Raw genomic sequence first — 89,861 nt, forward strand, 5'->3', positions numbered from 1 at the left:
TTCTCCTGTAAATGCACAATTTTCTTTCAACCACTTCTCTTGGTTAAACCATTTACCCCCTTCTTTTTTTGCTTTCTTATATTTTTTAGAGATTTTCTTAAATATCTGTGTAATGGGTTGGTTATCTACTGAACGATATCGGCTGATGTAACGGTGCCCAGGTTCTACATTTAGCTTCACATTCCCTACTCCTGCACCATCTTGTCCACGATTATGCTGCTTTTCCATCAACAAGTAAAGTTTGTTCATGGCATAAAGCGGACCATATTTATCTATGAAATATTGGAGAGGTTTTCTTAAGCGGATTAAGGCTATTCCGCATTCGTGTTTAATGATATCGCTCATGACTTTTTACTTAAAACACAAAGTTAAGTTTATTATAATTGATGTTCAATGTTTTTCTGTTTTTAAGACTAGAACTAGAAATAATACAAGTAATATATTCGATGGAACTATAGTATTATTAGGATGAATATACTTAATTGCTAAAGGTTAAGTTTCAAAATAATCCTATTTTTGATTTTTACTTTTTGATGCTACTGGCTTCAAACCAAAACATAAACCAAGCTTGAAAGTGATAAAGGCTGTTTTTTTACAAATAACCCTGTTTTTTTTAACTCTCTCATTGGGGATTAGTCAAGATATCTCTTTCGATTCTTTAAATCAGTATTATCAAAATGAATTAAAGAACGCACATGAAAGGAATTTCAAACAAACCGATTTATTTAAAAAAGTAGAAAAAACGCCCCTGTCGCAAATTTCGAAGTTTTCTCAATTCCAAGAGTCTTTAAAGCTCATGGCATTAGTTGAGAGTCAAGAGGAAAATGAGTTGGGTATTCAACTTATCTCAACAATAATTCCATTAGCCAAATCAAAAGATCAATTTCAAGCATTTCTTTATTATAAATTGGCCCAATTCTATCAAAAAGTAAGTAAGCCAGTAGAATCTTTGGAATACTATTTAAAGGCCACTACTTTTTTATCAAAACTAAAAGCCAATTCTCTTTTGGCACATGCATACTTAAGAATTAGTATAATAAATTTGAGTGGATGGAATAACGAAATAAGTATTGAATTTGCTAATAAAGGTTTGCAAACTTTAAAAACAATTGAAAAATTCACCAGAACAGATAGCCTATCTTTACTAGGATTGCATGAAGTTAAAGGAATTGCATACCGGAGAACTCATCGATTTGATGAATCACTATCAAGCATTAATAAAGCTATTGAAATCTCTACAGCACTTCAAGACTCTGTTCGGCTGGCCTTAAACAATGGTAATAAAGCCACCATATTCTATAAAAAAGGAGACTATGACTTAGCTATTCCTTTGCTTGAAAAAGATTTCGAAACTAGCATTGAAGCAGGCGTATACAACAGTGGTATGAATGCCCTTATCTATTTAAGTTGGATCTATTCAGAAATGGGTAATAGAGAGGCCGTTGTGAGCACCTTTGAAAAAATGCAGGCTATTGAAAAAAAATATTCTATCACAGATCCAAAATCAAAAGCTGAATATTTAAAAGTAGGCGCTACAGTGGCAGAAATCAAAGGTGATACTGCTAAATCCAATCAATATTTAAGAGAGTACATATTAGAGGATAAGATCAGAGATTCTATTAATATGAGCAATGACATCGCAAGCTTACATGAGCGTCATTTGATGGAACAAGAAATAAGCAAATTAGAATTGTTACAAAACGCTAATCAACTCCAAGCATCTCATTTAAAGCTGAGAACTGCCTTATTGATTATTATTGCCCTCACTTTATTGGTAGTTCTTTGGTATGTTTTTACACTCAGAAGTAAAAACAAGAAAATAGATAAATTAAACGAGATGTTAGAAGCCAAAGTATCTGAAAGAACTGCTCGTTTGATGGAAATCAATAAAGAATTGGATACATATTTATATCGAGCATCTCATGATATTAGACGTCCAATTAGAACATTATTGGGACTCAATAATATTGCTCAAATCAATTCAGATCCGGAGCAAATGAAGCAACTTTTCAGCAAGGTACAATCCACTGCCATGAGCATGGACAAAATGTTGTTCAAATTACAAATGGCATATGAACTCAATAGCTCACACGCAACAGAAAAAGTGGAAATTGAAGATCTAATCAAAGAATGCCTTGATGATATGTCGCTGGAAATAAAAGAACATAATGCCACTGTTACGGTCAATATCCATGAACAGGCAACTACTTTAGATGGGAATACTGCATTGCTGAGAATAGCATTGGATAATATTATAGAAAATGCTCTTCTTTATCAAAGAGATGAAGATAGTGAAATAGAAATTTTCACTGATATCGGAAATTATTTTTTCTATATCCACGTAAAAGACAATGGATTCGGAATACCACAAAAATACTTTGGAGATTTATTTAAGCCTTATTTCAAAATCAGTAACAAAACGCAAGGATCTGGATTAGGATTATTTTTAGCTCATAAAGCCATTTCATTTTTAGCGGGAGAGATTTCGGTAAGTTCAACTGTAAATGAGGGATCTCAGATAACCTTAAAAATTCCTATTAATCCCAAATAGGAAACTTTTCTAAATGTACTTCCTCATGAAAGAATATTTTAGCAGAAGCTTCAAATGAGGCTGTTATATCAGAAACCAAAAATCTATCTTTTCTTATTTTACTTTCAGATAGGAGGTCATGTTCTTTTAAAAATTGCTGTAATTTTCTTGCAACTATAGTTGCTGAATCTAACACATCCACACCTCCATTATAAAAATTACTAATTTCCTGTTTAATTAGTGGATAATGAGTGCAACCCAAAATTAATGCTTCAATTGCCTCTAACTCTTCATTGTGAAGATACGCCTCAATAATATCATGGCTAATTCTGTTTTCAAAAAAACCTTCCTCAATCATAGGGACCAAAAGCGGAGTGGCTAAACTCTTTAATTCAATGATAGGATTAAGTTGCTTTAATTTAGATTCATAGACATTTGAATTTACAGTTTGCTTAGTGCCTATTAAACCCACCTTTTGATTGCTATAGTTTTTTGCTACATATTCGACCACAGGATCAATTACATTAAAAACTTTTGCTTTGGAACCCACGTATTCCCGAACTAAATCGAAAGCGGCTGAAGAAGCAGAGTTACAAGCAATTAAGATTAGCTTACACCCTTGCTGAAGTAGGACATCCGTAACTTTTATACTGTAAGCCTGAATGGCAGCTGCTGATTTATCACCATAAGGTAAGTGGGCAATATCTCCAAAGTAGACCATGCTTTCATCGGGCATTAGCTCTTTGACTTTATGAGCCACAGTGAGGCCGCCAATACCAGAATCAAAAATACCAATAGGTGCAGAATTATCTTTATTCATGATGCAAATATGGGAAGTTGTTGGAATAATTTAGAAAATGAGCAGAAAATTCTATATTTCAATATCAAGCTGTCTCCCTTCTTCTTCCGCTTCTTTATCTTTTTTGGAGCCTATAGCTATCCCAACCGCAAAACCAATGGGAAGACCAATTCCTATAAAACCGTAATTATTCAATGAGGCACCAAATGCTACACCTAGGGGAATTCCAAATGCACTCATCCCAATTGCCATCCACATATTTCTATAATGGTTTTTGGCAACCAAGTTCATTTCTTTTTCAACAATTTTTAAAATATTCTGATACGATTTCGCTAATTGAGCAGTTAATAACTTTTTAGATTCAACTTGGTTAACTTTTTTGATTTCTTCATTGATCGAATCAATAATCAATTCAGACATTTTTTTCTCTTTTAGCGCATTATTTAATTGTAGGAATTTTTGGATCTGCTTCGATAGGCTTTTAGTATGTACTCCTTGATATTTAGGATTGAATTTATTTAAAGGCATCTTTTCTATTTTAAATCCTAAATTATATATCTCAAACCCAATTAAAAAATAATACTGGCGGTAAAAGCAAAATCATAGCTAAAATTGTAAATATAACGATAATAGGTAAGGCCCATTTTAGCCATTTTTCATAAGGAATCTTAGCGATGGACAGTACTCCCATGGTAACACCAGAAGTTGGGATTATTAAGTTTGAAATACCATCACCAAACTGAAAAGCCAGAACCGCAGTTTGCCTCCCTATTCCCAAGATATCACTGAGGGGAGCCATTATAGGCATAGTGAGCGCTGCTTGTCCGCTACCAGAGGGCAGAAAGAAATTCAATGCACTCTGCACAAAAAACATAACTTGAATAGAAGCATAATCTGGAATTCCTTCCGATAAAGAAGCAAGGCTATGCAATATGGTGTCAATAATATTTCCATCTGTTGCCAAAATTAAAATACCCTTTGACAGAGCTACCACTAAAGCAGCAGGCATTAAATCCTTTGCTCCTTCTACTATAGCATCAATCGTTTTCTGCATTCCTAACTTTCCTATTATTCCAGAAATAATACCCAGCCCAACAAAGAGAGCTGCAATTTCACTGATGTACCAATCCCAACTATTGACTCCATAGATTAGTAATACTAACCCAAGTCCGAAAGATGTCAGAATTAGCTTTTGCCTTCTCGTAAAGTCTGTGTTTTCAGCGGATTCAGTAAGCTTGATATCTGTTAAATAATGTTTTCTTTTGCCTTTATCAAGTAAATTACAATAGCGAATGATGAAAATATTCACTGCCAGAGTGAAAATTAGCCAGACAAGCAACCTATATTCCATTCCGCTAAATGGAGCTAACTCTGCAATTCCTTGTGCTACGCCAATGGTGAAAGGATTAGCAAAGGCACCTGCAAAACCTGCTCCTGCTCCTAAAAACGGAATCGCTACCCCTACCAATACGTCATAATTTAATGCTCTGGCTAATGGAATGGTAATTAGAACGAAGACTAAAACCTCCTCACTCATGCCGAAAGTAGCTCCAGAGAGGGAAAACAAAGAAATAATAATCGGTAATATCCACTTCTTACTTTGAGGATATTTCAGGCTATACTGCACCACGTATTGAAGTGCCGCATCAATAGCTCCAGTTTTATTAATAATCGCAAAAGCCCCACCCACCAGCAATATGAAGGCTATGATTTGTGCAGCAGATTGAAAGCCTTCTATTGGCGCTTTTAATAGATCGAATAAACCTTGTGGATTCTGTTCAGAGTAAGAAAAAGTATCCGGATCAATCACCTCCCGGCCGTTTACCAGTACTCTATCATAATTTCCAGCGGGAATAATCCAAGTCAATAAGGTGAAAACAATAAGAATAAAAAAAATGATGACGAGCGTATCCGGAAGTCTTTTTATCATTGCGGAAATTTAAATTTCTCGTTAGGAAGGTAAATGTTTAATTCAATGTTTTTTGCCCCTAACAATGTATTTTGAGTTTCTGATTGTTGATCTGAATTTCTAAAACTAACGACCTGCCATTCTCCAACCACAGTGGCAGAGTCATCCTGTATAAACAAAGCAGTTGATTCATCAATACCAAAACCAATATGGTCTGGCACTTCCAAAACTGCTGTTAAAAGCCTATTGTATCGGCTTCTGTAGATAAAATGCTGATCTATTATGATTTTGTCTGGTAATAAGCCTAAACCCTCATCAAAAATGATATTATCCTTTTCAATTGTGCGGAAGGTAGGGTGATATTCAGGATGTTTTTTTTCATCACCTGTAATCATTTTTTTACTCATAACAGCCGCCCCCGCACTTGTCCCGGCTATAATTGCTCCTTTTTCGTAAGCTTTTCTGATAGCTATTCTTTCTGGTTCACTTAATACCTCCATTAATCGTCTTTGATCGCCTCCAGCCATGTAGATTAAAGAGGCATTTTCTATAGAATCCAGTAATTGATTTTGCCCTTTGGTGTAGTCTTTCAAATCAGCTAATCCTTTTTCAGCAAACTGTTTATTCGCATAATAATAGGCGGAATCATCAGCAGAGGCCATCGGTAAAATATAGCCATAACCTTCCTTTAAATTAGCTAATTCAATCAGCTTATCAATCATCTCGGAAGGTCTGGAGCCTCCTCCTATTACGAATAGACCACCTTCGGGTAGATTTTCGATGGACGATTCTTTTCCTTGCTTTGTTTGACAAGAAAAAATTGTAGATATGATAATGAAAAGGAATAGTTCTCTCATTTTATATAAATCATTTTACTTCAAAGTATTTATCACTATAAGGCAGCAATTACTAATTGCATTAAATATACGATTATGAAACAAACAAATGTAAATGAAATTCTGAAAAAAATAAGCCGGAGGTAGAACCCTCCGACTCATAACCTAAATAATAAAAATTTAAAAATTTAAAGCAAGCCCACGTGGAGAGCCTTCCGCTACGAGTACTGTTTCAATTCCAGAACCGTCAAAATTAGCTGATTTAATTCGCCCGGCAGAACGATCAGCCCAATAGACTTTACTTTCTTCCGTGTTTATACTAATCCCATATGTCCTGCTACCATTAGCACCAATAGGTTCAATTGTGGCTACAGTAACTATATCAGAGTTATCGTTCAAGCTTACACTCTTGAGCCTATTATCTTCAGGATCGTCATAAACTGCCTGATCCCCAAAATACAACTTTTGATTTACTGGATCCACGGCCATTCCATATCCCCAACTACCTGCTACAAAAATTTCTAATCCCGAACCATTGGTATTAGCTACATAAATATTTTCTCCAACTGGGGGTACATTTACATCTGACACGTAAATTTTCCCATTATAAACTGCAATACCTTCAGGTAATTCTAAACCTTCGATCACTGTTTCTACACTTCCAGATCCATCGAGATTTCCTCTCTGAACGACTCCATCAGTACGATTTGTCCAATATACTTTTCCAGATTCAGTGTCGACAGCAACACTTCCAATCCCCGTTACTCCTTCATATAACACTTCTGGACTACTACCATCTAGATTCATCATATTAAGGCTCAAATTATCGTCATCAGCATAATATAGTTTTCCTCCATCTCTGTCAATAGCTAATCCATTGCCAAATCCGTTTAAATCAGCAGTAACATTTTGTTCTCCAACACCAATGATCTGTAACATATCTGAATCCATGTAGTACAGCGTAAAATCAATGTCCACAGATTGCAACAAGGCCAACTCCTGTGCTGACTCCTTGATTTCACCACTGCTAGTAGTTAAAACCACCAGTTTCACTTCGTATTCGCCAAATGCTTCATAAGTATGAACAGGTGAAACCTCTGAAGAAGTAGTACCATCGCCAAAAGACCATGTATAACTAGCAGAGCCAGCATTTTCTGGAATAATTGATTCATTGGTGAATTGAACTCTCCTTTCGTCTTCATTCAACACCTCAACCGAGAATTTTGAAACTGTGCTTGCTGGGGGCACAGGGAAATCATCGTCTATGGATGAACAAGCCCCCAGCAAAGCAGTAAAAAGAATTATTAATATATATCTCATAGAAACCTAATTATTAATTTATGGGAACTACCACTAAACCTCTATTAACTCTACCTTCATCTGCAGAAACCAAAGTCTCAACTTCTGAACCATCTCTATTGGCTCTTTTTACACTACCGTCTCTGGTCGACCAGTAAATCTTAGAAGTAACATAATCAATTCCGATACCATAGGTATAATCATCAGTTCCCACTACTTCATTAATATCAGAACCATCAAATGCTGACGATAATAAATTATTTGTATCAGCATCGTCAAAGATTAAGATATCATTTTCAGTATCTACAATGACAGCGTACCCAAAACCAGCGTCCCCGTAAGCTAATAGGCGCTCCAAATTTGATCCATCTGCAGCAGCTTTCCATAATGTTTCAGCATCAAAGTCTACGCAGGTAAAAAATAATTCGCCATTGTGAAAAGTTAAACCCTCTGGCAAGAAAGCTACTGGTTGCACACCATCGCCTATTGCATTTGCCAAATCAGTTGAGTCGTATAAAACAGTTTTTGCTCCCGTAGCTAAATCAACAGATAAAATCTCATCAGCACCTCTGTCAGCCACAAATAATTGTGAAGCATCTTCATTTACTGCCAATCCTCTTGGACCAGCAATATCCTCTGCTACAACTTCTTGCCCACTTCCGTCTGGGTTAACTCTAATAACTTGTCCATTATCATCATCACTATAATATATTTTATCATTGTTTTCATCATAAAAAACCTGAATGGTGTATCCTGTAGTTTCAAAAGCTGTTTCTATAGTGGTTTCTAGACCTAAGCCAGATATTTTTTGCATAGTGAATACATCGCCTGTATTATCAGCAAAGTAAATTTCTACAGGATCTGCTTGTGGCTCCGGTTCAGCAACAGTGACTGTTTCCTCTGCCGTTACATTACCTCCTTCTCCAGAAGCTACTAATGTAACCGTAAAATCGCCTGCAGATTCGTAGGTATGTGTTGCATTTTCCCCTGAACCGGTACTTCCATCACCAAATGACCAACTAAATGAATTTGCATTTTCTGACGAGCTAGTAAAAGTAATTTCTTGCCCAACTTCCGGTGTATTGGGAGCGAATGTAAAGCTTGCCGTTGGTTCCGGAGTAGGTTCTTCCTCCTCGCCTTCATCGCAAGCTGTGAAAAACAAAATACTTAGCCCTAAGAATAGAGACCATAATTTCGAGTAGTTTAATAGATTTTTCATAATTATTTAGTTTAAGTATTTTTAAAAATTGATTTAGTAATCGTCATTCTGAAGCATATCGGGATGTTTATTAGTATCTATTTCTGATTGAGGGATAGGAAATCTGAGCTTATTGGGATTACTGATTTCCAATGTAGTTTGGGCCCGATTAGTCCTCACTAAATCATGCCATCTATGTCCTTCAAAAGCTAATTCTTTTCTTCTTTCTTCTGCAATTGCCTCTCTAAGTGAAGCTTGACTTGTAGCTTCAAGATTTGAAAGTGAATTTAACTCCGCTCTATCTCGGACCTCATTTAAGAAATCAAATGCTTCTGAATCTGGAGCGTATCCCTGTTCATTTATGGCTTCCGCTGTAATCAAGTACATTTCAGATAATCTGGTGACAATTAAATTATCCACATCATTTTGAAGACCTGTATATTTATTGCAAAAAAAGTCTCCTCCTGCATTGCCGACAGAAACTGAAGCTCTTATATCCTGATTATCGTAAAGATTATAAACACTCTCTGTTGCAGCCGCTTCATATCTACCAGATGCTAAAAGCCAGCGTGCAATCGTATTAACATCATCATCGTTTAAGAAATCGATCTGAAAAATAATCTCGTTACTGCTGTTGGTTTCATCAAAAATGGAAGCATAATCTTCTACCAATTCAAATCCAAAGTTGTTGATGACGCTTTTTGCGTAACTTGCCGCTTCAGCCCAGTTTTCTTTGTAAAGATGAAGGCGAGCCAGTAAAGCTTTTACAGTAGGCTCATCCACTCTTACACTGTTTCCTCTACCTGCTCCTGCCAAAAGTGTTTCTGCTACTTCTAAATCATTCTGAATAAAACTGTAGGTCTCGTTTTCAGATGCTCTTCCAATAAAAATCTCCCCCTCAGATGCACCGGAAACCGCAGTTTCTCTCAATGGAACGCCTCCATACATTCTAACCAGATTAAAATAGCATATTGCGCGAATGGTTCGCATTTCTGCTTCTGCCCTGTTGGCTTCAGCTTCCGAAACCCCTTCAACAGTAGCGAGATTATCCAGTATATTATTTGCCCTGTTAATTACATCATAATGTGCATTCCATACTGCTTCAACATATATATTAGTACTAAATGGATCATTATCATCAATGGTAATATAGTCAATTTTCGACCCCACTGCCTCTAAATTATCTGCAGCCAGATCGGAAATTACTAGGTAATCTAGGACGATTGCTCCGCTCTGCATTCCATCGTAAACACCATTAATGGCAGCATCCAAGCCTCTTTTATCAGAAATGGCATTCTCTGCTAAAACTCTATCGTAAGGAGGTTCCACATCTAAAATCTCGCACGAACAGAGAGAAATGATCAAAGCGTAAATTATTATATTCTTTATGTTTTTCATCTTGATTAGTTTTTAAAATGAAATATTTATACCTGCTGTGTACATTCTAGGTACAGGAAATGTAAAAAAGTCAGTGCCTTTCCTTGTAGCGTTTGAGCCTGAATAGTTCACATCAGGATCCATACCAGAATAAGCAGTAAGCGTCAATAAGTTTTGAGCACTAGCATATACTCTGACTTTCGACAGTTTATATTTTGAAACTAAATCAGTCGGAAGACTATAACCTAAGGTGATGTTTCTCAGTCGAAAGAATGAGCCATCCTCAATGTAATGGGATGTAATTTCATTGTTAAATCGACCATTAATTTTAGGCACATTGGTGATATCGCCAGGCTCTTTCCACCTTCTCATTATCCGAGTAGTTTGATTATCATTACTACCCAAGGTCATATTTTCTGTGTATTGGCGAGTTCCATTAAAAACTTCGTTCCCGTAGCTAAATTGACTAACAATAGATAAGTCAAAACCTTTGAAATTGGCGTTAGTACTAACTCCCCCAATAAAATCAGGATTAGGGTCACCAACAATTTGCCGATCAGCATCTGTTATGTTTCCATCATTATTAACATCATCCATCACTAGCTCCCCTGTGGATGGATCAACCCCTAATGATTCAAACATGTAGAAAACCCCTAATGGTTGCCCTTCAATAACCGCATTATTTCCTCTTCCAATATTGGTGATTGGCTGTCCATTATACAGTGACAGAATCTTATTCCTGTTCAATGACATATTTCCGCTAACTGACCATTGCAACTCATCACTTGAGATAATATTCGCATTCAATGCAAACTCCAATCCTCTATTTTCCATCTCCCCTATGTTTTCATCATAGCCTGCATAACCTGAAGAACCCGGCAATGGTCTGAACTGCAAAAGGTCAGTAGTAATATTGTAATAAGCATCTGTAGTGAAATTTATTTTTCCGCCTAGGAAAGCCATGTCAAGACCTGCATTATAATTTGTGGTTACTTCCCATTTCAGATTAGGATTTGGGATTTGGGATGGAATGATCCCCGGATTTCCAAAATAATTATTTCCAGAGCCATATAGTGCTAAAAATCTACCTCTACCAATTTTATCATTTCCTAGCTTTCCGTAACCTAGCCTTAATTTTAGGTCATTGAAAATGCTTTGGGTCTTCATAAAATCTTCCTCAATCAATCGCCAACCAAGAGAAACTCCTGGCAGTAACTGATAACGATTTGCAGGAGCTATGTTTGAGCTTCCGTCTGCTCTTAAATTGAGTGTCAGAATATACTTATCTTCAAAAGAATACATAAATCTTCCGAAATAAGAATTAATCGCATATTCACTACCGCTAGCACTAGCTGTTTCAATATTTCCTGCGGAAGCAACATATCTTAAATCATTAGAGGGGAAATTATTTGCTCTCATAAAATCGAATCGATCGCTGATTAACTCAAAGCTTGACCCTACCAAAGCAGTAATATCATGTTGATCATTAATGTACTTATTATATTCAAGTGTCGAATTCTGTATAAATTTCGTGACTCTTGAATTGGCGTTAATTCCGATCCCACCACTTTGAGCTCCTCTTCTTGTTGTAGTTGGTTCATACCTTCTTTCCATCAAATGAGAATAATCGACCCCGACCTGATTTCTAAATTTGAGATTATCCGAAATTCTGTAGTCCCAACCCACATTGAACAAAGTTCTAAAGGATTGCGCCACATTGTCTGCTTCAGTACCATTTGCTACTGGGTTATCCCAAAAGCCTTGCTCTACAAAATTTCCGTTTTCATCATAAATGGGATGAATTGGTGGCTTAGAAATCGCATTTGGTAAAACCCCATTGATAGTTTGATCCCCAGGAACTCTATTATTCTCTGAAAAACTAATATTGAGTTTAGTGTCAATATTAAGTCTGTCATTAACCTTATGATCTAAATTCAGTCGACCACTGTATCTTCTATAATCGGTCCCAATTAAAATTCCTTCTTGATCAAATAGAGCTGCAGAAGCATAAAACTTAGTTTTTTCACCGCCACCAGATGCGCTAATTTGATGATTCTGAATCGGAGCAGTTCTAAACACAGCATCTTGCCAATCAGTATTAATGGGGTTATCATTAAGCTGCTCTTCTGAGTATGGAGGAGCTGCACCTTCATCAGCAGCTATGTCATTAACATATCGTTTAAATTGCCCTGCACCTAACAAATCAAGTCTTTTATAGATTTCCTGAGTACCGTAGTAGGATTCTAAATTGAATTTCGTCTTTCCACTTTCTCCGGTTTTAGTAGTAATTAAAACAACACCATTAGCTCCTCTGGCACCATAAATTGCAGAAGCTGAAGCATCTTTCAACACAGAAATAGATTCAATATCGTTAGGGTTCAAATCGGATATAGCGCTAATCCCTTGCCCTTCATATCCAATTTGCCCAAAATTACCGGCTGAAATTGGAACGCCATCCACTACATAAAGCGGCTGTGTTCCTCCTGAAATGCTATTTTGACCCCTCACCTGAATAGAGAGTGCAGCACCAGGAGTACCAGAGTTTTGATTAATCTGAACTCCTGCAACTTTCCCCTGTAGTGCCGAACTTAAGTCTGGATTAACAGTATTAGAAAGCTCTTCGGATTCTGTTTGCGCCACAGAACCTGTTAGCAGTTTTCTATCAACTGATCCGTAGCCGACTACTACTACTTCAGACAACTGAGAAATATCTGAATTTAGAACTACATTAATGGTACTTCTTCCATTTACTGCCACCTCTTGAGTTTTCATTCCAATAAATGAATACAGTAGAGAAGCCTCTTTATCTACCTCCAATTGATAATTTCCATCAAGATTGGTTGTGGTACCCGTACCACTGCCTTTTATCATGACATTTACTCCCGGTAGTGGCAAGTCATCCTCAGCGGATGTGACAGTACCTTTTACAAGTATGGATTGGGCATTTATATTAAATACAAACGTACAAGTAGCAACGAATACTACGAGCGCTCTAATAAAAGTTCTCATAAGAAAAACATTAAGTAATAATATTAGAAAATAATCTAGACGATTAGATTTAGATATGCCTTAGCTTACAACTAAGGAAATAATAAAATTGAGTTGGACTAACAATCAAATATAGGCTGCAAATTCATTAGTGTTAATGATTTGCTTGCTTGCACCGGGATGGGCTTGCTTGACCTGTATGTTTTTGAAAATTTCATGATCTTATCTCAATATTAAATAATTGATACGTAAAACACAATTAAATCAATTGGTTTTTAACATTTTAATAAAATATTTTTTACCGTTGACTACGTCTGAAAGCACCACAATATATTGAGAAGAGGGCAAATAACCCACATAAAATTCTCTCAAACTATGATTTTGCAGTATTGAATCAAATACTAAACTACCTTCCATTGTAGAAACTTGAATTTTGTAGTTCTTAGAAGAATTATTTCTTAATTTCAAATTACTTTGAACAGGATTCTGCAGCAATTTCACTCCTAAATCTAGAAGCTCATTACTAGAAAGCACCTCCTCTTCCTCAAATTGATAATCTTCCTGCTCAGTGGCAGCAACATCACCAATTTCAAACTCTATTCCTCTTACAATCTTATAATTCAAACTATCAAAAGCATACTGGAGCCTACTACTACTTCCTGAAACCTTTTGATCTGTTTGCGCATATTTAGTTCCAAAATTCTCGACTAGAACCGATGATAAATCTCCATCTATCTTAAGAATTGCGCGATCATTTTCATTTAAGGTATAGGATAAATAGGTATTGCCCGTCAAATAAATACCATATGACAAATTCTCTCGCAATACACGATCCACCACAGAAGAAGTGATGTTTTCATAATAGTCTTTATCATCTAAGCCATAAGATGCTGTGATAATACTGAAGTCTTTCATTAGCCCTAGACCATCTGAGAATTCTATATCTCCATAATAAGCATTGAAAGGATCCTGGTAAATATTATTAGCATAATTTTCACCTAGTTGATTTGCAACTGAACCTAGAAACACATTGGTTATTTCATTTCTTGTAATGTGAGCTGCCAGTAATTCTCCGGTTGCTCCCGAATTAAAATATTCGATTAAATTCCCCGGCTCCAAAAAGATTAGCAAACTGCTTTCCCTAATATTATTTCGCAAAGCAATTTGTTGATCTTGTTCTTCATCAGCTGACAACTCCAAAAGGACAATTTCCGAAGAGGTATTCTCTGCTAAAAACTGTTTATAATCAGCTATTTTACTATTATTAGGTTTACTTACCAGCAGAATTTTCATGCCTAATTTTTCACTGGAAATAGCATCTTGTAATATATTTCTGGTATTACTCAGTATACTTTCGGAAGTAGCAAAGACTTGGTAATAAGGCAAAGAAGATTCAGGCTGACTCATTTCTGACAAATTTCGCTCAAGTACCTGCGATGTATTTAAATCGTAGGATTGTGCATGGGTTAACTGAATTGCGCTCACATTGCTATTCGTAATCTTTCCCTCCTGAATTTGAAAATCTTTTGGGTGATAAATTGATGCAGCTCCAGTGCCATAAACTGTCCCAAAACTTTGAGTATTTATACAAAAGGCCGTTCTATCATCAATTCCTATCCCTTTAATCAATTGACTATTTTTATCGAACCAATTGGCCAAGAAGCCAATTAATCTGGGTGTTCTCCCTCTTTCTACAAAATGGGTATCAAAAATATAATCCGGATAAAAAGAAAGGAAATCATTTTGAAGTTTCATGAATTCACTATTAATATCAGTCAGAGCATCATACGGATAGGCTGAGCCATTGGAAGCTGTAAACATTACCCCTGATAGGATTGCCATTCCTGCACTTGTACCTCCTATTACTCCCCCTCTGCTGTAAATTGCTTCAATGGCCGCCTGTACTTCAGTGTCTTTATAGTATTCGTAATATCTGCTTTGATCTCCTCCTTTAAAAAACAATCCATCATATTGATTGAGGCTATCAAACATGTTGGATTGATTTGCTAAATCTCTGGAGTCAATTTTAATATTGACGGCTTCATTAGCACCTAGACTGACAAAATAGTCTGGCAGCCAATTATCCGCATCTGAGTAGCTTATAATACCGATCTTCTTATTCTCCGCATTATCAACCATCCATTGATAAGGAGTATCACTCCAACCTCCATCAATTTCCCCTCCTCCACCAACTAGCATTAGATTCCCTTGAGCTTGGAGACCAAAAGAGAAAAGGCATAAGTATACAACAAGAGATATTCTAAAGTAGGAATTAAGGCGCATGAGTTATAGTTTAATTGTTAGGAATTACTAATTTGCGAATAGCAACGCTCCTTTTAACAATCAAAAATTGGTTGTAAACCCAATAAATTTAGGCTTTTGCAAGGCGCTTCAAAAGAAGAGAAGCTGGATTGATATGTTTGATTTTTAAAAATCATTTCATCAAATAAATAAAAATCCCCTGACATTCGCAAATATCAGGGGATAGATTTATTAGAATTCTAAAAGGATTCCCTGTACATTAGGAATCATCACACTATCAATAACTTATATAGAGAAGCTTTCTCCGCACCCACAAGTTCGGGTCGCGTTCGGATTGATGAACTGAAAACCATTTCCATTCAACCCATCAGAGAAATCAAGAGTCGTTCCTAGCAGATAAAGCATGCTCTTTTTATCAACTAACAGTTTTACACCTTTATCCTCAAATATTTCGTCTCCGTCCTTCACTTGGTCGTCAAAACTCAAATCATACATCAAACCAGAACACCCGCCTCCTTTTACAGAAACCCTCACATTGCTAGCATCACTGTGTCCCTCTTCATTTTTTAATTTGCCTAATCTGTCTTTCGCTTTGTCTGTAACAATAATCATGACTGTAAATATTTATATTATGATACCGGATTTAATACAACACTAAAAACGGTAATGGTATTACGATCTCTTCCGTAGTAAAGTTTGTCTAAACTATCTAAAATATTGCTTGCCCTAAAATAGGAAGTATGCAATTGCTTATCATCTTTTGTTTGCCACTGTATGGTATAAGAGCTTTCCCTTTCCCTATAGTTTTTCACATAATCCTTCATTTTCTTCAAGGCTTCCAATTTATCATAACCCATTTCAGAGTGAAATAAAAAGGATTGGTTGTGCCTTGGGTTGATAGTTATCAAGTCAAGTTTTACTTTCCCATCCTGTGTACCAAACTCAAAAACGAGCTCACTATCATTTAAACCTAGATAGTTAATGATTTCTTTCTGCAGCTTGGCACTTTCTATATGTATGTCTGTTGATGTTTCCATCCTAATTTTTTTCCCGTATTAAATTTAAATAATCATCTTGAGTATCCCAACTTTTTTATCCGTGGAAAAGTTTCTGCATTTTTGCATTCTCAAATGCAAAGTTAGTCAATAAGTCTTACAAAATTAAAAAGGATGTTGAAAGTAGAACATATCGGAATAGCAGTCAAAAATATGGAAAGTGCTAATTCACTTTTTAGCAAATTATTTAATAAAGATCCATACAAACTAGAAAAAGTAGAAAGTGAGCACGTATCCACCTCTTTTTTCCAAATGGGAGACACTAAAATTGAGTTGTTAGAAGCTGAAAGTGAGGATAGTGCGATTGCTAAATTCATTGAAAAAAAAGGCGAGGGAATCCATCACATTGCTTATGAAGTAGAGAATATCGAATCAGAAATGAAAAGATTGGCATCGGAAGGCTTTCAACTCATAAACAAAGCGCCTAAAAATGGAGCCGATAATAAATTAGTCTGTTTTTTACATCCAAAAAGCACTAATGGCGTATTAATAGAACTTTGCCAAGAAATCAAAAAATGATTATTGGTGCTGAATAGAATTATAATATTTTAGCTTCTTCTTTCCTTTTCTGGTTTGAAAAGAACTTTTATTACAGGCCGAAAAAATAAATGCGCCTAACAGCAAGAAAATGAATATCTTAAAAAGTTTCGTCTTCATAATACAAAAGTAAAAAATTCAATTTAGAAACTCAAAAATACTAAAATGAGCGATCAAAATAGAACAGAAATAAATAAACTAGGTGAATTTGGTTTAATCGATAAAATCGCAGAAAAGTTCAGCAAACAGAATAATTCTACTCATTATGCCATTGGAGACGATGCTGCGGTTATTGATGTAGGCGATCATTTTCAACTTGTCTCAACTGATATGCTTTTAGAAGGTGTTCATTTTGACCTTTCTTATTTCCCATTACATCATTTGGGTTTCAAATCTGTAGCGGTAAATGTATCTGATATTGCGGCCATGAATGGTATAGCAGAACAAATCACCGTTAGTTTAGCGCTGAGTAATAGATTCTCTTTAGAAGCCATTGATGCTTTCTACGAAGGTGTAAAAGCAGCATGTGATGCCTATAAAGTTGATTTAGTTGGTGGAGACACCACAGCTTCTCCGTCAGGATTAATGATTTCAGTTACTGCAATAGGAAGAGTTGATAAAGATAAAATAGCCTACCGATCGGGTGCCAAAGTAAATGATATTGTCTGTGTAACGGGAGATTTAGGCGGTGCTTATATGGGCTTGCAAGTCCTAGAAAGGGAAAAACAAGTGTTTTTAGCGAACCCAGAAATGCAACCACAGCTTGATAATTATCAATACATAGTAGGAAGACAATTAAAACCTGAAGCAAGAATGGACTTGGTCCATGAGCTTTTGGATCTGAAAATAGTACCAACTTCCATGATCGATATTTCAGACGGTTTAGCTTCTGAACTGCATCATCTTGCCAAAAATTCAGATGTGGGAATCAATATTCACGAGGATAAATTACCATATGCTAGCAATATGCAAGAAACTGCTATAGAATTCAAATTAGATCCTAATACAGCTATTTTGAATGGTGGGGAAGATTATGAATTGCTATTTACCATTTCACAAGATGATTTTGAAAAAGTAAAAAAGCATCCTGATATCCACTTTATTGGCTATGTAAATGAGAAATCAAGCGGCCTGAATATGGTAACTGCAAAAGGAAATCCTATTCCTTTAAAGGCTCAGGGCTGGGATCATTTTAGTTGAGAATACTAAGCATTAAACTGTAATGCAATTGAACCATAAAAGAAACAAAAGGACAGCTTGAAGATGTCCTTTTTGATAATTAGTCTTCTTATGATAATAGATTGCTGATTAAAAATCTTCTTGATCGCTTTCATAAAGCAATTTATAAAAATGTTTTGGCAGCAAAAACCTCAAAAAATAGCTTTTTCATTCACGACTGGGGTTCCTGATTAATGCAATTGAGAGCTACTTAGCTGGTAGCAAAGCCTTGTTTCTAATTAAAAACCTTCTGCATCCAAGCGGCTAATTCCATTAATAAAGCAATACCCATATGTACAACTATGCCTCCCCAAATATTTTTGCTTTGGTAGGTCAATACACCTAGTATATATCCGCCAAAAAATGAGCCTATGGTTTCACCTAGTGGTTTACCGTAGTGTAAGGCCACATATAAACCTACCATCGGTAAAATAGCCCTAGGTCCTAAAAAGGCAGTAAAAGCAAGTACCATAAAGCCACGAAAAAGAAACTCGGTAGTCACAAAATCCCAAGCATAGAAGATTTCAAAAACCACTGCTCTGAGTTCTACCGACCAGCCCATAAATTCATAGGTAGAAGAAAAGCGTGGGTAAAAACTCCTAAAGCTCTCTTCAAATGAAGCTCCTGCAATTAAGGGGATCATCAAGAGAATAAGCGGAAAATATTGCCCGATCTTTCGAACGGAAGTGCGTAAGCCGTAAAAGTTATCATTACTCTTCTCGAATTTCAAATAGTATATTAAAATCGGCAGCATCATTACAAAAATACTGGTGACTTGTGAGCTAACCTTATACATATAAAACCGGTCTTGGTATTCGAACAACTCTCTGGTTATATCTTTATAATACTGAAAACAAACATCAACTGTTAATACTAGAAGCATAAACAAGCTTTTCGCCATAAATGCTTTGTCATTAAATAGATTAGGGATTGTTTTAAATCGGTAACATAGAAACACTATACCGTAAAAAATAATGGAGAACATGATAAAATGTGCCAAATAGGGCAAGGAATCAGGTTTCAATCTGTCCATCCATTTCTCAAATCTTATATCCATTATAAGATAGTTGAAGGCAGTAAGGATGGCGATGAATATACTAATGGAAATGTATAGTCCTGGGGGGTGCTTAACTTCCTTGTGAAAATCCGTAAAATAACGCCAAATCGTTTTCATTTTTGTAAAGTTGAAGCTTTTGAAGTCTTGCATTGATGGTAATTGCGTACTATCAGATAGCAGTTAGCATTGACTAGAAAGCCTACTCTATGATGGTAGCGATTACCAAAACACCTATCCTTTCGCAAAAGCTGATAGCGCTTGATATACCTTATGAATCGGAAGACCCATTACAGTGAAATAAGAACCTTCAAGCTTTTCGATATGCGTTAAGCCAATCCCTTCTTGTATTCCGTAAGCGCCTGCTTTATCAAATGGTTTATGATTCCTGATATAATCCCAAATGACCTGGTCTTCGATAGGATTGAAATACACTAAAGTCTCATCAGAATACTTCTCAAAATTTCCATTAACCAAAATACAAAAGCCGGAAACTACTTGATGAGCTCTTCCGCTAAGCTTACTTAACATACTAAAAGCTTCATCATCATTTTTTGGCTTTTCCAACAATTCATTATCAATTAAGACTGTGGTATCAGCCGTTAAGATGATATGTTCATTATAATTCGTATCAGCAGCAAAAGCTCTGGCCTTCTTTTCTGCTAAAAAAGCGGCAACTTCGATATGCGGCATCTCTGCGGGATAAGATTCTTCCGTATCCTTCGCTTCAACAGTAAACTCAAATCCTGCTTTTGCTAAAATCTCTTTTCTTCTGGGTGACTTAGACCCTAAAATAATTGGGTAGTTCAAATTCATCTTCTTGTATTGATCCAAATAAAAAACCACAAATCGTTTTTGGATAGAAATAAGTTGATTTCTGAGGCATGGTGTAACCTGTATTACAGACCTTTTTTACTTGCTCCATACTTATTTCCTTGGTGATAAGCGCACATTGCACTTCTTCCTTGAATAGCTTACGGATACAAGCCGTAAAATTTCTTTCGAACTGAATAGACTCTGAACTTCTTTGTTCTTTTCCTTTTATTCCTAAAATCTGTTCAATGAAGAAGTAATGTAAGACCGTTAAATCAAGGTGCTTCACTTCATCCGGGAAATTCCACTTTAGTTCTGAAATTTTTTCAGGCTTCAATCGGATTTTAAAGGTGTTTTCTTTAAACAAAAGACCAAAAGCCCATTTTTTTCCTAAAATAATTTCATGAACATCTTCAGGATTTTCAAGTGGTTTAATAATAAAATTCTCTTCTAATTTCTTTAATATCTCTTTCTCTGAAAAATCAGGAATATCCTTTATTAACCGATGAGTAGGCAAAATTCTTAAATCATCAGAATCTGAATTGGTCAGATACATCATATGAAAATTATAGCTTTCTTGCCCCGTATGGTTTGGATTCTGCTCCCTCATCTTTTTTCGATAAAGCAATGAGCCCTCATAGCGGTGATGGCCATCTGCTAAAATAATTTGTTGAGGCGCAATCTTCGCTATGAATTTTTTAATGATTTTAGCATCATGGATCACACTTACTACCTCACGCACTCCCTGATAGTCTTCCAGCTCCCCTAATGGCATTTGCATGCTTTCATCCATATAAGGTTCCAATTCGAAATCTGGATCAGAATATAGCCCGTGAGTAGCACTCACATTCAATTGGGTTTTATCCAACAACTCTATTCTATCATTGACAGACTTCGGGATGGTATTTTCATGACGCAGGATGACGTTCTCGTCCCAATCATAAGCCTTAATGAATGTAATGAACCCTTTACGAACCAGTTCTCGAGAGGACCCTGGTAAAGTAAAATACTGGTAATACACATAAATCCCCGGCAAAGGATCTTGTTTTATAATACCCTCTGATTTCCATTTAGCTAAACGATCAGCTGCCATATCAGACGATTCTTCACCTCCTTTGGGTACTGACAAATGAATACTATTCAAAGAATTTTTATAGAGGGCTTCCCTTTGCTTAGCCGATACCACGTCAAACAAAGGGCTTGTTAAATTTTCAATTTCCTTCTGTAGCTCAGCATTGTAACGCCAGGCTTTAATAGGCTTAATTTCCGCCATTATGGGATTACTATATTAAATTTCACAATTACATTTAGCACTTAAGAATGGGCGATCATTAAAAACCTCCAAATATTATCAAGAGCGCTATATTTACAACCTATTTTTTTTCCACAGAGATACCTTCTTGTCGTTTTCTTCCTGTGCTGTCTGTTTCTTTTTTCTTTCTGACCATAATTTCACGGCAAGAGCAGCTGCAATTTCAGATTCCACATCAGAGATTTTTTCGTCTAAATCACTTGGCTGGAAGTACTTTTCTATAAATTTAGTATTGAAATTTCCGCTAGTAAATGCTTCATGTTTTAAAACATATTTGCAAAAACTCAATGTTGTTTGTATCCCTACAATTTCGTACTCATCTATAGCTCTAATCATTCTATTGATAGCCTCTTCTCTATTGTCTGCATAAGTAATAAGTTTAGCAATCATTGGGTCGTAATGAATAGGAATATCCATTCCTTGCTCAAAACCATCATCAACTCTCACACCGGTACCTTGCGGCCTTTTATATACTTTCAATTGCCCAATATCAGGCAAGAAATTATTTTGAGGATCTTCTGCATAAACTCGAACCTCCACGGCATGGCCTGTGATACTTAAATCTTCCTGTCTTATAGAAAGCGCTTTTCCCTCTGCTATTCTGATTTGCTCCTTTACTAAATCAACTCCAGTTATTTGTTCCGTAACAGGATGTTCTACCTGCAAACGAGTATTCATTTCGAGGAAGTAAAAATTCAACTTATCATCCACAATAAACTCAACAGTTCCCGCACCGTAGTAATTACAAGATTTAGCCACATCTATAGCCGCTTGGCCCATTTGTTCTCTAATCTCTGGAGTCAAAACACTTGAAGGAGCTTCTTCAATTACTTTTTGATGTCTTCTTTGAATGGAACATTCTCTTTCAAACAGATGCACCACATTTCCTTTTTGGTCTCCCAGAACCTGAATTTCAATGTGGCGTGGTGAAGTCACAAACTTTTCGATAAAGACGGCTCCATTTCCAAAAGCATTTTTCGCTTCACTTACTGCCCTGTCCATTTGCGATTCAAATTCAGCAGGGTCTTCGACAATCCTCATCCCTTTACCACCACCACCAGCACTGGCTTTAATTAAAATAGGATAGCCAATTTCATCGGCTTTTTCCTTAGCGAATGGAATGTCAGTAATGGCTTTATCCAAACCAGGAACCAAGGGCACATTTCTCTTTAGAACAGCTGCTTTAGCAGAAAGCTTATCTCCCATTACTTCTATCGACTCAGCCGATGGCCCAATAAAAATAATGCCTGCCTTTTCCACTTGTCTGGCAAAATCTGCATTTTCAGATAGAAACCCATAACCAGGGTGTATGGCATCAACTTTTAAGTCTTTACAGGTTTGAAGTATTTTATCTATTCTTAAATAACTCTCAGCAGAGGCAGGAGGACCCACACATACTGCTTCATCGGCATAACGTACGTGAAGCGCATTCCTATCAGCTTCACTATATATCGCCACAGTTTTAATACCCAGTTCACGCGCTGAACGCATTACTCTGAGGGCAATCTCTCCTCTGTTGGCAACTAAGATTTTTTTAATATCTGGCATATCAATAAGTCGTTCAATATCAAATAAAAATTGAAGTACAATGCTACATAATTATTGTCTTTTTTACTAAAAAATAAGCCTTAAAAGCAGGGAATCAATTTTTTAGGTAGCAGCTTTTTTGTTACCTTTGACGATTGATTAGAAAAAGTATACGTACATTAAAATAGATAAACGTGGATTTATTTGAGAAATTGAAGGTGGATCGCGGACCTTTAGGTAAGCATTCAAATGTAGAAGAAGGTTATTTTATGTTCCCCAAATTGGAAGGAGAATTATCTCCCCACATGAAATTTAGAGGGAAAGAAGTTTTAACCTGGAGTTTAAATAATTACTTAGGGTTAGGTAACCACCCTGAAGTAAGAAAAGCCGATGCCGAATCAGCTGCCAAGTGGGGATTAGCTTATCCGATGGGCGCTAGAATGATGTCTGGTAATACATCTCAACATGAAGAATTAGAGAGGCAATTAGCTGAATTCATCAAGAAAGATGATGTAATGCTATTAAACTACGGTTATCAAGGTGTTTTATCTGTTATTGATGCCGTAGTGGGTCGAAAAGATGCTATTGTATACGATGCGGAATGTCATGCTTGTATTGTTGATGGTGTACGTTTACACATGGGCAAAAGGTTTGTCTACCCACATAATGATATTGAAAGCCTAGAAAAGCAGTTACAAAGAGCTACAAAGCTAACCGAGGAAACTGGTGGCGGTATATTAGTAATTACAGAAGGTGTTTTTGGAATGACTGGAGCGATGGGTAAAATAAAAGAAACACTTGCCTTAAAAGAAAAATATAACTTCCGTCTTTTATGCGATGATGCACATGGTTTCGGCACAATGGGTGAGACTGGCGCAGGAACCGGAGAACAGCAAGGTGTTATGGATCAAATTGATTTGTACTTCAGCACATTTGCTAAATCAATGGCAGCAATTGGCGCATTCGTTGCCGGTGATCCTGAAATTGTAAAATTCCTTAGATACAATATGAGATCGCAAATTTTTGCAAAGTCCCTGCCGATGCCAATAGTTGAAGGCGCATTGAAGCGTTTAGAATTATTGCGTGACCAGCCGGAGCACAAAAAGAATTTATGGACGATAGTCGATGCCTTGCAAGATGGGTTAAAGCAAAAAGGTTTCAGTATCGGGACTACTCAATCACCAGTTACTCCAGTAATGTTAAATGGAACGGTTGGAGAGGCTGCAGCATTAGCTTACGACTTAAGAGAAAATTTCGGTATCTTCTGTTCAGTAGTAATATATCCTGTAGTGCCTAAAGACACTATTTTGCTAAGATTAATCCCAACTGCCTCTCATAGTTTGGAAGATGTGGACCGTACAATTAAGGCATTTGAAGCAATAAAAGATAAGCTAAAAGAAGGTCATTACAGGGAAAATGAGCTTGCAAAAGCCTTTAAAGAGTAATTTTTTAGGAAAAATGTTGCTCTAGTTGTTGTTTTTATATGTTTTTACCTATATTGCTTTCAATTAAATAATTTATTTAGTCAACCGTAAACTAAAATAAGAATGAAAAGATTCGAACAAGTAAGAGACCTTATCATGGGTCTAGAAGGTGATTTTGAAAAGTTTTACGACAAAGAGAATCAGGCAGCTGGTACTCGCGTAAGAAAAGGAATGCAAGAGTTGAAAAACTTAGCGCAAGAAATCAGAATTGAAGTTCAAGATATCAAGAACAAATCTTAATTAGAATTTGAATGATTTCGAAAGAGGCTGGCAGTTTTGTCAGCCTTTTTTTTTGACTTATTTTTAATGATCATTATACAAAATGATTTCAAAAAGCATTTAAAATGACAGCTATTCAATCTAAACTACCTAATGTTGGTACAACTATATTCACTGTTATGTCTCAAATGGCAAGTGAGTATAATGCCATTAATCTTTCCCAAGGGTTTCCTGATTTTCCTGTATCAGAAAAATTAATAGATTTGGTTTATCAAAATATGCAAATAGGCCATAATCAATATGCACCTATGCCTGGTTTACCGCAGCTCCGAGAAGCTATTGCAGCGAAAATAAAAAATACTGGAGGCATAAAACTAAATACTGAGACGGAAATTACGGTTTCAGCTGGCGCTACTGAAGCTATCTTCTCCAGTGTTTTAGCAACAGTGAATCAAGGCGATGAAGTTATTGTTTTGGAACCTGCTTACGATTGCTATATTCCTGCTATCGAACTAGCGGGAGGAAAAGTTATACCTGTTGGCTTGAATCTGGCTGACTTTAAACCTGATTGGCAGAAAATACAAGATAAAATCACGGAAAAAACTCGAATGATTATTATCAATTTCCCCCACAATCCTTCAGGAGCAATTTTAACTGAAACAGATGTAGCTGCACTGAAAAAAATATTGGAGGAAAACCCTCAACTTCTTATTCTTAGCGATGAAGTATATGAGCATATCATCTTTGATGGAAACACTAATTTAAGTGTCCTGAAAGATGAATTCTTAGCAAGTAGAAGTATAGCCGTTTCATCTTTTGGTAAGACTTTTCATGCTACCGGCTGGAAGATAGGGTATATGGTAGCTCCGGAAACTATTATGAAGGAAATCAGGAAGGTACATCAATACAATTGCTTCTCAGTACATACGCCAAGTCAGTTTGCTATGGCCGAATACTTACAAAATGAGCAAACCTATTTGGGCGTGAGTTCGATGTATGAAAGAAAGAGAGAGTTCTTTCAAGAAGCAATGCAAAAATCTAAGTTCAAAGTAATTCCATCTTACGGTACTTATTTCCAATTATTAGATTTCAGCGAAGTCTCGGATATGGACGACATGGAATTTGCTCAGTATTTGATCAAAGAAAAGGGAGTTGCCTCAATTCCAGTTTCAGCCTTTTACTCTGACCGACAAGACAATAAATTACTTAGATTCTGCTTTGCCAAAGGAGAAGAAACACTACAAAAAGCAGCAGACATATTATGCAAGATTTAAAAGTAACGCTTATTCAAACAGCTTTGCACTGGCAAGACAAACAAGCTAATATCTCCATGTTAGAAGAAAAAATATGGGAGATTGAAGAAACAACTGATTTAATTATACTACCCGAAATGTTCAATACTGGCTTTAGTATGGAAGCAGAAAAAATGGCTGAACCCATGAATTTACATACTTTCAAATGGATGCGACAGATGGCGAGCCAAAAAAAAGCAGTAGTAACGGGGTCGTACATAGTGAATGATGGTGGAAAGTATTACAATCGCTTAATTTGGATGCAGCCTGATGGAAACTACCACACCTATGATAAAAGGCATTTATTTAGAATGGCCAATGAAGATGAGCACTTTTCAGCTGGCCAAAAAGATTTGATAGTAGAGCTAAATGGCTGGAAGATAAAACCCTTAGTTTGCTATGATCTCAGATTCCCTGTTTGGAGCAGGAATGTCTCAAATAAACAAAAGAATTTAGAATATGATTTGCTACTTTTTGTTGCCAATTGGCCCGCTGTTCGCGTCAATGCATGGGATATCTTATTGCAAGCACGAGCTATTGAAAATGTAAGCTATTGCATTGGGGTAAACAGGATCGGAGATGACGGCAAAGGGATTGCACATAACGGCCATTCTGCTATTTATGAACCAAAAGGAAGTGCTCTATATTTCGCTGATAATAGGGAAGAAATTAAGACTATAACTTTATCTGCTGCAGATTTATTAAGATTTAGAGAAAAGTTTCCAGCTCAATTGGATGCTGATAGGTTTGAAATTAAGCATTGAGATCTATTATGATTAATTTCAAATTCGTCAACATTTAAGCCATACTGCTGATGAAATGAGTGCCAAAAGAATAAGATAAAAACTTTTGTATAAGAATTTTTTATTTGATAAATCTCCCCTTAGCTTTGGGCTTTATTAAAATTTAAAATTTATTTTTATGAAAAAAGTATTACTAGTAGCCGTTATGGCAATCGCTTTCAACTTTGCAAAAGCACAAGATTACAAACCATTCCAATTATACTCAGGTGTGGGTTATGCAATTCCTCAAGGTGGAGGTGGGTTTTTATTTGATATCGAACCAGCATACAGAATTAATGACCAAATCTCTGTAGGGTTTAGATGGGAATTAGCTGCTATGGCAAGAGTTGTTGGTGACACAGAAGCAAGCATATCAGGTACTTCTTCATATTCTTTGAACGGAAAATATTACTTAGGCAGCAGTAGTTTCAGACCATATGTTGGTGCTGGTGTAGGTGCATTTGGTTTAGCTTCTATCTCTACCGGAGTCAATGGAGCTGGTGCTGGAGCTGAAACAAAAATTGGATTTTACCCAAGAATAGGATTTGATTGGGGACATTTCAATATCAATATTGATTACAATTTTATTCCTTCTTCAGAAGTTGATGGATTCGATACCAATGGGGATCCTGCTACATTCGATGTAGCAAATAGCTATTTAGGAATTAGAGTAGGTGCTTTCCTATTTGGAGGAAAGAAATAAAATCCTCTATCGAATATAGAAAAATGGCAAGTTCTGATGAGCTTGCCATTTTTTTTGATCAGAACATTAATAAAGCAACATGCATTCTTTTGCTATCGCTATATTCGCCTTCTCTTAGCAATATTTCTAATAATCCGTTTGCCAATAATTGCTAGTACAAAACCACTTTCCTACTCACCTTATTACCGTTATCAAAAGTAGCAGTAACAATGTAAACACCACCTTCTAAAATTGATACGTCAATAGCTTTACTGGAAAATGCAACATAGCTTAGCCCGTTCAAAACTTGCTGGCCATTAAGCGTGCTGATTGAGACTGAAATATCTTGATTAGTTTTGAAATACAACTGTCTACTTTTATTTGGATTAGGATAAACTTGAAAAACTAGCTCCTCTCCACTTTGCACCGGTAACTCTTCACTATTTCTGAAAATTCTTATTCCACCAGAGACCGTTCCCAAAATCAAGGCTGGATAATCATCGCTAAAAAGCGGAGCGAACACAATATTATTTCGCTTACCAAAATATGCATCATCGAAGCTCTGCTCCAAGTTATTGTAAATGGTTATCGAATCAAATGTACCCTCATTACTGCTAAGCTCTGAGAAAACTCTAATATTCCCACTCAAATCTGACGCAATTAGATCTTGCTCAGTATCGTTGTTGATATCCGACACATGTACACGCAAAGACGATCTAAAAAAATCATCTCCAATTTCTAAAAAGGTATTATTCTCTAACTGAAATTGGGGAGCTCTTCCAGCTCCAGTATTTTCATATAGAATCAACCCACCTGAGGATTTACCAACTAATAAATCAGGATGATTGTCTCCTACAACATCAGCAAAGTGAACTGAATAACCAAAACCAATAAATACATCCTCCACAATGATAGAGGAGTTTAAATCCAAGTCTGTATCTCCTTGAAAAATGATTCGTAATTGATTACTGTTTTGAAGTGTCCCTTGAAGCACTAAATCCTTTTTGCCATCCAAGTCTACATCAACCCATTGAATAAACATATTAGCCAAGCCCTCTTCAGATAAATTGAGATAATCATCGGTAATCAATTCGAAACTGGGGCTCTGAGGGTCGCCTATATTTTCATAGTACGCTATGGCACTAAATAACTCTTCATCAGCACCTAAATCAGTATAAGACAGAAATAAATCCAAATCACCATCCTGATCATCATCATAAAAACTAGGACTAGTCTGAGCGCCCCAATCTACCATATCATTTTGCAAAAACTCCCGAGAAACTAATTCGTACTCAGTACCCGATTTTTTATACAGCCAATTAGATTCCGAAAAATCAATAGGGCTCCCAAAATTAGCTTCGACATTCGGACTGATGATTAATTCTTCCTGCTCATCATCCGAGATATCCATAATCATAGTATTAGGATAGAAGTTAAAATTTGCTGCATTTGTTTGATTAGGAAAAGCTGCTGTAAAGCTATTAAAATCAGGCGCCTGATTAGCATTTGCAGCATTATTGAAGTAGTAAAGTTCTCTGCACTCTTCATGGCTTGAAACCAACTCCAATTTACTATCCTCATTAAAATCAAAAATCGCAAGACTTTTCCCTCCTGCATGGCGGGCATTGCTTATGATCCTTCCAAAAACATTTTGACAGTCTTCACCATCAAAAGCAAAAACGCCACAATCGCAATCCTCTACAGTACCCCAGTAGTTATCTACCAATTGAAAGGGTGTTAAATCAGGATTACCGCCATTATCAATACTCTTATTCTCATAAAAAAGGATGCGGCTCTGAATACCTGAAAAACTATAATTCAGTATATCTACATCACCGTCATTGTCAATATCTCCGATATACGGGTAATCATTAAAGTTAACCTGAAGATTTACGTCATTGCCGGAAAGGCTTTCATAACTAATGAAATTCAATACCCTCTCCCATTCTGGCAAATTCCCACTTCCTACATTTCTAAAGGCGGTAATCCCTAGATTCCCAGCTGTAAAAAGGTCCGTTCTTCCATCGTTATTATAATCTTTCAAAATAAAAAAATTCTGAATCTCAGAGGGAAAAAACTTTTCATACTGAGGAGCATATTCATATTCATTTCCATTTTTAAGAAAACAAATAATTCTAGCGGTGCTCCTATCAAATCCTGCCAAATCTTTAACTCCATCATTATTCAAATCAATCTTTCCATATTGGACACCATTTAGACCCCCTGCCCATGGGAAAGCCTTTTCTCCACTATCGGGATGAATAATAGGTGTTTCCTGCCATGGAATGAATTGATACTGGGAAAAGCTCACAAAAGAAATTCCGGAAAGAAGAAATAGAAGCAAAAATCGCATAACACAAATTTAACGTAACTTATATTTTTTCTATTATAAACAATTAGAAGCTTTTACAATTTTATAGATTTGTAAAAACCTATTAAACGATGACGCAAATAGAAAAGCTGTATAATATATATTTAGAAAGTACTGGAATATGCACTGACAGCCGAAAGTTAGAAGAAGGACATCTGTTTTTTGCTTTGAAGGGACCTAATTTTAATGGTAACACTTTTGCCAAAAAAGCCATCGATCAAGGCGCTATGGCGGTTGTAGTAGATGAAAATGAGTATCATGATGAAGATGAAAGAAATATTTTAGTGGATGATGCATTAAAAACTTTACAGCTATTAGCTACTCATCACCGACAGCAATTAAATATTCCGATCATTGGCATCACTGGATCTAATGGAAAAACAACTAGTAAGGAACTGATTCATGCCGTTTTAGAAAAAAAGTACACTGTTTTTGCTACAGAAGGCAACTTAAACAATCATATCGGAGTGCCCTTGAGCCTTCTTTCTATTAACAAAAATCACGAGATAGCCATTATCGAAATGGGGGCTAATCATATTGGCGAAATCGCTTCTTATTGCAAAATGGCTCAGCCTACTCATGGGCTGATTACCAATATTGGCAAGGCTCACATAGGAGAATTTGGAGGATTTGAAAATATCATCATCGGAAAGAGTGAACTTTTTGATTTTCTAAAGAAAAATGATGGCATTCCTTTTATTAATACTCAGGATGCTGTTTTAAAAAACATGCAGAAACGTTTTTCAAATGCCGTTACTTTTCCGGTGGAGGGCGATGATCTAGAACTCCGACCTGAAAAAGGTACAGCATTTTTGAGATATTCTACAGAAGGTTTTAGCCATATTGACACTCATCTGGTTGGTCAATTTAATTACCTTAATGTGGCTGCTGCTTTATGCATTGGTAAATATTTTGAAGTTTCCATGGAAAAAGCCATTGAAGCTACACAGGAATATATGCCTGAAAATATGCGGTCGCAAATGATCAAAACAGACAACTATACCATTCTTTTGGATGCTTATAACGCCAATCCTGATTCAATGGAATTATCTATTAAAAGCTTAAGCGCAATAGAAAACACAGAATCTGTTGTGATCTTAGGTGATATGCTAGAGTTGGGAGAATCGACCGAATTGGAACATGAAAAACTGGGCGAATTGACTGTTGATTTGGGGATTAGCAAAAGATATTATTGCGGAAAGCTCATAAAATCAGCGTCTAAATTAGATACTTTCGGAAAGTATTTCGAAACTAAAGATGAGTTAATTGAGCATTTTAAAAACAAACCTTTGAAAAAGGGGAGCACGATTCTAATTAAAGGTTCTAGAAAAAATGCTTTGGAGGAAATCGTTCCCTTCTTGGTGAATTTTGACAAATAGTAGATGAGGTAAATGAAATTTTGGATAGGATCAATGCCTTGCTTCTCAGATATGATGTAAGTAGGGTTCTCTTATAAAATAAAAATAGCCAAGAAAACGAGGTTAAGGAAAATGACAGCGCCATTTTTGAAATTTAATCAAATGCAAAACCTTAGAATCTGTGAATTTGACTATAGTTTGAGGTTTTAGATAATTTGGAAGTTTTTCTACCCCACCGCACATTTTGTAGTTTTTATACTTTTATTTTTTCTTGACAAAAAGATACTACTGCGCTTCAATCCAGCTCTCTTTTCACCCTCCTTTCCGCTTTCTTTAAGAAAGACATGCCCCCAACATCGGGATTATATTTGGTTTAGAAATTTCGGAGTGTTTGCTAAGGATACCTTAAGAGACAAGTATACTATACGGAATTAGATTAGAACACCATTCACGGAAAGGCGCAGGGGTCTACTAATTTTAACTTTCGCCCCAGATATCTTAGCAACCAGAATCAAACTATTTTACTCCAACTCCACCTTCCACATTTTTCCATTCCTACCTGCTATCAAAGCAGTTCTACTATCAATAAAAGTAGCAGTCCAAATATCTTCTTCACTTAAAACTTGCCATTTTTGTTGATCCCCTAACCAGATTTCAGCTCCTTTAGGCCCACATACTAATACAAATTCATTATTCAAAAATTCTGTAACAGCTACCCCATAAAAAGAACCAGCAGTTTGATGATCGGGAAGAGCATTCCATTTATCACCGTTATTATCCGAATAGTAGACATTTTGCAATTGCTTATCACTAATTGCTAAATCTCCGCCGGTAATCCACAATTTATCATTAGTCTTTTTTATGGCAGTTAAGCCTGCGAATTCTCCTGTCATCATAGGAGTATTTTTCACATTCCAACTTCGGCCATAGTCTGAAGTGTAAAAAACTCTGGCACTTCCATTTGCTCCGGTAGCTATCCATGCTTCTCCTTCTTCACCAGTTAAGATGTTACTTCCACTCGAGGCAAAACCACCTTCTCTTTCATTTGCTTCCGGCGCAGTGGGTATTCTTACCCAGCTTCTTCCGAAATCTGTAGTTTTAAGGATATAAGCTAAAGAGTCTATAGCATCACCATAAACCAAACCTTGTCCATTCTCCCAAAATTGCACTGCATCAATAAATCCCTTCTCCTGATTCATTTGGAAAACTTTTTTCCATCCTGCCTCTTCATGAAAATATAAAAGTTGACTTAACTTCCCCTCTCCTGCGCTTAAGACAATAGCTTCTTTTTCGCTAATTGGATGCACGTCTCTAAATTGGAGGCTATCTACCTCTGGATAGGTGAAAACTTTCCAGTCAGCTCCAGCATTGGTAGATTTCATCAATGTGGAATATGTTCCACTAGCCCACACAACACTATCACTAAAAGATTGCAAACCGATGATTAATGCATCAGTATTGGTTTTCAGCTCCGTTATTTTTGGACTTACATTCTTACTTCCACATGCTACTGTAAAAATTAATACAAAAATTATACAACTATAGTTTAACGCCTTTTTACCAGTCAAAATATTCTTCTTCATTTAATTCTACTTCTTTTTTCTCCTCTTCAGGGAGTTTTTTTCCTGTAATTATCTTCTTTAAGGTCTGCCCCTCTTCTCTTATTCTTGCCGCAACAGATTGTAGAGAACGCTTTTTATCCCAGCTAACTTCAAAATCATCCGTAGTACCGATGATTTTCAAATATAGATTAGAATTCTCCCCGCTCTCTTCAATAGCACCAAAAGCCTCATCACTATCCTGCTTTTTATAGTTTTTTAAAGGTACTAATAATCTATAATTAATTTCCTGACTGAAGGAATGAGTACCTTGTATCAAGATATCGGAAATGTTTGATTGAATGGACATCTCAGGAAGATAGATCACTTTATTCTTAATTTCAATGATATTACTTAATTGACCGAAATTTAAATGCGTGAGCTCATCTTCTCGTACATAGTCAGATAAGCTCAACATGGGCTCAAAATCATTTAGCTCTCCATCTTTTATTTTAGCATCAATGATAGCTCGGAAAGCGTCTGATTGGAAATTTAAGCCTTCATCTAGCAATATAAAGGCATTGACATCGGCATCAATTTTCCCTTTTAGATGGCGATCAGTCAAGAAATCCTGTTGAAAATTTTCAAAAGTATAAAATATGCTATCAACATTCATCCCTTTGAAATAGGCTCGTGTATTGATCATTATTTCATTTTTCTTTTTAGCATTGACTGTTCCGCTTAAGGTCATCTTCCCTCCATTGCTTTCAAGCCCTAGCTGAGGAGCTTCTAAGACTTGATTGGATAATTTAATTTTGCCGGCTATCTTCCGAGCTTCAAATCGTTTAAACTCTAGTTTAGCTATATGAGAAGTCAAATCCAGTTGCAAATTTGGGCTTAAGGCAAACTTAAAAGATTCTTCTTGCTTCTCAATTGAATTTTCAGCATTGGACAAACCTGACAACAATTCATTCAGATTTATATTCTCGCTAATCGTTTCCGCCTCGATCAATAAGGATTGATTATCTTTTAAGAAATAGGGAATTATATTGAGAAAAAATCCACTTAATTCTATATCAGAGTCTCCTATTTTCCCCTGCAAATGATTAATGGCAATATCATTTTTATTAAACATAAGTCGGCCATTTAATTCAGATATAGGCAAGGGATATTCTTCATACACCCCGCTCAAATTGCTTAGAATAATCTCTCCTGAATTATTGATGCGAGAAGCAGTGGAAGCTTGCTTAAAGTCATCAAAATAGCCCGCAATCTTCAAATTAAAATCAATCAAGCCTTCCAGCTTGCTATATTTTTCACGATTGGGGAAAAAAGTAAATAAGTCTTGAGTGGAGATTTGGCCTTTTGTAGACAGATTTATCAAGTAGTCCTCAAAATTCTTGATTCCTAAATTTGCAGTAAAGGGCTTTCCTTTCAAATTCCCTTTTAAATCTCTCAAAACCAATTGAGAAGTTATAAGACTTCGATTAGATCCATTATTGAAATTCCCATGGAAGCTTAAATTTTCAAATCTAGTATTGTATTCAGGCTGAAATAAGGAGGCATTCTCCACACCAAAATCAAAATTTATCCTAGGGCTTTCTCTGGAAGTGAGCTTTCCGATCAGACTTCCTTCAAATTGAGCACTGCCTGTGCTTTCATATGCTGATAATTGTTGTCTATAATTCTGCGGTAATAGAGAGATCAGTGTAGTGAAATCTGATTCTATTCCTTTTACATTAATATCCATCTTACTATCCAAAATCTCATAGGTTCCGGAAATCTGAAATTTATTAGCCGACAAAAGTAATTGGGATGGTAGTATTTCTACAGTTTCTGCTCCCTGAGTATAATTAAGCTTGGTTTTTACATCCACATCCTTTCCCTCAAAATAGCTGTATTCTCCAATTTTTATGGCTCTAGATTTTAACTTACCCTCCGCAATAATGTGATACACGTTACCGACTTTATTTAAACTCGCTTTAAGTTCTTGTGCATATTGTAAATAAGATTGTCTTAAGCCTTCATCTACATAATTAACTTGTACTGCTTGAATCTGTATGTTTTTCAAATTGAAATTGACCGTTTCCCCTGAGGCTCCAGTGGAGCTTTTGATAATATCATAATTTCGCTCACCTGTCCGTGTCGTACGAATAGTTACCTCTCCCCTCTTCAATATGATTTTCTCAAATGAGTAATCTCCTTTCAGGAAATCTAGCGTATTAAAAGATAAGGCGAGTTCTTCCAGTTTAGCTAAAGGTAAACTGCTTCTCTCAAGAGACTCTTCTATGAAAACATCCTGAAAGCGTAATGAAATATGAGGAAAATCCGTCCACCAATTGATATCAATTTTTCCCACCTCCACTGGAGTTTGAATAGATTTATTGATTTCAGATAGTATGTTATCTATCAATTGATCTTGATTATAATACAAATAAGCTGACCGAGCTGTAAATAGCAGGATGAAAAATAGAAAAAGATAAAGAATAAACTTCCTGATGCGCTTCAAAGTATTGCTTTTGATTGATGAACGAAAATTGTGAATAAGGGGTATAAATCCAAATTAATTTTTTTAAAGGATATAAACAGTTGATTTTCAGTTTTATAAATGAAAGTGTAAAAAAAAAGTTAAATTATTTTACAAAATCAATTTGTAAATATAAAAAGCAGTACTACATTTGCATTCCCAAAAGACAACAAAAGGTTGTAAATAAATAAAAAATATTCAATAGGGATATAGTTCAGTTGGTTTAGAGCATCCCGACTCACAAAGTCGGGAGGATCGTAGGTTCGAATCCGAACTATCAACTGCTTTTTTGATATAAATGGGAATATAGCTCAGTTGGTTTAGAGCATCCCGACTCACAAAGTCGGGAGGATCGCAGGTTCGAATCCGAACTATCAACTGGTTTTTGATATAAATGGGGATATAGCTCAGTTGGTTTAGAGCACCTGCCTTACAAGCAGGGGGTCGTAGGTTCGAATCCTACTATCCCCACCATATCATCAAAAGGTTTGCATTTCTTGCAAACCTTTTTTTGTTTTACATCATGTGCAATTTCTACATCCTATTCTCCCCATACCTCGACAAATATTACTACGGTCACACTTGCGATGAGCTTTCCGAAAGACTAAGAAAACATAACTCCAAGCACAAAGGATTTACTGGTAAAACCGATGATTGGAAATTGGTCTATTTTGAAGAATACTCTTCCAAAACTGAAGCTCAGAATCGAGAACTTCAAGTCAAGAATTGGAAAAACAGGAAACGAGTTGAAGACTTAATCAAGAAGTAAATTGCACACTTAGCCCACCAAAAACTCCTTAAACTGCTTGTAATCCACTTTCATTTTCACGCTTTTCTTCTCTTTTTGCATTAACTCTTTAGCTCCTGCTGGATAGATATCATCACTTATTATTTTGCTCACCACATCCATAAACTTGCAAGGGTGCGCTGTTTCTAGTAAAATACTTATTCCATCTGAAGCATTCAAATATTCTTTTAAAGCCAAATACCCAACTGCTCCATGAGGATCTAATAAATACTCATGCTCTCGATAGACGGTCTTCATCGCTTCCAATGTTGCTTCATCTGAAAAAGCAAAACCCTTTATCTTTTCTCTGATTTCCTTCTCATCAAATAAATCAATCATCCGCTGGAAATTACTGGGGTTTCCCACATCCATTGCATTGGAAATCGTTTGCACTGTAGGCTTAGGGTCGTAATTCCCGTCTATTAAAAACCGAGGGACAACATCATTGCTATTGGCTGCCGCAACAAACTGCCTGACAGGCAAACCCATTTTCTGAGCAATCAGACCGGCTGTAAGGTTCCCGTAGTTGCCACTAGGGACTGCAATGGTCAAAGGTTCTTTACCAAATTTTATAAATGGGGCAAAATAATAGACCATTTGCGGTAGAAAACGAGCTACATTTATAGAATTAGCAGAGCTGATATTGAGTTGCTTTCTTAAATCACTATCAAGGAATGCTTTTTTAACCAACTGCTGGCAATCATCAAAATCACCTTCCACTTCTAATGCTTTCACATTTTTATCGAATGTGGTTAGCTGCTTTTCCTGTAAATCGCTCACCTTTCCAGAAGGGTATAAAATCACCACTTCAATATTTTTAACTTTAGAAAAAGCAGAAGCAACTGCACCTCCTGTATCACCAGAGGTTGCCACCAAAATAGTGCACTTCTCTTCTGCTTCTTTGTAAAACTCCTCTAAGCACAAAGCTAAAAACGTGGCGCCTACATCTTTAAAAGCATAACTTGGCCCATGAAATAATTCAAGCGCATAGTTATCTCCTTCGATTTTTTTAATTGGTAACTCAAAAGAAAAGGTTTTTTCTACTATCTTCTTTAACTGCAAATCATCTAAATCTTCTTTTACGAAAGGTTGAAGGATGTCAAAAGCAATTTCTTGAATCGTTTTCTCTTTGATATTGTCAAAGTAGTCCTCCGGAAGTTCCGGAATGAACTCAGGCATAAACAAGCCATTATCTGAAGGCAAACCTTCTATAACGGCCTCCCTAAAGCTCTTGCTTAATCCTTTATTTTTAGTGCTGTAATATTTCATGAAGCTTCAATTGTATAAGTTCCCCTTGGATTAATTTTGGATAAATAGATATTACTATCAATCTCTAGATTAGCATAGAACTTTTTCCATCTATCCCCTACTTCTTGCGCTTGATTTTCGTCCTCACAAAAAGCAAAAATAGAGGGGCCTGAGCCAGAAATACTGCATCCTAAGGCACCAACCTCAATCGCCAGTGATTTAGCTTGCACAAATCCTGGGATAAGGTAGGAGCGAATCGGTTCGGCTATTAAATCATGCATACCTGACCTGATCCAATTGTAATTGGAAGTTGTAATACCACTAATTAAAGCGGCAATATTTCCCATTTGAGTAATTACATCCGGCAGCGCCATCTCCTTTTTCAAAATTTTCTTAGAATCAGCCGTTTTTACTTCAATCTGAGGATGAGCCACTACTATTTGTACATCTTTTGGAAAAGGGATACTCAATATTTCCAGTGGGTGATAACTTTTGATGATACAAAAGCCCCCCATTAAAGCTGCTGCGACATTATCTGCATGGGCTTTACCGGAAGTTGCTTTCTCTCCTAACATGGCAAACGCTACCAGTTCCAAAGTAGAAAAAGGGTTATCCATTAATTCATTAACAGCAAATGCAGTAGCTGCAGCTGTACAGCCACTGGAGCCCAATCCGCTCCCTGGCTTCACTTCCTTTTCAATTCTAATACTCAAACCAAGTTTTACTTCTAATTGGTTGAGCATAGCTTTCGCCACTATTCCTGCAATATTTTCATCTGGGCTTAAAGGTAAATCCGGATAATCTGGAATTGGATGAATAATGATTTCATCAGAATCCAGCAGCTCCATTTCTAGATATTCTCCCACACCTTCCAATGCTAATCCTATGATATCATAACCAGGACCAACATTGGCGATAGTAGCAGGAGCAAATACTTTTATTTTTTTCATCTTGTTCGACATTTTGGTTTATTTCCAGACTGACTATCGTCTGACCGCATGAGAATAGCACTATAATTCATTCGCTATCCGAATAATATCTCCAAAAATACCAGAAGCAGTTACTGCTGCCCCTGCACCTGCTCCTTTAATTACTAAGGGTTGCTCAGGATATCGTTTAGTATTGAAGAGCACTATATTATCTTTCCCTTCCAGATTGAATAAAGGGCTATCAGGGGTCACCTTCTCCAAACCTGTATTAGCTTTTCCATTCTCAAAAGTAGCCACGTATTTCAACTTCTTACCTTCTTCATTTGCTTCCTCTACCAATTTTTTGAAATGTGCTTCTTCCTGAGCGATAGCATCAAAGAAACTTTCAACATTTTCAGCTTGCATGCACTTTTCAGGAATAAAAGGAATGGTATCAATATCTTCCAGTTCCATTTCAAAGCCACTTTCTCTCAACAAGATTAAAATCTTTCGCTTTACATCTACCCCACTCAGATCTATCCTTGGATCAGGCTCTGTAAAACCCTGTTCTTGCGCTTCTTTTACTACATCAGCAAAGGAATCACCCTCACCTGTATAATTATTAAAAATAAAGTTCAGACTTCCTGATAAAACGGCCTGAATTCCCAAGACTTCATCTCCACTTTTCATCAAATCACTTAAAGTGTTGATCACTGGCAATCCTGCCCCAACATTGGTTTCAAATCGAAAATGACTTCTAAATCTTAAAGCTAAGTTTTTAAGATTTTTATAGTCCTGATATTTTCCCGTACATGCAATTTTGTTAGGAGTCACCACGGAAATGCTGCTTTCCAAAATACCCCCATAGGTATTAGCCACTACTTCATGTGCCGTATTATCAATGAAAATGCTATTCCTCAAGTTTAGCTCCTTCATATCGTCTAGAAAATGATCTAAATTCATCTCCTTGCCCTTTTCCATGAGGGTACCCACTGCATTTTCAAAAGGGATTCCATTGAGGTCAAAAAGCATCTTACGAGAGTTTGCAATACCACTGATTCTTAAGTCGATTTGATTGTGCACCTGCAAATATTCAGCCTGCTGATTTAATTGATCAATCAAGGTTTTACCAACATTTCCAGTCCCTACGATAAACAAATTAATTCTTTTGAGATCAGACAAAAAGAAACTTTCATGTAAAGTATTAAGGGCTTTTTTGATCTGCTTCTTTTCTATAACAGCAGAAATATTCTTCTCGGAAGATCCTTGTGCTATGGCTTTTATATTAATTCCATTTTGCCCTAGTACACTAAACATTTTGCCGCTCAGCCCTATGTAGTTTTTCATTTGCGAGCTTACTAAAGCCACTATAGCCAAATCAGTTTCAACGTGAAGCGGATTCAGCATCTCTTGGTTAAATTCTAAAGAAAAAGCCTTTTCTATAGCCGTTTTCGCTTTCTCTACGTCTTCCAAATCTATAGCTACACAAATACTATGCTCTGAAGAAGCCTGAGTAATAAGGATCACACTGACTCTAGCTTGAGCCAAAGCTTCAAACAAACGGTGAGAAAAATACGGGATTCCAACCATACTGCTGCCAGACAAATTGAAGAGCGCAATATTTTCAATACAGGAAATCCCTTTAATTGACTGAGCATCTGGTTCAGGGAAATAATGAATTTTAGTACCTTCTGCATTTGGATCAAATGTATTTTTTATGAAAATCGGAATACCTTTTTTATAGACTGGATGAACAGAAGGCGGATAAAGCACTTTGGCACCAAAATGAGTCAATTCCATTGCCTCCTCATAATCTAACTGAGGAATGGCAAAGGCCTGCTTTACATATTTTGGGTTGGCCGTCATCATCCCGCTAACATCTGTCCAGATTTCTAACTCAGGTGCATCCATAGCTGCCGCTATCAAAGCTGCAGTATAATCTGAACCTCCTCTTCCTAGAGTGGTGCTATTGCCGTAGGAGTCTTTACTCACAAAACCTGGGCAAACTAAGACATCTCCTTTCTGATCTTGAAAATAGGTTTTTATCTTCTCCTCCGTAACAGACATATCAACATTTGCCTTGCCAAATTCACTATCGGTCACTATAAATTCTTGAGGATCGATCAAATTGCTTTTCATTCCCTCCTGAAGAAAAAATTCATTGAGTATTAGTGCAGACAAAACCTCCCCTGAGCCAAGCACTCTATCTAAAGTTTTGCTGGACAACTCTTGAATTAAGAAGACCCCTTTGAGAATATCCTCGATCTCATTTAGTACCAACCTCACTTTAGCCATAATCCCGCTTTGCGCTTTGGCTCCTAATAAATCTTGAACCGCTTTGAGATGTCGATCAATGATTTCATCAAGCTTGATCTTATACTGTTCGTCTCCTCTTTCCGCTAAGTAACTACATTCACTGAATTGGTTTGTAACTCCTCCAAATGCAGATGCAACTATGATCAAGCGATCTTTTTGAGATTTTTTAGACACTATAGCCTCGACTTTCTCTATATTTTCAGGACTCCCAAGGGAAGTACCTCCGAATTTCAATACTTTCATTTTTTAATTTTTAGAATGATGCTTTGATAAAACAGGAAGAAAAGCACGAACTGAGCAGCAAACGCTAGGCATTCTCTTTCTTCCAGTCTAACCTAGATGTTCTTTAGATATAATATTGGCAAAACATGCCGTATGGCGATATGAATAAATTAACCCCGCAATGGGGTTGTAATAAATGTAGTTGTGAAGGTAAAGGTAGAAATGCTCATATCCTTCTCATTCAGCATGTTGATTGCTGTAATTGTGATAGACTGATATGTGTTTAGTTTACTTAACATTTCTCTATAAGGACCGAAATCTAAGAGAATATTTTTCAAAGGAAAAGAATATTGAGAATAATATTTTGAAAAAAGTAAATGCACCCAAACAAAGCACTAGCCAATTACACCTGCAACAACTAATAAATAACAGTCCGAAAGTTTAGCAATAGTTTTTAGCACCATTCATAAAAAACCATTCGCTTCTGTTCATTTTTTCAAATAGATTGAAAAAAAATACAGACGACTATGAAAAAAATATACTGGCTAATAGGAATACTGTTTCTATTCCAATTGAATGCTATTGAAGCACAGAGAAACAAAAAAAACACGGCTATCCAATATGATGAGAAGCTTTATGATGCTTTAGAATGGAGGGGTATTGGCCCATTTCGAGGAGGAAGATCTGCAGCTGTAACAGGAGTTGCTAATCAACCTAATTTATTCTACATGGGTGCAACTGGGGGCGGAGTTTGGCGCACTAAGGATGGCGGAAGCACTTGGGAAAGCATTTCAGATGGACACTTTGGAGGATCGATTGGTGCTGTAGCAGTGGCTGAAAGCGATCCAAATGTAATTTATGTTGGCGGTGGAGAAAAAACATTGCGTGGAAACATGTCATATGGCTACGGAATGTATAAATCTGTTGACGCTGGTAAAAACTGGGAACAGATCGGTTTAGATAACAGCAGGCATATCAGCAGAATTAGAATTCACCCTCAAAATCCAGATATTTTATATGTGGCTGTAATGGGTGATATTTTTAAAGACTCTGAAGAAAGAGGTGTTTACAAATCCAGAGATGGAGGTAAAACCTGGACAAGAAAACTTTTTGTGAACAATAGAGCTGGAGCAGTTGACTTAATTTTAGATCCTAATAATCCAAGAATTATGTATGCCTCCACTTGGAATGTACGAAGAACACCTTCTAATTTTTCTAGTGGTGGTCCTGGTTCTGATATTTGGAAATCAACAGATAGCGGAGAGTCTTGGAAAAAATTGTCCGAAAATAAAGGTTTACCAAAAGGAGTGTGGGGTATTTCAGGAATCACTGTCTCTCCTCAGAATTCGAATCGAATATGGACTATAATTGAAAATGAAAATGGCGGAGTATTCCGTTCTGATGATGCAGGTGAAACCTGGCAAAAAACCAATGATGACAGATCATTAAGACAAAGAGCATGGTATTATACTAGAATATATGCTGATACTCAAGATGAAGATATGGTTTATGTCGTAAATGTTAATTATCATCAATCAAAAGATGGTGGAAAAACCTTTACTTCCCATAGGGCACCACACGGAGATCATCACGATATGTGGATTGACCCTAATGACAATCAGAGAATGATCATGGCTGATGATGGCGGTGCACAAGTGAGTTTTGATGGTGGTGAGAATTGGAGCACCTACATGAATCAGAATACTGCACAGTTTTATCGAGTTACCACGGACAACCATTTCCCATTTAGGATTTACGGAGCGCAGCAGGACAATTCAACTGTTAGGATTGCGCATAGAACCACAGGCTCTACGATTGGAGAGCAGGACTGGGAATCAACAGCTGGTGGAGAAAGTGCACATTTGGCTATTGATGAAAAAAACAATGACATAGTATATGGCGGAAGCTACGATGGCTTTTTAACTCGCTATAATCATAATTCCGAAGAAATCAGAGCCATCAATGTGTGGCCTGATAATCCGATGGGACATGGAGCAGAAGAAATGAAGTATAGATTCCAATGGAATTTTCCAATTTTCACTTCTCCTCATGATCCAAATAAATTATATACTGCTTCAAATCATTTACATGTTACGACCAATGAAGGACATAAGTGGGAAACCATTAGTCCTGACTTGACAAGAAATGATCCAAGTAAACTAGGACCATCTGGAGGTCCCATCACAAAAGACAATACTAGTGTGGAATATTACTGCACCATATTCGCGGCCATTGAATCTCCTTATGAGGAAGGTTTGCTATGGACAGGCTCAGATGACGGATTAGTTCACGTTAGTAAAGATGGAGGCGAAAATTGGACAAATGTGACTCCAGCAAATATGCCTCAGTGGATAATGATTAACAGCATAGAGGCAGATCCATTTACCAAAGGTGGAGCTTATATTGCTGCTACCTCTTACAAAAACGGAGATTATCAACCCTATTTATATAAAACCAAGGACTACGGAAAAAGCTGGACGAAAATCGTGAATGGAATTCAAAACGACCATTTCACTAGAGTAGTAAGAGCAGATCCAGAAAGAGCAGGATTGCTTTATGCAGGTACTGAAACCAAAATGTATATTTCATTTGATGATGGTGCTAATTGGAAAGATTTTCAATTGAATTTACCGATTGTTCCGATTACGGATTTAACAATAAAGGACAACCATTTAATTGCAGCAACTCAAGGTAGGGGTTTTTGGTTGATTGATGATTTGACCGTTTTGCATCAATTAAATGGTGAGGTAAAACAAAATGATTTTTACTTATTTCAACCCAAGAAAACATACAGGATTGGAGGAAGAAGTTATGAATCTAAAACGGAAGGTAAAAATATGCCTTCAGGAGTGATTACCTATTTCCATTTAAAGGACACTAGTGCTGCAGACACTGTGAAAATTCATTTCAAAGAGAAATCAGGAAAAGTGATTTCAACTTTCAGTACTCATCCTGACAAAAAAGCCAAGGAAGAAAAACTGACAGTTGAACCTGGAAGTAATCAATTAATCTGGAATATGCGATATCCCGATGCGGAAGGTTTTGATGGCATGATATTATGGTGGTCTTCTACAAGTGGGCCTACTGCATTACCGGGTAAATATGATATAGAACTTTCTATCAATGGTATAACCCAATCAAAGGAATTTGAAATTGTGAAAGACCCTAGGTCCAGTGCTACTTTAGATGATTTAAAAGCACAATTTGATTTTCAGAATAAAGTAATCGCTAAACTTACTGAAACCAATCTTGCCATAAAAGATATTCGAAAAGCAAGAACTCAAATTGAGGATGTGATGAAGAAGGCTGATGCTGACACCATCAAAAGCATGGGAAAAAGTATACTAGAAGAAATGCAAAAAATAGAAGAGGCTTTGTATCAAACTAAAAATAGAAGCGGACAGGATCCATTGAATTACCCAATCAGGTTAAACAACAAATTGGGACATTTAAACAGTTTAATGGGAATGGGTGACAATAGACCAACTGAGTCTGCTATAGAATTTAGTAAAGAGGTTACAGCCAGAATAGATAAACATTTAGATGCACTACATTTGATTCTCGATGAGAAAATTGCTGATTTTAATGAGTTGGTAAAAGCCAATGAAGTGAAGGCTGTAAAGCTTGATTAAATCGTAAAGAAGAATCGTACTAATTATTTAATTTATGATCCCCGCTTCTGGCGGGGATCATTTTTTTTGTCTTTTCGCTAGGATTCTGTTGTAAAATACAGTCAACCAATGGAATAGTACTAGAGGAAAATAATTAGCAATTTTTGAAGCTTAATCATCGGTACAACCTCAATTCTTAACCCTCCACAAATTCTTGAAATTCTTTAAAAGCATCTTCCTTCATCACTTTGGCCATTTTTACTTGGCCCCCTTTCTTCTTATTGGCATCATTCCATTCCACAAACTTATCCGAGGAAATGAGACTTACTTTGACACCTTTTAACGCTTTATCTCTAGCAACTTTATAATTCTTATTGCTATTTTTTAAATGTTCATCTAGAAAATCCCTTACGGCATTTTGGTCTAAATCATTACTGTTTTCTTCAAGCCCTAAATACCAATGATGAATATAATCTTCATTTTCCCTAACTGCTGCAACTGTAAACTCTTTAATATTCAAAGGGAATTCTTTATTCAGACTTTCAATTGCATCATCCATTTTATTGACTGACAATTGTGAACCGACCACATTAAGGAAGAATTTAGTTCTGCCCGTAATCTTGATTTCAGATTTTTCAACATCTGTAAACTTGATGGTATCCCCTATCATATAGCGCCAAGCTCCACTTACTGTAGAGATCAGTAGGATGTATTCTTGGCCTTCCCGCACTTTAGAGATATTGATTGCCTTTTTCTCTGGATTAACTTTCCCGGATTCTAGAACACTATCCTCTTCAAAGGGTACAAATTCAAAATATACGCCATTATCACATAAAAGCTGCATAGCATCCGTATCTGGTCGTGTTTGCGTTGCTAAATAACCTTCAGATGCTAAATAGGTATCAATATATTGAACAGGTTTGCTGAACAGCTTTTCAAAACTCTTTTTATAGGGATCAAGGGCCACTCCTCCTGAGGTATAGACCGCTAAATTAGGCCAGATTTCATGGATAGAGTCAGCATTATTATATTCAATTACTCTTTGCAGCATCAATTCAATCCAGGATGGAATTCCAGAAATAGTCCCAATATCCCAATTTCTTGCTTCTTTTGCAATTGCCTCCACTCTTTCATCCCAGTCATCAATTCTACTGATCTCCTCTCCAGGTTTGTAAAAATTATGGAACCAATTGGGAATATTGGAAGCACTTATTCCACTAATTTCTCCTTCCAAATGCCCCTCTACTTCATTTAAGTTAGTACTTGAGCCTAACATCAAAATTTGTTTTGTAAAGAAGCTTTCTGGTAAGTTTTTAAAATTAGACAAGCTTAAAACTTGCTGAATACCTGCATTTCTAATGCTTTCCAACATATCTTCGGTAACGGGGATATGCTTACTATGGCCAGTTGTACCAGAACTGACCGCAAAATGTTTTACCTTCCCTGGCCAACTGATATCTTCTTTGCTTTCTAGTGATTTTTTCCACCAAAACTCCATATCGTCATAATCATGGAAAGGCACTTCCTTTTCAAAAGCAGAACTCAAATTTTTCTGTTTCAATAAATCCTGAAATCCGTAATATTTTCCAAAAGCTGTATTTTTAGATTTTTCAAGCAGCTCTTTCAAAGTTTCTTGCTGAGCATGAACAGGAGAATCGTGTTTTTTGATTCTACTCCCCACTTCAATAGCTGCTTTAATAATATTACTGATGATTTCCATGAAAAAATATTAAGTGAAAAAATGTATTTTAATATCAAATACTTTTCTTCTTAACCAAAATATTTCTCAAGGGTTGCGGCAACTCCGTCTTCTTTACCAGGAAGTGTAATTTCATTTGCTATTTGCTTAACCTCTTCTTTTGCATTACCTACTGCAACCCCACATCCTACTGCTTTTAGCATTTCGATATCATTAAAATTGTCACCAAAAGCAATGACTTCTTTCATATTAATCTTGAGTTCCGCCTGAAGTAAATGCTTTAAGGCACTTGCCTTGGAAATTTCTAATGGGGCTATTTCCAAATAAGTGTCTTTCGACCGGTACAGGTGGAGCGGTGAGTTCATTGATTTCAACTCAGCAATAAGGCTGTCAATTAGTTGAGGCTCTCCCATACACATGATCTTATGCGCACCTAGCTCTTGTGATTTCCAGCTCTCTATCAACTCCAATCCAGAGAAAATGGAGGCCTGCACTTTAGTATTGTTCACTTCTCTTTTAGTCCATTGGTCTTCAGAAGGAGCAAACCAATCATCTTCCAAATAAAACCCAGCATGTAATTTTGAATGATGGCTCCATTGAGCTATGAATTCGCAGGTAGAAAAAGGAATCTTAACAGAGTCTAAGACTTGAATCCCGTCCTTCTGTGAAATAATATAACCCCCATTATAGCAAATTAAAGGTTGGTCAGTAATATCCAAGGTCTCTTGAAGATGACGCATAGCAGAAGGCATTCTGCTTGAGGCCAAGATTATTGATGTGTCATCTTTAATGCTTTTGATGATATCAATGGTTCTTTTTGACAATTCTCTTTGAGGATTCAAAAGAGTACCGTCTATATCAGTGCAAATTGCTTTGAACATATTTATATTCCTTAATCCATTAAAAAAGCAAAACTAATGCTTTTGAATGAGTTCAAAGCATTTAGATACATTATTTGTCATGCCAATGACCGTGGGCCGATGACCAAACTTTCCCAGGTGGCGCTTCGCCAGGTGGCGGTGCTATTGGTGTACTCTGCGAATTGACGTTTTGTACGGGGCTTTGTTGCGAATTGTAATAAATGGAAAAGCCAGCAATCGCTACAATCACCACCATGATGGCAATGTATAAAAGATTTTTGTTGTTGTTAATACCACCTGATGATGCTGCCCCCATATGGCAGTTTTTATATTTCTTACCACTTCCGCAATGGCATGGCTCGTTTCTTCCTAACTCTTTCTTCATTGGAAATTATGTTATTTCGGAACTTAATTTACGAAAAATATTTAAATACTAATCACTAGCATAATACGCTATAACACAAGTCAATTTATTTCAAATGTCAATCTTTTTGTAAAGTACAGCGGCTTTACTCTTTTAACCTATCTTTCTAACTACCCTAATTATCAGTTTTTTAACTCACTTTGACAAGGTTTTTTCTCAAGTATTGCTATTCTTAGTTTGAATTACTATTTTTAAATTATATTTCAAAAAAAACCTATACTATGCGATTTGTTTACAATATATTGCTTCTTATCCTCTCCCTTGCTTTTACTTCCTGTGAGCGATTCAATTCAGAACCTATCATGGTTCAAAAAGACTTTGATGATTGGACAGTACTTCAAATACCAAATGGAGAAGCTGCTTATGCAGTCAGCGGAAGTATTGATGATGTTTTAGTAGTCACTACTATGACCAAAGTGTATGCCACTAATGATGCTGGAGATAGTTGGACTGAAGTAGCAGACTTTAGTGGAATAATGCCTGGATTAATAGAGCAAAATGATTCTCTATTTATTTTCGCAGCTTCTGGTCAACGTGATGACTATGATATAGCTTCTGTTGTCGCTCGCTTTTCTACCGATAAAGGATATACTTGGCAAGAAGATAAAGCTAATCTATATTCTGGTTGGAGTATCCCGATTAAATATGTTGAAGCTGAAAATGACGTTAGTTATAAAATTAAAGAAAACATTTTCAGGCTTGATGGATCATCTACAGATTATGTAGGAGCTTCTGACATTGAAAAGACAATTGGTAATTATACAACGCAACTCGAAATTCCATTCGAATACATTTTAAATAATGTACACCTTGATGACCTCAATAGATTATATGTGGCAGCTTCTTATGGAACAGTAAATGAAAATGGAACCGTTAAATCAGGAGATAGAAATTCTCCTGCACTCGTTTTTGTTTCTAAAAATGAATTGCCATGAATCGGATTATTTTCATCTATAGGAACAAAGCTTGCAATGATGAGCTCAGTTACCTCCAGTTGATGACCTGAATTTCATTTTCTTCTCTTTGCTTCATGTTTTCAGGTAGATGATCAACTATTTCTTTTTGTAAAGCTTCAATTATCCTTCTTTTTAAGAAATCTCTCTTCATGACCAAGCTAATTTCTCTGAAGGGAGTTGGCTTTTTAAAAGTTCTGAGCTTCTTACTGTCTTCAGGAGATAAATCCATTGTAGCTAATTCAGGAAGCAGCGTTACTCCGCCCTGTTTATCCACCATTCTCTTCAATGCTTCTAATGAACCACTTTGATAATTTAAAATATTATCAAAATTTCTGTTTTGGCAGATATTTAAAACTTGTTCTCGAAAACAGTGTCCCTCATTGAGAAGCCATAGCTCACTATTTTCAAGATCTTTACCAGAAATCGGCTGACTTGCCGGCTCCAAATCTGTTTTATGTGCATAGCCCAGAAATTTCTCGTAGTACATAGGAATTTCCCTGAATGAACTATCATTTAACGGACCCGCTACTATTCCTACATCAATGGCCTCAGATTTGATTTTGGCTAAAGTATCCTCAGTTAATAATTCTTGCACTTGAATATGAATAGAGGGATATTTATTCATAAAACTCTTTGCGAACAAGGGTAAAAGGTAGGGTGCAATTGTTGGAATGACACCAATTTTCAAGGTGCCCGAAACTTCTAATTTCTGATCTTCAATGATCTCTTCCATCTTTTTTGCTTCATTCACAACCTTCCGAGCTTGCTCTAAAATTAAAGCCCCTAATTCAGTTGGAACCACTGGCTGTCTGCTTCTGTCAAAAATCTTTACGCCTAAATTATCTTCCAGTTTATTAATTTGCATACTTAAAGTAGGCTGCGTAATAAAACAATTATCAGCGGCCTTCCCAAAATGGCGATAGGTATCCAATGCAATTATGTATTCGAGTTGTGAAATGGTAGCCTTCATTAATTCAGAGTATTTTGAACTGTATAGAATTTAGATTTGCAATTTAAATAATTGCATCAAAATATTAGCTTTATTATTTAGAATTAATCCAATTATGATTAAATTTGCCTTCGAAAATTTAAAACCAACAACTATAATGAAAAATATAATTCTATCGCTATTAGCAATTAGCACTCTTTGGGCGTGTTCTCAAAGCTCTAATAAAGAAGGTGAATCTTCAAAAGAAGAGAGCAAGGAAGTAAATGTTTACACTCATAGGCACTATGAATCTGATCAACAACTTTTCAAGGAATTTGAAGAGAAGACAGGCATTAAAGTAAATGTAGTAAGCGCCAACGCGGATGAGCTAATCCAAAAAATGACTTTAGAAGGCGAGAATTCTCCTGCCGATGTCTTAATAACAGTAGATGCAGGAAGATTACACCGAGCAAAAGATGCTCAACTTTTACAATCTGTTGAATCAGAGACCTTAAATAGCATTATCCCATCAAATCTGAGAGATGTTGACAATCAATGGTTTGGTTTAACCATCAGAGGTAGAGTAATTGTATATAATCCTGAAAACATCAGCCCAGAAGAAATCTCTACTTATGAATCTTTAGCTAGCCTTGAGATCAAGGATAGATTATTAATCCGTTCTTCTTCCAATATATACAATCAATCATTGATGGCTTCTATCATTGCGCACAATGGCGAAGAAGCTGCTTCTGCTTGGGCGAATGCTATAGTAGAAAATATGGCAAGAGATCCGAAAGGTGGAGATAGAGACCAAATTAAAGCTGTTTTTGCAGGTGAGGGCGATGTTGCAGTTTCCAATACATACTACCTAGGCAAAATGTTAAACTCTTCGAGCGAGGAAGAAGTGAAAGTTGCAGAAGCAGTTAAAATTTTATTCCCTAACCAGGAGGGCAGAGGGACACACATTAACGTGAGTGGTGCAGGTGTGGCAAAATATGCACCAAACAAAGAAAATGCAGTAAAATTCATTGAGTTTTTAGTATCTGAAGAAGCTCAGAAAGTATTTGCTGGCGTCAATTACGAATACCCTGTAAATGAAAAAGTAGAATGGGCTCCTACATTAAAAGAATGGGGAGATTTCAAACAAGACACTTTAAATCTTTCGGTATTGGGTGAAAATAATGATTTAGCAGTAAAAATATTTGACAGAGCGGGCTGGAAATAATTTGTGAGTATATTAAAATCACTTTCAAAAATTAAAAAGTATGCCAATGGTTGGTCCTTTGCTTTAATTGCATTGGTACTGATTATTGGCTTACCTATTTATACCCTTTTCTTTAAGCTTTTTGATAAAACTACTGAAAGTGTTTGGAGTCATTTGGTAGACACTGTATTAACTGACTATATCATCAATTCCTTAGGTTTGGTAATAATAGTGAGCATTCTCACTTTGCTTATGGGAATTTCATCAGCGTGGATAGTTAGCACCTGCAGAATACCATTTCGAAGACAATTCGAATGGATGTTAATCCTTCCATTAGCAATCCCCACTTATATAGCCGCCTATACTTATGCTGGTATTTTTGATTATACAGGCCCTATTCAAGTATTTTTGCGAGATATAGGCTTTTCAGATCTAGTTTACATTGACATTATGAATTTCTGGGGAGTGGCTGTGGTGATGGCACTGGTATTATTTCCCTACGTTTATGTAGTTGCCAGATCCACTTTTATGAGCCAATCAGCCACTTTATTAGAAGCCTCCAGAATTTTAGGAAGCTCCTCTTGGAAAACATTCTTCAAAATTGCCTTACCCATCAGCCGGCCTGCTATTATTGGCGGATTGTCCTTGGTTATGATGGAAGTTTTAAATGATTACGGAGCAGTAAAATATTTTGGCGTAAGCACATTTACTACTGGTATTTTTAGAGCTTGGTTCTCTTTCGGTGACCCAAATTCAGCTATTAATTTATCAGGGATTTTAATGGCCTTCATTTTCATCATGATCATGGTAGAAAGAGTGCAAAGAGGAAAAACCAAATTTGATGAAGGAGCAAGAATTGGCAGGCAATTAAAAAGATATCAATTAAAAGGCTGGAAAAAGTTTCTTGCCTGGACTGTCTGCTTTATCCCTTTGTTTCTGGGTTTTATAGCACCTGTTTTTCAATTGATTTTATGGTCAATTCAAACTATCAAGAAAATTATAGATTTTGAGTTCTTGATCTTGATGGCGAATAGTTTTGGATTAGCTTTATTGGCTGCAGCTTTATGTGTTGCCTTTTCAATTATCATACTTTTTGCTGTCAAAGTAAACAAAAGTCATTTTTTCAACCTGCTAGCTAAATTTGCAGCTTTAGGATACTCAATACCTGGAGCAGTCATTGCAATCGGCATCATGATTCCGCTGCTAGGATTAGATAAATTCATCATCAATACATGGGAGCAAAGCTTTAATTTAAAAATAGGACTCATCTTTAGCGGGACTATTTTTGCGCTCACTTTTGCATACGTTGTACGCTTTTTAACAGTTTCTTTAAACCCCATAGAAGCAGCCTTCAAAAAAACTGGCGATAGTATAGATGAAGCATCCTACTCATTAGGAGCGGGTTCATTTAAGACTCTCTTGAAAGTAAATTTACCTTTAATTAAAAGCGCTTTGATCTCAGGAGGTATTTTAGTATTCGTGGATATATTAAAAGAACTTCCGCTCACTTTAATTTTAAGACCTTTTAATTTTCATACTCTAGCTACCAAAGCTTATGAATTGGCCAGCGATGAAATGATTGCTGAATCGGCAACACCTTCGCTTATTATTATCGTTATTGGAACCATCCCTATTATTATTTTGAATCGATTAATGAAAACCTCTAAATCTGATGGAAGTATTATCAATTAAAAATTTACATAAGCGATTTGGTAAGAAGCTTCAATATGCTGTCCATAATGCTAGCCTGACCGTCAATAAAGGGGAATTACTAGCTTTGGTTGGGGAAAGTGGGAGTGGAAAAACCACTTTGTTGAGATTAGTTGCTGGCTTTGAAGAAGCTGACCAAGGTCAAATTTCAATTAATGGCGACAAAGTAGTGGATGATAATTTCAGCATGAAGCCTGAAAAAAGAAAAATCGGAATGGTATTTCAGGATTACGCACTCTTTCCCCATCTCACGGTTGCAGAAAACATAAAATTTGGATTATCAAAAAGCCAATTCCCGAATTTGAATGATCGCGTAAGAGAAATTACCGATATGGTGGGCTTGAGCAGTTACGAAAATAGATATCCTCATCACCTATCGGGAGGACAACAACAGAGAGTTGCACTTGCCAGAGCTTTAGCTCCTAATCCAGGTTTAATTTTATTGGATGAACCCTTTAGTAATTTGGATGCTGTCTTGAAAGATCAAGTCCGAGAAGAGGTCAGAAGTATTATTAAAAAAGCAGGAGCCACCGCTTTATTCGTAACTCATGATATGCGTGATGCGCTCTCTTCTGCAGATAGAATAGCGATTCTAAAAGATGGGAAAATCCAGCAGGTTGGTACACCGCGTGAACTATACGAAACTCCAAAAAACCTCTACGTTGCTAGCTTCTTTGGTAAAATAAATGCGATGAATGCTACAGCTGAAAATGGCACTTATAAATTAAAAGCTGGGGAAATAAAAGGAGCCAAAACAGACAAAACTGGCCAGATTTTAATTGCTATCAGACCGGAAAACATAGAAATACTAACTGAGCCTAAAGAAAACACCTTTCCGGCAAAGGTAGAGCTTGCACAATATTTTGGAGATCATCAGCAAGTGCATGCAGATATTGGCTCGGAAACTCATGTGGTAATACACGCCCATGAAAAGATTCTATTTGACAAAGGGGATAATATTTATTTACGGTTTAACCCCAATAAAATTCATGTACTAGATACTTGCTGGTATCCAGGCTTGGTGAGTTAAATAACCTAATAATAGTAGAATTTTCAGTAAACGGATAGTTTTTCAGCTTCCTTTTGCCCTCTCCCTACTTTGAGAAATAAACTGTAATAAGCTCGTATTTATTACTCAGAAAGAAAATTCCGCCATTCTAATTTAAGAAGTGGCAAAATAATTGCGACATTTATATCATCTAAAGAATATTAGTTATGAAAAATCTTACCAAGCTTAGTTTATTTATTTCAATAGTATTATTATCCTCCTGCGATTTCCTCAATGACGCTTTAGAGGAACAAGAAAACAATATTGATATTGCAGCAGGACTAAAAGAAGCCTTGAGAGTTGGTACAGATACCGCTACCTCCAAATTGGCTGTTGTTGACGGTTACCTGAGAGATGAGGCCGTAAAAATTCTACTTCCGGATGAACTTGAAGCTCAAATAAATGCGCTAAAAGCAGTTGAAATCAATGTTTTTGGATTAGGAACCATAAAAGGAGATCAAATATACAATACGGGTGTCCCATTTTTAGGAATAAATAGCTTAGCTGAAAAAGAAGAAGAATTGATAATGGGTATTAATAGAGCGGCAGAAGAAGCAGCCCAAGAAGCTGGTCCTATCTTTTTTGATGCCATTCGCGGAATTACTATATCCGATGCTGAAAACATTTTGTACGGATCTGATACCGCTGCAACAGCTTATCTGGTAAATAATACTTATCAATCCTTATTTGACACTTTTGAACCAAAAGTTAATACTGCTATAAATTCTGTGACCATAGGAAACAGAACAGTAGAGGAGCTTTATGGCAATTTTGTGAGCGAGTATAATAATATATTAAGCACCTCTATTCCCATCAGTTTTTTAGAAACTCAAACACTAGGTTCAATTTCTGGCATCAACACCATTAACGAAGCAGATATTTCGGCTTTTGCCACGGGAAGAGGGTTGGACGGACTATTTCTAAAAGTACAGGAGGAGGAAACCAATATTAGAAAAAATGTGAATGCAAGGGTAAATGAGATCCTGCAAAAAGTATTTGGTTTGCTAGATTAAATCGTTTCTATAAACAAATCACCTTTAAAAATTAGAACCGCCACCATGGATTACATGGTGGTTTTTTTTATGTCCTCTTATTGTAATTGGAAATCAGGATGTCCTGTTTGCCAAAAAGCAAAAGAGAATATCTTGGCCATTCGTTCAATTTCCTTTTGCTGACTATCCCCCATTCCATGACCACTTGCAGTGTCAACATCAAATAAAATAGGCGCAGCACCAGATTGTGCTTCTTGTAATTTAGCAGCAAACTTACCAGGCTGCCAAGGTAAGACTCTTGGGTCATTCAATCCTGTCGTCACTAAAGTAGCCGGATATTCAACACCTTCCTTAATATGATGATAAGAGTCCATTTTTATAAGCGCTTTAGCTTCTAAGGAATCCTCCATTGTCCCAAATTCCTTTATTCCATTTTTTCCGTTAGGGCTTTTCTCTGATCGAACAGGATTCATAGTTCCTACTGATGAAATGACTGCAGCATATAAATCGGGACGGTCTGTCATAGCACGTCCAACCATAATGCCTCCAGCACTCAATGCATAGGCTGCTGTATAATCAGGACTAGTGTAATTCTCATTGATCATGTATTCAGTACAAGCAATAAGATCTTTCCAGGTATTTTCTTTGGTAAGTTTTTTCCCTCCTTGATACCAACTGTCTCCTTTTTCACTTCCTCCTCTTACATGGGCTATGCAAAATACTCCTCCTTCTGCTACCCATGAGAGCCAGGTTGGTAAATAATACGGTTGTGCAGAAAAACCATAAGCTCCATACCCAAAAAATAAAGTGGGGTTTGCTCCATCCATTTTTAAATCTTTTTGATGAATGATAGATAAAGGAACCATTTCTCCATCATGAGATCTAACCATTACTTCTTTCACTACAAAATCCTCAAATACATCGTTTCCAATTGCGGTATCTAAGGGTGCAGGTTCAAATCCCTGTTCATCTAATTGAAATTCAAACCGCTTGAAATCAGTCGTCCAACCTATACAAGTGGCAAAGAAATGATCCGCTTCTTCATGAGTTCTGGACAACTGAAGACTTCCAGCTTCCACTGGCAAGTCTATAGGCGTAACATTCCCATCTTTGTACCTATAAAGTGCAGCTTTAACACCAAATTTACTGGTATAGAAATATATTTCATCTCCCATACTTATAAACTGATCAATACTTTCTGAAGAGATAGGTTCAATTAGTAATTCTGCTTCCTCGACACTGCCCCCCACTGGCATTCTATAAATATTATATCGGCTATTTTCTTTAGCACTTTTAAATACGAAATCATCCTCTACAACATAAAGTTGATTCACCTTATCTGCTTTTTTATGAATGGGTTTCCAGTTTAAAGTTTTCCCCGCTAATAAATCATCCATTGATGCATAATAAGCATCGTAATAAGCTTCACCTCCTGTTACATATCCCAATAAATAATCATCAGAAGGATCTTCTATAAAAACCATTGGGAAGTCCTCCTCTTCAATAGTCAGTTGAGGTTGACTCCCTTTTGAAAAGATAGGATTTAGCTTTTTAGGGTCATCGCCTAAATAGTATACTACTGATGCCATGTTTTTTAAAAAGTCTGAATCTTGTGGGTCTATAACAGGATAATGCAAATAAATAAACCCGCTATTATTAGGTAGCCATTGAACTCCACTGTAATCGGATGGCCACGTATTGGTAATCACCTCTGGCATCAAAGTAGCTTTTTCACGATCATAGATAATCATTTCTGAAATTTCTGCACCACCACTGCTTAATGCTATCACTACTTTTTGACCGTCCCAAGAAGGTTTAAGGAAGTTGATGACAAAGGAACCATCTTTATAATTTTCCGGACTATACAATAGCTCTTCCTCTGAATCAATAGATGATCTGAAAAACAGATTCGCAAATTCATCCTCTACTCCTTGCTTGAGGTAGAAATATTCCCCTTGCGGAGTCACCTCCATTAAACTATATGTAGCTTCTCCACCTCCCACATATTTGGCCATTTTTGATTCTAATTCTTTGCGCCCTGTAATTTGATTTAAAATATTAGCAGTCCATTCTCCCTCTTTATGAAACCAATTCAATACAGTCGAATCCTGTAAATTCTCTAAGGAACGATACTGATCTGTCAATAATGTATCAAAATACTGAGTATCCACCACCTTTTCAGGTGCCTGTGGAAAATCATTAAAGCTCGATTCTTTATGGCTCTCGCAACCAGCGAATAATACAATTGAAATCACTATCGCAATTAAGCTTCTTTTTCTATTGACTTCGTTCATAGACTATTTTCTTCAATTTCAAACAATCTTTGAACGGTACCCGAAAGAGAGCTCAAATACTCTCATTTGGAAAAGCTTGCTGCTTCTCGATTTTGCGTGGCCGTATTTGAATCAAAGATCGCTACGATTTGTTTTATGGAAGCAAAAATAAAACAAATCGCCTCTAAATCTATCCTTCCCTTAGAAATTATAGTTTACACTGAACAAAGCCCTTCTACCCTGAATAAAATTCTGATACGTACTCACAAAATACTCAGATAAGAAATCTCTGCTTATTGATTTTGTATCAAAAATATTATAAACCTGCAGATCAAACCTCCATGGTTTTTCGGGCCATTCATAACTCAATTCTGCATTCGCCAACCACCAATCGCTTTTGGTATTAGTACCATTATACATTTGATACTCAACATCTAAATCTAGCTCAAAATTATCACCCCATTCTGCCTCCCATCGATTGGTAAAACTTTGAAGGTTAAATTGATTACGATTAGGACCGTTCTCATATTCTGTCAGCTGAAGTCCATATTTAACGGAACTGGTCATGTCTTGTCCAAGATTTGTTTGAAAAGCTAAACTGTGCTGTTGATTCCACTGCTCATTATTAAGTTCCACTTCATTCAGCTGATTTACATAATTTTGGTATAGACCATTTGATTCAAACGTTAATCGAAAAGTTCTAAATCGCTTATCAATTTTCCCATTATAATTAAAATCATACTGTGGTGCATTGCTATTAATCAACACAGAATTATTAACTAACCCATCAAAATTGGTAGCCTCTTGAAAAGAATGTTCTACCCTATTAAAATTTGTAAATAAGAAAGCATTCATCCCATTAAATAGGTTAAAGAAATGGTAGTTAAGCTGTATACTAGTATAAAAAGATGGTCGTAAAGCTGCGTTCCCCAATACTATATTTTGATAATTTCGTAGTTGGAGTGCTTCTGATAACCATTCGGATTGTGGGCTTCTAATTTGTTGTTGAAAAACAAAATCTAATCCTTGAACACTATTAATATCATACTTAATCCTAAAGTTAGGTAGTACAAAGTGCTTTGTATTTTCCCCCACATTTCCTTCTCCCCTGAGCGAATTCCTTTGATCATTCAAATAGAAGTAACTCACTCCTGGGAGAAATAGAAATGATTCGACTCTTGATTTCCATTGTAGGCCAGCTGCAAAATTGGAAAAGCTGCGGTCCATTCCTATCCTAAAATCTTCTAAAGATTCACCTTCTGCATTTTGCAAATTCCGATTCAAGGAAGAAATTCTATTCTGATATGATAGGGAAACATCCAAATGGTTTTTTCTATTCCAAACCCAATAATAATGCAATTCCGATTGTAATGTTTTGATATCTTGCCGGCTATCTTCCAATCTAATAATGGACGAATCTGCCTCAGTTTCTAAACCATATTGCAAATCCCAGGCATTTAAACCTTGACTATTTCTCCACAAAAACTGGTTCTCAATCGATATTAAGTGATTAGGGTTTATCTGCGTATAATAGTTGAGTTGCTGGTTCCAGCTCCATTCATCATTCTCACTTTGAATGGTACTTTCTTGCCCTCCTGCCCAGTTGGAAAGTGAAAACCTATTTGCTGAATTCCTACTGCCCAAGCACTGACTCTTATATTGCCAATTACTGAAAGGAGTAGCTAAGTAGTCTAACTGGTATTGCCCCATTATACTGCCATATTCCTGATTTTGTTGATTAATACTATTTTCAGCTTCGGGTGCGTCTTCACTCAAAAATCGTCTCTGCTGCAATTGTTGCTCCAAAACATTTGCAGTATTTCCAATCATATAAGCCTGATGTTGCCATTTGCTTGATGGCTGATAATTAACATTAAGCCCCGCGAAATTACTTGTCAACTCTTGTACCTGTGTTTTGTCCTTTTGAGGAATTGTATTTCTATCCTGCCGCTCTTCTATCTTTAGAGCACCTCCTTGAATACCCCAGGGATTCTGGGCCTGTTTCATCCGTTGGTAATCACTAAAATTAAAAGCCTGTTCTCCTATATTATTAGCATCAAGAATCGTATTAACACTTAAATCTTCACTATAATAAAAAGCATTTCCATGCCCGGTATAGCTATCTCTCAAACCTACTCCCAAGGTCAAATCACCAAAAACCATCGACTTTTGATCTTCTTTTAAGGTAATATTCATGGCTATTTGCTCATTAGTATTTACATTTTTCAAGGCGGCATTTTCCTGATACCCTTTCAAAACCTGAACCCTGTCTACAGCCTTTGCCGGTAAATTCTTGACAGCCATTTTACTATCCCCATCAAAGAATTGCTTACCTTCCACTAGAAGCTTATCTACTTTCTTGCCTTGCACCGACACCCTTCCTTCCTCATCAACCTCAACCCCTGGTAACTTCTTTAGGACATCTTCTAACTTCCGTTCATTGCCCTTCGTGAAGGCTTCAGTTTTATAAATTAGTGTATCTCCAGACAAGGTAACCGGCATTTCTTTCACCACTTGTACCTCATCCATCATCCCTTGGTCTTGTGATAAGGGAATAATAAGGTTTTGAATTCGCTCAGAATCCGTTACTAAATGCTTTATAAAAGGAACATAGCCGACAAAACTAGCTCTTAATTCCACCGAAATTCCTGATTGTATGCTCATCTTAAATTTCCCTGCAGCGTCCGTTACAGCAAAAGCTTTGATCTCATTTTTAGTAGTATCTTTCAGTAGAACATTGGCATACGGTATGGGTTGATTTAAGGAATCTACTACCCTACCCTCCATTCTATAGAAGTGCACATCGCTTTGTCCAAGTACAGAAAAGGACAAATGGATAATTAATATAACTGTTGTTATGATGGCTTTCATATCTCTTACTTAACCACCAATTACGATTTCAATATCAGAACCATCTCCATTCCCTCTATAGCGCTGCATCATTTCTTTCATTTTCTCTTCTGATATAGCTTCAAATTCCTTCTTGCTCACTCTACTACCTTTGTCAGGTACTTGAATTTCCGCTGCTTTTTTATAATTCATTACTACTTCTGTACAAATGAAATGTCTTCCATTCACTTTCAACTCCAGAATCAATCCAGGTAAGCCATAATAATTATTAGGACCATGCGATACGGGGATATCCATAGTAAACCAGGCTTCAGTAGTAATGGTATCTTGGATGACCTCCATTTCTTCCATTCCTGTCGCAAATCTTTTTGCTTCTGAAATTTTAGTATAGGTAGCTTTCCGGCAAGTATAATCCCCAATCTTTTTGGTTTCATTCCCTATCTTCCACTCATACTTTGGGAGGCTATCAATAATCAGAAACCGTTTCCCCATCATCTCCTGACTATTTCTATATTTCCCCTCCTCAAGGTTTTGATACCGTTTATCTTTGGAACTTCCACTGGAGATCACTAATTCCATCCCGTTTGAAGATGCAGAGGCTGGTCCTGAGTTGACGCTTTCTTGCTGTTCCCAAAGCGACTCTTTCGCATTAAACTTTAACGTATAGGACTTCTGCATCTGCTTCATTAGCTGCTGCTTTAGTGTTTGCATTTCTTGTGGAGACATAGCGGTGGAATCAAATGAAAGCTCCAATTGACTTCTACTGTGGTAGGTGGCTACACCGCTAAATTGTTGAGCATGCACTACTCCAATAGACCAGAAACTGAATAATACTAATAATAAAGTCTTCATAATTGTGTGATTTTGTTTGATACAAAACAACTGAAGAGGCTAGTCAAAAAGCGTTAATGAATGTTAAAGAGTGTTAAAATCAAGATATGACTGCATCCTTTTCTCTATCTTAGCATTATGAATTCTAGAAAATTCAAATCGATTGGTATTATGATTATGGTAGTGCTTTTAGCTGCTATAATTTTCCATAGCTTCTATTTTATCAAAAACTATCAGGAAGCTTATGCCAAATTCACACGAGATGTCAATTTATCCTTCGACAAGGCCTTGAAAGATTATTTTGAAGAATTGTCAGGGACAGATGTGATTGTCATTACAGATATCCAAAGTCTTGCCAATAAAAATATTAAATCCGACTCATCAGCATTAAGTGAAGCCATCAGTAGAGACTTTTTTCAAAGATTCAATGAAAGTCCTTTTTCTAAAAACGGAAGTAAAATATTGGAAAAGAAAGTGCAAGAATTGGACGGTTTGCATATCACCCAAATTCTCGTAGAAGGGAAGTACCAGCAAGAAGAAGAAGTTTTTGTAGATCAAAAAAATGACATTGTGATGATGGCAGGACGAAAGGCCGCGGACAGTATTTTATCTCTCCCGTCTATTTCCAATAGATTGGTAATTTCAGTTACTAGAGATACTACCGATTTTCAGCTATTGAACAGCTATTTCAATGAGAAATTAAGAGAAAATCAATTAGACATTACCTACGGAATTAAGCATACAAAAAGGGACTTTACGATAGGCACTTACCAAGCTCAAATCATCTCTCAAATGCCTTTACAGTATACCGCTAATCGAGAGCTACTGCCTTCTAATGAAAAAATCATCCTTTACTATGAAAATACCTCCCTTTCTATATTGAAAGAAGGCTTTTCCAATAGTCTGTTCTCTTTAGCATTCTTTCTTTTAATCATTTTCGTGCTAGCCTTTCTCTACAAAACCATTAAAAACCAGAAAGATCTGGCTGAAATCAAAAATGACCTCATCAATAACATCACACATGAATTTAAAACTCCTCTCGCTACCATTTCTACTTCGGTTGAGGCTTTACAAAATTTCAATCCGGAAAATGACCCTGCGAAAATAAAAAAGTACCTAGCGATTGGTCAACAGCAAGTGAATAAAATGAATGGGATGGTGGAGAAGTTGTTAGAGACCGCCACTTTAGATAGTGAAAAACTGATGATTAAAAAGGAAAACATCAATGTCAGCCTCTTTTGCAAAGAACTTTTCGATCGATATCAAAACCATAATACTGATAAAACACTAACACTTAAGGTCGCAGATCAAGATACTGTAATCAAAGCAGACCGTTTCCATTTGGAAAATGCACTTTCCAACCTTCTTGATAATGCCTTTAAATATGGAGGCAGAAAAATTAGCCTAGCGTATCATTTTAATGATGGACGACATTGTTTTAGTGTAAAAGACAATGGCGGTAATTTATCAAAAGCTCAAGCGAAAAAGGTATTTGATAAATTTTATCGTATCCCACAAGGCAACATACATAACGTAAAAGGCTTTGGCATAGGCCTTTATTACAGTAAGAAAGTAATAGAGAAACATCAAGGGAATTTAGAATTACACATTGCTAAGAATCTGACTCACTTTGAAGCTTGTTTACCATGAAAAAGGAATATCAATTGCTATTAGCCGAAGATGAGCCCTCTTTAGGCTTGATTTTGAAAGAAAGCCTGGAAAGCCGTGGCTTCAAAGTAGACCATTGTGAAGACGGGGAAGCGGCATGGAATTGTTACCAAGGAAAAGACTACGATCTATTAATTCTAGATGTGATGATGCCCAAGCTTGATGGTTTTAGTCTTGCCCAAAAAGTGCGCAAGGTAGATGGCTATATTCCTATTATTTTCCTCACTGCAAAATCAACCACTAATGATGTGGTAGAAGGCTTTGAAAAAGGTGGGAATGACTATATCAAAAAGCCTTTTAGTATAGAAGAATTGATTGTCCGAGTTAAGGCATTATTGGAAAAGAAAAGCAATCCTATTCATCAAGAGTGGATGACAATTGGGAAATACCAATTTCATCCCGGTAAGCAAATCTTAAAAATTGAAGAAGACGAAACCTATTTAACCAGTAAAGAATCGGAAGTTTTAAAAGAACTTATGATGCATCAAAATGAGCTTACCGATCGGTCTACAATACTTGAAAAATTGTGGGGTTCAGCAGATTTCTTTAATGCGAGAAGTATGGATGTATACATTAGCAAATTGCGCAAAAAGCTTGAAAAGGACCCGGAACTTCAAATTTTGAATATTAGAGGATATGGGTACAAATTGATATCATCTTAAAAATACTCATCAGTAAAATCAGCCGGATAAAACATTTCTATTTAAAAAATAAAAAACCGAAGAGGCTATCCTCTTCGGTTTTCTGATTTGTAGAACATACTTTTTACGCTATAATGCTTATTCTTTAATGACTTTCTTCATTAAGTTCTGATTTTCTGAAGATTGAATGTAAACCAAATAAACTCCAGGGTACTGGTCAGATAAATCAATATTATACTCATTTTCCTTTGCTGTACTTCTATCCTCATCTGTCATCATTTTCTCCAGGACTAACCTTCCAGAAAGATCAGTAACTCTTACTAATTTGATTTTGAATTTAGCACCAACAGAAAGCTTAAAATAGCCTGTAGAAGGATTTGGAGCCACTTTAAATGTTTTGCTCAATTGCTCTTCTACATTTGAGGTAACCTGGTAGGCAACTACTGTAGTATTGGAATATTCAGAATTACCGATTCCATTTTTTGCATATAGTCTGTATGAAATATCTTCTGTAAACTCTGTTATATCATCAGTATAACCTGTTGTATTAGAATCCACTGATGTTAAGGCTTGAAAATCTCCTTCACCAACCGCTCTTTCAATCTCAAAAGAAGATTCATTAGCTGAATTATCAGTCCAAGTCAATAAAACAGCAGACTCATTAAGTATAGACGTAAGCTCAGATGGAGCTGCTGGGGCTACATCAAGAGTGTTTACAACAATAACATTAGAATAATCAGATATCCCAGATGTATTTTTTGCTTTCACTCTGAATTTATACTCCGTAGAGGATGAAAGTCCCTCTATCGTAATTGCAGTATCAGCTACAGGCCTAAGCGTATATTCCTCCAAGGTAGTTTCAAAGTCATTTTGAGTCACATCTAAAAGATATTCGACAGATTCTCCCTCAGTACTCCATCTTGCAACAAAACTTGAACCATTGATCTGTGTTGCATCCCCAGCCACTGGTACTGAAGGGTAAGTAAGTACGTTAATTTCATTTGAACGATCAGAATTAGTTAAACCATTTAATGCGTAAACACTGTAATAATAAATCTTATTAGACTCAATAGACGTATCGGTAAATGTTGTAACATCTACTCCAAGGGTATCGAGGCTTACAAAATCCGATTCTGTAGATACCCTTCTATTTACTACAATACCTGTTTCGTTATCAGAATTATCTATCCAAGTCAAATCCACGCCAGTCGAAGAAACAGTTCCAGTTAAACTACTTGGAGACACCGGCACTTCAGAAGCTATTGTAACACTTTCTTCATTAGAGAAACCTGAATTACCTGCGCTATTTTTGGCAGAAACTCTGTAACTAAAAGTCTTACCTACAGCTATGTCAGTATCTTCAAATGAAACAATATTTGGGCCTAAAGTCTCATACTCACTGTAAGTTGTTTCCGGACTAACTTTTCTTTCAATTACGAAGGATGCCTCATTAAGAGAATTATCTACCCAGCTTAATGAGATTGACGATTCGTTTTCAGTTAATACAAGAGAATTTGGCGCTGTAGGTACTTGCGGAGATAAAATAATCGTCTCCTGATTAGAGAATGACGATTCATCTGCTGCATTCTTGCCAAAGACTCTGTAAATATAAGTTACATTCTCGCTCACATTCGCATCAGTGTAAGTCACTACGTCAGCACCTACGGTTGCATATTCTGAAAAGGCAGTTTCAGCTCCAGCCCTTCTTTGAACTACATAATTATCTTCTAGGTCAGAGTTATCAGTCCAATTTAGTACAATATCTCCATTACTTTCACTTAATGTTAGATTAGTAGGTGCTATCACAGCATCGTCTAAAGTTGTAACATCAATAGCTTCTGACGGACCGACCAAAACAGAACCAAGATCGGCCGATATTCTATACTGATAACTGGTATTAGACGCTAAACCCGATACTACCACTGATGTACCATTTACATCTAACATATCAAAGCTTGATATATTGGTGACAAAATTATCATTTGAAACCTCAATCTTATAGGAAGAAGCTCCAGCATAAGTTTCCCAATTAGCGGTAAAACTATAAAAATCAACGTTCGTAGCTGCTGAAGCAGTAGGAAGTGCACGTGTTGTAACACCTCCACTAATTTCAGAATCATTAGAGGTGTAATTTCCTATTATGGTCTTTACTCTCACTTGATAATCTGTTTCTGGATCTAATCCAGTAATTTCAATTGAACTAGTGTTCACTAATAATTGATCGTATCCAGGTAAAGTAGAAGCAAAAAGATCTGAAGAAATAGAAACTTCATAATTATCTGAACCAGCTACATCTTGCCAATCTAAAAGGAAGCTTTCAGTGTTTATAGCGCTTGCAGATAAGTTTTGCGGAGCTTGAATTTCCAAAAATTCAATATCGTCAATTGCTATATCACTTCTAAATTCATTGCCCTTAGTAGCAATGAAATTGACCTCTATAATTGAACCGATAAAGTCTGATAAGTCTAAGCCTTCTGAATCAGCAATTAGGTAATCATCTGTTTGAGAAGCTTGCTGTTGACCTGATACTGAAAAAATCTCAGTATTAGTTGAATTTGTTAAGTCATTTACCTGTACTTTCAATGAACCCATGTTAGATCCAAACATATGGTAATAAAATTGCAACTTAGGAGATGTCACATCAGTAAGGTCAATTTCCCTAGATGTTAAAATTGCCTCATCTCCTTGGACCACGGGGTCTGATGCCTCACTATATAAATATTTGCCAGTGGAGTTACCAAGGGTGTTATCAACTGCAGGACCTGTATTTGGAGATCCAGTTTCACCACTATTTAGAAGCCACGGCATATCTCCGGATGTACTCCAACCTTCCGCTACACCATCTTCAAAATCGAGCACATAAGGATAATTGGTTACCGGAGGTGGTAATACAGTCACAATGAATTGGGAAAAGCTAGATTCGCTATTTTCATCCGTTCCTCTTAATGTAATTGTAGCTTTACCAAATTCAGACCCCAGATAAGATAAGGTCAAACTAGATCCTGAAACATCTGTAGATACAAGAGTAGTATTTGAGTTACTCTCAACAGTCACCGTTACGTTCTGTACAGGGTTAGTATTAGATTGAAAGACATTACTCACATCAATTACATCATCTGGAGCTCCTGCTTCAACGGTAAAATCACTTATAGGCACATTAACAGTAACATCTGGCTGACTTACTTCATATGTAGCAGAAAACAACCCATTACCGTGTGTTCCGACTACCACTAAACCATCTGAATTTCTTGTTCTCAACTGCTCAACTACAGCATTGCTTATACCATCTAAATTTTCCTGAGTCCAAACTGTGGAAGTTCCATTTAAATTAGTAGTAGAATAAAGACCCGTAGAAGTTCCGGCAAAGTACCGATCATTGTTCCCAACTCGGTCAGCCCATCGAACCGAAGGCCCGCTTCCTGAACCGTTCTCATTTTCTTCTAAGTTTCCACTTACGTCAGTCCAGGTGTCACCTCCATCTAAAGTTTGAAAGATACTTTTGACCTCATAGTTGGAAAAGGTAATAATTACATCATCTGCATCGTAAGGATTCACGTCTATACTTGAAACATTAGATCCTGAAGGCAAACCTTTTCCAGTATAAATATCTGTGGCTGTAGGATTACCAACATTTGCATCTTCAATTCTATAGACCTCACCATCAACTGTACCGAAATAAACAATATTTGCAGGAATTGTAGAAACTCCCATAATTGACACATTACTTAGCGCCTCAGCATTGGTTAATTGTGTCCATCCTGCTACAGTAGTAGCATTTTCAAGATCATCATTCCTCCATAAAAATTCGTCCGCAGCATAATACATGATCTGATCATTATTAGGATCGAGTTCAAATGGGGCAACAAATAGTCCGTCTGCTGGTGAAATCGAAGCGACCGCTGTGCTGATACTACTATTCGCATCAGCATAAGACACTCTGAAAACATTACCCAACTGCGAAGAAACATATCTTATAGTTCCGTCATCATTGAAAGCATTGTAAGATCCATCGCCACTAAAAACATCTACCCATGAGTCAGTAGGTATTGTATTATTAGTAAACCAAGTACTATTATCTTGAAAACCAGCTTGCAATTGATCTCCTGGACCTATGGATAATGCGTAAACTTGGGTAGTTAGATAACCATTATTTAAAGAAGTCCAAGTTACAGGCTCAATAGTACCGTTGTCAGCTAATATATCATCCGTAATAGAAACACCTCCATCATGGCCAGAAACAGCTTTTGATGGATCAGACGGAAAGAACTCTAAACTGTGTTGATCTGGATGATGATTAGTATAAAGACTTACGTTATTCTGCGGAGAATAGCCCGCAATCCATTCACCTGAATTAGTCGCAAAACCATCATCTGATCTATATATATTTGTCCCTCCTATAAATACCATATCTGGATCAGTGGGATGCACTCTAACGTAAAGGTCATACCCCCCTTGAGAATTAAAATCTCCTACACTTCCTCCGATCGCAGGCAAATTAGTAGATCTATTTTCCCAAGTACCACCAGCTCCAGTTCCATTACCAGAACTGTAAGTATATTTCCAGAAATCGTGTTGCACTGGTGAAGATGGTGTTCCGTCAGACAAGACATATAATATATCTTCATCCGAGGGAGCAGTATGAATAACGGTTCTGCTATAAGAGGAAGGAAAACCAGGTGCCGTTATATCAGTCCATGTTCCGGCTGCGCCATCAGTAGTACGAAAAATACCACCCTCGCCATTTTGATTATCTAGAGCAGCATAAATCACGCCCGTACTGGTGATATGCACATCAGTGAAATTATCAAAATCTGATGGAAGAACTTCAGTAAAAGATTGACCTGCATCTGTGGAACGATAAATCCCACCCATTGTAGCTACAAATAAATCGCCATTCGTTGGATTGATGTCTACACCAAAAATTAGGTCGAAATCAGTGTCAAATGCTTGAGGAATATTTGTAGAAGTAGCAGAAAGCACTGACCACGAAACCCCATTATCTGTTGACTTGTAAACGCCATTACCTTGTAAAAAGCCTGATCCATTTCTTGCGCTTTGGCTAGCCCCAATTCTTTCTCCTGAACTGTAATACCATGTATCATGAAAACCAGTTCGAGGGTCTTGAACAATATCAGTAACAGTAGGATGCTGATTTGCTGTTGTTGCTCTTACCCAAGTGGAACCTTGATCTGTTGAACGCCACATTCCTCCTGAAACTCCACCAGCTAGTAAAATATTCTCATTGTCAATATCAATGGCTAATGCTCGTGTTCTACCTCCCACATTGAAAGGTCCTCTATTATCCCAAGCAGTCGCTTGATCACCTGCAGCTGCCTCTATATTGATACCATTCTTGAAAATCAGTTGGTCATCATCGCTTCTTTGAAGTTTACTTCTTTCTGCCCTGACATACTGGAGCTCTTTTTCACGAATATTTCTTGGAACTTTACCTGTGTTTGGATTTTTCAGCCGGCTAAAATTATAGTTAAACCTCGCAACCACATTATCTTTCGGTTGATTTATATTTTCATTATAATACTCACTATTAGGATCTTGTGCGAGCTTCTTGTAATTAAATCGTGTCTGTTGCTGATCATTCTTCGGTTGATCCTGTCCTTTAACCTGAATGGTGGTCATCGAAACAAAAAGAATAAAAAACAGTATTGGTAGCCTTCTTATCATAATTAGTCTGTTAAAAGTAATTTGTAAATTGTATATCGATTAGCAATTATTGGATTTCCCTCGATTTCTGCTTTAAAAATAGTACCTGACTTCATTGATTCCAGTGAATTCCTGCTAATAGTGCCATAGCCAAATTTTGCAATAGCTGAAAGTGTATCATTATCACTTAATGTTGTGGAAAAACTTGAACCGTAACCTAAAACGTCTTTAATTAAGAAGTGAATCGTAACCCCGGTTTCCGAAACCTCATCAGGCTGGATCTCTCGAATTATTTCTGCCTTCACCCTTGCATATTCTGGCGGAATTGTCTCTGCAAAGAATGCATCTACTTTTGACTCTTTATCAACTTCCTGTTTATTAGCCGCAACTTTTCTCTTAGTTTTACTAGAAGTGCAGGATAAGAAAACACCAACTGAAAAGAAAAATATTAGACAAATTAAACGCAAATGGTACATTGATTCTTTAAATAGAATTTGAATTTAAAATATTTTTCTGAATTCCCCACGAGAAAAATACAATAAAATCACAGTCACTTAAAAAACAGTGCACTAGACCATTAAACCATTCAACTTAGAGATTTAAAGCTAAAATCGGCTACCAAATAAAAAATTTCAAAAAGATTGAAATACTACTTCTAATAAGTTAGAAAATCTGCTTTAACAGCCTAAACGGCAGTATAACTTTAGGGGATTATTAAAAAAGTATGCTTACACCTCATCACAATACATTTGCTCCTTTGTTATCCAAAAAATAGTAAATGCTATAAAATTTCTACTCAAAGCTAGTTTTTGAATTTCAAAACCCCACAGGTAAATAAGTTCTCCTCAGCAAAAATATTTGCACTGTCGCCAGAGCCATAGCTTTATGATATTCCACAATAGCAACGTCCAAAGCCAAAAACTCTTTAGCCAGTTTCATCTATTTACATAAGTTAAAATCGATGATTTATATGCTTTTGGCAAAAATTAACCATAGAACTATTCTTTTCGAACCATGGAAGAATTGATTGTCCGAGTTAAGGCATTATTGGAAAAGAAAAGCAATCCTATTCTTCAAGAGTGGATGACAATTGGGAAATACCAATTTCATCCCGTTAAGCAAATCTTAAAAATTGAAGAAGACTAAACCTATTTAACCAGTAAAGAATCGGAAGTTTTAAAAGAACTTATGATGCATCAAAATGAGCTTACCGATCGGTCTACAATACTTGAAAAATTGTGGGGTTCAGCAGATTTCTTTAATGCGAGAAGTATGGATGTATACATTAGCAAATTGCGAAAGAAGTTGGAGAAAGATAGCGACTTACAAATCTTAAATATTCGCGGCTACGGATATAAGTTAGTTAGTAGTTAATTCAAGTCAATCAATCTTCTTTTGCCAGCTAGGACTGATGTATGTAGCCCTTCCTCCTACCTTTGTTTTAATAATATCATCACCAGTATGGTAGCAATTCCCATCTTCCCTTCGATTATGCATCAAAAAATCCTGTGGAAAGTCAGCGTAAACCGCTTCTTTTTCAATGGCTGTCTCAATCACTTTTTTCATTGCATCGAAAATGGACTTCAACTGCTTTTCTTTCATAGCTTCTATCTTACTTTCGGGGTGAATCTTAGCCTGATATAAAATTTCATCTGCCATCCAATTGCCAATGCCTGCTGCCACCTTCTGATCTAAAAGCACAGGTTTTATGAAAGTTTTCCTGTTTTTAAGGGCATTATAGAAAGCCTTCCATGATAAATCCCGAGCGTCATCACTTAATTTCTTTTCTTTTTGGTAAGAGTCAATAGATGTAGTCAAATCCATCCATCCAAATTTCCGCTTATTCTCGAAACCCAAATGAAATCCATTTTCAAACTCGAAAACAATATGAGCAAATTTAGGCCTGTCTTCTTGATCCTTATAATAGGTAAGTCTACCCGTCATGCCAAAATGCATTACTAAGGTTGGGTCACCATTCGTTTCTACAAAAAAGTATTTCCCTATTCGCTTCGAACTTTCGAAATGCTTCCCTATCAACTGATTAGAAAATAGATCCCTAGCTTGCTTCAACAGACGATCATCTGCACAATCAAAAGCTACTATTTTTTGATTTAGCGAAGTACCGTCAAAATACTTTTTAAAATTCTCTACTTCTGGTAGTTCTGGCATATGTTAATAACTAAGAAAAAATGAATTGTTTAGAATTCAGGGAAACAATTTCCCTCACTTGTTTTTTTTGGTAGCCACGTTTAAAAATAGAAAGGCTGAGAGTGCAATAGCAGCTCCAGTAAAAAACGTCCTTTCAAAAAAAGCAGTATTATTGCTGTAAACCCACCCGGAAATGAAGGCGCCCATTCCTATGCCGATCTCCAGAAAAATATATAATGTAGCTAAAGCTTTACCCCTTTTATTACTGTCGGCTAAATCTATAGCCCAGGCAAATACTGTGGGAGAATTCATCCCCATTGCTAAACCAAATACAATGGCTGCTCCCATTAAACTAATTAAGGAATTAGACAAAGCAATTAAAACCATCGCAATAGCCAGTAAAAAAGAAGAAACCTTCAACACCTTAACTCTTCCAATTTTATCTGAGATTTTACCCGCAATAATTCTTACCCCTAATGAAGCCAATACAAAGACGGCAAAAAACAATCCTTTATTGCTAATGTCTAGATGTGCACTATAGTCCGGCATAATCGTTAAAACCAGGCCAAAGGAAAAGACGCTTAATGCCATATAAACGGCGGGGACAATTACTCTCTTTTCAATAATTTCGTCTTTCTTGAGTTTGAGTAAGCCAAAATTAAATTCTACTCTATCCGCTAGAGTCTCGTTCATTCCCGATAAAATTAAAACACTCATTATAGCGGTAGCAGCTGAAGCATAGAAAACGTAATCAATGGGAAAGGCGCTCCCAATATATCCGCCTACGACATTGCCTGTAGCAGTACCAATACTGATCGCCACTCCAATAATTCCCATAGCCTCTCCCCTTCGATTGACCGGTACTATATCAGCTACATAAGCCGCATTGCCCGTGGGCGTAAAGCCCGTAGAAAACCCATGCAATAAACGTAAAGCAAAAAAAGCAATTACTCCCGTTACAAAAGGATAGGCAAGGCCAGAGACAAAACAAACCACAGCTCCAAAAATCATTACAGGAAGCCTACCTATTCGATCAGCTAATTTTCCACTGAAAGGCCTTGACAAACCTGCAGTGATGGTAAATAAAGCAATAATAAGTCCTTTGTATTCTCCGCCACCCAAGCTAGTCAAAAAATCAGGAAGCATTGGGATGATCATATTGAAGCTAGCAAAAAATAAAAAAGCACTAAAGGCTAGCGCAATGAAAGGGCCCTTAAATAGACGTGCATTTTTCATTGTGCGAATTAAAACAATTTTATTGGACTAGTAAGTATTTTTTAATTTTGAGACAACTGTCGGTTAGATATTTTTGAAGCAGAATTTATCTCTTCGGATCTATACTCTGCTAAATTTCAAAGTACAAGAGGGATACAACTCCGAGCTGTTCGAAATTTGCAATGTCGAACTACTATCCATCTGTTTGACCAGCTGTTCGACATTTGCAATGTCGAACTTACTATCTCAAGATTTATAATCTTAAACACCTATCTCAAGATTTATAATCTTATACAGGATTCATGATCCGATGAACAGATACGCTTTCAATACGCCTACAGGCATATTTTCTAACTTCAAGTTTAAACCGATTACAAATCCTATGAATAAAATTCGACATTGCAAATATCGAATAGCTATCCTGTAAATGCGACCTGTTCAACATTTGCAATGTCGAACTTACTATCTCAAGATTTATAATCTTAATCGAACTTCCTATATCAAGATTTATAATCTTATACAGGATCTACAATCCACTCACCCGTAACCAACTGTTCGACATTTGTAATGTCGAACTACTATCCACGGATTTATAATCCGCTTAGTATTATCGAACTACCTTCCTAATCATAGTAAGCAATAGGAATGCTACTACTTCTCAAACCACTGTAGAACCCAGCACTGCTTAACAAATAATCCTCCTCCTTTTCAACAATTCCAGCCTTTACCGGATTCATATGAATATAGTTAAGCTTCGACTCAAAAAAATCTGAGTTCACAATTTCTTCCCCGTGATACCCTTCTTTCCAAAACCAAATCTTGTCTTTATAACTTAAAGCTCGTAGTAACCAAGCTTTTCTACTCTCCTTCGGATTATCTTTGATGGCTTTAAATATCTTTTTAGACGTGAATTTTTTGAAGTCTCTAATGACATCACTTAATTTTTCATCAGCGGCCTGTAGAATGAAATGGCAGTGATTACTCATAATTACCCATGCATAAACTTTCAGCCCCTTATGTTGTTGACAATAATCGATGCTTTCTATTAATAAGTCACTATAAATCTTCCTGGTAAAAACATCAACCCACTGGTGAACTGTAAAAGTCACAAAGTAGGGAGCTCCTTGATCTTTCACCACATATTCAAATCCCATAGAAATATTATTTTACAAAGTTTAAAATTGGCTATTTAAGAATAGCCGGATTAAAAATCCTATGTTCTTTTAGTCGGATTAGAAATCCTACGATACTAAATAGCCGGATTACAAATCCTACGATCTACATTCAACATTACAAATGTCGAATAGCCAACACCTTTTCTCTGTTCGACATTTGTAATGTCGTACTAGTATCCGCGGATTTACAATCCGCTTAACCAATCCCCAAATATTCTTTCACCACCCCCACCGACATATTTTCCAATTGCTCCTCACTAAATACCGCTTTAAAATTGCCGTAGTATTTCTTAAACTCAATACCCTGCAGCATATTCAGGAAGTAATCGCTGCCATACATGATGCGGCTTTGCAGCTTCTTGTTTTCAGGGGTGTCGGTCTTAAAATAGCGGTCAGCAATGGTTTTTAGCATTTTAGGGTCAGTCTGACAAGATAAATCTGTGTACACATGATCAAAATCCAGTATCAATCTTTTTATTTCTTCTTGCCATTCATGACTACCCCCGCCAAAATGCGCTAAGCAAATTTTAAGATTTGGATACTTATCTAACACTTTTCGCCAAAGTGTCGGATGGTTTAAACGATGGGCTCTTTCTTTAATGGACTTATCAAATCCGCCTTGTAAGAGGTTGTACTCAAAATCATGATATTCCTTATCCTTAAAGACTAATTGATAGGTGTAGTCATTGTTCGAGGAATCCAGCTCATGCGTACACAAATCGCCATAAATTTGAATGCGATCCGTAAAAGTAGCAAAGCCTGAATCAGAGCAATGCGCCATAATAGGAATTTGGTTTTCCTCACACCATGTGTATAAACTGGTACCATGCACAAAAGCCTTGGTTGGATCAAATAAGTTCAAATCAGTAGGTGAATACCCATTAGGCGTGTAGAGCTTTACGCCATGGAACACTTTTTCCTTACCAATATTGTCTTCCACTTCCTGAGCCATGCCTTCCCTGCGCGGATCTACTGCCAGAAATGGAAAAATGTCATGACCATATAGTGTTTTTAACTGCGCTAATTCCTTTTGCTGAGTTTTAAAAGAATCCTTTGCATCCGCTAACACATCGGAATTGACAAGATTTAAACTCTTGATAATTTTTTTCGCATATTTTAGAATGCGTACCGAATCTTCATTGACTACCCGCTCCCCATTAAATATAAACTCATCATTCTCCTCAAAACGCTCCACTAAGCCATCCATTTTATCTATAAACTCGCCATGCTTTCCCGTAAACTCCTGCATTTTTTGTGTAATGACGGAAGCTGCATTATTCGTATCATAGTCATTCCTAAAGGTCATTTCCAGATCAAACATTAAAGGGATGTAGCGGAAGGTCTTGGGCGAAACCCTGGTATCCCAATAATCCTCTTCCAAATCATGCATCATTTGGCGTGCGCCTTTATTGAATAAGAAGTATTTGAACACATTTCGAATCACCCTTCCAATGCCATGTTCATTCTCATTTCCCTCGCGAGTGCTAATTGGCTGCAGCTGTTCATCAGGATTGTCCTGATCCAGGTAATCCACAATATCACCAAGCAACATCAAGATCAATCGACCCGTGATCACATTTCGGCCAAACAAATGACAATGCGCATCAAAATGATCCAGGGACTTCAATTTGTTATAGTCTACTTTTTCAGATTTTTCCGTAAAGAAAAAGCTTTCAATTCGCTCTTGGCAAGTCTCCTTTTCAATCAATCTACCATGTAGAGCATCATTGATCATGTAGTTTTTATATTTGGCCGGATTATAGCCTTCAATGGCCACGTATTGGCTGGGTAAACTGAATTGATTTTTAGTGCTAATCACCCAATCATTATGTTCTGTTAATATTAGATCAATCCCTAACTCTAGCTTTCTTCCCCACCATCCATTGTTTTCATAATTACCCGCCACGGGCAGATAACGGGTAGAGGCTTGAACAGGCGTATTGTAAATAATATGATGCAATCTATCGCTGCCGGGCTTCATCACATCCATGCCTGGCTGCCTAATTACCCATTCAAAAGAATGCTGCAATAAGGAAGCGATAAAGACAACAGGAGCGCCAATCCCAATCTTTCTCATGACCTTCTTCAGCATCTTTAATCCAAAAGCCATCCCTTCGGCAAAAGACAAATACCCCACGCCATTTCCAGAGGCCACCAAAGCTATTTTCCCTACCTTAATACTGTCTTGCTCATAATTGGCTAAAAACTGCGCCAGCAAGCCTCCCTGACTCGTACCAATGATATCCACTTCCTGATCAAAGGATTGAATGTCTAACGCATTCAACATGGAAAACATCTTTTGGATGTTGCCCTCCGCATCCCAGAAAAAGGTAGGATGATCAAAAGCGATAACCTGCTCGTATTGCGCTTCCTTTAAAAATTGTTTTATCCATGTATTTACCGCACCAAATGAACCTCTCGTGCTAGCGAAGGTGCCATGCAAAAGCAATAAGGTTTTCTTACTTTCATCAATAGCCCCAAAATTGGCGTTGATAAAGTTTCCATTGGGCTTCATGACCAATAGCCGATGATCTTTTACAAAAAGACCTGTTTTGTAAGCAGCCAGTTCATCTTCAATCAATTCTACTATTTCTTTGCTATTGGAGGGTAGGTCTTTTTCCTTATGTTTTCTAAAGGCCCTTTTGAAGATGAGCACTTTCACAATAAATTCCTCCTGTTTGTAGCGAGTGGATAAACGATAGCGATTCGGTATTCCGGGAACTTCCTCTATTGCTTTATGCGGAAGGGCATTGAATTGATAGACAAGGCGATCACGTTCGTTGGTGTTATTGTCCTCCGTAGCCTCTGGCATAATATAATCTAATTCTGCGGCTTCATTGTTTTCTATTTGATGCTGGTAAAAAGCCAAGGCTCCTTCTTCTGGAGCCAGAAAAGCGTCTAATCGGAGCTTGGGGATTTCGTCTAAAGCAAATATTTCAGGATAGGGAATATCTAACTGACTTAGATTGATGACTTTTTCCTTTATGTCATTTTTAACATCCAGCTCAGGATACATCTGTTGGATAAGGCTTACCTCTTCCTCTACGGTAGATTTTTCTTTGAATACGTCATTGCCTTCATTGGAGCAGTACAGCTTACCCTCCCAATTGACCGGATCATCATTGGCATAGCCCAAAGTACCCCAAACCCCCATGATTTTATCCGCATCCTTGCGGTTTAGAATTTTTGGAATGGCCGTATTTTGAAGATAGTCTAAATCTTTATCGGCTTTTTCAGATCGTAATAGGATAAATTTTTTCTCGGTGGGGGATGCCATAAAAGAAAGGGCATCTAAGGCAATAGGTCTCATAAGCTCAGGTTTTAGTTAAAATAGTTTACTAACTAAAATTGGGATTATTTGAGGAGATTTGCAATACCTACTAATGGGTAAGTTGTTATCTATATAGCTGAGCTATTGCTGGTGGCGAATGGAGAAGTCTGTTTGAAACTATTTCCAAAAAAACGCAGAGAGAACGGAGACGAAATATGAAATAAATCAACTATTCACTTTTTTACTATTAGGCTAGCAGAAATAGCGGATAGTATAAATCCAAACAGCAATGAAAAAAAGCTTACCCCGGCAATCATACTTATAGTATAGTCTGCTATTGTGGTTAAAGCCAACAGGAATAAACTAATCAAGGTAACATATGCAGAAGAAGCAACTAATAATGCTAAATCCATTGATAGATTGTTGTCAATTTTATATTTATAAATTAGCAGAGATACTGGAGCTAATGCTATATATAGAATCAACAATGACCACACGGGAGAAGAAAAGTTAAAGTAAATGAAGATGCATTGAAAAATTATAAAGCTCAAGCCAGTCAAACAGCCTACTATTATTCCTTTTTTCATCTTTAGTTTATTTAGCAATAATTTGCATTGTGAAGTAAAGATATAACCAAACCACCATGCAGCATGGCGGGATCTGGGCCTTCTAATCTAAGATTTTCTTTAGTTGATAATTGAAATCTTCAACCATCATTTTTGCTGCTTTATGTTCTGCGAGTATTGAATTCAAAGTGACAATAGATCTTTGCTTAGCTTTCTTTAAGTTAGCAAATTTTGATGGAAGGCTTGATATTTCGTTCCTCATGAATTTAATACCATCGATAGCTTCATCCATTGCAGGTACTAGCCCTAGAGTCGAATTATTCAATTCTTGAATAGCTTTATAATCTTGGGTTAATTCAAAATAAATCATAACCAATTTTTCACAGGCTCTAATACCTTCAGAAAAGTAATCAGCAAACTGATCAATTTCATGATCTAGTTTCCTTGCCACATCAACTAAAATTGCTGAAAATCTTTTAATTACTTTTTTTACTCTTGGATCACTATCATGGTATCCTAGATCAACATATTCATGAATTTTTGCAGTTATTTTACGAGTTTCTTCACCTAGACCATTTACAATATCAGTCATTTTTAATGTACAAGCCTCTGATTTAGAAATTGATCCAACAGATTCTAATATTTTTTCAATTTCCTGATCTGATATTTCTCCATCATAGAAATCTTTCATAAAATTTTCTTGAAAATCGCTATTAATTATTCTTGCTAATTCTGTGTGAGATTCTTTATTAAGTGGCTTGTTTTTAGGGATATCTATTTTCCATCTTTTCTCAGTAGGAAGTAAGTTTTGCTCATTTATCAGTTCCCATAAAATATCATCTGTTTCGGGTATATAGGCAATAAGGATTATAGGCAAGTCTAAATTTAACCAATAATTATAATGGACTTTCGATACATACAAAGTATAGTATCTCTCAGATCCGTGAAAATTTCCAGTACCAGATTTAATTTGTGCCGCTAAGAATTTGCCAGTGGGATTTCCTTCAACCGCCTCTTCAATTAAAGCATCAATCCCTACATCTACAATTGGCTGTTCTCTAAAAATCCAGTTCAATTGTTTAGATATTAAATAACCAACTGCATGTACTCCTATTCTGTCTGTATTATTAGCTCTCATAGTTTCATTGCTGCTCGTCTCATTAAATTGTAGTTAATTCCCTTCTATTATCGATCATCCGCTTATATTTTGAATATTTTTTTTGATTTAGCCCATTCAGTTTTGAATATTAGTTTTGCTGATTTGAGAATTTCTTTGATATCGTCCTCTATTTTCTTTTCATCAAGGTCTGACATTTTATCCTTATGCAATTGTTTGTCAATACCAGTAATAATGTCCTCTATTTTTTTATGATTTGTTTCATCAGAATTGAGATAGAGTAATACTTTACTACCAAGTTTATCAATTTTTCTTGAAGCAATGATATATAAAGGATAATATTCTTCAATAATCTCATCAATTTCCCCTTGATCCCTTTGCAAACACTTGAAATGAACGTTGCAAATGATAATTGCACAATCATTTACTTCAGCCACATATTCACTAATTGCTGTTCTCAAGTTTTCTATCCATGTAATTCTTGAGCTCGAAATTATATTAGATTTAACTTGATACAAAGCGATCAAGGCAGCTATCAATGCAATTAAGATTGTTATAGAGTTCGAAATCAGCTGGCTATTATCTCCAGTGCTTTCGGTCAAATTTATGGCATGAGTAATCTGAGCAAGAGTGTCTTTTAAAACAATTATTTTATCTGTGATTATTGTATCCTTCATATATCAAGTTTTGCATAACGGTTTGGCTAAACTGCTTTTTAATGCAGTTTAGGTTTTGTTAGGCAGTTTTTTTATTCTACAACAGACCTTCCGGCATCAGTTATCTCTAATTGAAACAATTCTTCAGATGTTTCATTAATTGTAACATAGCCTTTCCTCTCAAGTCTTCTAGCAAGTCGCACACCTTCAGCGTCCAGTTCGATGTTGTCTCCTTCTAATAATGCTTCTAGATATCCCACTTCATTCGGCGCTAGTTCTTTGTAAGCCTCTTGTACCAGCCTTCGTTTGTATTGCTGAATTGCTTGTCTATCAATTTCACCAGCATGATATCTGCCATGACAGTTGGAACAAAGACATATTAAATTGTCAACAGTATCAGTTCCATTTTCTCCTCCACCTTGATGAATAATATGATGTATTTGAAGAGGAGAAGTATTGTTACAGAATGGCACGGCACATTTAAAGCCTGCTTCTGCTTTTATCAAATTCCTTATTCTCTGTGTTACGGCCATATCTGCACTATTACCTTTCCGCCAGAATAGATGGCCAATGTTCTAAATATGTTCCCTCTCTATAATTTGCTCTTTTAACCCGTTTAAAGGTTAGCTTGTCTCCTCCCGTAAAAGTTATTATTCCTATACCATATTTAGTAATGGTTTCAAATACTGAACTGTTACGTATTTGATAGTAGGTTTCCTTTGAAATGACTAAGGTTTTGTAGTTGGAATAAAACCCTTTGAGCTGCCAAAGTGCTGCGTTAATTGTTTTGGGGGTAGCATTAGTTTTAATCTCATAAACATGAAGTGTGTTACTTTTTGATTTTAAAGAAATGACATCTGCTTGTATTGATGAAGCATCTGAAATGCACTTCACCTCACTCATGACCAAAAGGTTTTCGGACCATGATTCATGTTTTATCCATTTTGGAAATTGTTCAGCTACTTTAGTATATCTCCTGCTTTGCTGCATTTAAATGGTCATTACTCTATTTTAATTAGGTCTAAAATTTGCTATCAACATTGCTGATATATTTTATTGTGCTATTGTCGATAGCACTAGTATATCAACAATTTAAAAGTCTCAATTTAACACAAGCTAACCGAAATAATATAAAATTGTCCAAATAATCGACTAAACTTGTAAAATGTACGATCTAACTAAATCCATAAAAGATTCTTGCGCTTATGGCTAGTGGGTTAGCTCTTCTTTTTTGATGGGCTTTATATAGGTAGGAAAGAAAATGGTTCCGTAAAGTGACCCCAGTACTGCTCCAACAATTATGGAGCTCAAGTCAATGGCAATATACCAACCCATTATGCTTATCAGAAAAGAGGCGGTGAAAGCAAATACAACTGCCCCAAGTGCTGAATATACCTTTTCATTATATCCTATCCGTACAAATAGTTTAAAAATCCCGTAAAGCACAATTAATTTGACAACCATTTAAATTCCTAGATATAGGATATAATTCCAGAAAATTTAACTTCATACCATTCTATAGGATAATCATCATACCAACCCCGGCCCGGCAGATGTGAATAGAATAAATAGCCGAAAGCTTGAAAATTAAAGCCAAGCCAAAATTCGTAGGCTCACCTCTGTTAACTTTTATAAAACAATATAACGCAGACGCCTTTTGCAAGGAGTTCATTAGCCTATGGGTTTTTAGCGACTTTTGTAATCCCTTTGATTTATTTTTTTGTTAATAAATACTCGTTTATCATGTTTTGTAATTCACTCAGCGATATGTCAATACCTGCATTTCTAGATTCATTCCTAAGGAGGTTAAACAAATCCTTCTCATTAATTTTATTGTTGTTAGCCCTTACTTTATCCAAGAGCCCATAAAAAACTTCCTTATTTAGATTTTCATTTACCCTGAAATTCTTAACATTTCTTGAATCATTAATATCTCTTGATCTTAATGCTCTCATTTCGTATCTAAGACTTTCTATTTGTTCCAGAATGTATTTTCCTTCAGGAATTTCGGTTTGCTGTATTGAAGCAGGAACAATTGTTTTACCGAAACTCTTAAGGAAAGGAGAATAGTTAGACTCTTTCTTAGATTTATCATAAGTAGCTTCAATTTTCTTGATTAGTTCCTGTTTAAAATCAACTATTTGCCCAAATCTCAATGAGGACGGATATGATAAATGCTCTATTACGCCTGTATCAAAAGAATATCCAGTCTTTTCATCTTTGATGATAATAGTTGGTTTGTCAAATGCTAGCCTTAGTCCTAGTTCAAACATAACATTAGGGTTTTTAGAACTTACATCGCAAACAATAATGTCATCGTTATAGATATTGGTAACGATTCTATCATGAATAAGACCAATAGCCACATCGTCACTAACAAGTCTAGATTCAAATTGAGTCTCCTCAATAGCTTCCGTTAAAATTGTTAAAACGTCTTTCCAATGTTCTTTAGGATAATCCGAGCTTTCGGCAATAGGCATAATAATTCCGCATTTCAGCTTAGTAGTATCAGTACTATTTTCTAATTCAGTTTTATTTTTAGCCATGATTTAATTTTTATTGTGTACAACATCGCTATAGACATTGTTGACATTTATTATTACACTATTGCTGATAGCCTAAGCATACTAGCATTTTTAACATTCTAATTTAACACAAGCTAACCGAAATAATATAAATTTGTCAAAATAATCGACTAAACTTATAAAACATGCGACCTAACTAAATCCATAAAAGATTCTTGCGCTTATGGCTAGTGGGTTATCTCTTCTTTTTTGATTGGCTTTATATAAAAGGGAAATAAAAAGGCTCCATATACAATCCCCAATAGTTCACCCGCCACAATGGTTGAAAAATTAATGGCAAGGTCTGCACCTGCATACCAAATCAAATAAGCAGTTGATAATCCGATAGTAAAGGCGCCCAAAATAGCAAAGAGGATTTAATGATAGCCAATGCGGAGAAACAACTTAAAAAGATACAGGAAACTTCAAGCGCTTGATCCTACTCTTGAAAGGTATGACCGAACCGAACCACAGTTAAAGGGCTAAGCTTACTTCTTAACAAGCTTTTTATGGATTACACTACCTTTATACTTAATAACTAATAGGTAAACACCCGCATTTAGATAGCCCAAATTCTCGAAGCCTTTTTCCTCATTATAGGTCTTAATAAGTTTACCATATTGATCATAAAGGAAGACAGCATCAAAGTCATCACCGGCTATCTGCAAATGATCTACAAAAGGATTTGGATATATACTATATTCTGAAATAAGCTTATCGCGATTAGACGTGATTTCCGATTCTGTAGAAACCGCAAACTCTTGGGAGATTACATCAGAATAATTGCTCATATAGTTCGTAATGTAGCTTAATTCCAATACATAATCGCCATCCTGAAGCTCAGTTAAAAAGGATAATGGCATTTTAAGATTGATGAAACCCGATCTTTGAATTGTTAAAAATTTAGTGAAAACCGTATCCGCTACTATTTCATCCTTGCTAAATATAGCTATTTTAAAACTCGTCTCAAGCGATCGAACTATATCATTGCTGTTTCCGTACACCTTTATTTCACAATCAATTTGATCTTCATTTCCAGACACTTCTTCAGGAATTACGACTTCAAGAAGTTTAATGGACAGATCTCTTATCCTAAAAGTGGTAACAGCTTTTTCACTATAAATATCCTCCGGATGTTTTAATTCAATTATGAATTTATAGTCGCCAGGATTAAGACCAGAACTAAAATGATCATCAAAATCAATAGAATTTTGAAATGCTGCCGTGCTCGATTGTGGGATATTTAGGCTCAAATCTTCCTCAGTGTGAACTAAGGTGTCATTTTTATAAATAAGATAGCCAAATAGCTTAGTGTTTTGATTTTTGATGGAATCTTCACTATTAGCGTTGATATTAAAGCTAAAATCCATTGAGCCGGAAATTATAGAAAGTTCTTCACTGAGTTTTAGGTTACTTAATGTAAGCCTTTCATTTTTGATCCTAAAAGTAGTTTCAACTAGCTGTTGATTGTTCTTAGCATTATGATGGGGACTAAAAATAGTCACTAGCCGATAATCACCTAACGCCAAGGGGTTCTCTAAATCTACAGCATAAGAATAAGTTTTAGACTCTTCATTTCCAATCTCAATACTTTTCTGATGAGTTTCTATTGTTATCGTATCAGTCCCTTTTATTAGTTGATGTTCATAATATACTGTAAAATCAGCCAGACTATCAGTACTTCCATTTAAATGCAATTCCAATGGAATCTGCGAAGCATTTTCCAAAAGCTCCTGTCCTATTTGCACCTTAGTCAAATTTACACCAGCATCTAGAATATCGATGGTAAACGCTCCACCCTCAACGAAACCATCGGTATATTGAGAAGCGTAATTTACCTTTACATCATAAGTACCGGCATCGAGGAAAGAATCGAAAAGGAAGGTTTTCGACAAGTTTTCAAATACGTTAAAATCAAGCATCTCAGAGTAAAGGAAAGCAAGAGAATCGCTACCTTCATTTGAGATCAAATCTATTCTAAAATCAACTGACAATAACTCATCAGGGAAACTTTCAGATTGTTTATCAATAGCAAAGGCCATATCGAGCTGACCTATATTATTGTAGTTATTGAAAACAGAATCTTTCGATACTACAAAATCAAGATCATATTGATTGACAGCGGTGTTAGAACCGATTTCTATTTGATAAAGGTCATCTTGCTCATTGATAACTAAAGAGTACCATTTTTCATGATTCATCGTAATACTTCCATCGTCAAGGTAGAATAGATATTCACCAGTCTCCAAATTCTCAATTTCAACATGGTTTTCTTCCATGGTAGCAGTATTAATAACACTACTATCTGCAGCATTAGCCAAGACGACCAAGGTTTGATCAAAACGAAAGTTGTCATCTATAAGATCAAAAACCACCTTTCGATTGCCATTCAAATTTTGAGCGGGATTACTCACTACGTTAACTTGATGTTCAGTATCGGTTACTAACGTTTGAATATCTGCATCTGAATAGTAATATTTCTGATTCTGAAAGCTTGACAGTAAGTTCGGAAAGTCTACTTTATCGGGCACCACGTTTACAATATAATCACAAGTGGGAGTATTGAAAATGGCAACTCCATCCTGAGCAACTGCTTTTTCCTCAAAAAGTACAAGTTGTCCCGATTCATCTACTTTATATAATTGAACAATACCTGATGCTAGCGCCAATTGCTGTGAATCAAATGCACGGATTGTCACATCATAATGTGGTTCGATTACATCGAAAAATCTCTCTGATCCCCTCACTTTAGTATTTTGATAGGGGGTAGAAAGATGTAACTCAACCTCATATGTTCCAATATTTAAGGGATTTGTTAATTGAAGAGAATTCTGAAACTGCAAAGAATCATACTGCTGAATTACCAAATCTCTTTCAAATGCAATGGAGTCAAGTACTACATCATTTTGCTTGATGTAACAATAAAAAAAGGCATCTTGAATATCAATGCTATTGTGGAGGTAGCTATTAGATAAACCGTATTCAACCGATACATGGTTTTCATCCGCTTCCACATCCTTAGTTCCTATAAAAAAGGCATTTATTTCCATTTTAAGATCTTCAATACCTACTTCTCCACTTTCATCAATTGTTAAATTAACAATGTCAGTAGTTTCGTCTATATTCACATTTGCTGTGATATCATTTGATTCTAAGATATCCCCATCATCAAAATAGACATCATAATCTCCATTCTCCAGATTTGAGAAAGAGAATGCTCCACTGGCATTTGTAGTAGTGAAAGCTACTACTGAATTATCCTGGATTAAATAAACGGGCGTTTGATCAAAAGAGGCTCGGGCTGTTTGGCTATAAGTCATCCTTCCAGTAGCTGTTCCACTGACCACATTTCCTTCAATTATTTTACTTCCATTTAGGGCGTTAGAATCTACGTAGATGGTTTCAATTTGGATAGTAGCATTAGAATTAATTTCTGTGAAACTAGTTTCTTCTAATTTGAAAGTGTTACCGGAAACCGTTCTGATGTAATTAGGAAATTCATCTTTATCCGGCACTACATAAAACATATAATTGCCTGCTGATTGCAGAAAACTAACCTTCCCTACTCCATCAAGTTCTGCTATTTCCGCACTGCTTAAAAAACTGATGCCCCCTTCTGTCGTTTTTTCATAAAAATATACGACCCCCTGATTGATAATATCTCCATTCTGACCTAATACTTCCACATCTATATTAAATTCTGAGCCTATTATCTCGAGTTCGCTCGAAAAAGGTCCTGCCCCACCACTTTCATAGGTTAACGTTATATCAGTGGTTACATTATAAGTACCGGCTATTAGAGAGCTTCTATTAGGAAGACTTAGATTCAACTCATCAGTTCCATAATCATACATACTAACATATTCATTAATGCTGTAATTCTCTACGATTTGACCATCCAAAGATTCCAATGTTATATCAATAGTAGCAGATTCATAAATTGAATTATTGTTAGGATTTTCGATCTCTACAGTAATTGGTATTTCAGAATCTTCCGTTTCTACGGGACTACTGTGGTAAACATCAGCAATATTGAAATTATAATTGAAAGTGGGTTCGTTTCCAATGTATACCTCTACTTCACTGATGTATGGGTACTTTGGGTCATTGTTTCCAATATAAATGTAACTACCTGAGATCTCGTAGTTATTAAGATAAACAAACTCCCACCAGGTTTCGCCAGCCCCAATAGTACCATAGTTTGGAGGGTTGTAACCATCTCCACCAGAATATGAAGAAACATAGTACTGGTAATGTGAAACATCTGTTGATCCCGTATTTGTAATCTCAAATGATATATCAACCCCACTGTCGGTCCAATAATAATCTATAGTAGCCTCATTTATGGACAAGATGGCATCAGAATTGGCTATCTGAACAGTACCTGCCTGATATATATTATTGGCTTCATCTACTTCCTCTATAATATCAAAACAATCGATCTGCAAGAAAATATGATATTCACTAGCAGTCAAGTTGAAAGGAATTTCGAAATTGTCTAAAACCGCTCCAGTAACAGCGGATTGATAATCAAATCTTAAATAGTCAGAACTTTCTAATTCTAGATCATTCTCATCGAAGACTTCATCCTCTGACAAATAAGCTTTTATATACATCCCTCTGATAGTCGAGCCTGGGTTAGCAGCGTCTATAGTCATGGAGAGTTCTCCACCCTGCACAAGATTGGCGTTTTGGTCTAAGCTGAAATCGCTTAAAATAATATCAGCTGTAGATGCGATCACCTCTGTAGTACCTGCTTGATATTTATTGTTTGAGGGGTCTACATCAAAAAAATTGTACGCATTGGGGTCTATTAATGTGTTTACAAAATAAGTACCGATAGCTTCATCCATATCGGTTACATATTCCGTCCCTCCGATCTCAGCAACTAAGGTTAAAGTCTCATCAGCAGACAAAGCAGGAATGCTAATTTGTGAAACATAGTTGCTATAATCATTTGCATCAATCCCGAAATAGATCTTTAAGCTTCCCGGATTAGAAGGAATCACGCCAATATTTTTAACCGTGGCACTATAGGTAAAAGCTGAATGCATGTGATAGCTAGCTTCAACCGTCATGGATTCAATAATTAAATCTTGACTAAAAGCTGGCAAAGCCAATAAAAAAGTAAGGAACGGAAGAAGTATTAATTTTCTCATTATAAATTGTAAAAAACCAAAATTTAAAACTAATGAAAATAACTCTATTGGCATATATAAAATACAGTTAAATAAGAAATTGAATTGGTTTATCGACTAATGCAGTAAATGCTTCGACTTAAAGAACTAGTTAGATGAAAAAGTACCGATGAATCAATTATTTAACAATTGCTTCTGATCCATACCAAGGCTTCGGCTTAAGGATAATAGCCGAAAAAAAAGGACCAGCAAATGCCGTTTTGACTTTAATCTACTGCTTTATCAGCTAATGAGGACACTTTCCCGTTCGATATTTGGAATGTCGTACCCATCTCATTGGCTTTTAAATCCATTTTACTTTTGAATATATCTGTTTGGGTGATAGGTCGGATTACAAATCCTACTGTAATCATTCAACATTGCAAATGTCGAATAGCTGAATATTTTTATTGTATAAGTCTTAGAATACGGCTGAGTGAAGTATTAAATTAGCTCAAATCGTGAAAAGTGTGTTTTACTCGTACGCTTTTAAAGCTTTTATAAAGTTTTGTTGCTTACCAGGATTTAAAATAAGCGGGACAACCAAGCAAACTGCAGCACCAATGAATGTGGGAGGGATATTCATACCAGTATTACTACTAGAACCTGGTCCCGGTCTGTTTTCTTCCTTGCTAAATGAGGCGATAGAAGCAACAATGAAGCCAATACCTGCTCCATAGAGTGCTATTTGCGCTATTCTAGCGCCATTACCTTTCCTTAAATATTTCATCGAATTATTATTATCAGCGAGATCAAACTTCATTTGATCGTACTTAGCAGCTACAATTTGCCCGCCATCCTTTCTATAATAATCTAGTTTCCATGTATAGTTAAAACCTGTCCGATAATTAATTTGCTGCAATGATTCAGTAAAAATTTCAATGCGATCAGATTTAAACACTCTTTTTACCCAAATTCTCTTTCCTTGAAATTGCGCGGTGGTGCTATATAGGGTATCTCCTTTGCTATTAACCCCCTCAATATAGTTGACATCCTTCGCACTTACAACATCTCCACCCTCACCATCTACCTGTACCACAGGACCTTTAAAATTGGCATAATAAAGCGAAACGTAATTTGTATTAATGACCCCACCACCCTTCAAATAAACATTTATGGGGCCGTTCTGACTGTAGACTGAAAATGAGAATGATATTAAAAGTAAAGTGATTAAAATCTGTTTCATGCGCAATGATATAAAAAAAACAGTAATTACCTGAGCCAGATCATCTGAATTTATTTAGAATTTCTGAGAATAACTTTTCAAAATCAGATTGCTTTCGGTGAAATAATAATTCTCTCTAAGTAGAAAATTAGACTGTCTCATTCTAAACTACTGGCGCATGTTTGTAAGGCTTGCAAAACTTAATTAATCGATCAATTCGACATCCGATAAACCTGCTAGCTCCGAATAACTATCTGCAAAACTAAATTTATAATGATAATCTTCAAAACCAATTCTCAAAATACCTATTGTCATGTGTGAATGCTTTCAAGCCCTTAGCTTTTCTCAAAAAAGGAAATACAATTGACCAGTGAATTACCCCCCAATAATTTTTCGGCTGTGATGCCAGGTAAATCAATGGCTAAATAGCAGTCTGTGAGAGAAATTTTCAAAACTCTTCATCAAACAATTTCATCTAAAATACCGTTTGCAGCCTTCGAACACGTAAACTACGTATCGAATTCCTAATTGATTTGATCTTTGCATTTTCTAAGCCTCTTTTCTGCCAGCTCACAATAAACCGGTGAAATCTCACTTCCTATATAATTACGTTCCGCTAATACCGCCATTTTAGCTGTGGTTCCACTGCCCATAAAGCAATCATATATAGTGTCACCGGGATTGCTCCAACTCGTAATATGATCTCTGGCCAAGTCTTCAGGAAATATAGCTGGATGTTCGAATGCTTCTTTGTCTTTTGAACTATGCCTTTTCCCCACTGAATACTCCCAAACATTGGTTCTCCTGCCATATTCACCATATCCACCTCTAGCAACCTTCTTTAAGTTGCAATATGTTAACCTCTTGGTACCATTATCACCGTCACGGCTCCCTTTTGTTCCTTCTGTCTCTAATCAGATTAATCGTTTTTGGAGCTCCTTTAGAGAATACAAACATATATTCAAAGCCTTGCCAATAGATTCTATTGTTGCCACTTGCACCTCTAGGTGGTTTCTTAAAAATGATGGTATCCATCAACCTAAACCCCGCCTCCATGAAGGTTAACGCTTGTTTAAAGCTGCTCCCAGTTTCACTTCCGTTGATGGTCTTATCAGAAACTACCCAAACCACAATCCCTCCTTTCTTAGTCACTTTAAACAGTTCATGAGCCACAGCTTCCATATCGAAACTATAGCCATGATAATCTCTCATATTGTCATAAGGAGGAGAAGTTACCGTGAGGTCAATAAAAGCCTCCTACATTCTACCCATAGTAATTAGGCAGTCTTCATTATATATTTTATTGATTTCCACAATTCTATCACCTATCCTATAGTCATTATTCTACTAAGATAAAAGTTACAAATTATCTGAAATAACAAAAGTGGTAGCTTATTACTTTCTATCCACTTTACTAAATAAAAGCACAATCTTTATAACCCAACTAAATTTGTTCGAAGAGCGCACGAAGAAGGACAAAACAGCGGGCCTGCTTGTGCAAACAAGCCAGCGTTGGGAAAAGCGTAGTAGCATTGTTTTGTCTTGATTTTTTCTTTCTTTTTGATTGAGCAAAAAGGAAAAGTAGGAATTGAGAAATACCATTTTAGAGTAAAGGCTTCTCCTAGCTAGTAGGAAAAGTAGTATTAGATAATAATTACCCAAAGTTAGAAGTGAATTTTATGGAGAAGCAAAGTTGCCTTAATTTTGAATATGATAGGAGAATTGCAAGAAAATCAAAAAAGGAAGGGGCATAAAAAAACCCTGATTAGTTTTACTAATCAGGGTTATAAATAAAAGTTGGCAACGACTTACTCTCCCACCTTTTACGGCAGTACCATCAGCGCTGGTGGGCTTAACTTCTCTGTTCGGAATGGGAAGAGGTGTACCCCACCGCTATAGTCACCATAAAGCGTTAAATATCCTTATGATACTTTTAATCCCGATTGCTCGGGAGGGTGTATCAGTATTTTAAATTAATCTCACCTTTTGAGATTAATCAACATGTTAATGTGAAAGAGTCTTAAAGTAAACACAAGACTGTTGAACGGAAAGCTACGGATAATTAGTACTACTCGGCTATGACATCACTGCCTTTACACCTGTAGCCTATCAACCCCATCATCTATAGGGTTCCTTTAAAGAAGTCTCATCTTGAGGCGGGTTTCGCGCTTAGATGCTTTCAGCGCTTATCCCTTCCAAACATAGCTACCCAGCGATGCACCTGGCGGCACAACTGGTACACCAGCGGTTTGTCCAATCCGGTCCTCTCGTACTAAGATCAGGTCCTCTCAAACTTCTAGCGCCCACAACAGATAGAGACCGAACTGTCTCACGACGTTCTGAACCCAGCTCGCGTGCCACTTTAATGGGCGAACAGCCCAACCCTTGGGACCTTCTCCAGCCCCAGGATGTGACGAGCCGACATCGAGGTGCCAAACCTCCCCGTCGATGTGAGCTCTTGGGGGAGATCAGCCTGTTATCCCCAGAGTACCTTTTATCCTTTGAGCGATGGCCCTTCCATGCGGAACCACCGGATCACTATATCCGTCTTTCGACCCTGATCGACTTGTAGGTCTCACAGTCAAGCTCCCTTATGCTATTGCGCTCTACGCACGGTTACCAAGCGTGCTGAGGGAACCTTTGAAAGCCTCCGTTACTCTTTTGGAGGCGACCACCCCAGTCAAACTACCCACCACACAATGTCTCCGCTTATCACGGATTAGGCATCAGATAAAATAAGGGTGGTATTTCAACAAAGACTCCACCATGCCTGGCGACACAGCTTCGAAGTCTCCCACCTATCCTACACATATTTTACCCAATGTCAATGTGAAGCTATAGTAAAGGTTCATGGGGTCTTTTCGTCCCGTTGCGGGTAAGCGGCATCTTCACCGCTACTACAATTTCACCGAGCTCGTGGCCGAGACAGTGCCCAGATCGTTACACCATTCGTGCAGGTCGGAACTTACCCGACAAGGAATTTCGCTACCTTAGGACCGTTAT

At 36.6% G+C, this 89,861-nt stretch carries 66 protein-coding genes, 1 tRNA gene, 2 rRNA genes and 2 pseudogenes (1 of these 71 only partly in view); 21 read left to right on the forward strand and 50 right to left on the reverse strand.

Going from position 1 to position 89,861, the window contains the following annotated elements:
- A protein-coding gene (locus B9Y84_RS09550) for an amidophosphoribosyltransferase (RefSeq protein ID WP_085516859.1) crosses the window boundary here: on the reverse strand, positions 1 to 345 show its 5' end (the start). The gene continues 1,530 nt to the left of window position 1, outside the view; only the first 345 of its 1,875 coding nucleotides appear in the window; its start codon is at positions 343 to 345; the stop codon falls past the left edge of the window.
- Positions 346 to 625: 280 nt separating this feature from the next.
- Here B9Y84_RS09550 and B9Y84_RS09555 point away from each other — a divergent pair, with 280 nt between their 5' ends.
- Positions 626 to 2,551 carry a tetratricopeptide repeat-containing sensor histidine kinase gene (locus B9Y84_RS09555; RefSeq protein WP_139827996.1) on the forward strand — a complete coding sequence of 642 codons (1,926 nt, stop codon included), beginning with the start codon at positions 626 to 628 and terminating at the stop codon, positions 2,549 to 2,551.
- Here the strand turns inward: B9Y84_RS09555 and murI are convergent.
- From murI to B9Y84_RS09610, 11 genes are all read right to left on the reverse strand, one after another.
- Positions 2,538 to 3,350, reverse strand: a complete 813-nt coding sequence (gene murI / locus B9Y84_RS09560) for a glutamate racemase (RefSeq protein WP_085516861.1) — start codon at positions 3,348 to 3,350, stop codon at positions 2,538 to 2,540. The two genes, B9Y84_RS09555 and murI, sit on opposite strands and share 14 nt — an antisense overlap.
- Before the next feature lie 51 nt (positions 3,351 to 3,401).
- The gene (locus B9Y84_RS09565) at positions 3,402 to 3,857 is read right to left on the reverse strand and encodes a hypothetical protein (protein WP_221406420.1); all 456 of its coding nucleotides are present in this window, start codon (positions 3,855 to 3,857) and stop codon (positions 3,402 to 3,404) included.
- A gap of 31 nt (positions 3,858 to 3,888) precedes the next feature.
- Positions 3,889 to 5,259 carry a YfcC family protein gene (locus B9Y84_RS09570; protein WP_085516862.1) on the reverse strand — a complete coding sequence of 457 codons (1,371 nt, stop codon included), beginning with the start codon at positions 5,257 to 5,259 and terminating at the stop codon, positions 3,889 to 3,891.
- Positions 5,256 to 6,095, reverse strand: a complete 840-nt coding sequence (locus tag B9Y84_RS09575) for a cyanophycinase (protein WP_085516863.1) — start codon at positions 6,093 to 6,095, stop codon at positions 5,256 to 5,258. Before B9Y84_RS09575 ends, B9Y84_RS09570 begins: the two co-directional genes overlap by 4 nt.
- Positions 6,096 to 6,254: 159 nt before the next feature.
- A complete protein-coding gene (locus B9Y84_RS20915) occupies positions 6,255 to 7,394 on the reverse strand; it encodes a PKD domain-containing protein (protein ID WP_085516864.1) in 1,140 nt (379 codons plus the stop codon).
- Positions 7,395 to 7,407: 13 nt separating this feature from the next.
- Complete coding sequence (locus B9Y84_RS09585) at positions 7,408 to 8,592, reverse strand: PKD domain-containing protein (protein WP_085516865.1); 1,185 nt, start codon at positions 8,590 to 8,592, stop codon at positions 7,408 to 7,410.
- Positions 8,593 to 8,625: 33 nt separating this feature from the next.
- Positions 8,626 to 9,969 (reverse strand): RagB/SusD family nutrient uptake outer membrane protein, encoded by a 1,344-nt coding sequence (locus tag B9Y84_RS09590; RefSeq protein ID WP_085516866.1) that lies wholly within the window; start codon positions 9,967 to 9,969, stop codon positions 8,626 to 8,628.
- A gap of 12 nt (positions 9,970 to 9,981) precedes the next feature.
- Positions 9,982 to 12,957 carry a SusC/RagA family TonB-linked outer membrane protein gene (locus tag B9Y84_RS09595; protein WP_085516867.1) on the reverse strand — a complete coding sequence of 992 codons (2,976 nt, stop codon included), beginning with the start codon at positions 12,955 to 12,957 and terminating at the stop codon, positions 9,982 to 9,984.
- A gap of 243 nt (positions 12,958 to 13,200) precedes the next feature.
- Complete coding sequence (locus B9Y84_RS09600) at positions 13,201 to 15,219, reverse strand: cyanophycinase (protein WP_085516868.1); 2,019 nt, start codon at positions 15,217 to 15,219, stop codon at positions 13,201 to 13,203.
- A gap of 264 nt (positions 15,220 to 15,483) precedes the next feature.
- Complete coding sequence (locus B9Y84_RS09605; protein WP_085516869.1) at positions 15,484 to 15,810, reverse strand: HesB/IscA family protein; 327 nt, start codon at positions 15,808 to 15,810, stop codon at positions 15,484 to 15,486.
- Positions 15,811 to 15,827: 17 nt separating this feature from the next.
- A complete protein-coding gene (locus B9Y84_RS09610; protein WP_085516870.1) occupies positions 15,828 to 16,235 on the reverse strand; it encodes a hypothetical protein in 408 nt (135 codons plus the stop codon).
- Between the two features lie 132 nt (positions 16,236 to 16,367).
- Here B9Y84_RS09610 and mce point away from each other — a divergent pair, with 132 nt between their 5' ends.
- Both mce and thiL read left to right on the forward strand, forming a co-directional pair.
- Complete coding sequence (mce, locus tag B9Y84_RS09615; protein WP_085516871.1) at positions 16,368 to 16,772, forward strand: methylmalonyl-CoA epimerase; 405 nt, start codon at positions 16,368 to 16,370, stop codon at positions 16,770 to 16,772.
- A 183-nt stretch (positions 16,773 to 16,955) separates the two neighbouring features.
- Entirely contained in the window at positions 16,956 to 17,990 is a 1,035-nt protein-coding gene (gene thiL / locus B9Y84_RS09620; RefSeq protein WP_085516872.1) for a thiamine-phosphate kinase, read from the forward strand.
- Between the two features lie 253 nt (positions 17,991 to 18,243).
- Here thiL and B9Y84_RS09625 read toward each other — a convergent pair whose 3' ends face one another.
- The 4 genes from B9Y84_RS09625 to accC form a co-directional block, all read right to left on the reverse strand.
- Entirely contained in the window at positions 18,244 to 19,182 is a 939-nt protein-coding gene (locus tag B9Y84_RS09625; protein WP_176223762.1) for a CPBP family intramembrane glutamic endopeptidase, read from the reverse strand.
- 114 nt (positions 19,183 to 19,296) lie between these two features.
- On the reverse strand, positions 19,297 to 19,878 hold the full coding sequence (locus tag B9Y84_RS09630) for a Maf family protein (RefSeq protein WP_085516874.1): 582 nt from the start codon (positions 19,876 to 19,878) through the stop codon (positions 19,297 to 19,299).
- Positions 19,844 to 21,148: a DUF1015 domain-containing protein gene (locus B9Y84_RS09635; RefSeq protein ID WP_085516875.1), complete on the reverse strand. Its 1,305-nt coding sequence runs from the start codon at positions 21,146 to 21,148 to the stop codon at positions 19,844 to 19,846. Before B9Y84_RS09635 ends, B9Y84_RS09630 begins: the two co-directional genes overlap by 35 nt.
- A 93-nt stretch (positions 21,149 to 21,241) precedes the next feature.
- Complete coding sequence (accC, locus tag B9Y84_RS09640; RefSeq protein ID WP_085516876.1) at positions 21,242 to 22,735, reverse strand: acetyl-CoA carboxylase biotin carboxylase subunit; 1,494 nt, start codon at positions 22,733 to 22,735, stop codon at positions 21,242 to 21,244.
- Positions 22,736 to 22,908: 173 nt separating this feature from the next.
- Here accC and B9Y84_RS09645 point away from each other — a divergent pair, with 173 nt between their 5' ends.
- From B9Y84_RS09645 to B9Y84_RS09665, 5 genes are all read left to right on the forward strand, one after another.
- Positions 22,909 to 24,159 (forward strand): aminotransferase class I/II-fold pyridoxal phosphate-dependent enzyme, encoded by a 1,251-nt coding sequence (locus tag B9Y84_RS09645; protein ID WP_085516877.1) that lies wholly within the window; start codon positions 22,909 to 22,911, stop codon positions 24,157 to 24,159.
- A 102-nt stretch (positions 24,160 to 24,261) separates the two neighbouring features.
- The gene (locus B9Y84_RS09650) at positions 24,262 to 24,438 is read left to right on the forward strand and encodes a hypothetical protein (RefSeq protein WP_013453717.1); all 177 of its coding nucleotides are present in this window, start codon (positions 24,262 to 24,264) and stop codon (positions 24,436 to 24,438) included.
- A 104-nt stretch (positions 24,439 to 24,542) separates the two neighbouring features.
- Positions 24,543 to 25,691 (forward strand): methionine aminotransferase, encoded by a 1,149-nt coding sequence (locus B9Y84_RS09655; RefSeq protein WP_085516878.1) that lies wholly within the window; start codon positions 24,543 to 24,545, stop codon positions 25,689 to 25,691.
- The gene (locus B9Y84_RS09660; protein ID WP_085516879.1) at positions 25,679 to 26,473 is read left to right on the forward strand and encodes an amidohydrolase; all 795 of its coding nucleotides are present in this window, start codon (positions 25,679 to 25,681) and stop codon (positions 26,471 to 26,473) included. The genes B9Y84_RS09655 and B9Y84_RS09660 overlap by 13 nt, the downstream gene beginning before the upstream one ends.
- 157 nt (positions 26,474 to 26,630) lie before the next feature.
- Positions 26,631 to 27,194 (forward strand): porin family protein, encoded by a 564-nt coding sequence (locus B9Y84_RS09665; protein ID WP_085516880.1) that lies wholly within the window; start codon positions 26,631 to 26,633, stop codon positions 27,192 to 27,194.
- Positions 27,195 to 27,345: 151 nt separating this feature from the next.
- On the opposite strand, the gene B9Y84_RS09670 is transcribed toward B9Y84_RS09665, so the two are convergent.
- Positions 27,346 to 29,526, reverse strand: a complete 2,181-nt coding sequence (locus B9Y84_RS09670) for an FG-GAP-like repeat-containing protein (protein WP_085516881.1) — start codon at positions 29,524 to 29,526, stop codon at positions 27,346 to 27,348.
- 89 nt (positions 29,527 to 29,615) lie between these two features.
- On the opposite strand from B9Y84_RS09670, the gene B9Y84_RS09675 reads away from it, so the two are divergent.
- The gene (locus tag B9Y84_RS09675; RefSeq protein WP_085516882.1) at positions 29,616 to 30,923 is read left to right on the forward strand and encodes a UDP-N-acetylmuramoyl-tripeptide--D-alanyl-D-alanine ligase; all 1,308 of its coding nucleotides are present in this window, start codon (positions 29,616 to 29,618) and stop codon (positions 30,921 to 30,923) included.
- 500 nt (positions 30,924 to 31,423) lie between these two features.
- Here B9Y84_RS09675 and B9Y84_RS09680 read toward each other — a convergent pair whose 3' ends face one another.
- Both B9Y84_RS09680 and B9Y84_RS09685 read right to left on the reverse strand, forming a co-directional pair.
- Positions 31,424 to 32,485 (reverse strand): beta propeller repeat protein, encoded by a 1,062-nt coding sequence (locus B9Y84_RS09680; protein WP_085516883.1) that lies wholly within the window; start codon positions 32,483 to 32,485, stop codon positions 31,424 to 31,426.
- Positions 32,460 to 34,853, reverse strand: coding sequence for a DUF3971 domain-containing protein (locus tag B9Y84_RS09685; RefSeq protein ID WP_139827997.1), 2,394 nt, complete (start codon positions 34,851 to 34,853; stop codon positions 32,460 to 32,462). The genes B9Y84_RS09680 and B9Y84_RS09685 overlap by 26 nt, the downstream gene beginning before the upstream one ends.
- A gap of 510 nt (positions 34,854 to 35,363) precedes the next feature.
- On the opposite strand from B9Y84_RS09685, the gene B9Y84_RS09695 reads away from it, so the two are divergent.
- Both B9Y84_RS09695 and B9Y84_RS09700 read left to right on the forward strand, forming a co-directional pair.
- Positions 35,364 to 35,441, forward strand: a tRNA-Val gene (locus B9Y84_RS09695).
- A gap of 49 nt (positions 35,442 to 35,490) precedes the next feature.
- Entirely contained in the window at positions 35,491 to 35,736 is a 246-nt protein-coding gene (locus tag B9Y84_RS09700) for a GIY-YIG nuclease family protein (protein ID WP_085516885.1), read from the forward strand.
- 9 nt (positions 35,737 to 35,745) lie between these two features.
- Here B9Y84_RS09700 and thrC read toward each other — a convergent pair whose 3' ends face one another.
- Genes thrC through thrA form a run of 3 tightly spaced genes read right to left on the reverse strand, consistent with a single transcriptional unit; the run spans position 35,746 to position 40,469 of the window.
- The gene (thrC, locus tag B9Y84_RS09705) at positions 35,746 to 37,023 is read right to left on the reverse strand and encodes a threonine synthase (protein ID WP_085516886.1); all 1,278 of its coding nucleotides are present in this window, start codon (positions 37,021 to 37,023) and stop codon (positions 35,746 to 35,748) included.
- Positions 37,020 to 37,952: a homoserine kinase gene (locus B9Y84_RS09710; RefSeq protein ID WP_085516887.1), complete on the reverse strand. Its 933-nt coding sequence runs from the start codon at positions 37,950 to 37,952 to the stop codon at positions 37,020 to 37,022. The genes thrC and B9Y84_RS09710 overlap by 4 nt, the downstream gene beginning before the upstream one ends.
- Positions 37,953 to 38,012: 60 nt before the next feature.
- Positions 38,013 to 40,469: a bifunctional aspartate kinase/homoserine dehydrogenase I gene (gene thrA, locus B9Y84_RS09715; RefSeq protein WP_085516888.1), complete on the reverse strand. Its 2,457-nt coding sequence runs from the start codon at positions 40,467 to 40,469 to the stop codon at positions 38,013 to 38,015.
- 506 nt (positions 40,470 to 40,975) lie between these two features.
- On the opposite strand from thrA, the gene B9Y84_RS09720 reads away from it, so the two are divergent.
- Positions 40,976 to 44,080, forward strand: a complete 3,105-nt coding sequence (locus B9Y84_RS09720; RefSeq protein ID WP_085516889.1) for a WD40/YVTN/BNR-like repeat-containing protein — start codon at positions 40,976 to 40,978, stop codon at positions 44,078 to 44,080.
- 175 nt (positions 44,081 to 44,255) lie between these two features.
- Here the strand turns inward: B9Y84_RS09720 and B9Y84_RS09725 are convergent, their stop codons facing one another.
- From B9Y84_RS09725 to B9Y84_RS09735, 3 genes are all read right to left on the reverse strand, one after another.
- The gene (locus tag B9Y84_RS09725) at positions 44,256 to 45,779 is read right to left on the reverse strand and encodes a GH3 family acyl-acid amido synthetase (RefSeq protein WP_085516890.1); all 1,524 of its coding nucleotides are present in this window, start codon (positions 45,777 to 45,779) and stop codon (positions 44,256 to 44,258) included.
- A 50-nt stretch (positions 45,780 to 45,829) separates the two neighbouring features.
- A complete protein-coding gene (locus B9Y84_RS09730; protein WP_085516891.1) occupies positions 45,830 to 46,639 on the reverse strand; it encodes a Cof-type HAD-IIB family hydrolase in 810 nt (269 codons plus the stop codon).
- Positions 46,640 to 46,709: 70 nt separating this feature from the next.
- Positions 46,710 to 47,003 (reverse strand): SEC-C metal-binding domain-containing protein, encoded by a 294-nt coding sequence (locus B9Y84_RS09735; RefSeq protein ID WP_085516892.1) that lies wholly within the window; start codon positions 47,001 to 47,003, stop codon positions 46,710 to 46,712.
- Positions 47,004 to 47,263: 260 nt separating this feature from the next.
- Here B9Y84_RS09735 and B9Y84_RS09740 point away from each other — a divergent pair, with 260 nt between their 5' ends.
- Complete coding sequence (locus B9Y84_RS09740) at positions 47,264 to 47,977, forward strand: beta propeller repeat protein (protein WP_085516893.1); 714 nt, start codon at positions 47,264 to 47,266, stop codon at positions 47,975 to 47,977.
- Between the two features lie 49 nt (positions 47,978 to 48,026).
- Here B9Y84_RS09740 and B9Y84_RS09745 read toward each other — a convergent pair whose 3' ends face one another.
- The gene (locus B9Y84_RS09745) at positions 48,027 to 48,968 is read right to left on the reverse strand and encodes a hydrogen peroxide-inducible genes activator (protein WP_085516894.1); all 942 of its coding nucleotides are present in this window, start codon (positions 48,966 to 48,968) and stop codon (positions 48,027 to 48,029) included.
- Between the two features lie 94 nt (positions 48,969 to 49,062).
- On the opposite strand from B9Y84_RS09745, the gene B9Y84_RS09750 reads away from it, so the two are divergent.
- The 4 genes from B9Y84_RS09750 (at position 49,063) to B9Y84_RS09765 (ending at position 53,901) form a co-directional block, all read left to right on the forward strand.
- The gene (locus B9Y84_RS09750; RefSeq protein ID WP_085516895.1) at positions 49,063 to 50,151 is read left to right on the forward strand and encodes a Fe(3+) ABC transporter substrate-binding protein; all 1,089 of its coding nucleotides are present in this window, start codon (positions 49,063 to 49,065) and stop codon (positions 50,149 to 50,151) included.
- Between the two features lie 3 nt (positions 50,152 to 50,154).
- Positions 50,155 to 51,822, forward strand: a complete 1,668-nt coding sequence (locus tag B9Y84_RS09755) for an ABC transporter permease (protein WP_085516896.1) — start codon at positions 50,155 to 50,157, stop codon at positions 51,820 to 51,822.
- Positions 51,803 to 52,870, forward strand: a complete 1,068-nt coding sequence (locus B9Y84_RS09760; protein ID WP_085516897.1) for an ABC transporter ATP-binding protein — start codon at positions 51,803 to 51,805, stop codon at positions 52,868 to 52,870. Before B9Y84_RS09755 ends, B9Y84_RS09760 begins: the two co-directional genes overlap by 20 nt.
- Before the next feature lie 185 nt (positions 52,871 to 53,055).
- Positions 53,056 to 53,901: a DUF4197 domain-containing protein gene (locus B9Y84_RS09765; RefSeq protein ID WP_085516898.1), complete on the forward strand. Its 846-nt coding sequence runs from the start codon at positions 53,056 to 53,058 to the stop codon at positions 53,899 to 53,901.
- 77 nt (positions 53,902 to 53,978) lie between these two features.
- On the opposite strand, the gene B9Y84_RS09770 is transcribed toward B9Y84_RS09765, so the two are convergent.
- From B9Y84_RS09770 to B9Y84_RS09780, 3 genes are all read right to left on the reverse strand, one after another.
- Positions 53,979 to 56,174, reverse strand: a complete 2,196-nt coding sequence (locus B9Y84_RS09770; RefSeq protein ID WP_085516899.1) for a prolyl oligopeptidase family serine peptidase — start codon at positions 56,172 to 56,174, stop codon at positions 53,979 to 53,981.
- A gap of 180 nt (positions 56,175 to 56,354) precedes the next feature.
- A complete protein-coding gene (locus B9Y84_RS09775) occupies positions 56,355 to 59,024 on the reverse strand; it encodes a carboxypeptidase-like regulatory domain-containing protein (RefSeq protein WP_085516900.1) in 2,670 nt (889 codons plus the stop codon).
- A gap of 9 nt (positions 59,025 to 59,033) precedes the next feature.
- A complete protein-coding gene (locus B9Y84_RS09780) occupies positions 59,034 to 59,855 on the reverse strand; it encodes a GLPGLI family protein (RefSeq protein ID WP_085516901.1) in 822 nt (273 codons plus the stop codon).
- Between the two features lie 117 nt (positions 59,856 to 59,972).
- Between B9Y84_RS09780 and B9Y84_RS09785 the strand changes: the two genes are divergently transcribed.
- Entirely contained in the window at positions 59,973 to 61,484 is a 1,512-nt protein-coding gene (locus B9Y84_RS09785) for a sensor histidine kinase (protein ID WP_085516902.1), read from the forward strand.
- A complete protein-coding gene (locus B9Y84_RS09790) occupies positions 61,481 to 62,164 on the forward strand; it encodes a response regulator transcription factor (protein WP_085516903.1) in 684 nt (227 codons plus the stop codon). The genes B9Y84_RS09785 and B9Y84_RS09790 overlap by 4 nt, the downstream gene beginning before the upstream one ends.
- A 117-nt stretch (positions 62,165 to 62,281) precedes the next feature.
- Here the strand turns inward: B9Y84_RS09790 and B9Y84_RS09795 are convergent, their stop codons facing one another.
- Both B9Y84_RS09795 and B9Y84_RS09800 read right to left on the reverse strand, forming a co-directional pair.
- Positions 62,282 to 67,825, reverse strand: a complete 5,544-nt coding sequence (locus B9Y84_RS09795) for a fibronectin type III domain-containing protein (protein WP_085516904.1) — start codon at positions 67,823 to 67,825, stop codon at positions 62,282 to 62,284.
- A gap of 2 nt (positions 67,826 to 67,827) precedes the next feature.
- Positions 67,828 to 68,271: a hypothetical protein gene (locus tag B9Y84_RS09800; RefSeq protein ID WP_139827998.1), complete on the reverse strand. Its 444-nt coding sequence runs from the start codon at positions 68,269 to 68,271 to the stop codon at positions 67,828 to 67,830.
- A gap of 547 nt (positions 68,272 to 68,818) precedes the next feature.
- Here B9Y84_RS09800 and B9Y84_RS20920 point away from each other — a divergent pair.
- A complete protein-coding gene (locus tag B9Y84_RS20920) occupies positions 68,819 to 68,950 on the forward strand; it encodes a hypothetical protein (RefSeq protein ID WP_262494118.1) in 132 nt (43 codons plus the stop codon).
- An 18-nt stretch (positions 68,951 to 68,968) separates the two neighbouring features.
- Positions 68,969 to 69,178, forward strand: a pseudogene (locus B9Y84_RS09805) (helix-turn-helix domain-containing protein); the annotation flags it as partial.
- 6 nt (positions 69,179 to 69,184) lie between these two features.
- Here B9Y84_RS09805 and B9Y84_RS09810 read toward each other — a convergent pair.
- The 19 genes and pseudogenes from B9Y84_RS09810 to B9Y84_RS09885 form a co-directional block, all read right to left on the reverse strand.
- On the reverse strand, positions 69,185 to 69,973 hold the full coding sequence (locus B9Y84_RS09810) for an Fpg/Nei family DNA glycosylase (RefSeq protein WP_085516907.1): 789 nt from the start codon (positions 69,971 to 69,973) through the stop codon (positions 69,185 to 69,187).
- Positions 69,974 to 70,027: 54 nt separating this feature from the next.
- Complete coding sequence (locus B9Y84_RS09815; RefSeq protein ID WP_085516908.1) at positions 70,028 to 71,188, reverse strand: MFS transporter; 1,161 nt, start codon at positions 71,186 to 71,188, stop codon at positions 70,028 to 70,030.
- 602 nt (positions 71,189 to 71,790) lie between these two features.
- A complete protein-coding gene (locus B9Y84_RS09820) occupies positions 71,791 to 72,321 on the reverse strand; it encodes an REP-associated tyrosine transposase (protein ID WP_085516909.1) in 531 nt (176 codons plus the stop codon).
- A 217-nt stretch (positions 72,322 to 72,538) separates the two neighbouring features.
- A complete protein-coding gene (locus tag B9Y84_RS09825; protein ID WP_085516910.1) occupies positions 72,539 to 75,652 on the reverse strand; it encodes a DUF7379 domain-containing protein in 3,114 nt (1,037 codons plus the stop codon).
- Between the two features lie 194 nt (positions 75,653 to 75,846).
- The gene (locus tag B9Y84_RS09830; RefSeq protein ID WP_085516911.1) at positions 75,847 to 76,200 is read right to left on the reverse strand and encodes a hypothetical protein; all 354 of its coding nucleotides are present in this window, start codon (positions 76,198 to 76,200) and stop codon (positions 75,847 to 75,849) included.
- Positions 76,201 to 76,282: 82 nt separating this feature from the next.
- The gene (locus B9Y84_RS09835; RefSeq protein WP_085516912.1) at positions 76,283 to 77,317 is read right to left on the reverse strand and encodes a DUF4365 domain-containing protein; all 1,035 of its coding nucleotides are present in this window, start codon (positions 77,315 to 77,317) and stop codon (positions 76,283 to 76,285) included.
- A 62-nt stretch (positions 77,318 to 77,379) separates the two neighbouring features.
- Complete coding sequence (locus B9Y84_RS09840) at positions 77,380 to 77,973, reverse strand: hypothetical protein (RefSeq protein WP_085516913.1); 594 nt, start codon at positions 77,971 to 77,973, stop codon at positions 77,380 to 77,382.
- 71 nt (positions 77,974 to 78,044) lie between these two features.
- On the reverse strand, positions 78,045 to 78,485 hold the full coding sequence (locus B9Y84_RS09845; protein ID WP_085516914.1) for an HNH endonuclease signature motif containing protein: 441 nt from the start codon (positions 78,483 to 78,485) through the stop codon (positions 78,045 to 78,047).
- A 10-nt stretch (positions 78,486 to 78,495) separates the two neighbouring features.
- Positions 78,496 to 78,855: a hypothetical protein gene (locus tag B9Y84_RS09850; RefSeq protein ID WP_139827999.1), complete on the reverse strand. Its 360-nt coding sequence runs from the start codon at positions 78,853 to 78,855 to the stop codon at positions 78,496 to 78,498.
- A 306-nt stretch (positions 78,856 to 79,161) separates the two neighbouring features.
- Positions 79,162 to 79,416, reverse strand: a complete 255-nt coding sequence (locus B9Y84_RS09855; protein WP_085516916.1) for a hypothetical protein — start codon at positions 79,414 to 79,416, stop codon at positions 79,162 to 79,164.
- Positions 79,417 to 79,664: 248 nt separating this feature from the next.
- Positions 79,665 to 80,498, reverse strand: a complete 834-nt coding sequence (locus B9Y84_RS09860; RefSeq protein WP_085516917.1) for a hypothetical protein — start codon at positions 80,496 to 80,498, stop codon at positions 79,665 to 79,667.
- 206 nt (positions 80,499 to 80,704) lie between these two features.
- A complete protein-coding gene (locus B9Y84_RS20605; protein WP_176223764.1) occupies positions 80,705 to 80,878 on the reverse strand; it encodes a hypothetical protein in 174 nt (57 codons plus the stop codon).
- A gap of 126 nt (positions 80,879 to 81,004) precedes the next feature.
- Positions 81,005 to 85,675 carry a T9SS type A sorting domain-containing protein gene (locus tag B9Y84_RS09865; protein ID WP_176223765.1) on the reverse strand — a complete coding sequence of 1,557 codons (4,671 nt, stop codon included), beginning with the start codon at positions 85,673 to 85,675 and terminating at the stop codon, positions 81,005 to 81,007.
- A 245-nt stretch (positions 85,676 to 85,920) separates the two neighbouring features.
- Positions 85,921 to 86,067: a hypothetical protein gene (locus tag B9Y84_RS20610; RefSeq protein WP_176223766.1), complete on the reverse strand. Its 147-nt coding sequence runs from the start codon at positions 86,065 to 86,067 to the stop codon at positions 85,921 to 85,923.
- A gap of 101 nt (positions 86,068 to 86,168) precedes the next feature.
- Positions 86,169 to 86,879 carry a hypothetical protein gene (locus tag B9Y84_RS09870; protein ID WP_085516919.1) on the reverse strand — a complete coding sequence of 237 codons (711 nt, stop codon included), beginning with the start codon at positions 86,877 to 86,879 and terminating at the stop codon, positions 86,169 to 86,171.
- 503 nt (positions 86,880 to 87,382) lie between these two features.
- Positions 87,383 to 87,658 (reverse strand): annotated as a pseudogene (locus tag B9Y84_RS20925) (DNA methyltransferase); the annotation flags it as partial.
- An 82-nt stretch (positions 87,659 to 87,740) separates the two neighbouring features.
- Positions 87,741 to 88,106 carry a site-specific DNA-methyltransferase gene (locus B9Y84_RS20930; protein ID WP_262494119.1) on the reverse strand — a complete coding sequence of 122 codons (366 nt, stop codon included), beginning with the start codon at positions 88,104 to 88,106 and terminating at the stop codon, positions 87,741 to 87,743.
- 547 nt (positions 88,107 to 88,653) lie between these two features.
- Positions 88,654 to 88,765, reverse strand: a 5S ribosomal RNA gene (gene rrf, locus B9Y84_RS09880).
- 135 nt (positions 88,766 to 88,900) lie between these two features.
- A 23S ribosomal RNA gene (locus B9Y84_RS09885) occupies positions 88,901 to 89,861 on the reverse strand; the annotation flags it as partial.

This window comes from Marivirga sericea (genome assembly GCF_900177665.1).
Taxonomy (GTDB): domain Bacteria; phylum Bacteroidota; class Bacteroidia; order Cytophagales; family Cyclobacteriaceae; genus Marivirga; species Marivirga sericea.

Coding starts and splice junctions, on each gene's coding strand:
- murI (WP_085516861.1), bottom strand. CDS start 3,350: ATGAATAAAGATAATTCTGCACCTATTGGTATTTTTGATTCTGGTATT.
- B9Y84_RS09565 (WP_221406420.1), bottom strand. CDS start 3,857: ATGCCTTTAAATAAATTCAATCCTAAATATCAAGGAGTACATACTAAA.
- B9Y84_RS09570 (WP_085516862.1), bottom strand. CDS start 5,259: ATGATAAAAAGACTTCCGGATACGCTCGTCATCATTTTTTTTATTCTT.
- B9Y84_RS09575 (WP_085516863.1), bottom strand. CDS start 6,095: ATGAGAGAACTATTCCTTTTCATTATCATATCTACAATTTTTTCTTGT.
- B9Y84_RS20915 (WP_085516864.1), bottom strand. CDS start 7,394: ATGAGATATATATTAATAATTCTTTTTACTGCTTTGCTGGGGGCTTGT.
- B9Y84_RS09585 (WP_085516865.1), bottom strand. CDS start 8,592: ATGAAAAATCTATTAAACTACTCGAAATTATGGTCTCTATTCTTAGGG.
- B9Y84_RS09590 (WP_085516866.1), bottom strand. CDS start 9,969: ATGAAAAACATAAAGAATATAATAATTTACGCTTTGATCATTTCTCTC.
- B9Y84_RS09595 (WP_085516867.1), bottom strand. CDS start 12,957: ATGAGAACTTTTATTAGAGCGCTCGTAGTATTCGTTGCTACTTGTACG.
- B9Y84_RS09600 (WP_085516868.1), bottom strand. CDS start 15,219: ATGCGCCTTAATTCCTACTTTAGAATATCTCTTGTTGTATACTTATGC.
- B9Y84_RS09605 (WP_085516869.1), bottom strand. CDS start 15,810: ATGATTATTGTTACAGACAAAGCGAAAGACAGATTAGGCAAATTAAAA.
- B9Y84_RS09610 (WP_085516870.1), bottom strand. CDS start 16,235: ATGGAAACATCAACAGACATACATATAGAAAGTGCCAAGCTGCAGAAA.
- mce (WP_085516871.1), top strand. CDS start 16,368: ATGTTGAAAGTAGAACATATCGGAATAGCAGTCAAAAATATGGAAAGT.
- thiL (WP_085516872.1), top strand. CDS start 16,956: ATGAGCGATCAAAATAGAACAGAAATAAATAAACTAGGTGAATTTGGT.
- B9Y84_RS09625 (WP_176223762.1), bottom strand. CDS start 19,182: ATGAAAACGATTTGGCGTTATTTTACGGATTTTCACAAGGAAGTTAAG.
- B9Y84_RS09630 (WP_085516874.1), bottom strand. CDS start 19,878: ATGAATTTGAACTACCCAATTATTTTAGGGTCTAAGTCACCCAGAAGA.
- B9Y84_RS09635 (WP_085516875.1), bottom strand. CDS start 21,148: ATGGCGGAAATTAAGCCTATTAAAGCCTGGCGTTACAATGCTGAGCTA.
- accC (WP_085516876.1), bottom strand. CDS start 22,735: ATGCCAGATATTAAAAAAATCTTAGTTGCCAACAGAGGAGAGATTGCC.
- B9Y84_RS09650 (WP_013453717.1), top strand. CDS start 24,262: ATGAAAAGATTCGAACAAGTAAGAGACCTTATCATGGGTCTAGAAGGT.
- B9Y84_RS09655 (WP_085516878.1), top strand. CDS start 24,543: ATGACAGCTATTCAATCTAAACTACCTAATGTTGGTACAACTATATTC.
- B9Y84_RS09660 (WP_085516879.1), top strand. CDS start 25,679: ATGCAAGATTTAAAAGTAACGCTTATTCAAACAGCTTTGCACTGGCAA.
- B9Y84_RS09665 (WP_085516880.1), top strand. CDS start 26,631: ATGAAAAAAGTATTACTAGTAGCCGTTATGGCAATCGCTTTCAACTTT.
- B9Y84_RS09670 (WP_085516881.1), bottom strand. CDS start 29,526: ATGCGATTTTTGCTTCTATTTCTTCTTTCCGGAATTTCTTTTGTGAGC.
- B9Y84_RS09675 (WP_085516882.1), top strand. CDS start 29,616: ATGACGCAAATAGAAAAGCTGTATAATATATATTTAGAAAGTACTGGA.
- B9Y84_RS09680 (WP_085516883.1), bottom strand. CDS start 32,485: ATGAAGAAGAATATTTTGACTGGTAAAAAGGCGTTAAACTATAGTTGT.
- B9Y84_RS09700 (WP_085516885.1), top strand. CDS start 35,491: ATGTGCAATTTCTACATCCTATTCTCCCCATACCTCGACAAATATTAC.
- thrC (WP_085516886.1), bottom strand. CDS start 37,023: ATGAAATATTACAGCACTAAAAATAAAGGATTAAGCAAGAGCTTTAGG.
- B9Y84_RS09710 (WP_085516887.1), bottom strand. CDS start 37,952: ATGAAAAAAATAAAAGTATTTGCTCCTGCTACTATCGCCAATGTTGGT.
- thrA (WP_085516888.1), bottom strand. CDS start 40,469: ATGAAAGTATTGAAATTCGGAGGTACTTCCCTTGGGAGTCCTGAAAAT.
- B9Y84_RS09720 (WP_085516889.1), top strand. CDS start 40,976: ATGAAAAAAATATACTGGCTAATAGGAATACTGTTTCTATTCCAATTG.
- B9Y84_RS09725 (WP_085516890.1), bottom strand. CDS start 45,779: ATGGAAATCATCAGTAATATTATTAAAGCAGCTATTGAAGTGGGGAGT.
- B9Y84_RS09730 (WP_085516891.1), bottom strand. CDS start 46,639: ATGTTCAAAGCAATTTGCACTGATATAGACGGTACTCTTTTGAATCCT.
- B9Y84_RS09735 (WP_085516892.1), bottom strand. CDS start 47,003: ATGAAGAAAGAGTTAGGAAGAAACGAGCCATGCCATTGCGGAAGTGGT.
- B9Y84_RS09740 (WP_085516893.1), top strand. CDS start 47,264: ATGCGATTTGTTTACAATATATTGCTTCTTATCCTCTCCCTTGCTTTT.
- B9Y84_RS09745 (WP_085516894.1), bottom strand. CDS start 48,968: ATGAAGGCTACCATTTCACAACTCGAATACATAATTGCATTGGATACC.
- B9Y84_RS09750 (WP_085516895.1), top strand. CDS start 49,063: ATGATTAAATTTGCCTTCGAAAATTTAAAACCAACAACTATAATGAAA.
- B9Y84_RS09760 (WP_085516897.1), top strand. CDS start 51,803: ATGGAAGTATTATCAATTAAAAATTTACATAAGCGATTTGGTAAGAAG.
- B9Y84_RS09765 (WP_085516898.1), top strand. CDS start 53,056: ATGAAAAATCTTACCAAGCTTAGTTTATTTATTTCAATAGTATTATTA.
- B9Y84_RS09770 (WP_085516899.1), bottom strand. CDS start 56,174: ATGAACGAAGTCAATAGAAAAAGAAGCTTAATTGCGATAGTGATTTCA.
- B9Y84_RS09775 (WP_085516900.1), bottom strand. CDS start 59,024: ATGAAAGCCATCATAACAACAGTTATATTAATTATCCATTTGTCCTTT.
- B9Y84_RS09780 (WP_085516901.1), bottom strand. CDS start 59,855: ATGAAGACTTTATTATTAGTATTATTCAGTTTCTGGTCTATTGGAGTA.
- B9Y84_RS09785 (WP_085516902.1), top strand. CDS start 59,973: ATGAATTCTAGAAAATTCAAATCGATTGGTATTATGATTATGGTAGTG.
- B9Y84_RS09790 (WP_085516903.1), top strand. CDS start 61,481: ATGAAAAAGGAATATCAATTGCTATTAGCCGAAGATGAGCCCTCTTTA.
- B9Y84_RS09795 (WP_085516904.1), bottom strand. CDS start 67,825: ATGATAAGAAGGCTACCAATACTGTTTTTTATTCTTTTTGTTTCGATG.
- B9Y84_RS20920 (WP_262494118.1), top strand. CDS start 68,819: ATGGAAGAATTGATTGTCCGAGTTAAGGCATTATTGGAAAAGAAAAGC.
- B9Y84_RS09810 (WP_085516907.1), bottom strand. CDS start 69,973: ATGCCAGAACTACCAGAAGTAGAGAATTTTAAAAAGTATTTTGACGGT.
- B9Y84_RS09815 (WP_085516908.1), bottom strand. CDS start 71,188: ATGAAAAATGCACGTCTATTTAAGGGCCCTTTCATTGCGCTAGCCTTT.
- B9Y84_RS09820 (WP_085516909.1), bottom strand. CDS start 72,321: ATGGGATTTGAATATGTGGTGAAAGATCAAGGAGCTCCCTACTTTGTG.
- B9Y84_RS09825 (WP_085516910.1), bottom strand. CDS start 75,652: ATGAGACCTATTGCCTTAGATGCCCTTTCTTTTATGGCATCCCCCACC.
- B9Y84_RS09830 (WP_085516911.1), bottom strand. CDS start 76,200: ATGAAAAAAGGAATAATAGTAGGCTGTTTGACTGGCTTGAGCTTTATA.
- B9Y84_RS09835 (WP_085516912.1), bottom strand. CDS start 77,317: ATGAGAGCTAATAATACAGACAGAATAGGAGTACATGCAGTTGGTTAT.
- B9Y84_RS09840 (WP_085516913.1), bottom strand. CDS start 77,973: ATGAAGGATACAATAATCACAGATAAAATAATTGTTTTAAAAGACACT.
- B9Y84_RS09845 (WP_085516914.1), bottom strand. CDS start 78,485: ATGGCCGTAACACAGAGAATAAGGAATTTGATAAAAGCAGAAGCAGGC.
- B9Y84_RS09850 (WP_139827999.1), bottom strand. CDS start 78,855: ATGAGTGAGGTGAAGTGCATTTCAGATGCTTCATCAATACAAGCAGAT.
- B9Y84_RS09855 (WP_085516916.1), bottom strand. CDS start 79,416: ATGGTTGTCAAATTAATTGTGCTTTACGGGATTTTTAAACTATTTGTA.
- B9Y84_RS09860 (WP_085516917.1), bottom strand. CDS start 80,498: ATGGCTAAAAATAAAACTGAATTAGAAAATAGTACTGATACTACTAAG.
- B9Y84_RS09865 (WP_176223765.1), bottom strand. CDS start 85,675: ATGAGAAAATTAATACTTCTTCCGTTCCTTACTTTTTTATTGGCTTTG.
- B9Y84_RS20610 (WP_176223766.1), bottom strand. CDS start 86,067: ATGATTACAGTAGGATTTGTAATCCGACCTATCACCCAAACAGATATA.
- B9Y84_RS09870 (WP_085516919.1), bottom strand. CDS start 86,879: ATGAAACAGATTTTAATCACTTTACTTTTAATATCATTCTCATTTTCA.